The organism is Nocardia sp. GP40 (genome assembly GCF_050434125.1).
Classification (GTDB): domain Bacteria; phylum Actinomycetota; class Actinomycetes; order Mycobacteriales; family Mycobacteriaceae; genus Nocardia; species Nocardia albiluteola.
This window is the reverse complement of sequence record NZ_JBNPVW010000004.1, coordinates 1-112,342: the sequence shown is the minus strand read 5'-3', so window position 1 is coordinate 112,342 and position 112,342 is coordinate 1. Positions and strand designations below refer to the sequence as shown.

At 67.8% G+C, this 112,342-nt stretch carries 116 protein-coding genes, 1 tRNA gene and 1 pseudogene (1 of these 118 cut by a window edge); 57 read left to right on the top strand and 61 right to left on the bottom strand.

Annotation, left to right across the window (positions count from 1 at the left end; all coding sequences use genetic code 11):
• The 14 genes from ABH933_RS13705 to ABH933_RS13640 all read right to left on the bottom strand — a co-directional run.
• Positions 1–322 carry the 5' end (the start) of an alpha/beta hydrolase gene (locus ABH933_RS13705; protein WP_429422976.1) on the bottom strand. 434 nt of this gene lie to the left of the window's left edge, so 322 of the gene's 756 nt are visible here — the first part of the coding sequence; it begins with the start codon at positions 320–322; the stop codon falls past the left edge of the window.
• 263 nt (positions 323–585) lie between these two features.
• The gene (locus ABH933_RS13700; RefSeq protein ID WP_429422978.1) at positions 586–1,674 is read right to left on the bottom strand and encodes a zinc-dependent alcohol dehydrogenase; all 1,089 of its coding nucleotides are present in this window, start codon (positions 1,672–1,674) and stop codon (positions 586–588) included.
• Entirely contained in the window at positions 1,665–2,699 is a 1,035-nt protein-coding gene (locus ABH933_RS13695; protein WP_429422980.1) for an ABC transporter substrate-binding protein, read from the bottom strand. The genes ABH933_RS13700 and ABH933_RS13695 overlap by 10 nt, the downstream gene beginning before the upstream one ends.
• Positions 2,700–2,704: 5 nt before the next feature.
• The gene (locus ABH933_RS13690; protein ID WP_429422982.1) at positions 2,705–3,538 is read right to left on the bottom strand and encodes an ABC transporter permease; all 834 of its coding nucleotides are present in this window, start codon (positions 3,536–3,538) and stop codon (positions 2,705–2,707) included.
• Positions 3,522–4,274 carry an ABC transporter ATP-binding protein gene (locus tag ABH933_RS13685; protein WP_429422984.1) on the bottom strand — a complete coding sequence of 251 codons (753 nt, stop codon included), beginning with the start codon at positions 4,272–4,274 and terminating at the stop codon, positions 3,522–3,524. The genes ABH933_RS13690 and ABH933_RS13685 overlap by 17 nt, the downstream gene beginning before the upstream one ends.
• Before the next feature lie 106 nt (positions 4,275–4,380).
• Entirely contained in the window at positions 4,381–4,518 is a 138-nt protein-coding gene (locus ABH933_RS13680; RefSeq protein ID WP_429422986.1) for a hypothetical protein, read from the bottom strand.
• 77 nt (positions 4,519–4,595) lie between these two features.
• A complete protein-coding gene (locus ABH933_RS13675) occupies positions 4,596–5,222 on the bottom strand; it encodes a TetR/AcrR family transcriptional regulator (protein ID WP_429422988.1) in 627 nt (208 codons plus the stop codon).
• Between the two features lie 6 nt (positions 5,223–5,228).
• Positions 5,229–6,059 (bottom strand): class I SAM-dependent methyltransferase, encoded by an 831-nt coding sequence (locus tag ABH933_RS13670; RefSeq protein ID WP_429422990.1) that lies wholly within the window; start codon positions 6,057–6,059, stop codon positions 5,229–5,231.
• Between the two features lie 128 nt (positions 6,060–6,187).
• Positions 6,188–7,465: an RNA polymerase sigma factor gene (locus ABH933_RS13665; protein WP_429422992.1), complete on the bottom strand. Its 1,278-nt coding sequence runs from the start codon at positions 7,463–7,465 to the stop codon at positions 6,188–6,190.
• 13 nt (positions 7,466–7,478) lie between these two features.
• Positions 7,479–7,898 carry a YciI family protein gene (locus tag ABH933_RS13660; protein ID WP_429422994.1) on the bottom strand — a complete coding sequence of 140 codons (420 nt, stop codon included), beginning with the start codon at positions 7,896–7,898 and terminating at the stop codon, positions 7,479–7,481.
• A 108-nt stretch (positions 7,899–8,006) separates the two neighbouring features.
• On the bottom strand, positions 8,007–8,930 hold the full coding sequence (locus ABH933_RS13655) for an alpha/beta fold hydrolase (protein ID WP_429422996.1): 924 nt from the start codon (positions 8,928–8,930) through the stop codon (positions 8,007–8,009).
• Between the two features lie 268 nt (positions 8,931–9,198).
• Entirely contained in the window at positions 9,199–10,410 is a 1,212-nt protein-coding gene (locus tag ABH933_RS13650) for an FAD-dependent monooxygenase (RefSeq protein WP_429422998.1), read from the bottom strand.
• 773 nt (positions 10,411–11,183) lie between these two features.
• Positions 11,184–11,558 carry a cupin domain-containing protein gene (locus ABH933_RS13645; protein ID WP_429423000.1) on the bottom strand — a complete coding sequence of 125 codons (375 nt, stop codon included), beginning with the start codon at positions 11,556–11,558 and terminating at the stop codon, positions 11,184–11,186.
• A gap of 84 nt (positions 11,559–11,642) precedes the next feature.
• Complete coding sequence (locus ABH933_RS13640; RefSeq protein ID WP_429423002.1) at positions 11,643–12,809, bottom strand: epoxide hydrolase family protein; 1,167 nt, start codon at positions 12,807–12,809, stop codon at positions 11,643–11,645.
• Positions 12,810–13,473: 664 nt separating this feature from the next.
• Here ABH933_RS13640 and ABH933_RS13635 point away from each other — a divergent pair.
• Positions 13,474–14,361, top strand: a complete 888-nt coding sequence (locus ABH933_RS13635; RefSeq protein WP_429423007.1) for a MerR family transcriptional regulator — start codon at positions 13,474–13,476, stop codon at positions 14,359–14,361.
• A 132-nt stretch (positions 14,362–14,493) separates the two neighbouring features.
• Positions 14,494–15,342 carry an LLM class F420-dependent oxidoreductase gene (locus ABH933_RS13630; RefSeq protein ID WP_429423009.1) on the top strand — a complete coding sequence of 283 codons (849 nt, stop codon included), beginning with the start codon at positions 14,494–14,496 and terminating at the stop codon, positions 15,340–15,342.
• 95 nt (positions 15,343–15,437) lie between these two features.
• On the opposite strand, the gene ABH933_RS13625 is transcribed toward ABH933_RS13630, so the two are convergent.
• The 5 genes and pseudogenes from ABH933_RS13625 to ABH933_RS13605 all read right to left on the bottom strand — a co-directional run bounded on the left by ABH933_RS13625 (position 15,438) and on the right by ABH933_RS13605 (position 23,156).
• The gene (locus ABH933_RS13625; RefSeq protein WP_429423011.1) at positions 15,438–18,701 is read right to left on the bottom strand and encodes a protein kinase domain-containing protein; all 3,264 of its coding nucleotides are present in this window, start codon (positions 18,699–18,701) and stop codon (positions 15,438–15,440) included.
• A 1,214-nt stretch (positions 18,702–19,915) separates the two neighbouring features.
• A complete protein-coding gene (locus ABH933_RS13620; protein WP_429423013.1) occupies positions 19,916–20,428 on the bottom strand; it encodes a DUF1214 domain-containing protein in 513 nt (170 codons plus the stop codon).
• A 43-nt stretch (positions 20,429–20,471) separates the two neighbouring features.
• Positions 20,472–20,669 (bottom strand): annotated as a pseudogene (locus ABH933_RS13615) (DUF1254 domain-containing protein); the annotation flags it as partial.
• A gap of 398 nt (positions 20,670–21,067) precedes the next feature.
• Positions 21,068–21,895 carry an SDR family NAD(P)-dependent oxidoreductase gene (locus tag ABH933_RS13610; protein WP_429423015.1) on the bottom strand — a complete coding sequence of 276 codons (828 nt, stop codon included), beginning with the start codon at positions 21,893–21,895 and terminating at the stop codon, positions 21,068–21,070.
• A 646-nt stretch (positions 21,896–22,541) separates the two neighbouring features.
• Positions 22,542–23,156 (bottom strand): PadR family transcriptional regulator, encoded by a 615-nt coding sequence (locus tag ABH933_RS13605; RefSeq protein ID WP_429423017.1) that lies wholly within the window; start codon positions 23,154–23,156, stop codon positions 22,542–22,544.
• A 142-nt stretch (positions 23,157–23,298) separates the two neighbouring features.
• Between ABH933_RS13605 and ABH933_RS13600 the strand changes: the two genes are divergently transcribed.
• The 4 genes from ABH933_RS13600 to ABH933_RS13585 all read left to right on the top strand — a co-directional run bounded on the left by ABH933_RS13600 (position 23,299) and on the right by ABH933_RS13585 (position 27,231).
• Entirely contained in the window at positions 23,299–24,501 is a 1,203-nt protein-coding gene (locus ABH933_RS13600; RefSeq protein ID WP_429423019.1) for an FAD-dependent monooxygenase, read from the top strand.
• 71 nt (positions 24,502–24,572) lie between these two features.
• Complete coding sequence (locus tag ABH933_RS13595) at positions 24,573–25,241, top strand: DUF998 domain-containing protein (RefSeq protein ID WP_429423021.1); 669 nt, start codon at positions 24,573–24,575, stop codon at positions 25,239–25,241.
• A gap of 214 nt (positions 25,242–25,455) precedes the next feature.
• Positions 25,456–25,842, top strand: a complete 387-nt coding sequence (locus ABH933_RS13590) for an amidase family protein (protein ID WP_429423023.1) — start codon at positions 25,456–25,458, stop codon at positions 25,840–25,842.
• 504 nt (positions 25,843–26,346) lie between these two features.
• Positions 26,347–27,231, top strand: coding sequence for a hypothetical protein (locus tag ABH933_RS13585; protein ID WP_429423025.1), 885 nt, complete (start codon positions 26,347–26,349; stop codon positions 27,229–27,231).
• Positions 27,232–27,388: 157 nt separating this feature from the next.
• Here the strand turns inward: ABH933_RS13585 and ychF are convergent, their stop codons facing one another.
• Entirely contained in the window at positions 27,389–28,468 is a 1,080-nt protein-coding gene (gene ychF, locus ABH933_RS13580) for a redox-regulated ATPase YchF (protein WP_429423027.1), read from the bottom strand.
• Positions 28,469–28,657: 189 nt separating this feature from the next.
• On the opposite strand from ychF, the gene ABH933_RS13575 reads away from it, so the two are divergent.
• Together ABH933_RS13575 and ABH933_RS13570 are read left to right on the top strand one after the other, a co-directional pair.
• Positions 28,658–29,308, top strand: a complete 651-nt coding sequence (locus ABH933_RS13575; protein WP_429423030.1) for an HAD family hydrolase — start codon at positions 28,658–28,660, stop codon at positions 29,306–29,308.
• A gap of 90 nt (positions 29,309–29,398) precedes the next feature.
• Positions 29,399–31,147 (top strand): tetratricopeptide repeat protein, encoded by a 1,749-nt coding sequence (locus ABH933_RS13570; protein ID WP_429423032.1) that lies wholly within the window; start codon positions 29,399–29,401, stop codon positions 31,145–31,147.
• Between the two features lie 77 nt (positions 31,148–31,224).
• Here the strand turns inward: ABH933_RS13570 and ABH933_RS13565 are convergent, their stop codons facing one another.
• Positions 31,225–32,181 carry an oxygenase MpaB family protein gene (locus tag ABH933_RS13565; protein ID WP_429423034.1) on the bottom strand — a complete coding sequence of 319 codons (957 nt, stop codon included), beginning with the start codon at positions 32,179–32,181 and terminating at the stop codon, positions 31,225–31,227.
• Positions 32,182–32,284: 103 nt separating this feature from the next.
• On the opposite strand from ABH933_RS13565, the gene ABH933_RS13560 reads away from it, so the two are divergent.
• Complete coding sequence (locus ABH933_RS13560) at positions 32,285–32,926, top strand: TetR/AcrR family transcriptional regulator (protein WP_429423212.1); 642 nt, start codon at positions 32,285–32,287, stop codon at positions 32,924–32,926.
• On the opposite strand, the gene ABH933_RS13555 is transcribed toward ABH933_RS13560, so the two are convergent.
• Positions 32,848–33,495 (bottom strand): respiratory nitrate reductase subunit gamma, encoded by a 648-nt coding sequence (locus ABH933_RS13555; RefSeq protein ID WP_429423036.1) that lies wholly within the window; start codon positions 33,493–33,495, stop codon positions 32,848–32,850. The genes ABH933_RS13560 and ABH933_RS13555 overlap by 79 nt on opposite strands.
• 228 nt (positions 33,496–33,723) lie before the next feature.
• On the opposite strand from ABH933_RS13555, the gene ABH933_RS13550 reads away from it, so the two are divergent.
• The 3 genes from ABH933_RS13550 to ABH933_RS13540 all read left to right on the top strand — a co-directional run bounded on the left by ABH933_RS13550 (position 33,724) and on the right by ABH933_RS13540 (position 36,819).
• Entirely contained in the window at positions 33,724–35,265 is a 1,542-nt protein-coding gene (locus ABH933_RS13550) for an AlkA N-terminal domain-containing protein (RefSeq protein ID WP_429423038.1), read from the top strand.
• Positions 35,266–35,308: 43 nt separating this feature from the next.
• Positions 35,309–35,806 carry a methylated-DNA--[protein]-cysteine S-methyltransferase gene (locus ABH933_RS13545; protein ID WP_429423040.1) on the top strand — a complete coding sequence of 166 codons (498 nt, stop codon included), beginning with the start codon at positions 35,309–35,311 and terminating at the stop codon, positions 35,804–35,806.
• A gap of 149 nt (positions 35,807–35,955) precedes the next feature.
• A complete protein-coding gene (locus tag ABH933_RS13540; RefSeq protein WP_429423042.1) occupies positions 35,956–36,819 on the top strand; it encodes a hypothetical protein in 864 nt (287 codons plus the stop codon).
• Between the two features lie 78 nt (positions 36,820–36,897).
• Here ABH933_RS13540 and ABH933_RS13535 read toward each other — a convergent pair whose 3' ends face one another.
• A complete protein-coding gene (locus tag ABH933_RS13535) occupies positions 36,898–40,794 on the bottom strand; it encodes an AAA family ATPase (protein WP_429423043.1) in 3,897 nt (1,298 codons plus the stop codon).
• Between the two features lie 184 nt (positions 40,795–40,978).
• Positions 40,979–42,160, bottom strand: a complete 1,182-nt coding sequence (locus ABH933_RS13530) for an exonuclease SbcCD subunit D (RefSeq protein ID WP_429423045.1) — start codon at positions 42,158–42,160, stop codon at positions 40,979–40,981.
• 209 nt (positions 42,161–42,369) lie between these two features.
• On the opposite strand from ABH933_RS13530, the gene ABH933_RS13525 reads away from it, so the two are divergent.
• Both ABH933_RS13525 and ABH933_RS13520 read left to right on the top strand, forming a co-directional pair.
• Entirely contained in the window at positions 42,370–43,506 is a 1,137-nt protein-coding gene (locus tag ABH933_RS13525) for a DNA recombination protein RmuC (RefSeq protein ID WP_429423047.1), read from the top strand.
• 58 nt (positions 43,507–43,564) lie between these two features.
• Complete coding sequence (locus ABH933_RS13520; RefSeq protein ID WP_429423049.1) at positions 43,565–44,782, top strand: DUF6542 domain-containing protein; 1,218 nt, start codon at positions 43,565–43,567, stop codon at positions 44,780–44,782.
• Positions 44,783–44,992: 210 nt separating this feature from the next.
• Here ABH933_RS13520 and ABH933_RS13515 read toward each other — a convergent pair whose 3' ends face one another.
• Together ABH933_RS13515 and ABH933_RS13510 are read right to left on the bottom strand one after the other, a co-directional pair.
• Positions 44,993–45,997: a 4-hydroxy-3-methylbut-2-enyl diphosphate reductase gene (locus ABH933_RS13515; RefSeq protein ID WP_429423051.1), complete on the bottom strand. Its 1,005-nt coding sequence runs from the start codon at positions 45,995–45,997 to the stop codon at positions 44,993–44,995.
• Positions 45,998–46,159: 162 nt separating this feature from the next.
• On the bottom strand, positions 46,160–46,294 hold the full coding sequence (locus ABH933_RS13510) for a hypothetical protein (protein WP_429423053.1): 135 nt from the start codon (positions 46,292–46,294) through the stop codon (positions 46,160–46,162).
• Between the two features lie 37 nt (positions 46,295–46,331).
• Here ABH933_RS13510 and ABH933_RS13505 point away from each other — a divergent pair, with 37 nt between their 5' ends.
• The 3 genes from ABH933_RS13505 to ABH933_RS13495 are packed head-to-tail and all read left to right on the top strand — an operon-like array spanning position 46,332 to position 48,581.
• Positions 46,332–47,006 carry a lipid droplet-associated protein gene (locus tag ABH933_RS13505; RefSeq protein ID WP_429423055.1) on the top strand — a complete coding sequence of 225 codons (675 nt, stop codon included), beginning with the start codon at positions 46,332–46,334 and terminating at the stop codon, positions 47,004–47,006.
• The gene (gene xseA, locus ABH933_RS13500) at positions 47,003–48,364 is read left to right on the top strand and encodes an exodeoxyribonuclease VII large subunit (protein ID WP_429423057.1); all 1,362 of its coding nucleotides are present in this window, start codon (positions 47,003–47,005) and stop codon (positions 48,362–48,364) included. Before ABH933_RS13505 ends, xseA begins: the two co-directional genes overlap by 4 nt.
• A complete protein-coding gene (locus ABH933_RS13495) occupies positions 48,351–48,581 on the top strand; it encodes an exodeoxyribonuclease VII small subunit (protein WP_429423059.1) in 231 nt (76 codons plus the stop codon). Before xseA ends, ABH933_RS13495 begins: the two co-directional genes overlap by 14 nt.
• Before the next feature lie 171 nt (positions 48,582–48,752).
• Here ABH933_RS13495 and ABH933_RS13490 read toward each other — a convergent pair whose 3' ends face one another.
• On the bottom strand, positions 48,753–49,490 hold the full coding sequence (locus tag ABH933_RS13490; protein ID WP_429423061.1) for a TetR/AcrR family transcriptional regulator: 738 nt from the start codon (positions 49,488–49,490) through the stop codon (positions 48,753–48,755).
• A 119-nt stretch (positions 49,491–49,609) separates the two neighbouring features.
• Between ABH933_RS13490 and ABH933_RS13485 the strand changes: the two genes are divergently transcribed.
• From ABH933_RS13485 to ABH933_RS13475, 3 genes are read left to right on the top strand one after another with little or no spacing between them, the layout of a single operon-like run.
• Positions 49,610–50,704, top strand: coding sequence for an NADH:flavin oxidoreductase (locus ABH933_RS13485; protein ID WP_429423063.1), 1,095 nt, complete (start codon positions 49,610–49,612; stop codon positions 50,702–50,704).
• Between the two features lie 21 nt (positions 50,705–50,725).
• On the top strand, positions 50,726–51,226 hold the full coding sequence (locus ABH933_RS13480) for a DUF4440 domain-containing protein (protein WP_429423065.1): 501 nt from the start codon (positions 50,726–50,728) through the stop codon (positions 51,224–51,226).
• Positions 51,223–52,569, top strand: coding sequence for a hypothetical protein (locus ABH933_RS13475; RefSeq protein ID WP_429423067.1), 1,347 nt, complete (start codon positions 51,223–51,225; stop codon positions 52,567–52,569). The genes ABH933_RS13480 and ABH933_RS13475 overlap by 4 nt, the downstream gene beginning before the upstream one ends.
• A 46-nt stretch (positions 52,570–52,615) precedes the next feature.
• Here the strand turns inward: ABH933_RS13475 and ABH933_RS13470 are convergent, their stop codons facing one another.
• Positions 52,616–53,488 (bottom strand): phosphotransferase, encoded by an 873-nt coding sequence (locus tag ABH933_RS13470; RefSeq protein WP_429423069.1) that lies wholly within the window; start codon positions 53,486–53,488, stop codon positions 52,616–52,618.
• 96 nt (positions 53,489–53,584) lie between these two features.
• Entirely contained in the window at positions 53,585–54,151 is a 567-nt protein-coding gene (locus ABH933_RS13465; protein ID WP_429423070.1) for a DUF4245 domain-containing protein, read from the bottom strand.
• A gap of 184 nt (positions 54,152–54,335) precedes the next feature.
• On the opposite strand from ABH933_RS13465, the gene glpX reads away from it, so the two are divergent.
• The 5 genes from glpX (at position 54,336) to ABH933_RS13440 (ending at position 58,436) form a co-directional block, all read left to right on the top strand.
• Positions 54,336–55,379 (top strand): class II fructose-bisphosphatase, encoded by a 1,044-nt coding sequence (glpX, locus tag ABH933_RS13460; protein ID WP_429423072.1) that lies wholly within the window; start codon positions 54,336–54,338, stop codon positions 55,377–55,379.
• A gap of 300 nt (positions 55,380–55,679) precedes the next feature.
• Positions 55,680–56,516 carry a hypothetical protein gene (locus ABH933_RS13455; RefSeq protein ID WP_429423074.1) on the top strand — a complete coding sequence of 279 codons (837 nt, stop codon included), beginning with the start codon at positions 55,680–55,682 and terminating at the stop codon, positions 56,514–56,516.
• The gene (locus ABH933_RS13450) at positions 56,513–57,121 is read left to right on the top strand and encodes a class F sortase (RefSeq protein WP_429423076.1); all 609 of its coding nucleotides are present in this window, start codon (positions 56,513–56,515) and stop codon (positions 57,119–57,121) included. The genes ABH933_RS13455 and ABH933_RS13450 overlap by 4 nt, the downstream gene beginning before the upstream one ends.
• A gap of 281 nt (positions 57,122–57,402) precedes the next feature.
• Positions 57,403–58,095, top strand: a complete 693-nt coding sequence (locus ABH933_RS13445) for a response regulator transcription factor (protein WP_429423079.1) — start codon at positions 57,403–57,405, stop codon at positions 58,093–58,095.
• A 41-nt stretch (positions 58,096–58,136) separates the two neighbouring features.
• Positions 58,137–58,436, top strand: a complete 300-nt coding sequence (locus tag ABH933_RS13440; protein ID WP_429423081.1) for a hypothetical protein — start codon at positions 58,137–58,139, stop codon at positions 58,434–58,436.
• A gap of 63 nt (positions 58,437–58,499) precedes the next feature.
• On the opposite strand, the gene ABH933_RS13435 is transcribed toward ABH933_RS13440, so the two are convergent.
• Positions 58,500–59,258, bottom strand: coding sequence for a class I SAM-dependent methyltransferase (locus ABH933_RS13435; protein ID WP_429423083.1), 759 nt, complete (start codon positions 59,256–59,258; stop codon positions 58,500–58,502).
• Between the two features lie 112 nt (positions 59,259–59,370).
• On the opposite strand from ABH933_RS13435, the gene ABH933_RS13430 reads away from it, so the two are divergent.
• Positions 59,371–59,823, top strand: a complete 453-nt coding sequence (locus tag ABH933_RS13430; RefSeq protein ID WP_429423085.1) for a nitroreductase family deazaflavin-dependent oxidoreductase — start codon at positions 59,371–59,373, stop codon at positions 59,821–59,823.
• Here the strand turns inward: ABH933_RS13430 and ABH933_RS13425 are convergent.
• On the bottom strand, positions 59,792–60,568 hold the full coding sequence (locus ABH933_RS13425; RefSeq protein WP_429423087.1) for an SDR family NAD(P)-dependent oxidoreductase: 777 nt from the start codon (positions 60,566–60,568) through the stop codon (positions 59,792–59,794). The two genes, ABH933_RS13430 and ABH933_RS13425, sit on opposite strands and share 32 nt — an antisense overlap.
• A gap of 170 nt (positions 60,569–60,738) precedes the next feature.
• Here ABH933_RS13425 and ABH933_RS13420 point away from each other — a divergent pair, with 170 nt between their 5' ends.
• Positions 60,739–61,059 carry a YciI family protein gene (locus ABH933_RS13420; RefSeq protein ID WP_429423089.1) on the top strand — a complete coding sequence of 107 codons (321 nt, stop codon included), beginning with the start codon at positions 60,739–60,741 and terminating at the stop codon, positions 61,057–61,059.
• A gap of 2 nt (positions 61,060–61,061) precedes the next feature.
• Here ABH933_RS13420 and ABH933_RS13415 read toward each other — a convergent pair whose 3' ends face one another.
• On the bottom strand, positions 61,062–61,352 hold the full coding sequence (locus ABH933_RS13415; RefSeq protein ID WP_429455044.1) for a WXG100 family type VII secretion target: 291 nt from the start codon (positions 61,350–61,352) through the stop codon (positions 61,062–61,064).
• 36 nt (positions 61,353–61,388) lie between these two features.
• A complete protein-coding gene (locus ABH933_RS13410; protein ID WP_429423093.1) occupies positions 61,389–61,781 on the bottom strand; it encodes a WXG100 family type VII secretion target in 393 nt (130 codons plus the stop codon).
• Between the two features lie 297 nt (positions 61,782–62,078).
• On the opposite strand from ABH933_RS13410, the gene ABH933_RS13405 reads away from it, so the two are divergent.
• On the top strand, positions 62,079–63,482 hold the full coding sequence (locus ABH933_RS13405; protein WP_429423095.1) for a class II fumarate hydratase: 1,404 nt from the start codon (positions 62,079–62,081) through the stop codon (positions 63,480–63,482).
• A gap of 19 nt (positions 63,483–63,501) precedes the next feature.
• Here ABH933_RS13405 and ABH933_RS13400 read toward each other — a convergent pair whose 3' ends face one another.
• Complete coding sequence (locus tag ABH933_RS13400; protein ID WP_429423097.1) at positions 63,502–64,692, bottom strand: FAD-dependent monooxygenase; 1,191 nt, start codon at positions 64,690–64,692, stop codon at positions 63,502–63,504.
• Between the two features lie 96 nt (positions 64,693–64,788).
• Between ABH933_RS13400 and ABH933_RS13395 the strand changes: the two genes are divergently transcribed.
• Both ABH933_RS13395 and ABH933_RS13390 read left to right on the top strand, forming a co-directional pair.
• Positions 64,789–65,613 carry a TetR/AcrR family transcriptional regulator gene (locus ABH933_RS13395; RefSeq protein WP_429423099.1) on the top strand — a complete coding sequence of 275 codons (825 nt, stop codon included), beginning with the start codon at positions 64,789–64,791 and terminating at the stop codon, positions 65,611–65,613.
• 18 nt (positions 65,614–65,631) lie between these two features.
• Positions 65,632–66,075, top strand: coding sequence for a limonene-1,2-epoxide hydrolase family protein (locus tag ABH933_RS13390; protein WP_429423101.1), 444 nt, complete (start codon positions 65,632–65,634; stop codon positions 66,073–66,075).
• A 109-nt stretch (positions 66,076–66,184) separates the two neighbouring features.
• Here ABH933_RS13390 and ABH933_RS13385 read toward each other — a convergent pair whose 3' ends face one another.
• The 4 genes from ABH933_RS13385 to ABH933_RS13370 all read right to left on the bottom strand — a co-directional run bounded on the left by ABH933_RS13385 (position 66,185) and on the right by ABH933_RS13370 (position 70,440).
• Positions 66,185–67,042, bottom strand: a complete 858-nt coding sequence (locus ABH933_RS13385) for an acyl-ACP desaturase (RefSeq protein ID WP_429423103.1) — start codon at positions 67,040–67,042, stop codon at positions 66,185–66,187.
• A gap of 94 nt (positions 67,043–67,136) precedes the next feature.
• Positions 67,137–67,667 (bottom strand): LGFP repeat-containing protein, encoded by a 531-nt coding sequence (locus ABH933_RS13380; protein WP_429423105.1) that lies wholly within the window; start codon positions 67,665–67,667, stop codon positions 67,137–67,139.
• A gap of 261 nt (positions 67,668–67,928) precedes the next feature.
• Positions 67,929–69,221 carry a PhoH family protein gene (locus ABH933_RS13375; RefSeq protein ID WP_429423214.1) on the bottom strand — a complete coding sequence of 431 codons (1,293 nt, stop codon included), beginning with the start codon at positions 69,219–69,221 and terminating at the stop codon, positions 67,929–67,931.
• 847 nt (positions 69,222–70,068) lie between these two features.
• A complete protein-coding gene (locus tag ABH933_RS13370) occupies positions 70,069–70,440 on the bottom strand; it encodes a DUF488 domain-containing protein (RefSeq protein ID WP_429423107.1) in 372 nt (123 codons plus the stop codon).
• A gap of 68 nt (positions 70,441–70,508) precedes the next feature.
• Between ABH933_RS13370 and ABH933_RS13365 the strand changes: the two genes are divergently transcribed.
• Positions 70,509–70,781, top strand: a complete 273-nt coding sequence (locus tag ABH933_RS13365; RefSeq protein ID WP_215918009.1) for a hypothetical protein — start codon at positions 70,509–70,511, stop codon at positions 70,779–70,781.
• A 109-nt stretch (positions 70,782–70,890) separates the two neighbouring features.
• Here the strand turns inward: ABH933_RS13365 and ABH933_RS13360 are convergent, their stop codons facing one another.
• A complete protein-coding gene (locus ABH933_RS13360) occupies positions 70,891–71,073 on the bottom strand; it encodes a hypothetical protein (RefSeq protein ID WP_429423109.1) in 183 nt (60 codons plus the stop codon).
• Positions 71,074–71,227: 154 nt separating this feature from the next.
• On the opposite strand from ABH933_RS13360, the gene ABH933_RS13355 reads away from it, so the two are divergent.
• Positions 71,228–71,491 carry a DUF4276 family protein gene (locus ABH933_RS13355; RefSeq protein WP_429455031.1) on the top strand — a complete coding sequence of 88 codons (264 nt, stop codon included), beginning with the start codon at positions 71,228–71,230 and terminating at the stop codon, positions 71,489–71,491.
• A 138-nt stretch (positions 71,492–71,629) separates the two neighbouring features.
• Positions 71,630–72,616 carry an LLM class F420-dependent oxidoreductase gene (locus ABH933_RS13350; protein ID WP_429423113.1) on the top strand — a complete coding sequence of 329 codons (987 nt, stop codon included), beginning with the start codon at positions 71,630–71,632 and terminating at the stop codon, positions 72,614–72,616.
• 244 nt (positions 72,617–72,860) lie between these two features.
• On the opposite strand, the gene ABH933_RS13345 is transcribed toward ABH933_RS13350, so the two are convergent.
• The 6 genes from ABH933_RS13345 to ABH933_RS13320 form a co-directional block, all read right to left on the bottom strand.
• Positions 72,861–73,640 carry a helix-turn-helix domain-containing protein gene (locus ABH933_RS13345; RefSeq protein ID WP_429423115.1) on the bottom strand — a complete coding sequence of 260 codons (780 nt, stop codon included), beginning with the start codon at positions 73,638–73,640 and terminating at the stop codon, positions 72,861–72,863.
• A 34-nt stretch (positions 73,641–73,674) separates the two neighbouring features.
• Positions 73,675–74,034 (bottom strand): nuclear transport factor 2 family protein, encoded by a 360-nt coding sequence (locus ABH933_RS13340; protein WP_308166640.1) that lies wholly within the window; start codon positions 74,032–74,034, stop codon positions 73,675–73,677.
• Positions 74,035–74,275: 241 nt separating this feature from the next.
• Entirely contained in the window at positions 74,276–74,578 is a 303-nt protein-coding gene (locus tag ABH933_RS13335) for a fatty acid desaturase (protein WP_429423117.1), read from the bottom strand.
• Positions 74,511–75,101 (bottom strand): fatty acid desaturase, encoded by a 591-nt coding sequence (locus ABH933_RS13330; RefSeq protein ID WP_429423120.1) that lies wholly within the window; start codon positions 75,099–75,101, stop codon positions 74,511–74,513. The genes ABH933_RS13335 and ABH933_RS13330 overlap by 68 nt, the downstream gene beginning before the upstream one ends.
• A 214-nt stretch (positions 75,102–75,315) precedes the next feature.
• Entirely contained in the window at positions 75,316–75,513 is a 198-nt protein-coding gene (locus ABH933_RS13325; protein WP_215918004.1) for a ferredoxin, read from the bottom strand.
• A 14-nt stretch (positions 75,514–75,527) separates the two neighbouring features.
• Complete coding sequence (locus ABH933_RS13320; RefSeq protein WP_429423123.1) at positions 75,528–76,715, bottom strand: cytochrome P450; 1,188 nt, start codon at positions 76,713–76,715, stop codon at positions 75,528–75,530.
• 224 nt (positions 76,716–76,939) lie between these two features.
• Here ABH933_RS13320 and ABH933_RS13315 point away from each other — a divergent pair, with 224 nt between their 5' ends.
• The 3 genes from ABH933_RS13315 to ABH933_RS13305 all read left to right on the top strand — a co-directional run bounded on the left by ABH933_RS13315 (position 76,940) and on the right by ABH933_RS13305 (position 78,305).
• A complete protein-coding gene (locus ABH933_RS13315) occupies positions 76,940–77,656 on the top strand; it encodes a helix-turn-helix domain-containing protein (RefSeq protein WP_429423124.1) in 717 nt (238 codons plus the stop codon).
• Positions 77,657–77,726: 70 nt separating this feature from the next.
• Positions 77,727–77,915, top strand: coding sequence for a YciI family protein (locus tag ABH933_RS13310; RefSeq protein WP_429423126.1), 189 nt, complete (start codon positions 77,727–77,729; stop codon positions 77,913–77,915).
• Between the two features lie 81 nt (positions 77,916–77,996).
• Positions 77,997–78,305 carry a glutaredoxin family protein gene (locus ABH933_RS13305; protein WP_429423128.1) on the top strand — a complete coding sequence of 103 codons (309 nt, stop codon included), beginning with the start codon at positions 77,997–77,999 and terminating at the stop codon, positions 78,303–78,305.
• Between the two features lie 4 nt (positions 78,306–78,309).
• On the opposite strand, the gene glyA is transcribed toward ABH933_RS13305, so the two are convergent.
• A complete protein-coding gene (gene glyA / locus ABH933_RS13300) occupies positions 78,310–79,605 on the bottom strand; it encodes a serine hydroxymethyltransferase (RefSeq protein WP_215917999.1) in 1,296 nt (431 codons plus the stop codon).
• 327 nt (positions 79,606–79,932) lie between these two features.
• Positions 79,933–81,129, bottom strand: coding sequence for a DUF885 domain-containing protein (locus ABH933_RS13295; protein WP_429423130.1), 1,197 nt, complete (start codon positions 81,127–81,129; stop codon positions 79,933–79,935).
• A 220-nt stretch (positions 81,130–81,349) separates the two neighbouring features.
• Between ABH933_RS13295 and coaA the strand changes: the two genes are divergently transcribed.
• Positions 81,350–82,282 (top strand): type I pantothenate kinase, encoded by a 933-nt coding sequence (gene coaA, locus ABH933_RS13290; protein ID WP_215917997.1) that lies wholly within the window; start codon positions 81,350–81,352, stop codon positions 82,280–82,282.
• Here coaA and ABH933_RS13285 read toward each other — a convergent pair whose 3' ends face one another.
• On the bottom strand, positions 82,283–82,837 hold the full coding sequence (locus ABH933_RS13285; RefSeq protein WP_215918412.1) for a hypothetical protein: 555 nt from the start codon (positions 82,835–82,837) through the stop codon (positions 82,283–82,285).
• 249 nt (positions 82,838–83,086) lie between these two features.
• Between ABH933_RS13285 and ABH933_RS13280 the strand changes: the two genes are divergently transcribed.
• The 9 genes from ABH933_RS13280 (at position 83,087) to ABH933_RS13240 (ending at position 92,591) form a co-directional block, all read left to right on the top strand.
• A complete protein-coding gene (locus ABH933_RS13280; protein ID WP_429423132.1) occupies positions 83,087–83,725 on the top strand; it encodes a helix-turn-helix domain-containing protein in 639 nt (212 codons plus the stop codon).
• Between the two features lie 115 nt (positions 83,726–83,840).
• Entirely contained in the window at positions 83,841–85,130 is a 1,290-nt protein-coding gene (locus ABH933_RS13275; RefSeq protein WP_429423134.1) for an MFS transporter, read from the top strand.
• Between the two features lie 7 nt (positions 85,131–85,137).
• Positions 85,138–86,517, top strand: coding sequence for an FAD-dependent oxidoreductase (locus ABH933_RS13270; protein WP_429423136.1), 1,380 nt, complete (start codon positions 85,138–85,140; stop codon positions 86,515–86,517).
• Positions 86,514–87,713 (top strand): CaiB/BaiF CoA transferase family protein, encoded by a 1,200-nt coding sequence (locus ABH933_RS13265; protein WP_429423138.1) that lies wholly within the window; start codon positions 86,514–86,516, stop codon positions 87,711–87,713. The genes ABH933_RS13270 and ABH933_RS13265 overlap by 4 nt, the downstream gene beginning before the upstream one ends.
• Positions 87,710–88,507, top strand: coding sequence for an enoyl-CoA hydratase-related protein (locus ABH933_RS13260; RefSeq protein WP_429423140.1), 798 nt, complete (start codon positions 87,710–87,712; stop codon positions 88,505–88,507). The genes ABH933_RS13265 and ABH933_RS13260 overlap by 4 nt, the downstream gene beginning before the upstream one ends.
• Positions 88,504–89,394, top strand: coding sequence for a dihydrodipicolinate synthase family protein (locus ABH933_RS13255; protein WP_429423142.1), 891 nt, complete (start codon positions 88,504–88,506; stop codon positions 89,392–89,394). The genes ABH933_RS13260 and ABH933_RS13255 overlap by 4 nt, the downstream gene beginning before the upstream one ends.
• 1 nt (position 89,395) lies before the next feature.
• On the top strand, positions 89,396–90,169 hold the full coding sequence (locus ABH933_RS13250; protein WP_429423144.1) for an SDR family oxidoreductase: 774 nt from the start codon (positions 89,396–89,398) through the stop codon (positions 90,167–90,169).
• Positions 90,170–90,198: 29 nt separating this feature from the next.
• Positions 90,199–91,623: an aldehyde dehydrogenase family protein gene (locus ABH933_RS13245; protein ID WP_429423146.1), complete on the top strand. Its 1,425-nt coding sequence runs from the start codon at positions 90,199–90,201 to the stop codon at positions 91,621–91,623.
• Entirely contained in the window at positions 91,623–92,591 is a 969-nt protein-coding gene (locus tag ABH933_RS13240) for an adenosine deaminase family protein (RefSeq protein WP_429423148.1), read from the top strand. Before ABH933_RS13245 ends, ABH933_RS13240 begins: the two co-directional genes overlap by 1 nt.
• Here ABH933_RS13240 and ABH933_RS13235 read toward each other — a convergent pair.
• Positions 92,579–93,367, bottom strand: coding sequence for an isoprenyl transferase (locus ABH933_RS13235; RefSeq protein ID WP_245401042.1), 789 nt, complete (start codon positions 93,365–93,367; stop codon positions 92,579–92,581). The two genes, ABH933_RS13240 and ABH933_RS13235, sit on opposite strands and share 13 nt — an antisense overlap.
• A gap of 124 nt (positions 93,368–93,491) precedes the next feature.
• On the opposite strand from ABH933_RS13235, the gene trhA reads away from it, so the two are divergent.
• Together trhA and ABH933_RS13225 are read left to right on the top strand one after the other, a co-directional pair.
• A complete protein-coding gene (trhA, locus tag ABH933_RS13230) occupies positions 93,492–94,193 on the top strand; it encodes a PAQR family membrane homeostasis protein TrhA (protein WP_429423150.1) in 702 nt (233 codons plus the stop codon).
• 121 nt (positions 94,194–94,314) lie between these two features.
• Entirely contained in the window at positions 94,315–95,847 is a 1,533-nt protein-coding gene (locus ABH933_RS13225; protein WP_429423152.1) for an adenylate/guanylate cyclase domain-containing protein, read from the top strand.
• Positions 95,848–96,049: 202 nt separating this feature from the next.
• Here the strand turns inward: ABH933_RS13225 and ABH933_RS13220 are convergent, their stop codons facing one another.
• Both ABH933_RS13220 and ABH933_RS13215 read right to left on the bottom strand, forming a co-directional pair.
• A complete protein-coding gene (locus ABH933_RS13220; protein WP_429423154.1) occupies positions 96,050–96,655 on the bottom strand; it encodes an LGFP repeat-containing protein in 606 nt (201 codons plus the stop codon).
• 872 nt (positions 96,656–97,527) lie between these two features.
• The gene (locus tag ABH933_RS13215) at positions 97,528–99,597 is read right to left on the bottom strand and encodes a thioredoxin domain-containing protein (RefSeq protein ID WP_429423156.1); all 2,070 of its coding nucleotides are present in this window, start codon (positions 99,595–99,597) and stop codon (positions 97,528–97,530) included.
• Positions 99,598–100,026: 429 nt separating this feature from the next.
• Between ABH933_RS13215 and ABH933_RS13210 the strand changes: the two genes are divergently transcribed.
• Both ABH933_RS13210 and ABH933_RS13205 read left to right on the top strand, forming a co-directional pair.
• The gene (locus ABH933_RS13210) at positions 100,027–101,295 is read left to right on the top strand and encodes a helix-turn-helix domain-containing protein (protein WP_429423158.1); all 1,269 of its coding nucleotides are present in this window, start codon (positions 100,027–100,029) and stop codon (positions 101,293–101,295) included.
• Positions 101,250–101,651, top strand: a complete 402-nt coding sequence (locus tag ABH933_RS13205) for an NAD-dependent epimerase/dehydratase family protein (RefSeq protein ID WP_429455030.1) — start codon at positions 101,250–101,252, stop codon at positions 101,649–101,651. The genes ABH933_RS13210 and ABH933_RS13205 overlap by 46 nt, the downstream gene beginning before the upstream one ends.
• A gap of 161 nt (positions 101,652–101,812) precedes the next feature.
• Here ABH933_RS13205 and ABH933_RS13200 read toward each other — a convergent pair whose 3' ends face one another.
• Positions 101,813–102,265, bottom strand: coding sequence for a MarR family winged helix-turn-helix transcriptional regulator (locus ABH933_RS13200; protein ID WP_215917972.1), 453 nt, complete (start codon positions 102,263–102,265; stop codon positions 101,813–101,815).
• 61 nt (positions 102,266–102,326) lie between these two features.
• Here ABH933_RS13200 and ABH933_RS13195 point away from each other — a divergent pair, with 61 nt between their 5' ends.
• Complete coding sequence (locus tag ABH933_RS13195) at positions 102,327–102,683, top strand: hypothetical protein (RefSeq protein ID WP_429423160.1); 357 nt, start codon at positions 102,327–102,329, stop codon at positions 102,681–102,683.
• A 33-nt stretch (positions 102,684–102,716) separates the two neighbouring features.
• Positions 102,717–103,349 (top strand): hypothetical protein, encoded by a 633-nt coding sequence (locus ABH933_RS13190; RefSeq protein WP_429423162.1) that lies wholly within the window; start codon positions 102,717–102,719, stop codon positions 103,347–103,349.
• A 24-nt stretch (positions 103,350–103,373) separates the two neighbouring features.
• On the opposite strand, the gene ABH933_RS13185 is transcribed toward ABH933_RS13190, so the two are convergent.
• Together ABH933_RS13185 and ABH933_RS13180 are read right to left on the bottom strand one after the other, a co-directional pair.
• Positions 103,374–104,351 carry a GlxA family transcriptional regulator gene (locus tag ABH933_RS13185; RefSeq protein ID WP_429423164.1) on the bottom strand — a complete coding sequence of 326 codons (978 nt, stop codon included), beginning with the start codon at positions 104,349–104,351 and terminating at the stop codon, positions 103,374–103,376.
• 124 nt (positions 104,352–104,475) lie between these two features.
• Complete coding sequence (locus tag ABH933_RS13180; RefSeq protein WP_429423166.1) at positions 104,476–105,333, bottom strand: alpha/beta fold hydrolase; 858 nt, start codon at positions 105,331–105,333, stop codon at positions 104,476–104,478.
• Positions 105,334–105,640: 307 nt separating this feature from the next.
• Here ABH933_RS13180 and ABH933_RS13175 point away from each other — a divergent pair, with 307 nt between their 5' ends.
• Positions 105,641–106,666 (top strand): NADP-dependent oxidoreductase, encoded by a 1,026-nt coding sequence (locus ABH933_RS13175; RefSeq protein WP_429455029.1) that lies wholly within the window; start codon positions 105,641–105,643, stop codon positions 106,664–106,666.
• 263 nt (positions 106,667–106,929) lie between these two features.
• On the opposite strand, the gene ABH933_RS13170 is transcribed toward ABH933_RS13175, so the two are convergent.
• Positions 106,930–107,493: a TetR family transcriptional regulator gene (locus tag ABH933_RS13170; RefSeq protein WP_429423170.1), complete on the bottom strand. Its 564-nt coding sequence runs from the start codon at positions 107,491–107,493 to the stop codon at positions 106,930–106,932.
• Between ABH933_RS13170 and ABH933_RS13165 the strand changes: the two genes are divergently transcribed.
• A complete protein-coding gene (locus ABH933_RS13165; protein WP_429455043.1) occupies positions 107,439–108,209 on the top strand; it encodes an SDR family NAD(P)-dependent oxidoreductase in 771 nt (256 codons plus the stop codon). The genes ABH933_RS13170 and ABH933_RS13165 overlap by 55 nt on opposite strands.
• A gap of 67 nt (positions 108,210–108,276) precedes the next feature.
• Here the strand turns inward: ABH933_RS13165 and ABH933_RS13160 are convergent, their stop codons facing one another.
• Positions 108,277–108,417, bottom strand: a complete 141-nt coding sequence (locus ABH933_RS13160) for a hypothetical protein (protein ID WP_429423172.1) — start codon at positions 108,415–108,417, stop codon at positions 108,277–108,279.
• A 101-nt stretch (positions 108,418–108,518) separates the two neighbouring features.
• Between ABH933_RS13160 and ABH933_RS13155 the strand changes: the two genes are divergently transcribed.
• On the top strand, positions 108,519–108,710 hold the full coding sequence (locus ABH933_RS13155; RefSeq protein ID WP_429423173.1) for an SDR family oxidoreductase: 192 nt from the start codon (positions 108,519–108,521) through the stop codon (positions 108,708–108,710).
• Positions 108,711–108,725: 15 nt separating this feature from the next.
• On the opposite strand, the gene ABH933_RS13150 is transcribed toward ABH933_RS13155, so the two are convergent.
• Entirely contained in the window at positions 108,726–108,935 is a 210-nt protein-coding gene (locus ABH933_RS13150) for a hypothetical protein (RefSeq protein ID WP_429423175.1), read from the bottom strand.
• A 45-nt stretch (positions 108,936–108,980) separates the two neighbouring features.
• Here ABH933_RS13150 and ABH933_RS13145 point away from each other — a divergent pair, with 45 nt between their 5' ends.
• Complete coding sequence (locus ABH933_RS13145; protein ID WP_429423177.1) at positions 108,981–109,496, top strand: DUF2306 domain-containing protein; 516 nt, start codon at positions 108,981–108,983, stop codon at positions 109,494–109,496.
• 59 nt (positions 109,497–109,555) lie between these two features.
• Here the strand turns inward: ABH933_RS13145 and ABH933_RS13140 are convergent, their stop codons facing one another.
• Positions 109,556–110,221 (bottom strand): TetR/AcrR family transcriptional regulator, encoded by a 666-nt coding sequence (locus ABH933_RS13140; protein WP_429423180.1) that lies wholly within the window; start codon positions 110,219–110,221, stop codon positions 109,556–109,558.
• A 103-nt stretch (positions 110,222–110,324) separates the two neighbouring features.
• Here ABH933_RS13140 and ABH933_RS13135 point away from each other — a divergent pair, with 103 nt between their 5' ends.
• Positions 110,325–111,227 carry an SDR family NAD(P)-dependent oxidoreductase gene (locus ABH933_RS13135; protein WP_429423182.1) on the top strand — a complete coding sequence of 301 codons (903 nt, stop codon included), beginning with the start codon at positions 110,325–110,327 and terminating at the stop codon, positions 111,225–111,227.
• A gap of 30 nt (positions 111,228–111,257) precedes the next feature.
• Here the strand turns inward: ABH933_RS13135 and ABH933_RS13130 are convergent.
• The 3 genes from ABH933_RS13130 to ABH933_RS13120 form a co-directional block, all read right to left on the bottom strand.
• A tRNA-Gly gene (locus tag ABH933_RS13130) sits at positions 111,258–111,328 on the bottom strand.
• Positions 111,329–111,430: 102 nt separating this feature from the next.
• On the bottom strand, positions 111,431–112,009 hold the full coding sequence (locus tag ABH933_RS13125) for a hypothetical protein (RefSeq protein WP_429423184.1): 579 nt from the start codon (positions 112,007–112,009) through the stop codon (positions 111,431–111,433).
• 86 nt (positions 112,010–112,095) lie between these two features.
• Positions 112,096–112,342: hypothetical protein (locus ABH933_RS13120; protein WP_429423186.1), on the bottom strand; the 247-nt coding region annotated here is incomplete at its 5' end.

Genomic DNA, 112,342 nt, shown 5'->3' with positions numbered 1-112,342 from the left:
CGAGGATCGGGCCGAGCGGCCGGCCCGCCGCCCGTGCCTCCAGCATGTCGGCAACCCAGTGCTGGTCCTGCGCGTTACGGGGCCGATCACCATGTCCGGGCGCGTCGATGGAGGCGACGGTGTAGCCGTCGACGGTCACCGCGCGATGGGCACGAGCCACCAGTCCCCGCGCCTTCTTGTGCAGGCCGCCGGGGTGGCCCATCAGGACCAGGGGCGCGCCGTGCGGCCCGGATTCCGGCGACCAGAGCACACCGGTCACGTCGTCGATGGCGAAGGTACGTTCGATGACACCGTCGGACGATGTCTCAGAAATAAGATGCATGATGATGCCTTTCGGATTGCCTTGCTACTCAGGCACTCCCGGCGACATCTATATCAACCGACAACCGCGAACACGTCACGGAGCACCCACGGGGTTACAGCGTTCATGGGTCTCACCTCCTACTGTGATTTCACGGCGCGAAGGAATCTAGCAGCTCGCACGTACGCCTGTCCACACCCACTTTCGGCGCAGACCACGCAGTGCGAGGATGTGGATCTCGGTGTGCGCCAGGAAGATCTGGTCCGCCGCGGAGAGCGACAGAGCTACGATGCGATGCCCAGCACCACCTTGACCGCGTCGTCGCGTCGCTGCTCGACGGCGTCGAACGCCTCGGCAATGTCGTCGAGTGGGAAGCGGTGCGTGATCAGCGGAGCGGTCCGCAGCAGTCCGCGCTCGGCCATCGTCACCGCGCGGCCCACCGCGCGGTTGCCCTCGCCGCGAATGGTGAACAGGGTCAGCCCCGTCTTCACCGCACGGTTCAGATCGGCCGTCACCGGGCCGTGGAAGTAGCCCACGAGCACGATGCGCCCGGCCGGTTTGCACATCCGGATCGCCTGGTCCACAGTCTCGTTCGCACCCGAGCACTCGAGCACCGCGTCGACGCCGAGCCCGCCGGTCGCCTCCAGCACCGCGGCGACCGGGTCGGTCTCGCGCGCGTCCACGACGACGTCCGCCCCCAGCTCGCCACCGAGTCGCAGCCGCGAGGCGCGCGTGCCGGTGAGGATCACCCGCGCCGCCCCCATCGCCTTCAGCAGCTGCACCGCGGTCAGCCCGACCGGTCCGGGGCCGATCACCGCAACGGTGTCCCCGGCCACCAGCCCACCCATGGTGTCGATGGCGTACATGGAGGTGCCCGCGGTGGTGATCATCACCGCCTCCTCGAAGCTCACCGCGTCCGGCAGCCGATAGAGCGTGGACACGTGGTTGACCACGTATTCGGCGAACCCGCCGTCGACCGACATCCCCATCGCGCGGTGCCCCAGATCGGCGCGGCCGTAGTTGAGACAGGATGTGTACCGCCCGCGCACGCAGTTCTCGCAGCGCATGCAGCCGCGATGCGCCTCGACGACCACCCGGTCCCCGGGAACGAACTCCGCGACCGTCGGCCCCACCGCGACGACCGTGCCCGCGTACTCATGCCCCGGGGTGAACGTCCCGGGCTCGGGCTGGGCCGGAAAGAACGACCCCGCACGGATTTTCAGGTCCGTGCCGCACAGCGATGCGGCCTCGACGCGCAGCAGCACCTCTCCCGGGCCCGGCTCCGGCACCGGCTTCTCGATCACGCGCAGCTCGCTCGGGCCGAAGATGACCGCCGAGCGCATGGTGCGAGGAACGGTGTGCGTCAATGCCATCGCGAATCTCCCGTCAGCGGGCCACCGAGGTGCGTGACGACCGTGTCCATCAGACTTCTGTCGATCACCCTGTCCAGGTCCGGCGGGCCGTTGGGCAACAGCCCGCCGATCTGCCGCATGCATGCGAGGGTGAAGGTGAACCGCTCGGGATCCAGGCCCTGGTTGACGGGGAACACGCCGTTCTGCTCGACGAGCCGGGTGTATGCCTTGTCGATCTCGGCGGCGGGATAGCCTGTCGCGGTGGCGATCTGCGGCACGACGGTGGCGCGGTGGCCGTAGATGAACCGGTGTGCCTGCGTGATCGCGGTCAGGAACCGGATGGCGACGTCGTGATGCGAGGCGAGCCAGCTCGACTTCACGAAATAGGTTCCGTAGATGTAGTCCGGCCACAGCTGGTAGAGGTCGGTGAGCGCGTGCAATCCCGGGTCCCGCGCCTCGGCGTCGATCGACTGTTCCTGTTGCAGGACAGCGGAATCGATCTTGTGGGTGAGCAGGTAGCCCACGTATCCGGTATCGGCCACGCTCACGTAGTGCACATCGCCCGGCGTCAGATGCCCCGACTGATACACCGCGCGGGTCATGATCTCCCGGAACGCGCCGACCGACTGGATGCCGAGGTTCTTGCCCTTCAGATCGCCCGGATCAGCTATGGCGGACGGGGTTTCGAGCACGACCGGCAACCGATCGGCATACGAACCGATGACCACCAGCCCGGCGGCGGCAGCCGTGCCCAGCACCGGCTCCACGCTCGACCCGCCGATATCCGAATCCCCCGCGATGACGGACTGCAGCGTCGCGGTGCCCGCGGACAGGCCCTGCACCTGAACGGTCAACTGCTGCTGGGCGAAGAAGCCGTTCGCCTGGGCGACCGCGATGTCGGACTGCGCGAAGGCGGGCTTCAGCCCGGGCAGGGAGATCTTGATGGTTGTCGGGCCCTGCGGTGCATTCGCCGGCCGCGGAGTGCTCGCGCAACCGGCCAGCAGCACACCGACCACCGCGACCACCGAAAGGACATGTCGTTTCATGTATTTCAGCCCTCCGATTCCGATCTCCACGGCGCCAGCCACGCCTCGAGCAGTCGCAGCACCCAGGTGAACGTGACGCCGAGCAGCATCAGGATCACCACCGGGACGAAGACCTGCGCGATCTGGAAAGTGTTGGCGTAGCTCATAATCACGAAGCCGAGACCCGATATCGCGGAATAGAATTCGGCGATCACGACGCCGACCAGCGCCCGGCCCACCGCCAACCGGATGCCGGTGATCACGTAGGGCAGCGCCGCGGGCAGCAGCACGTCCCGCCACAGCCCCGGCTCGGTGGCCAGGTACGAGCGCGCCACCTCGAGCAGTTGCGGATCGACCTCGCGCACGCCGCGGGCGGTGTTCAGGACTATCGCGAACACCGAGAACAGGAAGACGACAACGATTTTGGCGGTGGTACCGAACCCGACCCAGAGCACGATCACCGGAACCAGCGCGACCGTCGGGGTCGCGTAGAGCGCGTCCATCGGCAGCTCCAGCAGCGCCTCGACCACCCGGCTGCGTCCCATCGCCAGGCCGAGGACCACACCCGCCACGATGGCCAGGCCCAGGCCCCACGCGAAGACGTTCAGGCTCTGCCCCAGGGCGCCCCACAGGTTCGGCTTGCCGAGCTGCGCCGGGCCGAACGCCATCGCCCAGCCGGCCCGCACGATCGCGGTGGGGTACGTGAAGAGAATCGGATTGGTATGGCGCCCATACCATTCCCACACGCCGAGCACGACGAGCAGGGAAAGGCCGCGCAGCAGAGCGCGCCGCACTGGCCACGGCAGCCGGGGCAGCCGACCGGTCGTGGCGGCAAGCGGGGAGCTATCCAGCCTGTCCAAACCGCAACGCTCCCCTTATTTTGTGTTGGAGCTCAGCATAATCCGGATACGCTCGCACGTCCTGCGCTCTGCGCGGGCGCGGGATCGGTACATCGATGATCTGCGCGGCGCCGCCCGCCGCGAGCACCAGTATCCGATCCCCGAGCAGGATGGCCTCGTCGACATCGTGTGTGATGAACACCCCGGTGAGATCGGCGTCGCGCTCCCAGATCGCCAGCAGCTCGTCCTGCAGCTGCTCCCGGGTTATCGCGTCGAGCGCCCCGAACGGCTCGTCCATCAGCAACACCTCCGGCTGCACCGCCAGCGCCCGCGCCAACCCGACCCGCTGCTGCATGCCACCCGAAAGCTGGTGCGGGTAGCGGCCTTCCGCACCTTGCAACCCGATCGTCTCGATCAGCCGATCTACCCGCGCCCGATCGCGTACGCCCCGATTCCGCAGCCCGTACTCGATATTCGCACGCACGGACCGCCAGGGCAGCAGCCCGAAGTGCTGAAAGACCATCGCGATCTTCGCCGACGGCGCGGTGACGGGCTCCCCGTCGATCAGCACCACCCCTGCATCCGCACGCAGCAGTCCCGCGATGATCCGCAGCAGCGTCGTCTTCCCGCACCCCGATTGCCCCACAACACACAGCAACTCGTGCCGCCGAACCTCGAACGCGATCCCATCCAGCACCCGCTGCCCGCCGAACCGGCGAACAACGCGGTCAACGACGATCCGCTCCTGCACACCCATGTCCCCGCACTCCACTCTCCGCCCGTCGGCCGAAAAGTAACACGTTCCACACGCTGCGTGCAGGGGGTACATCGACCGAGGATCGCCCGACCGGGGACTCTCGAATTCACGGCATGCAGGGCCGGAAGCCCTGTGCCAGGTAGGCGGTCAGGTTCGTCGCCACCGAGGCGGTGCCCGGGGAGGGCAGCGGCTCGAGCTCGCGGTGCACGGTGTCGACCCGGTCGCGCAGCGCCGCGGCATACACGTGCGGCCGCGGTACGAAAGGTACTGGCGGTCGCCACATCAGCCGATGCCGAGCACCGCGCGATCGCCGCATCGCCCTTACGCCGACGACGCGGCGTCCGTACCGATACCTGTCAGCAGGGTCGTGATCACCGACTCCGTCGCCGGAGAGATCGCCTGGCCGGTGCGGGGCAGCAGCGCCGACAGCGCGGCGTCGTGGCAGATTCCGACCAGGATCGCGACGGCGGCGTCGAGATCGGCGGCGGAGGCGAGGCGTCCGAGGTCACGTTCGGCGTGCAGGTAGTCCGCGAGCCGGTCCCGCCAGTCGCGTTCACCGCCCGGCTGCGCGGCGAACTTGGCCAGCACCTCCGGCTGGGCGAGCAGGCTCGCGAAGATCGGAAGGATGGCCCGGTGCATCGACAATCCCTGTGCCAGGTAGGCGGTCAGGTTTGCCGCCACCGACGCGGTACCGGGACCGGGCAGCGGTTCGAGCTCGCGGTGCACGGCATCGACGTGGGCGCGCAACGCCGCGGCCAGCAGCTCTTCCTTGTCGGCGAAATGGTTGTAGAGCACGCCGTCGGCGACGCCCGCCGCCCGCGCGATCGCCCGCACCGTCAGACCCGCGCCGCCCTGCTCGGCGAGCAGCTGCGCGGCCGTCGCGATCAGGTGCTGGCGCAGGTCGCGGTCGTCGCGATCGCGCAGTGCGGCTGCCTTTCTGGGGGACATGCGGTCCTACGGTAGCGGCTTCGTCGCGGTGACCAGCCAGGCGCCCGAGCTCAGATGCACCCCGTCCGGCCGGGCGAACGGCACCAGCACGCCCGCGATCGCGGCGCGGACCTGCTCGTCGGCGGCGAAGTCGTGCAGGCTCCGGTGGTAGCGAATCGGCCCCCAGTCCATGATGAATCCGGTGGCGTCGGCGATATCGCTGCCCCAGATGCTGTCGGCATCGATGCGACGCACCTCGACACCGGTGAATCCGGCGCTGGTGAGCAGCCCCCGCATGGTGCCGGGATCCGCGAAGTCGTTGAGGCTGGGCCCGATCTCGAAGCCTGGCAGGTGCGCCGCGGCCGCCGAGAACGCGAGGCCGACGTCAGAATCGCTCAGCGCGGGCATGGACACGAACGCCAGGCGCCCGCCCGGCCGCAGCGCCCGGGCGATATTGCCGAAGGCCACCACCGGATCAGCGAAGAACAGGACGCCGAACCGGCTGATCGCGACGTCGAACGCGGCGTCCGGGAAGGGATGCACCTGTACGTCGCCCCGAGTGAACGACACATTGTCCACCGCTTCGTCCCGCGCCTGCCGCTCGGCGCGGGACAGCATCGGACCGGACAGATCCACGCCGGTCGCGGCGGCCGCACGCCGCGCCGCCAGCCGAGTCAATTGTCCATTGCCGCAACCGATATCGAGGACACGGTCACCTCCGCCCACCCGGGCAGCCTCCAGCAGCGGTTCGTTGAAGCCGCTGTTGACCGCGTCGTACCGGTCATGGTTCGCGGCCCAGTGCTCGCCCTCGTAGCCGTTCCAAGCCTCGGACTGGGCGTTATTGACGATCTCGGTCATGGCGCCTAACTCCTTTATGAACAGACATTCATGAACTGTTGTTCATAATGCGCCCACGAGCGCGCCCCGTCAATGACGACCTTCATGGGTTCGCTCGGTTCATCGCGCTCTTCAGGCACTGGCGATGGTCAGCGCGAAAGTTCCGCGAGTTTTCCTGTCAGCAGGGCTCGTTCGGGTTCGCTGCCGCAGCGCGCGAGGGCGAGTTCGAGTTGAGCGCGCGCTTCGTCGATACGACCCAGGCGCGTGAGCAGCTCGCCGCGAACGCTGGGCAGCAGATGCGAATTCGCCAGGGCCGGTGCGGTTTCGATCTCGTCGACGACGCGGAGCGCCGCAGCGGGGCCCTCGGCGAAGGCCACCGCGACCGCTCGGTTGAGATCGACCACGGGCGAGGGGGCCAGGCGGCCCAGGGCTTCGTAGAGGAGCACGATGCGGTCCCAGTCCGTGGTGTCGACGGACGTTGCGACGGAATGGCATTCGGCGATCGCGGCCTGCAATCCGTAGGCGCCCAGACCGCGGCCGACCTTCGCGGCCCGATCCAGGGCCGCGCGTCCGCGACGGATCGCCGCGCGGTCCCAGCGGGAACGATCCTGGTGTTCCAGCAGAATCGGCCGGCCCGCGCAGTCGGTACGGGCCGGGAAGCGTGCCGCGGTCAGTTCGAGCAGCGCCAGCAGCCCGTGCACCTCGGGTTCGGCGGGCATCAGCCGGGCCAGCACCCGCGCCAGCCGGACCGCCTCGCCGGCCAGGTCGAATCGAATCAGGTTCCGCCCCGAGGTCGCCGACGATCCTTCCGTGAAGATCACGTAGATCACGCTCAGCACCGAGCCGAGGCGCTCCCCGCGTTCCTGCGCGGACGGTACCGAGAACGGAATGCGTGCCGCGCCAAGGGTTTTCTTCGCTCGCGTGATCCGGGCCTGCACGGTGGCCGTGGGTGTGAGGAATGCCTTGGCGATCTCGTCGCTGGTCAGGCCACCGACCACCCGCAGCGTCAGCGCGATCCGGCTCTCGGGCGGCAGCAACGGGTGACAGGCGATGAACAGCAACGCGAGCACATCGTCGTCGATCTGATCGGGATCCCATGGCGCATCAGGGGATTCCGCGGGCGGGCCACCGGCGGCGACCCCGCCCTCGCCCAGTTCGCGGGCGAGGGCGGAGTAGCGGTCGTCCAGCGCGGCGCGGCGACGGAACCCGTCGATGGCCCGCCGCCGCCCGACGGTGAGCAGCCACCCGGCCGGATTGCGCGGCACCCCGTCGCGCGGCCAGTCCACCAGCGCCTCGGCGAATGCCTCCTGAGCCAGGTCCTCGGCCAATGCGAAATCGCCGGTGTAGCGGACGAGCGCGCCGACGATCCGCGCGGACTCGATCCGCCACACCGCGGCGACGTCCTCCCGGCGGGTGGAATCGGTCATCGCGCCGGGCGACTCACAGTTGCCCGGTCGCTTCGCGCCACGCCCGCTCCTTGCGAATCCACTCGTTGTCCTGCGGGAATTCGTCGATCGAGGTGACCCGCCGAATTTCGGTCTTGAAGCCCGGCCCGAAAGACGGTGCGCGCCTGGCCCATTCGATCGCCTCCTCCTTGGAGGCGACATTCAGGATGTAGAAACCACCGAAGAGCTCCTTGGTCTCCCCGTACGGCCCATCGGTGACGACCGGCGGCTCCGACGAATAGTCCACCACCACGCCCTCGTCGGGCCCGGCCAGCCCCTCCGCCGCGACCAGCACCCCGGCCCGGATCAGCTCGTCGTTGTACCGCCCGACGGTCTCCAGCACCTTGTCGAAGTCCGCCCCGGCCATCGCCGCGTTGCCCTCGTCGGTAGCCCGCCAGATCAGCATGTACTTCACGATGTGTCCTCTTCTGTTCCGGGTCGCCATCCGACCCTCTCACCAACAAGGTCGAATGGCGAACACGGTGGATCGACACCGTCGGCGAAAATTCTTTCCGGGACCGTATCAGTGGTGCTCGACGAAGTCGTGGATGAGGACGCCGGTCGGGCCCGGATCCTCGATCATCGGGGTGTGCCCGCAGTCCAGGGACACGATCCGAACCCCCGGGACCCGGCTGTAATCCCGGTAGGACGCCGGCAGGAAGCGCTTGTCCTCGGAGCCGTAGATCACCATGGTCGGCAGGTGCAGGGCCACTAGGCGATCCGGTTCGGTCTCGGCCCGCAGATACGCATCCGACGCGTTCGACGTGGCGGTGAGGCCGCGGTACGTCATTCCCCGGACGTCGGCGACGAGCTGTCCGGGAATCGGCACATTGCGGGTGAAGGCACTGCTCAACAGGTACCGAATGGCGGCGTCCGGCAGCAGCGGCCACAGCGGCTGCCCGATCGCCGGGTTGAAGAACAGCCCGCTGACCGGGCTGCTGTCGGTGTACGCGTCCAGCCGCGCGCCGGTATCGATGAGCTCGAGCGCCGATACCAGATCGCGGCGCTGTTCGGCCAGCGAGGTCGCCACATAGCCGCCGGTCGAATGCCCGACGACGACGGCGTGCCGCACGCCGAGCCGGTCGAGCACTTCGCCGACCCGCCTGGCCTGCTCCTCCATGCTGTAACCGCTGTCCGGCTTGGCCGATTCACCGTGCCCGAGCAGGTCTATCCGCACCACGTACCGATCCTGCAGGGCGGGCATCACCTGGTCCCACCATGCGGTCGATCCAGCCAGTCCGTGCAACAGCACGACCGCATCCGCGCTGGGAGCCCCGCTGGCGACGACGTGGATGTCGCCGCCGGGAAGATGCACCATCTGCCCCTGGTCCTGCGGAGCGGCGGCGGCGCCCGGGGTCGTCGTCGCGAACAGCGCGGCCGACATCGCGGCGATCATCAGCCCGATGCGTCGTCGCCGACCCGGCGCTACGGCGGTGGTGTTGTTCATGGGTCCTCCTTCTGTCCATCCGTGACACCACCACCTTCGCGGGCGAGGACCGCTCGGGTCTTGAATAAATGTCCGGTGTGCTTCCGGGGTGACGCTGCAGTCGCCCGCGCCCAGCGCCGACTCGTCGCACGCCGAATAACCCTCCCCGCCTCGATGATTCATAACGAGCGGAATTCTCTTGCACCGCCAGGAATTTGCGGGCGGCAATCAGTCGGCATCGGCCACGCCAGCTCGACGGTGATGGCGGCGGCAGGTATCCAGCCGAACCCTAACGTCCCGGCGCGATCGGATAGTCCTCGACGGTCATCGAGTTGTAGACGCGTGCGCTTTTGGTGGCGAGCCGGAGGAAGGCGCGGCTCGGGCCCGGGGGTAGTACGGAGAGCAGCCGAGTGCCCAGGACCAGCCCCCGCACACCGAGCCGGGACGTCGGGATCAGGGTTTTCGCCGCGCTCATCGCCACCGCACGCCCGTCCCGCACATACCCTGCCATCGCGCGCTCGTAGGCGGGAAAGGCGATGCCGGGGTCACCGCCCGCCCGCGCGAGCTCGCCCGCCAGGACATACGCGCCGACAACAGCCAAACTGGTGCTGCCGCCAACGGCCGGACCGGGACAGTAGCCCGCGTCACCGACGAGCGTCACCCTCCCCCGCGACCAGGTATCCATGCGCACCTGGGTGATCGAGTCGAAATAGAAGGCCGGAGCGTCGTCGACCGCGGCTAGCCACCGCCCCACCTCCGGATCGAAACCCCTGAAGGCGGCCCGCAGCAGCTCCTTCTGCCGAGCTACATCGCGGTAGTGGTAATCGAGTTCGCCCGGACTGCGAAACAGGAACAACGCCCGGCTCTCGCCAAGGTGCCGCGCACTGTACATCCCCGCGGTACGACCGACACCGACGTGAATGCGGAGTTCCCCATCGGCGCCATGGGTTTCGGGCAGCGAGAGCACCGCGAGATAAGCCCCGGTGGAGGCGCTGAATCGCGACTCGTCACCGAAGACGAGCCGACGCACAGTGGAGTGCAACCCATCCGCACCGACGATCAGATCGAAGCGCCGCGGCGCGCCCGTCTCGAACTCCACCTCGCCGTCCGGCGAGATCGCGGTGATCGAGTCACCGAACAGGTACTCGACGTCCTCGCACCCGGCCTCGTAATAGATCTCACTCAGCTCGTCCCGCATGATCTCCGCATGCCGATCGGAGGCTGCACCGAACACCTTGGCCAGATCCACCCGGGTCGCCCGTTGTTCCCCCTCCGGCACCAGCGCCATCCGGGTCGTCCCGGTAACTCTCGCCTCGATGAGCGAAAGCACACCCATTTTCTCCGAGATGTCCATCGCCGGCCGGAACAGATCCACCGCATGCCCCCCGGTCTTGCGCGCCCCCGGAGCCCGCTCGACAACCGTCACCGAAAAGCCATGCCTGGTAAGCCAATACGCCAGCACCGGCCCCGCAATACTGGCGCCGGAAATAAGAACCCGCATAGATGTGCCTCACGTCTCGTCTGTTGTCAGGACCCCATCCTGCCGACAGACAACGGCACATGTCTTGTAAGAATGTCAGCGACGAACCCGCGGCACAGAACGCTGCGGGCCGAACGCCGGGCGGTCACCGCCTACACGTCGAATCTGAACTCGACCCCATCGACATCCAATATCTGCACGTCAAACGCCCTGTTCAGAGCTCAACTCACGTTCCGAAGCCGAATAACCTCTGTACGCGACTCGCCGATCCAACGGCCGCCGACACTGCCTCGAGACCGCCCCTCCGGCCACAGGGTCTATCTCGCTAACGGTGTTTCCGGCGTTGTCCCTCAGTAGGTTTGGGCGTTGGGCCAGCGGTCGGCGAAGGTGATCGCGAAAGCGTTGAACCCGGGCTTCCAGCGCACCATCCATCGTGTCCGACCCTGGCCGGCGAGCACCAATGCGATGAGTCGGCGGCAGAACGATGTGGAGTGGTGTCTGGATCACGGCCGCGATCGAGGCTCTTCCAAAACGGTTGCGCTCGTTGTCATTCCACATTGTTCGACTTCGGTGGCAAGGGATGATGCTGGTCAGTGGATCGGAACCTTGGTTATCGGTACCTCGATCAGCGTGGGATTGCTGTGGTCGGCGATGGCCTTGCCGACCAGGTCGCCGGCAGCGGTCAGGTGTGACTTCGGGCCGCTGGTACGGCATCGAAGACCCGGTATGCCGCGCCGTGGGAACGACAGCTTGACCAGAATGACCTCGGCGTTGGTCGGGCGTCGTCCGGTCGCTCATCGTGCCTCGACCGGACCGTGCCAAGTCGTCGTACCGCGGTCCACCGCGAGGGTTGAGAACGGCGCGTTCGGGCCGGCGCCGTGCCAATGGACCTCGCCGGGCCCTGTGACGATGACGTCGCCGGGGGCGACTTGGATCGGGTCCTCGCCGCGCTTCGCGACAACGCCCGTCCCGGCGGTGACCACAAGCACCTGGCCCCCCTCGTGGGCGTGCCAGTGGGTGTGCGCGTCCGCGTCAAGCGTCAACATGATCACGCTGTCGGCGCTCGCGACGTCGAGCGTCCCCATCAGTTCGAGCTTGCCGCTGCCGGTGAAGTACTCCGGCATCGCGACGGCGGGTACCTCCGCGGCCCCGGAGTGGTATATCTCCATGGTCATGTCCTTCTTGTCGGATATCGGTCCGCCCGACGTCAGTTGGCGAGAGGGCAATGCCCGCCGACTGACCGACGGGAAACGTCACACACGAATCGCCCCTGACACGAGAGCGGCCAGCCCCGCGCGCACCTCGGCGACGAACTCGGCAGGAGCCTCGTAGGCAGCGAAATGGCCACCCCGCACCGGCGTGCCGTAGTAGCGCAGATTGGTATAGCGGGTCCGTGCCCAGCGCTCGGACAGCGCGACGTTGTCTGCGGGAAAGAGAGAGTACGCGGACGGCGCGGGCACCTCGTCGAAGCTCCCCAAACTCGACGCGAGCGAATCCCAATACAGGCGCGCCGATGAGGCCGCCGCAGCACACGTCCAGTAGATCATCACGTTGTCCAGCAACTCGTCCTTCGTAAAAGAATTCTCTATGTCATCGCCGCAGTCCGACCACGTTTTGAATTTCTCGACGATCCAGGCGAGCTGGCCGACCGGCGAATCGGTCAGGCCGTATCCGAGCGTCTGCGGCTTGGTCCCCTGCTCGATCGCGTATCCGACCTCGGCCTTGCTCGAATTCTCGATGCGCGCGAGGTAGCGCTGCTCCTCTTCGGTCGGCCCGCCGAGCTCGGTGAGCTTCGCCGGATCGGCGAGCGCCCAGTTGACGTGGATGCCGATCAGCTTCGCGGGACCGGCCAGCCGCCCGATCGCCGAACTGACCTGCGCTCCCCAGTCGCCGCCCTGAGCTATCCAGCGCTCATAGCCAAGCCGGTCCATCAGCTCGATCCACGCCTGCGCGATCTTCTCGACGTTCCAGCCGGTCACCGTCGGCTTGCCGCTCCACCCGTAGCCCGGGAGCGACGGAATCACCAGATCAAGCGCGTCGGACGCCTTCCCGCCGTGACTGACCGGATCCACGAGCGGATCGATCACCTTGACGAATTCCATCACCGACCCCGGCCAGCCATGCGTCATGATGCACGGCGTCGCCCCGTCAACAGGCGAGCGGACGTGCAGGAAGTGGATGTCGACTCCGTCGATAGTCGTCGTGAACTGTTCGTAGCGGTTCAGCTGATCGGCGACACGTCGCATCTCGTAGGACTCCGACCAGTACCCCGCGAGGTCCTGCACGTAGGCTTGTGGAATTCCCATCGACCAGTCGTCGACGGGCTCCCTTTCTGGCCAGCGCGTCCGCGCCAGCCGCTCGCGGAGGTCATTGATCACCGCGTCGCTGATCTCGACGCGGAATGGACGGATCTCGGTCATGTCGCTCCCTCCTATTGGTTGTTGTGTGCGTGGGACTTGAATCGCATCGACTTCTATCGTTTGTTCGCGAATGTGCGTTGTATATGAGAATTCTTCGACACTCAGGTCCGCGGCTGTTTGGCAATACGCGTCCACCCTCGAGTGGGTAGGGCAATCGCCGTCGTACTTCGCCCGGACGATGATGTCGCCGTAGTGGTCGATTACCTCTCGGACCTCCATGGTGACGTGGTCGCCGACGAACTCCTTGGCCAGGAACTTGCGGATGGCCTCGACGCCCCAGATCTCACGGCTGTTGTCGTTCACGTAGGCGTCCGGGGTGAAGGTGGCGACGATTCGCTCAGTGTCGAAGGCGTTGACCGCCGCGATGTGCTCGGCGACGACCTCGGGCAGTGTGGTGATCACGTGACTGCTCATTGGTAGCAAACTCCTTTGTTCTCGGGTTGGCCGTTCGGCCGAGCGACGGCGTTTGCCGCTCGGTCCACCGGGTCAGCCCAGCGACATGGTCGACGTCATCCTCGTCGCGCAGGATACGAATGTCCTGTTCGCGGCGTCCGTTACGTGGACTGCGGGGCGTGAGTACCACGCTCGACCATCCGGTCACCGGAGTGTCAACTCCCGGCGGTGCACTGGACCCTCCCGTAACGGGAGAGTTGATACTGGAACCATGCGCGAGGGCCTGACGATCGGCGAGTTCTCGCGGGTGACCCACCTCAGCGTCAAGACGCTGCGCCACTACCATGACGTGGGGTTGCTCGCGCCGATGCACATCGGCCACGACACCGGGTACCGCTACTACTCGCTCGACCAGGTCCCGACCGCACAGGTGATCGTCCGACTGCGCAATCTCGACATGCCGGTACCCGACGTGAAAGCCGTCTTGGCCGCCCAGGATGCTGCCGCGCGCAACCAGCTGATCACCGCGCACCTCGCCCGGCTGGAGCACCAGCTGTCCCATACGCGGAGTGCGGTCGAAGCACTGCGCGACCTGTTGAACCGGCCGGCGAGCGGGTCGGACATCGAGCACCGTACCGTCGCTGCCCATCCCGCGATCGGCATTCGCGAGATCGTCGACCGCGAGGACGTCCTGAGCTGGTGGCGCGGTGCGCTGGGCGAGCTCTACGGCTTTGCCGCGGCCCAGGACCTGCGCCCTAGTGGACCGAGCGGAGGCGTGTTCACCAGCGAGTTGTACCTGCACGAGCACGGCGAAGCAACGCTGTTCGTTCCGGTTGACGAGGTCGCACGTCCGGTCGGCCGGGTCGAGCCGCTCGTCGTGCCCGGCGCCGAACTCGTGATCGCCACGCACCACGGCCCGCTGGACACCATCGACCTGACCTACGGCGATCTCGGCACCTACGCAGCACGGCACGAGATCGGCATCGAAGGGGCACTGCGCGAGTACTACCTGCGCAACCCGCTCGAAGTGTCCCGGGAAGAAGACCTCGTCATCGAAGTCGGCTGGCCGATCTTCAGGTCCGACGGTCAGAACGGCAACGAGGGGACCCTCCCGGAACGGTCGGCTCGACCCTCCCCTGACGGGAGACCTCCAACCTGAATGCTGAACACCAGTGCACCGCCTCGACGGTGACTTCCCCGATAGCGTCACCGATCTGCAATTCCGATTCACGTTGCGGGGCCGGCGCATTGGCGAACCCGGTCATCGAGCACTGAGAGAGGAGACAGCACAATGATCACACTCGGTAGGTATGGAGCCTGGCTCCACCCCATGTACGACGATCCCAGCCGCATCGGCTACGCGGTCGAGGCCGAGGCGCTGGGTTACGGCGCCGTGTGGCTCGGCCTGGGGCAGCGTGACGAGAGCGAGCTCCGGTTGGTCGAACAGGTCCTGGACGCGACCAGACACGTCGTCGTGGCGACCGCGATCGTCAACATGTGGACCAACGACCCGACCGCGCTGGCCAAGTCCTGTGACCGCCTGGAGACTCGCCATCCTGGTCGTTTCCTGCTGGGCATCGGAATCGGCCACCCGGAATCGGTGACCGGCTATCGTTCCCCGTACCAGCGCATGGAATCGTTCCTCGACGCGCTGGACGCCGAAGGACATCCCCGGGACCGTCGCGTCCTCGCCGCGCTCGGACCGCGAACGCTGCGCCTGGCCGCCGACCGCGCCGCCGGAACCCACCCATATCTGACGGTGCCCGGCCACACCCAGCAAGCCCGCCGCCTCCTCGGCCCGGGCCCGCTGCTCGCCCCCGAGCACACGGTGGTCGTCGACACGGACCCCGCGGAGGCTCGCCGGCGTGGCCGCGCCTTCGTCAGCAATCCCTACCTGCGACTCTCCAACTACGTCAACAACCTCCTGCGGCAGGGCTACGACGAGACCGACGTCGCAGGCGACGGCAGCGATCGGCTGATCGACGACCTGGTCCTGCACGGGACGCCCGAAACGATCGCCGCCGGATTGGCCGGCCACTTCGCTGCCGGCGCGGACCATGTCGCCATCCAGGTCCTGCCCGGAGAAGGCGAAGGGCCCATGCCGGGACTACGAACCCTCGCTGGTCAACTGATCAGCTGAAGGTAGCCCGGCGCGAAGGCCACAGGACCAGTTCGGTTGGGGTGCAGCAACCGGGTCAGCTCTGAACCCAGCACTCCTCAGCAGCGGGCACGCGATCAGCTCTCGCGTCCGGCCGCGTCCCCGATCCAGGCCGCAATCTGGGCGCGAGAGGTTAACTCGAGCTTGGCCAGGATGTGCGCGACGTGGGCATCTGCGGTGCGCTGGGAGATCACCAGCCGGGATGCAATCTGCTTGTTGGTGAGCCCTTCGGCGACCAGGTCCGCCACCTGGCGTTCACGTTTGGTCAATGTCGGCCGGCTGACGGGTGGCGTGCCGGCCGGTTGCTCTTCGTTCAGCGCGTAGGCGACCGCGGCGTTGATTCTCATTGCCCGGCCGCGTCGCCACGCCGCATCGAAGCGCGCTTCACCGAGTGCGCGACGCACGACACGCTCGCAGTCGAGGTGGGCCTCGACCATCTGCGGGAAGTAGATCGCCGCGCCGGGGGCGGTCCGCATCATATTCGCCGCAGCGCCCATCAGCACGGCGGCTCGCTGGTCGTCGGTGCCGGCCGCGATCCACGCCAGCACTTCGAGATCGAGCGCCGCGACGAGAAGGCTGCGCACGCGCTGGTTGAGCCGCAGCGATTCCCGCAGCAAATCCTGTGCGCGGGAGTTCTCACCCTGCTGCCACGCCGCGATTCCGGTCATCCCGAGAGCGGTCGACCGGAACAACAACTCGCCGGCCGCCTCTGTGATGGACAGGATCTGCTGATAGCACTCGACTGCCCGTCCGGTGTCGCCCTGCTGCGCGTGCGCCACACCGAGCAACAGCAACGCAGCAACGTGCAGACCCCCTCGCGGGTCGGAGCTCAGCACCTCGATGGCCCCATTGATGCACGACACCGCGCGCGCGGGCTCATCGAGATAGAGAGCTAGATCGCCCTCCGCATAGGCGATCAGCGCCTGATTCATGGGCGTGGGATCGCGCTCGGCGAGCACACGAACCTGCGCGAGCAGGGTGGCTGCCGTCTCGAGGTCCCATTGCCGCGTGGCCATGAAGACGCTGGCGTGCAGCGCCCGGACCTGGTCGGCTGTCGAACGAGCGCAGGGATGGGCCTGGGCGCGGTCGAGCCAGCGGCGGCCTTCACCGAACAAGCCGCGGAAACTCCAGAACACAAAGGAGGCGGCGGTGATGCGCAGCCCCGCTTCGGCTGACTGCTCGGTCGGGTCGGACATGCAGAATTCGAGCACCGCACGGATGTTCCCCTGCTCGCGATCGAGCCGGGACATCCAGTCGAGTTGCCGGTCGCTGATCCAGTCGGCCTCGGCATCGAGCACCAGCAGTTGGTACCAGTCCCGGTGCCGACGCTGCAGATCCTCCTCCGCACCGGCCTCCCGCAGCTTGTCCTGCCCGTAGTCCCGTACGGTGTCGAGCATCCGGAAGCGGACCACACCCTGGGGTTCTTCCCTGATCACAACCGATTTGTCCACCAGCCAGGACAGCACATCGAGCAGCTCCGCCGCCTCGGTATCGGCACCGCACACCGCCTCGACGGCGTCGAGTTCGAAACCACCGGCGAACACCGACAACCGGGCCCACAGCCGCTGCTCGGCCGGGGTGCACAGCTGATAGCTCCAGTCGATGCACCATCGCAGGGTCTGCTGCCGTGTCGGCGCGGTGCGGTGGCCCCGGGTGAGCAGCGCAAACCGGTCGGTGAGCCGCTGCAGAATCTGGTCCGGCGACATGGTGCGCATCCGAGCCGCCGCGAGTTCGATCGCCAGTGGCAACCCGTCCAGCCGGGAACAGATCCCGCCCACCGCGGCCTTGTTCTCCTCGGTCAGCGCGAAGCCGGGCACGACTGCCGCAGCGCGATCAGCGAACAGCGTCACCGCATCGTATTTGCGCAGCTCTCGCAGCGTCGGCTTGCGGTCGGCGGCAGGAACGCTCAGCGGCGGCAGTCGCCGCACCGCTTCTCCACCGATATCCAGCGGCTCGCGGCTGGTGACCAGGATCCGCAATCCTGGACACTCCGACAACAATGTCTCGGCCAGGCTTGCCATCGACTCGGCAACCTGCTCGCAATTGTCTACGACGAGCAGGGTTTCACGGGATCGCAGTAACTCGACCAGCGTGTCGTGGACCGGCCGGGCCGAATCGACCCGCACGCCCAGCACGGCGGCGACGATGGGAGCAACCAGCGACGGATCACGCACGTCGGCCAGATCGATCGCCCACACCCCATCGGCGAAATCGCGTCGAGCAGCCGAGGCCGCCCGCAGCGCCAGTCGGGTCTTGCCCACGCCGCCCATCCCGGCCAGCGTCACCAGCCTCGACACCGTCAGGAGGCGCTTGAGCTCGTTCAGCTCAGCGTGTCTGTTGACGAAGCTGGTCAACTCGGGCAGCGCGTTGCCGGTGCGTCCTATGGTTCGCGACGAGGTCGGCTGACGGTGCTGCGGCTCGTCGTCGCGAGCGTCGGCGGGACCGCTGCGCAGGGCCATCCCGCCTGCCGGGTAGCCGCAGCGTTGCTGCACCTGCCGGATGGCCTCGCCGAGCTCCGCTGCGGAGGGCCGCTGCTCAGGATCGCGGTGCATCGACGATTCCACGACGGCGCACACCTCGGCGGGGAAGCCGCTATCGCGCAGGTCCGCCACCGGCCCCTGACCGATCCGCACGAACTGGGCCACCAGTTGCTCGCCGCTGCGCCGCTCATAGGCAGCATGCCCGGTCAGCGCACAGAACAAGGTGGCACCGAGCCCGTAGACATCGGTGGCGGGAGTCGGAGTGCGGCCCTCGAGCACCTCCGGCGCGGTGAACGCCGGCGATGCCGACACAATGTCGGCAGCCGTTTCGAACCCGCCGGGGATGCGCGCGATTCCGAAGTCGGCCAGGGCGGGTTCACCGTAATCGGTGAACAGAATATTGCCCGGCTTCACATCGCGATGCACGATGCCCAGCCGATGCGCGCCCTCGAGCGCCCCGGCGATCCCGGCTCCGATCCGCAGCACGTCCTCCACCGGAAGCGGACCGCCCCGCCGGATCAGCGCATCCAGCGAGTCCAAGGGGTAATACGGCATGACCAGATAGGGCCGCCCGGCGCTGGTGACACCGACCTCCAGCACGGTGGCGATATTGGGATGCCCGGTCAGCACGCCCATCGCCCGCTGCTCCCGCACGAACCGCGCCTGGTTCTCCTCATCCAATTCCCCGGTCAGGACCTTCACCGCAACCGTGCGATTCAACCCCACCTGCCGACAGCGATAAACTGCGCCGAAACCGCCGCGACCGATCTCTTCGGCATCCTCGAAGCCGACCGCATGCAACTCCTCCGCTACCGTCATGCTCACGTGACGGCGGGTTCGGTTCGCGGCATCGTCGATCATCGGCCGCGCGCAATCCTCTCGGTATGGCTGTGAGCACCGGACATGATCGACTCACCTTTCGACTGTGCCCAGCCTATCGCCCATGACGAGCGGACATCCAGCTATTCAACGGATGCGGCACGGCATGTAGCGCTTTGCACTTGTCCAGGTCACCGCCGTTCCTTGTCGCCATCGCCCGACCAGGCCATGGCATCGATCTCCACCCGAAACGCCGGAGAAGCCAAGCCGCTCACGTACATCAGCGTCATACACGGAGAATGCGAACCGAAGAACTGGGCAAAAGCCGCGCTGCTCGACCGCCGAGTCCGGCACCGAGCCGTCGACGCGCATACCGATCTGCCCGGACAACACCAGCCACCGCCCGCCTGGCCCGAACTCGATCTGGTGCGTATACGCCGCCACCGGCGCATGAACTTCCCGCGGATTACGTTCGATCTTCGCAAGACTCGACCGTAAAGCTCCGCGGCCAGGATCGCACCATGGTCGACACCACCACCCCGACTCGCACTCGAGGACCAAGCCCCAGTCGACCGTGTCAGTTGGCGATCGTGCCGGTCTTGCGAACGCACGACATTGCGGCGACCCGTGCGTTGTCTCGCTTTTGGCCTGCTCGACGCCATGGCCGAATCACGCATCGAAAGGTGCTGGCAGCTGCTGAGCCTACTAGCGGCTACATCACTGAAACCCGGTGTGCCCGCCTTCAGATGGTTCACCGAAGCCCTCAGCGTGCACCGATAGTCGCGCACTTCGTCTGTTGTCAGGACCCCATCCTGCCGACAGACAACGGCACATGTCTTGTAAGAATGTCAGAGACGAACCCGCGGCACAGAACGCTGCGGGCCGAACGCCAGGCCGGATGCGTTGAAGTTGCTCGGTGACGAGGCGCTGGCCTACGACCCCAACCGCGCCACCCTATCGCCGCAGCCACATCTTCCGCGGGCCCCTACACCTGATGATCGACATCGACCGCATCACCACCCGCGGGGTCCGGTGACGTCCGTGTCGGCTGGGTCGCGCTGACCCAAACGGCCCACACCGCCGCCGACCACCAAAAAGACCGAGCCCCACCCGGATTCCGGATGGGGCTCAGCCGAGGAGCCCGATTCCGGGCGGGTGCCGAGTTTCCACCCTCAACCGGCTACGGACACCACGCGATCGGACGCCCCGTCTCGGCGGTTGCGAAATTCCGCAGCGAAAGCGATTGACGCGAACGCTCACTCGACCTTCGTGACCGGCGGCGGAGTCCAGTCGCCCGACAGTACTTGGGGCTTGGGCCAGTACATGCGCAGGTTCATCGAGAAGGGACCGGTCGCCGGTGCGGGCAGCCAGTTCGATTCCTTGTCCACGCCCGGCGAGTCGCGCTGGATGTAGAGGTCGAGCGAGCCGTCAGGGTTGAAGTGGAGTTTGTCGCGGTCGCCGATGGCGTACCGGTTGATCGGGTTGGCGGCGAAGAACTGATCCTCGTTGTACATCGTCAGCGACCAGAACCCGCGAACCGGAGGAATCTGGTCAGCGGCGAAGTGCATCATGTACCGGCCGGCACTGGTGAACGGCTTCCCGTCCCTGTCGGTGAACGCGACCGGATAGATCGCGTCCTCGATCGTGTTGGCGCCCAAGCCCGCAAACGCAATGCGTGCCCGTGCCCGGTAGTCGGTTCCGTAGGTGCCGATGCCGGTCATCCAGGTGCGCCACCCGTTCTGTGTAACACCGCTTTTGGGGGAGCTCACCATTCCATCCCTTCGCGGCAAGTACGATCGTCTGCTCCTGATTGCCGGTGGTGCGGCTGCCCGGTGAAGCGAAGACGTCGGTCCACATGTCCAGCATCTCGAGCAGGTGATAGCGCTCACCCGACGAGGGAACACGAATTGCGAGCGGTTCTTTCGATACGTCGAACCAGAGGCTCGAGTACAGGGTGTCGGCGTTGGGCCGGACGACCCTGGTGAAATTCGCGTCGGGGAAGGCCCGCATATTCTCGAACTGATTCATCGACGCCTTCTGCATGGATGCGCGACGCGTGAGCTCGGTGAGAACAAGCGGATAGGCGTAGGTGTAAGCATCGGCCGCGATTTCCCGGGCATCGTCTGCGGAGACCGGCGCCGGTGCCGCAGCGGCGGCGCCCGAACCGGAGTTCGTCGTATTCGCGGGTGACGACGTGCACGCTACCGCGCAGACCAGCAGGGCAATCGCGCAGACTCCTGCGATGCTGCTCCGGTAGCGCCTGCCGCCGATGGACGCGGTGGTGCTTGTCCGCTTCGAATGAGACACCGGATCTTCCCGGTGCCCGTCCGCACGGATCGGTGAGGAATCGGTCTTCGTGCGGCACTGGCGATGCTGGCGACGGTGGGCGGGCAGACACCCGCGCTGACTCACACCGCGACCTTCGCCATCTGCCGGGACAGCCACCGCGCCAGCGGCGGGATTGCCCGCGACAGGCCGTACATCAGGTGCGCCTCGGGGGCGATCGGAGCGACCGCCTTGTTCCCATCCACCGCGCGCAGAATGTTCAACGCGACCCGATCGGGCGTATAACCGCGTCTTGCGTACAGGGCGGCCATCTTCTCCTGGCGTGCCTCGGCATTGCCGCCACGGATCGGACTGCTGCTGGTGATCGCGGTGTTGATCACGCCGGGGCACACGGCAGTCACACCGATACCATGCTCCTGGAGTTCCATCCGCAGCGCCTCGGAAAGTCCGAAGACCGCGAATTTGGTTGCGCTGTAAGCGCTCAACACCGGACTGGCCAGAATGCCGGCCGCGGAGGAGACGTTGACGACATGCCCGCGGCCGCGCTCGATCATCGCGGGCAGAAATGCGGTATTGCCGTGGACCACACCCATCACATTGATTCCGATCAGCCGATCCCAGTCCGTCGGCGTCGTCTCCAGAAGCCCGGCGACCACACCGATGCCGGCGTTGTTGACCAGCAGGTCCACTCCGCCGAACCGCTCCAGCACCCCCTCGGCGAAGCTGGTCATCCGGTCCGCCTCAGTGACGTCGACGGTCTGGGTGTAGACCTCCACGCCGTTGGCGCGGGCGCTGATCGCGGTCTGATCCAGGCCGACGGTGTTCACGTCGCACAACGCCAGGCGGGCGCCGCGGCGGGCGCATGCCAACGCCAGCCCTCGGCCGATCCCGCTGCCCGCGCCGGTGATGACGACGACGCGGCCGGTGAGGTCCTTGGTGGACAGGGACATGTCGAGCTCCTTGATTTCACCGAGCAGGTGCGGGCGCGGACGGCGAAGCGATAGTCGTCCCTGCCACGGTGGTCTCCTCGGGTCGTGAGGCAGTGCCGACCAAATTAGGCAGAAATGCAACCCGGCTCTCGATCCACGGCAATAACGTTCGACCGGGGGCTTGTGCCGCCGCGACAGCCACCTCGCGCAGTTGTACCGCGATGACAGCTGCGTGCACTCACGTTGGCGTCCGGCGCGCGCCGTCCGAACCTGACCATGGCGCGGCACCGCCGACACGACAGACCCCTCACCCGGACACCGGATAGAGGCGCCAGCAGCGTGTCCACCAGCAGCAATACGCGCGCCGCCCTACTTTTTCGCAGGGCCACACGTTGAAGCGGAACTCGCCCCTCTTGACGTCCAATATCTGCACGGCAAACGCCCTGCTCGCACCTCGACTCACGTTCCGAAGCCGAATGACCTCTGCGCCTCACACCCCAATCCAACCGGTGCCGGCACCTCGTGAGGTCCGACCCTCCGGCCGCACCGCCAGGCTGGCTCTGGTGAACAAGATAACGGACATGTTCTGCGGGCCGTCGGGTTTGCCTGGATGGGGTTGTCGCCCAAGTGACCCAGTCTCTTTGACCCATTGGCCCAGTGATACCGGTCAGTCGAGTCCGGACTGTGTGGCGGACTCGGCGCGCGTCTGTTGCCACAGAGTCTGGTACGCGGGGTCGGACAGGGACTCGATCAGTCTGCTGACGAAGGTGTGCTCGGTCTCGAGCTGGGCCACCTGGTAGTCGTCCTCGACGAGGAATATCCAGGACAGGCCGCCCGCGCGAGCGGCGTCGCCCTCGGCGCGCAGTTCCGCGAGGGTCGCGGCCAGGGCGTCGCGCCGGGTGGCGAGCAGTTCGGCCGCTTCGGCGGGCGGCAGGCCTGCCAGCAGTGACAGCGCGACGCCGAAGCGGGGGTATTCGTTCTCCGGGTGCGCGAGCAGCGTCCGCATCCAGGCCACGTACTCGGCGCGGCCCGCGTCGGTGAGGGCGTAGACGGTCCGCTCGGGCCACCGGCTGTCGCGTACGGTGCCCTGCTCGGCGATGAATCCGGCGCGGGTCAGCTGCCCGATGACCATGTAGAGCGAGCCGCGGGTGTATTTGACGTGTCGGTCCGCCCTGGTCTCCTCCAGTCGCCGGGACAGCTCGTACGGATGTGCGGGGCCGGTCAGCAACCAGGCCATCACCACCAGCGCCAATGGGTTGGTCACCGTTCGCCGCTGCGCCATATGTCCGTGTCCTTCCGCCTCGATGCGTCCGTCCTGTCGACAACACTCTAGTTGACATCGACTAGTCATCCTCGTCTATCATTGGTTCATCTCAACTAGTTGATCTCAACTAGTCACTATCGGCTATTGGGAGGTGGATGTGATGGGAGCGGTACGGACGGCCATCGTGGCCGGCGGCGGCATCGCGGGCATGGCGGCGGCGATCGCACTGCGGAAGGCGGGCATCGAGGCGACGGTCTACGAGGCGCACCGCGGCAGTGCCGAGGGGGTCGGGGTGTTCCTGACGCTGGGCAGCAACGGCATCGACGCTTTGCGGACCCTCGGCGCGGAGCACGTCGCCATGGATATCGGCTTCCCGACGCCGGGCATCGCCCTGCGCAACAGCGCCGGGGACCTGCTCGGTTACAGCAGCACCGGGCTCGCGCTGGCCGACGGCACGGTCTCGCGGACCATGCGCCGGTCCGACCTGTACGCGGGGCTGTCGCAGGAGGCCGCGGCACGTGGCATCCGGATCGAATACGGCAACCGCGTCACCCGCGCCGAGCAGCACGGCGGCGGTGTGCGGGTGTGGTGCGCCGACGGCGCCGAGGCGACCGCGGACGTGGTGATCGGCGCGGACGGGGTGCATTCGACGGTGCGCGGGATCATCGACCCCGCCGCGCCGGCCCCGAAGTACTCCGGGCTGCTCACCACCGGCGGGTACGCCCGGCTCACGGAGACCGCCGCAGGCCACGGCGGCTACGAGATGATCTTCGGTCGCCGCGGCTTCGTCGGCTACGCCACCGCTCCGGACGGGGTGACCTGGTGGTTCGCGAATCTGCCGCACCGCGGTGAACCCGCGCGGGGCGCGGCGGCGGACACCGATGTCCAGCTCAGGCAGCGGTTGCGGGAGCTGTTCGCCGACGATCGCGGCCCGGCCCTGGCGCTGATCGAGGCCAGCCCGGAGATCGGCGCGCCGACGGCCGTCCACACCGTGCCCAAGCTGCGACGGTGGCAGCGCGGGCGCATGGTGGTCGTCGGCGACGCCGCCCACGCCCCATCGCCGACCTCGGGGCAGGGCGCGTCGCTGTCGATCGAGGACGCCGTGGTGCTCGCACAATGCCTGCGCGACAACGACGATGTGTCGGCCGCCCTCGCCCGCTTCGAAGCCGACCGCAAACCTCGTGCGCAGCAGATCATCCGGTGGGCCGCGCGCGCCAACAGCAGCAAGGCCGCCGGACCCGTCGCCGCCCGCATCCGCGACGCGATGATGCCGTCGCTGCTGCGGATGACCGTGCGCAGCAAGGCGTTCGGCGACATCTATCACCACCACCTGGACTGGGACACCGCGCGGGTCGCGCGCTGACACCTTCCGCCGCGATCTCGCGCGATCCGGCCCGACCACACGCCCGCACCACAACCCCGAAAGACCGCACCATGTTCGCATCGACCCGGCCACCGGCCGCCATCCCACCGACGCGGCGGCTCCTGCCGTTGACAGTCGCCGCGGGACCGCTCCTGTTCACCCTCGCATGGATCGTCCTGGGCTGTCTCAGCCCCGGATACACCCTCTGGGGCCACACCTTCACCCACTATTCCCCGATCAGCCAGTCCATCAGCGGACTGGGCATCGGCGTCACGGCCCCCTGGATGAACACCGCGTTCATCCTCTCCGGTCTACTGCTGAGCATCGGTGTCGTCGCGGTGTTCGACACCATCCCCGACCACCCGTCTCGCGCCCGGACCCGCCTGATCGTCCTGCTCGCCGCATCGGGCATCGGCGTGGTGATGGACGGCGTCTTCACGCTGCGCCAGATCATGCCCCACACCCTCGGATTCCTCCTCGCCGTCGGGACGCCGATCATCAGCTTCCCCATGACAGGCAGCTACCTGCGCAAACACCCCCGGTGGCGCAGCATCGGGACCCTGCTGCACGTCGCGGGTCCGCTCACCCTGCTGCTCACCATCGCCTATTTCGCCACCTTCACCCCGACCGCGGATGGAGCCGAACACGGCATCGCGGGACTGGTCGAGCGAGTCCTGGCCACCGAAGTCCTGCTCTGCTTCGCCATCCTCGGCATCCACGCAACAACCCGCAAGGCATAGCCGCGCGCCACGTCCCTGTCAGCGCGATCTGCGTGCGAGATTTCGACCGCGCCCTGGCCGCGGCGCGGCGGGCGGACCAGGCGCGCGCGGCCGGTGAAGACGGGGCGTTGCTCGGGATTCCGGTCACGGTCAAGGAGTCCTATAAACGTGGCCGGGCTGCCCACCACGTGGGCCGCAGTACGCGAACTATCTGCCCGTCGAGGACGCGGTGGCGGTGTCACGGTTGATGGCTGCGGGCGCGGTGATTCCCGGGAAGACGAACGTTCCGCTCATGCTGGCGGACTGGCAGAGCTTCAACGAGGTCTACGGCACCACCAACCACCCGTGGGATCACGGTCGCACCGCAGGTGGCTCCTCCGGTGGGTCGGCAGCGGCGCTGGCGTCGGGATTCGGCCCTTTGTCGATCGGCTCGGATCTCGCGGGTTCGCTGCGCAATCCGGCGCATTTCTGCGGTGTCTACGCACACAAGCCGACATTCGGGCTGGTGGCCACCCGCGGGATGGTGCCGCCCCCGCTGCGGCGCTGCCGGTGGAAGGCGACCTCGCCGTGTGTGGTCCGATGGCGCGCACCGCGGGCGACCTCACCTCGCTGCTGGAGGTGATGGCGGGACCGGACCCGCTGACACTCGGCGTCGCCTACGGTCTGGCATTGCCGCCCGCACGGCATCAGAGACTATGCGACTTCCGTGTCCTGGTTCTCGACCGGCATCCGCTTATCGCGACCGGGTCCGCGGTGCGGGCCGGGGTGAACCGAGTCGCCGACGCGCTCACGGCGGGCGGCGCCCGCGTCGAAGGCGACAGCCCGCCCCGATCTGACCGACGCCGCGACGCTGTATGTGCGGTTGCTGTGTGCCAACCTCGGCGCGCGCATCCCCGCCCAGACCTATGAGCAGTTGCGGCAGCGACGGTGAACACGCCCGTTTCAACAAGAGCACGCTAGTGCTTTGCCCCTCCCAAAGCCCGAGGGCCTGGGATGCGCGTGTTGTCGGGCAACCGGGATGAGTCGATGGCACAGCGGCGACGTGGCGAAGCACCCTGCGACTCCAGGTGGCTGGCACCGGGAAGGCCGGCCCTCGCCGATTCCGTCGTGGCTGTGGTCACCAGCTGTGGGCTCGTTGCTGGTGCTACTTCCGCTTGCCTCAGGGTTTGCCTTGTTTCAGGTCGGGCAGGGCGACAACCCGTGGTTAAAGGCTCATTCGGATAACTTCAATGCGTGGAGTGTCTGGGTCGGATGCACCTTTGCGATATGGATCGCCCTCGGCCTGCGGAGCCTCAGCCTGGTCGGGACCCTCCGGGCGCGTTTTCCGACAGCTATTCCCGTTCTCCGCCTGCTCGTCATGTACGTGCTCGCCGTGGTGTACGCCGTGGCGATCGGGGGCGTCTTGGTCATCGCGTGCGGAAAGCTGCCTGACCCGCTCGGGAACTCTGGCCCGCTCGAGCCCCACTTCACCGAGCGCGTCAAGGTGGTCGTCTTTCTCGGAGTCATCGCTACTGTGCCGACCGTGGTCGTTCTATGGCTGATAGCCGAGGCGCTGCAGTGGGCCCAAGACCTGCTCCAGATCAACACCTCCGATTCGGCAGGGCAGCGATTCGACGAGCTGCGCACCCTGTGGGGGTGTTCCATAGCCGCGCTCGGCGCACTGAGCCTCGCACTGTCTGCCGCGGTGGTCGTGGTCGCCGGATTGCAGAAATTCCTGAACTTTCAGGGGCAGGACGTCGTCCTGATTGGCGCGCTCCTCGCTGCCGTCTTCGTTGCGGTGTATATACCCACGTTTCTGGCTTGGCGCAGCCGAGCGCGCCAGCTCATCGACGCGGTATACCCGATGCCGCAAACAGGTAAGCCGGATGCGGGCTGGATCGAGGGGCGAGCACGCATGATGAAGCTCATCGGTCTCGACGTCGGACTCCCAACACGGCTTTCCAACGCCGTGGTGGCCCTCGCTCCGCTCGAAGTCGCTGTCCTCACTTGGTGGCTCGCACACAAACCTTGAACGGTCACCAAACCTCAGGACGTGCCGACACCCGGTGAAGCTGAACAGGCCAGCGGCGCCGGCGAAACGGCTGAGCCCCCACCCGGACACCACGTGAGGGCTCAGCAGAGTCTCCACCAGCAGCGATACGCGCGCTGCCCTACTTTTTCGCAGAGGCCTATACGTTGAAGCGGAATTCGACGACGTCGCCGTCGGCCATGACGTAGTCCTTGCCCTCCATGCGGACCTTGCCCGCGGACTTGGCCGCGGCCATGGAGCCCGCCTCGACCAGGTCGGTGAAGGCGACGATCTCGGCCTTGATGAAGCCGCGTTCGAAGTCGGTGTGGATGACGCCAGCGGCCTTGGGGGCCGTGTCGCCCTGGTGAATTGTCCAGGCGCGGGCCTCTTTCGGGCCCGCGGTCAGGTAGGTCTGCAGGCCCAGGGTGTGGAAGCCGGCACGGGCCAGGGCGTGCAGGCCCGGTTCGGTCTGGCCGATGGATTCCAGCAGTTCCATGGCGGATTCGGTATCGAGCTCGAGCAACTCGGCCTCGACCTTCGCGTCCAGGAACACCGCATCCGCCGGTGCCACAGCGGCTTTCAGCTCGGCGACCTTCGCCTCGTCGGTCAGGACCGACTCGTCGGCGTTGAAGACGTACAGGAACGGCTTGGTGGTGAGCAGCGAAAGCTCTTTCAGCAGTTCGGCATCCACCTTCGAGCCCGCGGCGAACAGGGTGGTGCCGCCGTTCAGGATCTCCTGCGCTGTCTTCGCGGCGTCGGCGACCGGCTTGCGGTCCTTCTTGACCTTGGCCTCCTTCTCCAACCGCACGACCGCCTTCTCGAGGGTCTGCAGGTCGGCCAGGATCAGCTCGGTCTCGATCACCTCGATGTCGGCGGAGGGATCCACCTTGCCGTCGACGTGCACCACATCGTCGTCGGCGAACACCCGCACCACCTGACAGATGGCGTCGGCCTCCCGGATGTTGGCCAGGAACTTGTTGCCGAGCCCGGCGCCCTCGGACGCGCCCTTCACGATGCCCGCGATGTCGACGAACGACACGGTCGCGGGCACGATGCGCTCGGAATGGAAGATCCCGGCGAGCTGGTCGAGCCGGGGGTCGGGCAGCGGGACCACGCCGACGTTGGGCTCGATGGTGGCGAACGGGTAGTTCGCGGCCAGCACGTCGTTCTTGGTCAGCGCGTTGAACAGCGTCGACTTTCCGACGTTGGGCAGGCCGACGATTCCGAGGGTGAGACTCACGAGAAAGAGAGTTTACGCGGCGGGCGAACCGCCTGTTCGCACGCCTTCGGTGAACGCGTGCGCGGCGGCCGGGTCCCCCGCGTCGGGCCGGTCCTCGCGGGCCCGCCGACGAGCTCGAGCGGCAGGATCACCCGGTCGATCCGAGGAAAGTCCCGTGCCCCGGGCCAGGCTGCCCGCTACGGTTGCTCAATGATTTCGGCAGTCGTCTTCGACGTCGGTGAGACCCTGGTCGACGAGACTCGCGGGTTCGAGGCGTGGGCGGATTGGCTCGGGGTTCCCCGGCTGACGTTCGCCACCGTGTTCGGTGCGGCGATCGCCGCCGGTCAGGACTTCCGGGAGGGCTTCAAGGTGTTCCGCCCGGACTTCGATCTGATCCGCGAGCGCCAGGCCCGGGCGGATGCCGGGCAACCGGAGACGTACGGTGAGCAGGACCTGTACCCGGATGCCCGCCCGGCGTTGTCCGCGCTGCGGGAGCTGGGAGTCTGGGTCGGCATCGTCGGCAATCAGACCGTGCGCTCCGGGCACATCCTGCGCGAGATGGACCTCCCGGCGGATTTCATTGCGACGTCCGAGGATTGGGGCGTCACCAAGCCCGCCGCCGAATTCTTCGCCAGGGTCGCCGAGGTGGCGCCGGGCAAGGCCGACGAGATCGTCTACGTCGGCGATCGTCTGGACAACGACATCGCACCGGCCAAGAAGGCCGGCATGCGCACGGTATTCATCCAGCGCGGCCCCTGGGGATGGCTGCACCGCAACGAACCCGAGCTCGCGGACCTGTCCGACTGGCGAATCCACAGCCTCACCGAACTGCCGGACATCGTTGCGACGGAGAATGATTGAGCTCGCACCCGCCGAGCACGCCGACACGATAAGCTCGATGGGAGGCCGCACGTCCGGGCGGTGAGATGATCGCAGCGAGGGGGAAATCCCGTGGCGGAGAATCGGAATCCCACGGACGGGGCGCCCACGCTGGCCGATGTGCTGACCGCGCTCGACGGGCAGCTCGCCACCGCGGCCGAGCGGATTCCGCGAACCGGTTGGTTCGTGCCGAGCACCGCCGAGTTGACGGTGCGGCTCCTGATCGACGCCGAGGACGGCGAGCCGCGGTTCCGCGTGGCCGGGCCGGACGCTGCGCGATCCGGCGAACTCACCACGCACACACTGAAACTCGTGCTGTCATCCGGCGCGGCCGAACCGCAGCCGACCGCACCGCACACGGCGCCGGCAGCACCGCCCGCCGAACGCGAGCCGGTTCCGATCGAAGTTCCGGAGCCGTCGGAGTCACCGGCCGAACCGCAGCAGACCACGGCGCAACCGCCGCAGGCCGAGCATCTCGAACTTCCCTCCGTCGAAGAGCCGGAACCCCTGCCCGCCAACCAATCCGGATCGATACCCGCCGTATCGCAGGACCGGCCGGTAGTTGCCGTCCCCGAGCCACCACAAACCCCTCCCGAACCTGTTTCGACCTCGATTCCGGAACCGGCAACCCCCGCCGAGCCACTCACCCCCGATCAGTACCAGCCCCCGGCACCGCTCCACGCCGACATCTTCGGGCCACCCAATCCGGCCGCCGTTCCTGCTGCGGAACCTCAAATCCCCACCGCCGGTGCACCTTCGGATCGCGGCGACCGCCAGACCGAGATCATCACGATGTACGAGCGCGTCCTGGCCGACCGCGAGCGGGTATTGGGCCCGCTGCATCGCGAAACACTGATCTCCGCGGCCAATCTGGCCCGCGCCTACCGCGAATCCGGCCGCTTCACCGAGGCCGTCGACCTGTACGAACGGGTACTCACCGACAGCGAACACACCTTCGGCCCACAGGATTCCGACACCCTGATCTTCCGCGGCAACCTGGCCCGGAGCCTGCGGGAGGCCGGGCGGATCGATGAGGCGATCGAGGTGTACGAGCGCACCCTCGCCGACTCCGAACAGGGCTACGGCGCCGACCACAAGGACACCCTCACCTCGCGCCACAACCTGGCCCTGGCCTACCGCGAGGGCGGCCGGCTCGACGAAGCCATCGATCTGTACCGGATCACCCTCGCCGCCAGCGAGCGACTGCTCGGGCCCGAGAATCCCAGCACGCTGATCACCTGTGAGTCACTGGCCTCGGCCCTGCGGGAGGCCGGGCGCACCGACGAGGCCACCGGGCTCGACGAGCGCCTGCTGGCCGCGCGCGAACGCATCCTCGGCCCCGAGCACACCGACACTCTCTACTCCATGGTCACCCTGGCCTCCGACCGTGCCGCCGCACGCCGCACGGCCGATGCCATCGCCCTGTTCGAGCGGGTGCTGCACACCGGAGAGCGCACGCTCGGCGCGGAGCATCCCATTACCGAGCGCGCCCGGCTGGGCCTGGCCTTCGCCTATGCGGATTCCGGGCAGGCGGGCCGGGCCGTCGAACTGTTCCAGCACATCCTGACCGCGCGCGAACGCGAGCTCGGCCCGGACCATCCCCACACCCTCGTCGCCCGCAACAACCTTGCCGTCGCCTACCACGAGGCAGGACGCTTCGCCGACGCGATGGAGACCCACGCCCGCACGGTCGAGGACCGCGAACGCATCCTGGGCCCGGATCACCCAGACACCGTCAAATCCCGCGAGCATCTGGCGTACAGCTATGAGGCACAACTGAAATCAGCGTCGGTAGGTCCGCAACCGAGTTCCGGGCAATAGCCCCGGAATCCGGCGTTACCCCGAGGCCGTCGCGCCACTCGTCCGTATCCGAGGGCCGACGGCACGCCGGTCCGGACTCAGGTCGCCGACTGATCCCGCGGCGCAAAGGATTCGAGCAGCAGGCTCTGATAGGAGTCGCGTAGACGCTCGTACTCGTATCGGTTGTAGGCCAGCGGTTCCAGCATGAGACGGCGGGGCAGCCGGCGCCAGGCCGTGCGCAGGGCCGTGCGATAGACGAGGTACTCGGCGCGATGGCGCGGCCCCCAGGGCTGGCCGAGCAGCGCACGCATGCGCGGGTGCGCCGCGGCCGTGGAGCAGATCACGATCGGCCGCGCCGCCAATGCCGCGAGCAGCCGCCACACCGGCTGCAGCGGTGCCGGGAGCGCCACCGGAACCACCAGTGTGGGGAACGGCAATCGCCAGATGGTCCGGCGGGCGTACTGCAGAAATGAGTTGTCCGCCAACTTCGTTGCCGCAACCCGGTCGTACTCGGCGAGCATATCGTCGAGCGTGGCGGGCAGTTTGCCCTGACGGCTGGGCAGTTCCAGAAAGGTCATCTCCGAACGTAATGTCTGATAGACGATTTCGCGATCAGTCGCGTCGAGCGGCCGCCCGCAGACCCGGATGTACGCCTGATACACCGAGTTGATCGTGCTGATGGCGATCCACATCCACAGTTCGGGATCGAAAGCGCTGTAACGGGTATCGGCGAACTCCCCCTTCCCGACGCCGTGCACATCGCGGTGCAGGGTCTTGACCAGCTCCCGGAACCGCTGCGCGTCCTGCGCATCGGTGTGCAGCATCAGCGCCCCGAAGGCGAAGCTGCGCACGCCGCGATCGGTGAAGTTCTCGGCGAATCGGCCGGTGCGGTCGACCGATGCCGCGATCTCGCGGTAGGCCACCTGATCGAACAGCAGCTGCCCGAAGAACGCCAGGGGTAGCGAGGCGCCGAACCAGTGGACGTCCGCGGCGAGCGCCTCGTGCCGGGATCGAGATCGGGCTGGACGGTTGTCGATGCGCATCGTCGCGGTCATCTCGACTCCTGTTCGCGGGCCATATACCGAGAATATTAAGCAAGTCGACCGACTTGAACAAGTCTTACGACTTGAGGCTGGCTCGACTACGCTGGCCGATGTGATGCAGCCGACCCGCGCGCGACCCAGCCGCGAGCAACGCCGCGAGGAGGTGCGGGCGGCGCTGCTGGATGCCACGATCCAGAGCCTGGTCGTCAACGGTTACGCGGCCACGACGACCCGCGGCGTCGCCGAACTCGCGGGCCTGAGCCAGGGCGCGCAGCAGCACCACTTCCGGTCCAAGGCCGACCTGGTCAAGGCCGCGACGATCCGCCTGGCCGACCTGTTCGCCGAGACCTTCCGCTCGGATCTGCCCACCGACGGTGCCGAGCACGACCGGGTGATGCGCCTGGTCGACCTGATGTGGACGGGCGTCAACCTACCGACCAACTGGGCGATGCTCGAATTCATCGGCGCCGCGCGCACCGATCCCGAAATCGCCGAAGCGGTAGCCGATCTCGCCCGGCATCTGGACACGGTCCTGTACGGCATGGTCGCCGAGATCGCGCCGGCCGTCGCCACGGCGCCCGCTGTGCGCGACTGGCTGCGCATCAGCCTGGCCTCGATGTGCTCGGTCGTGGCGCTCGGTGCCGTGCCAGGATGCGAATCCCTCACGCCCAGCTGGGATTACCTGCGCACCAGCATCCTGTCCGAATTGGACCGCCTGACGAGCGGCCCGGCGAACAGGCCCCCGAGCCGGCTGTAGGGCCAGATCGCGATGAGCAGCAGAATCATCAGGCCGCGAAGCTGATAGAGGCCGGGCGCATGCGCCATGACGGCCGCGTTCGGATGCGCGGTGAACAGCGACCGGAACCAGATGAACAGCGTATCGGCGGTGCGGGATGGGCCGACGACGGAGTCGGGGGCGAATTCGACTGCCGCCCAGGACAACAGCATGCCCGCCAGCACCGGCAACGTGAGGCGATCGAGCGGCGAGACCGACCCATGATCCGGATCGGCGATCATCGCCGGGACGAGGTACAGGACCGCCCCGGCCACGGCCACCGGTAGGGCCACGATCTCCACGGTATCGATGGCCAGGCGCAACGCACCGGACGGGTGCATGTGCGGTCCCGAACCGAGCACGTCCAGCATGCGGGCCGCGATCAGCGCGCCGATCCCGTAACGACATGCCGCGGTGCCGATTCCGTGCAGCCGGCCGTCACCGGTCGAGACAGCGATCGCCGCGAACCGGTCGTACCGGAAACGCCACACCTGCCCCAGCGCGAAACAGAGAAAGGCACTGTACGGCAGGATGATCCACGACTCGGACATCGCACTGCACCGCTTCCGATTTCTTCCATTGGGAAGTCCACACTGGCAGAGCCGACCTCGGCGAGCAAGGGACCAAAGACCCACGCGTGCAGTTGCAGATGCACGGTGCATCGATCAGCACCGGGGGCCACCATCCACCGCATTCCCCAACACCGAAAATCGGACATCCGCACACAGTGGGGATAGATGTCTTTTTTCCGCTAGCACCGACGGCCTCGGCCTGCAATTGTGGACTGCGTGAGTGCTAACGGTCTGGAGTTCGAGCGCTGCTACCGAGCGGTGGCGACCCGCGACGCCCGCTTCGACGGGCAGTTCGTCACCGCGGTGCGCACGACCGGAATCTACTGCCGCCCATCGTGTCCAGCCATCACACCCAAGCGGACGAACGTGACCTTCCTGCCCACGGCCGCGGCCGCCCAGCAGAGCGGGTTCCGGGCCTGCCGCCGCTGCCTGCCCGACGCCGCGCCCGGGTCACCGCTCTGGAACACCCGCGCCGACCTGGCATCGCGCGCCATGCGGCTGATCGCCGACGGGGTCATCGAACGCGGCGGCGTGCCCGCGCTGGCGGGGTCGCTGGGCTACTCGCAGCGGCAGCTGACCAGGGTGCTGTCCGCCGAACTCGGCGCCGGGCCGCTGGCCCTGGCGCGCGCCCACCGCGCCCACACCGCCCGGCTGCTGATCCAGACCACGCGCATGCCGATGTCCGATATCGCCTTCGCCGCCGGATTCGCCAGCATCCGCCAGTTCAATGACACCGTGCGCGAGGTATTCGCGGTGAGCCCGACGACGTTGCGCGAGGAGTCGCGGCGGCTGCGCGGCGACACGCTGCCCGGCCCCGCCGTGCGCAACCACGCGGGCCCCTCGGACGTGCCGACGTGGGAGCCGCACGGGATGCTCACGCTGCGGCTGCCGTACCGGGAACCGCTCGATGCGGCCTGGCTGGAATGGTTCCTGTCCTCCCATGCCGCGCCCGGCTTGGAACTGTGGGACGACGGTGTCTACACCCGCAGCCTGCGGACTCCGCACGGACATGCCACCGTGCGGCTGAGCGTGCAGCCCGGGCACGTGCGGGCGGGACTGTCGCTGCACGACATGCGCGACCTGGCACCGACCGTCGCGCGGGTGCGGCATCTGCTGGACCTGGATGCCGATCCGGTCGGCATCGACGAGGCGCTCGACGCCGGCTTCGGCGTCCGCGGCGCCGGGCTGAGCCGCGGCATCCGGGTCCCTGGCTGCACCGACGCGTCGGAACTGTTGCTGCGCACCATGATCGGGCAGCAGATCTCGGTCTCGGCGGCCACCACGCATACCGCGCGGCTGGTCGAGGCGCTGGGCGACACCATCGGCGGGCCGGTGCCGCGCCTGTTCCCGACCGCGGAGGCGATCGCCGAGCACGGCGCCGAGGTGCTGACGGGACCGGCACGCCGCACCGCGTCCATCGTGTCCGTCGCCCGGGCCCTGGCCTCCGGCGATCTGGAGTTGCACCCCGGGCGCACCGCCGCCGACGTGCGCCGGGACCTGCTGGCCCTGGACGGGGTCGGCCCCTGGACCGCCGACTATGTCACCATGCGGCTGCTGGCCGACCCGGACATTCTCATGCATACCGATCTGATCGTGCGCCGGGGTGCGGCGCTGCTGGGTATCGAGCTCACCGATACCGGGCGCTGGGCGCCGTGGCGCTCGTATCTGTCCATGCACCTGTGGAAGCGGGCGCTGGGCGAGCGGACCGCGCCCGCCGCCGCGAACGGGCGCGTCCCGGCGGAGCGGTGACGCTCGCCGAGCAGCAGACACCGACACCGAAGGAGGGAGAGCGATGACTATTGCCGATTTCGCCACGGTCCCAACACCGATCGGGCCGTTCACCGTGCTCGTCGATGCGGACGGGGCGGTGCTCGCATCCGGCTGGACCGGCGATGCGGAGGGGCTCTCGCGCCTGCCACATCCGAGCCTGCGCCCCGAGGCTGTCCGGGCACGCAATTCGCTCGGCGAGATCACCGAAGCGGTCGAAAAGTACCATGCCGGTGATGTTTTCGCGATCGACGGCATCGCCGTCCGGCAGCAGTCCGGGCCCTTCCTGGTGCACGCCTGGGAGGTGCTGCGCAAGATTCCCGCCGGAAATCCGGTCACCTACACCGCATTCGCCGACCTGTCCGGGCGGCCGGAGGCGGTTCGCGCGGCCGCCAACGCCTGCGCCCGCAATGCCGCCGCGTTGTTCGTCCCGTGCCACCGGGTGCTGCGCACCGACGGCTCGCTCGGCGGATTCCGGTGGGGCCTGGAGGTCAAGGACTGGTTGCTGCGGCACGAATCGTGAGTTCTCGAGCCGGTCCGGGCGTCCGCGCCGGGACCGGCTCCGGCCGCGCGGCGGCCGTGGTAACGAGATTCGCCGTCTGGGGTACGAGACTGAACCCATCGGGCCCACGGATCGTAGGAATCGGTACCATCGCCGATACGGGGGACACCATGCAGCTTCCGACCTGCCTGAGCGCCGGCATCACGGCCGCTGGGATCGCCGCTGCGGGCATCACGGCCACGGGCGCCGCATCCGCAGCACCGCCGGCTCGGTCGCAGCCGCCGACGAGCGTGGCACAGGACGCCGCGCCGGTTCCGCCAGGCGCTCTCATCACCAGCTTCCTGCACAATCAGGTCGTCTACTGTTCGATCATCTGCCCGCTCCTGATTCAGACCGGCGTCACGGCCTCCGACACAGCACTTCGGGCGCCGGGCACGTTCCGGACCGCATTGCAGTCGAACGACACGGCGCACGCGATCGGCGTCACGGCCGCATCGATTACCGGGCCCACGAACGCCGCGGCGGAGAAATCCATCCTCGCCGACGGCACCGAGGTGGCACCGCGGGCGTTGAACGCATTCGAGGTCGGTGTTGTCGGCCTGCTCAACGTCGCCCCCGCTGCCCAGGGCGCGTCCCCCGCACTCGCCGTGGCCGCCGAAACCGCCCGTCGAGACACCTACACGGCCCTCAACCGACCCATTGTGCCCAATCCCGTGCCAACCGTCAGGCCGCACGGTGTCGGGCAGGTCGCGGTGGTTGGCGCGATCAATGTGGGTGCGGCGATCGCCTTCCCGGCCTTCAACGACATTCTTTCCAGTGGGTTCCAAGCCCCTGATGCCGCGGCACGGACACTGGCCGCGACCGGCGACCCCGCGCGAGCGGTCGCCGCGGGCGTCACCACGGAATTCGCAGCCCAGACAGCGGCCCGCACCGTCATCGCGGACACGATTGCCAGGGAGGGCGACAAGATCCGCGCGGCTGCCGCACAGTCCCCGCCTACCGGCCCGATATGGGGCATCGTTCCGTCGCGATGACAACTCCGGTCGAGGTGGCGCGGCGCCGCCGCCGAACCAGGCGCCGTCCGGGCGCCGCCGGGGTCCACCGCCCGGAAACTACGCGACCGTGGCCTGCAGATGGGAGCCGGTGGGCTGGCGGATGACGTGCAGGCGGCTCGGAATGCGCTGGCGCATCTCGTCGACGTGGCTGACGATGCCGACGACGCGGCCCCCGGAGCGCAGTTCGTCCAGGACACCCATGACCGCGTCGAGGGTTTCGGCGTCGAGGCTGCCGAAGCCCTCGTCGATGAACAGCGTGTCCAGCACCAGGCCACCCGACTCGGCGGCGACCACGTCGGCCAGCCCCAGCGCCAAAGCCAGTGAGGCCATGAAGGTTTCGCCGCCGGACAGGGTCTTGGCCGGACGCACGGCGCCGGTATAGTCGTCGCGGATGTCCAGGCCCAGACCGCCGCGGCGACCGTGCGATCCGGCCGCGTCGGAGTGCACGAATTCGTAACGGCCACTGGACATCCGGCGCAGTCGCACCGATCCGGCCAGCGCCACCTCCTCGAGGCGCGCGGCCAGCACATAGGAGCGCAGCGACATGCGGCGACTGTTCTCACCGCGTCCGGCCACCACCTCCGCAAGCCCGGCCAGCTCGTCGTGCGCGGTCTGCAACGGGGCGATGCGATCCACCGCGGCCCACAGCTGTCCGCTCAACTCCTCCAGTTGGGTGACTCGCCGCGTCGCCTCGGCGTGCGCCGCGACCGCGGCATCGAGGCCGGTACGCGATTGCACGACAAGGACTTCCAGTTCGTTCAGATCGCCGGGCACCGCATCCGCGGCCGACTTGATATCCGGCTCGGCGAGCACCGCCTCGGCGTGCGCGCGCCCACGATCGGCGCTCACCAGTTCGGCGTCGATCTCCGCCTGCTGCTGCGACGTGCGGGTGGCGGCGTCGACAACCTTGGCGAATGCCGCCAGGACCGCATAGTCGGGCTCCGAACCCTCTTCGGGCACAACGACATCCGTCAGCGTGACGAGTTCGGCGGCGCGGGCCAGCCGCTCGACCCGCCGGGCCAGAGCGGTGACCTGCTCACGTGCCGCAACCGCTCCAGCGCGGGCCGTGCGCAGGTCCGAGGCATCGCCCACCAGCGCATCCAGCCGGGCCCGGCGGCGATCGACGGTACCGTCCGCACCGGCGGCGGCCCGCAGGCGCTCGGTGAGCTCGGCCAGCCGCCGGTCGGTGGCAACGACCCGTTCGAGCACCGCACTGCCGCGCCCCTCGAGCTCGCGCAGTTCGTCCTGCAACCGCGTCTCGTCTGCGCGCAGGCGGGCAAGCTCCGCGGTGAGCTCGTCGACGCGAGCGCCCGCGCGGCGCGCGGACTTGTACCGCTCGGTGGCCACATTGAGCGCGCCGAACAGTTCGACCCGATCGCCCTCGCCACCGCGCTCGACGAGAACCGCTATCAGGCCCTGCAATTCGGTCACGCGGGCCTGTGCGCGCTCGCGGTCGGATTCGGCGGACCGTTCGGCGGCCACCGCGCGCTCCTCGTCCTGTTTGGACGTGGCCGCGGCGGCCGGGCGGGCCGGGGCGGGGTGAGCGGTGGAGCCGCAGACCCCGCACGGCTGCCCCTCGGACAACGCACCGGCCAGCTCGGCGGCCATGCCGGCCAGACGGCGCTCCCGGACCGCGAGAGTGCGTTCGCGGGCATCGATGTGTGCCACCCGCGCGGCCTCGAATGCCGTGGCGGCGGTGACAGATTCGGCACGCCGCGTCTCGAGCTCTGCCGCGGCGGTCGCGGCGGTGCGCAAGCGCTCGCATTCGGCTTCCAGACCGCTCAGCCCCGCCGCGGCCTGCTCTGCCTCGCGTACCCGGACATCCAGCGCGGCAATCGATTCCGGTAACGCGTTACGCTCACCGGACACCTTTTCGATACTCGCCCGCAACGCCGCCCGCTCCCGGCGCAACCCAGCCAGTTCCACGCCCAGCCGCTGCGCCGTCTCCGCATCGGCCCGCACCTCGTCCAGCGCCCCGATCTGCGCGGTCCAGCGCCGAATCGCCCCCTCGATACCCCCGGGCTCCTCGTCCTGGACTGCGACCCGAGCATCGGACGAACCCTCGGAATCGTCAGCCGGGGCGCGATCACCGGGGGGCTCTTTCGTCCCCCCAACGTCGAGGTGCCCATCGGCGACCGACGCGTCACCCTGGACGACGATCCCGGCTTCGGAATCATCGGACGGATCCGCGACCTCCACACGATCCGGGTGATCGGGGGCTTCGACCGCGAACAGCCCCGGCTCGTCGTCGCTCACCGCCGCAAAGACAACGGATTCCACAACGCGCGCTGGACGATTCCGCGCGGCGCTGCGCGAACCCTTGCCTCGCTTGCCGACCACACCGGCATCGGCGTCCTCGGATGCCGGTGCCCGAATGGCTTGCGGCGCTTCGTGACCTGCAGAACCCGCCCCTGAGGACGGCTCGATGCCAGCCATCGACTCGATCGAAAAGAGCTCGAGTTCAACGTATCGAGAGGTTCCAGCAGCCATCGCACCCGAGTTCCCACCCGGTTCCGGATCGACTGCCTCGAGCCGATCGTCGGCCACCTCGGTGGGCTCGTCGGCAGGCAGTCCTGCCCCGCCTTCGGAGACGGTCGCGCCCGATGCCACCGCTGACGCTGAATCGCTTTCGTCCAGGCCGACGCCACCTGTTCGGCTGCTCGTCGAGTCCGAATCCCCCTCGCGGACATCTGCAACCGGTCCGCAAGCGCCGAGAGCGGCCTCGTCAACGGGGCCACCAACCACCGTGCCAACGTCCGAGAGGTCGTCGAATCCGGCTCGCGCGCCCCGTATTTCCTCTGCGAGCGGCGGTATGGCCCCGAGGTCCGCGGCCAGGGCGGTGCCCGCGAGCTCCGACTCGGCTAGATCCGTTGCGGCCCATGCTGTTCCGGGTAATTCCGCACTCGCCGGTTCGAGCAGGCGCTGGGCGAAGCGCTCGGCGAGGTCGCGGGATTTGCCGGTGCGGCGGCGCAGGGTGACCGCGGCGGCGCGGGCCTCCTCCAGGGCGGTGGCGACCGGCTCGGCGCGCCGGGACTGGTCGAGCTCTATGCGGCGGCGCTCACGGAGCTCCGCGGTGGCGGCGTACGCGTCGAGCTGATCGCGGGCCGCGGTTATGCGGCGGCGCAGCTCGTGCAGGCGGCGCTGCTGCTCGGCGGCGGCCTGCGCACGAGCGGAATCCTCTTGGCGCCGTGCGAGTTCCGCGGCGGTGGTCGTCGCGTCCGTGCGCGCTCGGGTGAGCAGGCCCTGCGACCATTCGACCGCCTCCAGCGGTCCGACGGTCTCGGTGGCGCCGACGCCCGCGGCGACTCCGACCTGGGCGGTCAGCCGATCGATACTCTGGCGCTGGGTCTCGAGTTCGGCCGCGCTGTCCCGGCGCCGCTGAGCGAGCCACTGCTCGGCGGTACCGAATCGCTCGGTGTCGAAAAGTTTCTCGAGCAGTTTCTCGCGATCCTCGTTATCCGAACGCAGGAATCGCGCGAAATCCCCCTGCGGCAGCAGCACCACCTGAAAAAATTGCTCGGCGCTCATGCCGAGCAGCCGGATCACCTCGTCGCCGATATCGGGAATTCGGGACAAATGCTGCCCGCGGCCGTCCAGCCATTCGAGTGTGGCCTTCGGCTGTTCGATTCTCCAGCCCTCGCCGCGTTTCTTGGGTCGCTGGAATTCCGGCGAGCGGGTCAGCCGCAACCGCCGTCCACCCAATGTCGCCTCGAGCGCCACGCGCGGCGGGGTCTGCGGATCCGCGTGATCCGAATGCAACCGCTTACTCTCCCCGCGCGCGCCCGGGACCCGCCCGTACAGCGCGAAGGCGATCGCGTCGAGCACGGTCGTCTTCCCCGCCCCGGTCTGCCCGTGTAGCAGGAACAGCCCGTCGCCGCCGAGCTCGTCGAAGTCGACCGAGGTCGTGCCCGCGAACGGACCGAATGCTGTCAGCTCCAGCCGGTGCAGCCTCATGCGGTCGCACCTCGCCGATGCGCGGCTGTTCCGCACGCAACGCGCTCCGCACCCACGACTCGCTGCCCTCCGCTCCCGACTGCACCTCGCGGGCGCTCGGCGCCCTCTCGGGCGAGGCGCGCCGCACCCATCCTTCGCTCCGCTGAACTGCGCACGGGACGCCGCCGCATCGCAGGCGCTCCGCTCACGCGCTGAGCCCCTCGGCGGCCGTCGCGATATCGGGCGACAACGTCTCCCGCTCGGAGGTCGCCACCGCCAATGCGCGCTCGACCCACGCCATTTCGCCGTCGGTGGGTTCGCCGCGCACGTCGCTGAGGAAACTGTGCGCTACCTCGATGTCGCGGCGCCCCTGCACCCGCTCACGATAGCGCAGCTCCGGATTGCCCTCGGGACGAATCCATTCCACGTGCACCGCATGCGGGAAACGCTGGCGCAGGCGGCGCAGGGCGTCGATCGGGCGGGTGTGGTCGATGAGCGTCGCGGAGACGTAGTCCTCCCGCACCGCGGCATGCGCCTCGTTCGTGAGCAACTCCTCCAGGGTGCCGGTGAGCTGCGAGAGCCCGCGCACCTGGGGCAGGTCGTGCCGGCGCACCTCACCCAGCCCGTCGGGCCCCAGCTCGGCGATCCAGACCGCCTTGCGGTGTGAACGTTCGGCGAACGAATACGGCAGGGGCGAACCGGAATAGCGCACCGATTCCGACAGCGTCTGGGGTGAGTGCAGATGCCCGAGCGCGACGTAGTCGATGCCGTCGAAGGCGCTCATCGGCACCGTCTCCACCCCGCCGACCGAGATCGAGCGTTCCGAGCCGGTCGCCTCCCCGCCGACCACGAAGGCATGTGCCAGCACGACCGATCGCGGCGCGCCCCGCCCGTCGAGGTCGGCGCGCACACGGTCCATGGCCGCCGCCAGGATCTCCGCGTGCGAACGGGCCTGCGGTACACCCAGTTCCACGCGCGTGATCTCCGGCTCCAGGTAGGGGATGCCGTAACAGGCGATCTCCCCGTGCTCGTCGGTGAGCACGACAGGTCGCTGCAGGTCCGCCACGGAGGTGCGCAGATGCAGGCCGCCGGCGGCGGCGAAACTCCCGAGCGCGCCGAGCCGGGCCGGCGAGTCGTGATTACCGGACGTGGCCACGATGGCCGCGCCCGCGGCCCGGATCGCCTCGAATCCGCGATTGCACACCGCGATCGCATCGGCGCTGGGTATCGACCGGTCGTACACATCACCGGGCAGCAGCACCACCTCGACCCCGTGCTGCGCGACGAGTTCCGCGATCGATTCGAGCGAACGCGCTTGGTCGGCTAGCAGATCGACGCCGTGGAAGGTGCGCCCGATATGCCAGTCAGACGTATGCAGCATCCGCATGCCGCGAAACCGTAGGCGATGCCACCGACAGATTCGCAGCCGCCACCCCGAATGGGTCCCAATTGGGCCGCCCGCACCGGCGGCCACACATCCGCGCACGGCGAGCCCGGCCGCGGCATGCCTGGCCGGAGGTGGTTCGCATATCTCTCTGCTGCTGCGGAATTGCCCGAGACGCGTACTTGTCGGTGGCGTAGGGCACTATCTGCGGCATGACCGCACCGATGCTGTTTGCGCTGCTGTTGGTGTTTGCCGCCGGGACGGGCCTGGGGTGGCTCGGGCATGTCGCCCGGGCCGGGCAGCGAGCGACCGCGGCCGAGGCCCGCTTGGTGGCCCTGCGCGACAACGAGCGCCTGCTGCGCCAGTCGCTCGGCGCGGTGAGCGAGGATGCCGCGCGGCGCAATTCGCATGCGATCGGTTCGCTGGTGGAGCCGCTGCGCGAGGCGGTCGGCGCGCTGAATCAGCACATCGCCCAGGTCGAGCACAACCGCATCAACGCCTATTCGGGCCTGCGCGAGCAGGTGGCCGGCATGCAGCGGGTGTCGCACCAGCTCTCCGCGCAGACCGGGCAGCTGGTCTCGGCGCTGCGGGCGCCGCAGGTCCGCGGGCGGTGGGGCGAGATCCAGCTGGAGCGCGTGGTGGAGCTGGCCGGCATGTCACGGCACTGCGATTTCGACACCCAGGTCAGCCGCACCGGCAGCGACGGCGGGGTGCGACCGGATCTGGTGGTGCGCCTGGCGGGCGGGCGGCACATCGTCGTGGATGCCAAGGTGCCGCTGGCGGCCTATCTGGACGCGACCGGCCAGGACGATCCCCGGCTGCGGACCGAGCACCTGACCCGTCATGCCAAGCACCTCCGAGCGCACATCGATCAGCTGGCCGACAAGGCGTACTGGGCCGCCTTCGATCCATCCCCGGAGTTCGTTGTCCTGTTCGTCCCGGGAGACCCGTTCCTGGACGCCGCGCTGACGGGCGACTCGGGACTGCTGGAATACGCGTTCGGCCGGAACGTGATCCTCGCAACACCCACCACGCTGATAGCACTGCTCCGAACGGTCGCATACGGTTGGCGGCAGGAGGCGCTCTCCCACGACACGGCAATCATTCAGCAACTTGGTCGCGAGCTGTATACCCGGCTGAGCACCACCGGCGCCCACCTGGATCGGCTCGGTGCTCAACTCGGTAAGGCCGTAGACGCTTTCAACCAGGCAGTGGCGTCGGTCGAGTCGCGGGTGATGGTGACGGCCCGGCGGCTGCACGAGCTGGAAATCGGGGATCGGGAGGTGTCAGCAATCCGGCGCGTGGAGCAACGACCGCGCGCGGCATGGTTCACAGACACCGACGAGTAACCGGTTCATCCGCCCAGCCTCGACACACGTTCCCGTTGTGGCAGATAGTGTGCTTAACGTGGCAGCTACCCAACGCGAGCGATCAGAGGTGCCGGCACCGCACCGCTCGATCATCCCGACCGTGCCCGGCGTCCCCGCCGGCGCGGCGGTGTTGATCGCGGTCGTGTGCACCTCGATCGGATTCTTCATCGACGCCAGCGGTGGTGGCAAGGACCTGACCAACGTTTTTGCTGCCTTCTACATCATCGGCTGCGCGCTCGCGGCGCTCGTGGTGCGATACCGCGGCCTGTTCACCACGATGGTGACCCCGCCCCTGCTGCTGTTCCTCGCGGTGCCCGTCGCCTACCAGCAGCTGCTGGGCCACTCCTCGACGTCGCTGAAGGACATCCTGCTCAATCTGGCCCTGCCGCTGATGAACCGCTTCCCGACGATGGCCATTGCCACCGTCCTGGCGCTGGCGATCGGACTGGGCCGACTGGTGCTGCATCGCAACATGGCCGATGCGGCCGCCGCCACCCGGGCGCGCGGCCGCCGCGCCGGCAAGGGCAGCCCCGTCGGCGAGCGCGCCCGCAAGGCCCCTGGATCGAGCGCCTCCGATGCGCTGCGCCGCCGAGCTCGCTCGCAATCCCCGGCCGCCGACGAGGAGGCCGCTACGCCGACCCGCGCGGGCCGAAAGGGCGCCGGGCGGGTCGCCGACCGCCCGCCGCGCGTATCCGCAGCGGCCTCGCGGACCAGCGAGCGTGCAGCCGCACCCGCCGCGTCGTCCCACAGCGGCTCCGAGGCCGACGAGACGCCCGCCCAGCGCCGCGACAGCGACGCACCCCGCCGCCGCCGCGACCCCGACGCGCCCCGCACCCGCCGCGAGGCCGATCCCGCCCGCCAGCGCCGCAACGCGGACGCGCCGTCCCGCCACCGCGACAGCGCAGAGGCACCGTCCCGTCACCGCGACACCGCGGACGCACCCTCACGCCGCCCCGACAACGATCCGGCCCCGCGCCGCCGCGACTCCGAGGCGACCCCCCGACGCCGTGACCCGGACGCACTGCCCCGCCAGCGCGGCGCGGATCAACAGTCGCGTCAGCGCTCCGCCGACCCGCGCCAGCGTGGCGCGGGCGCCGGCCAGCCCCAACGCTCCGCGGAGCCCCGCAAGCGCCCCGCCGCCGCCGCGCCGGCCGAGCAGCCCCGCCGTCCACGCCCCGAATACGGCGACGTCCCCCCGCACCCCCGCCCGAACGTGCGCTATCGCGAGCGCGACGCCGGTCGCATAGAACACTGAGCGGAAGCGGTCCCGCACGGATCGTCACTGCCGAGCAAAAAGCGAGATCCCCGGTCCGGAATTCTGGACCGGGGATCTGCGCGTATCAGCGCCGGCTACTCAGCTCCTCGCGGGCGTGCTCGTGCAGCACAGGCCACCGGCAGCCCGAGCGACTGCCGGTTCCCGCGCAGGTCGCAGCGCCCCCGGATCGGGTGCGGGCCGGGAGGCCTCCTACTGCCGGGCGGCACGCAGTTCGCGGGGCAGGGAGAAGACCAGGGTCTCGTTGGCGGTGGTAACGGGCTGGACGTCGGCGTACCCGTGTTCGGCCAGCAGATCCAGCAGGCCGCGGACGAGGATCTCCGGGACCGAGGCGCCGGAGGTGACGCCGATCGTGCGTACGCCCTCGAACCAAGCCGGATTCACCTCCTGGGCGAAGTCGACCAGATACGAGGCCCCGGCGCCGGCGCCGAGCGCGACCTCGACCAGGCGCTTGGAGTTGGAGGAGTTGCGCGAGCCGACCACGATCACCAGATCGCACTCGGGAGCCATCGCCTTCACCGCGGTCTGGCGGTTCGAGGTGGCGTAGCAGATGTCGTCGCTCGGCGGATCCTGCAGCTTCGGGAACTTCTCCCGTAGCCGGGCCACCGTCTCCATGGTCTCGTCGACCGACAGGGTGGTCTGGGACAACCAGATGACCTTGTTCTCGTCGCGGACGGTGACGCCCTCGACCGAATCCGGGCCGTCGACCAGCTGCACGTGGTCGGGGGCCTCACCGGCGGTGCCCTCGACCTCCTCGTGACCCTCGTGGCCGATGAGCAGGATGTCGAAATCGTCCCGGGCGAAGCGCTTGGCCTCCTGGTGCACCTTGGTGACCAGTGGGCAGGTGGCGTCGATGGTGTGCAGGTGACGGGCGGCGGCGGCCTCGTGCACCATCGGCGAGACGCCGTGGGCGGAGAACACCACGACCGCGCCCTCGGGCACCTCGTCGGTATCGTCGACGAAGACGACGCCGCGCTCGCGCAGCGTCTCCACGACGTGCCGGTTGTGCACGATTTCCTTGCGCACATAGATCGGTGCGCCGTGCTTGTCCAGCGTGCGCTCCACGGTCTCCACCGCGCGGTCCACACCGGCGCAGTAGCCACGTGGCTCGGCGAGCAGCACGCGCTTGGCCGAACCGGCCGCGCTAGCACCCGCCGACCGGGCGATTCCGACGTTCAAGGGGATTGCCGAGGACATGCCCCACAGCTTACGTGCGGGACTCGTCCGACACGCGGGCGGTCACGGCCGGTCTCGCGTCGCGAGGCAGCGCCGCGCTGTGAGTCCGCTCACGATTCACAGTATCGGCCCGCGACGGCGAATCCGCCCGCATCGGCGGCCGTTCCTGCGGGCCGCGCACTACTACACCGGCTCGAGCTCGGCTCCGCCGTCGAAGCTGCGGGCGGTGCCGGCGGTGTGCTCGCGCATTCGCATATCACGCGGGCCGGTGTATTCCACCGGAAGGGCTGCGGCAAGAATGGCGCACGTGGATTCCATCCTTTGCTTCACCCCGCGAATCGGGCAGGCTAGGGCTATGTTTCGACCGCCGTTCATCGCCCGGGTCGCCGCCGGGGCTGCCGTGTTCGCCCTCGAGGAAGCTCGCCGGCTGCCCGCGACGGCAATGCATTTGCCGATCACCGCGATCAGCCAGCTGCTGCAGACCACCATGCACGCACAACAGTTCGTGACCAGTCTCGCCCTCAAGGGCGACGAGGTTTTCGATCAGCTGGTCAACCGCGCGGAGGAGCAGCCCGAATGGGCCACCTTCGACGAGGACGAGGATGTCGAGCCGCGATTCGAGGGTGGGCACGAATCGGCCACGCTGAGCCGCTTCGACCTCTACACCGCGCCCGAGCCGGAGCCCGCCGAATGGGAGCCCGCGCCCGCCGCGGCGGCGACCGAATTCGAGGTCACCACGGCCGGGTCGGACCAATCCGCCACCGCGGCAACCGAATCCCCCGCACCCGAATCCACCACCGCGGCAAAGGCTTCCACCAACGGTCACACCCCGCCCGGCACGGTCACCGAGCCGGAGGTCGCCGCCCGCTACGACTATCTGAACATGACGCTGGCCCAGCTGCGCGCCCGCCTGCGCATGCTCAGCGTCACCGACCTCAACGCGCTGCTGGACTACGAGCGCCGGACCCGCGACCGCGCGGCATTCGTGACGATGCTGACGAACCGGATCGCCACCGTGCAGGCCAAGTGACGGACCCCACGACACCGGAGCCGACGGCACGGCCCGCCGCCGGCGAATCGGCGAATTCCGGCTCGGCCCGCCCGTCGAATTCGGCCGAGAATCCCTGGCCCGTGCGCAGTATCGCGCTGAAGGTATCGCAGTGGATCGACCGGCTCGGCAGCGTCTGGGTGGAGGGTCAGATCACACAGATGAATGTCCGCCCGGGCTCGCGTACCGCGTTTCTGGTGCTGCGCGATCCGGCCGCGGACATGTCACTCTCGGTGACCTGCGACCCCGCGCTGCTGCGCAGTTCGGCGGTGCCGCTGCAGGAGGGCAGCCGGGTCGTCGTCTACGGCAAGCTGACGTATTTCACCGGGCGCGGCACATTGTCGTTGCGGGTTACCGAGATTCGGCCAGTCGGCATCGGCGAACTGCTGGCCCGCATCGAACGGCTCAAGGCCCTGCTGGCCGCGGAGGGACTGTTCGATCCGCGCCTCAAGCGCCCGATTCCCTTCCTGCCCGGGACGATCGGGCTGATCACCGGCCGCGCCAGCGCCGCCGAGCGCGATGTGCTCAGCGTGGCCCAACAGCGCTGGCCCGCAGTACGTTTCGAGGTCCGCAATACCGCGGTGCAGGGACCGACGGCGGTGCCGCAGATCCTCGAGGCCCTCGCCGAGCTCGACCGGCATCCGGACGTGGCCGTGATCGTGCTGGCCCGCGGCGGCGGCAGCGTCGAGGATCTGCTGCCGTTTTCCGACGAAACCCTGTGCCGCGCAATCGTTTCCGCGACGACGCCCATAGTCAGTGCGATCGGGCACGAGCCGGACAATCCGCTCTCGGACTATGTCGCCGATCTGCGCGCGGCCACGCCCACCGATGCCGCCAAGCGGATCGTGCCCGATGTGGCCGCGGAGCGCGCGCGGGTGCACGAGCTGCGCGAGCGGTCCGCCGCGGCGCTGCGCGGCTGGGTGCAGCGCGAATTGCGGGCGCTGGATCAGCTGCGCTCGCGGCCGGTGCTATCCGACCCGCTGCGCCTGCTCGACCAGCGCCACGAGGAGACCGAGCGGCTGCGCACCGCTGCCCGGCGCGCGGTCGAGCACTCCCTCACCGCCGAGTCCACCGCCACCCGACACCTGCGCGAGAAGCTCACCGCGGTCGGCCCGGCCGCCACCCTGGCCCGCGGATACGCTGTGGTACAACGTATTTCGGGCGCCGAACGCCACGTCATCCGCTCGGTCGCAGATTCCCCGCCAGGCACCCAGCTGCGCGTCCGCGTCGCCGACGGCGCGATCAGCGCGGCCGCTCTGGGCGCCCAGACCATCACGAAGGACGCGGCCGCGCTGGGCGCCGAGACCATCACAAAGGAGTCGCGTAGTGAACGACAGTGATCTCGCCGAAATCGCGACGTTCGGTTACGAGCGCGCCCGCGACGAGCTGGTCAACGTCGTGAAGATGCTGGAGCAGGGCGGCATGGACCTGGACGACTCGCTGACGCTCTGGGAGCGCGGCGAGGCCCTGGCCGCCCGATGCGAGGAGCATCTGGCGGGCGCCCGCAGACGCGTCGAGGATGCGCTGTCCCACCGCGAAACAGCCGACGAGCAGTAAAAGCTTCCGGTGAGTGCAGAATCGCACTCTCCGATTTTGGCTGCGAGACTTGTGAACTCGTGATCTCCGAGGTTGTCCGGGAGGGAACCGTCGCTTCGGCGGCGCAGCAAGGAGGTCCCGTGGTCAACGTCGAGCGCGGTGTGGACAGGCGGCGGCAACGGTGTCCACGCTTCAGATCCCGAGGCGCACCGAGATGCCATCGAGGACGGAGTCGAGCCCGATCTCGAACTGCCACCGCACATCGTCCTTGCGGACGGCGTCGTGGATATAGCGCGCGTACATCGGGTAGCGGCCCGTGTTCATGAGCCAGGCCATCTGCGTGGCCAGTCCCGCGCGGGCCTCCTCGCGGGTGGTCCAGCCGTGCGCGTGCAGCATCCGGCTCAGCCTGACCTCCGAGTCGACCGCGCCGTGCACATAGGCGGTGACGGTGCTGAAGACCGCCATGGCGGTGTCCACGTCGAGCCCGAGGTCGTCGAGTGCGGCGAGGGCCGCCTCCGGCACGGCCAACTGATTCGGGGTCGGCCCGTTGAACACCGCCCGCGACGCCCAGGAGTGCCGCAACAGGACCTCCCTGGTGCGCAGGGCGACGGACCGCATGGTCGCCCGCCAGCCGTCGGTGCCGTCGGGCAGATCCAGCTCCGCGTAGATGAAGTCGACCATCAGCTCGAGGAGCTCGTCCTTGCCGGTGACGTAGCGGTACGCGGCCATGGGGGCGACGCCGAGTTCGGTGGCCAGGCGGCGCATAGTCACCGCGTCGAGCCCTTCGGCATCGGCGACGGCGACGGCGACCTCGGCGATCCGCCGGGGAGTGAGGGTGGCGCGGGGCGCCGGCGCCGGCCGTTCGAGGCGTTCCCACAGCGAGACGGGGTCCCTGTCCTCGTTCGCCGACTGTTTCCCCTGGGGGGCCATCGCTTGGGGTTCCTTCCGCCGGATGATGTCGTGTACAGCGTACCGGCAGTGGACTTAGTACACTTTCATGTGTACGTTGTACGCTATGAATACAGCGTACACATTGATGGGGGGCCGTCGTGGCTGATTCGACCGGCATCCTCGCCCGCCCCTTCTCCCTGGGAAGCCTCACGCTGCCCAACCGTGTCGTGATGGCGCCGATGACGCGCGAGTTCTCCCCCGGCGGCGTGCCTGGCGACGATGTGGCGCAGTACTACGCCCGACGGGCGGCCGCCGGCGTTGGTCTGATCATCACCGAGGGCACCTATGTCGGCCACGACTCGGCGGGCAGTAGCGCCCGGGTCCCCCACTTCCACGGCGACGAGGCGCTGGCGGGCTGGTCGGCCGTGGCCGAGGCGGTCCATCAAGCGGGCGGCCGGATCATGCCGCAGTTGTGGCACGTCGGCATGGATCGCACCGTCGGCAATCCGCCGGTCCCCGACGCCCCGCGGATCGGCCCCTCCGGCATCGCCCTGGACGGCGCCGACTCGGGCCGGGAGATGACCCGGACCGATATCGACGCTGTGGTCGCCGCGTACGCCACCGCCGCGGCGACCGCGCAGGCACTGGGCTTCGACGGCATCGAGATCCACGGCGCCCATGGCTATCTGATCGACCAGTTCCTGTGGGCCCACACCAACCGGCGCACCGACGCCTACGGCGGCGATGTCGCCGGCCGTACCCGTTTCGCCGCCGAGATCGTGGCCGCGTGCCGGGACCGCGTCGCCGGCGACTTCCCGATCTCCTTCCGTTTGTCCCAGTGGAAGATGAACCACTACCAGGCGCGGATCGCCGAGAAACCACAGGAATTCGAGACCATGCTCGGCCTGCTGACCGATGCGGGCGTAGACGTCTTCCACTGCTCCACCCGGCGGTTGCAACTCCCCGAGTTCGAGGGATCCGGCCTGAACCTCGCGGGCTGGGCCAAGAAGCTCACCGGAAAACCCACCATCAGTGTGGGCTCGGTGGGCCTCGGCAACGAGTTTCCTCATATGTCACCCGGCGCAGCCGCGGATCTCGACGAGCTGGTCGACCGCATGGAGCGCGACGAATTCGACCTCGTGGCCGTCGGCAGGGCCCTGCTGGGAGATCCCGAGTGGCTGACGAAGATCCTCGCCGGCCGCACCGACGAAATCATCCCCTTCCATGGCGGCCTCCTCGGCAGCCTCCGCTGAAAATGATTGGAGCACAGCAGAATGCACACCCGACCTACGCTCGGTGATCCAGCACGGGCCACCACCGCCCACGAGGTGGCCACACGGTTCGCCGAAGGGCTGCAACAGTCCGGCGCGGCAGGCGACGCGGACGGCTACGATGCCACTTTCGCGGCAGACGTGGTGTGGGGCAGTCCATATGGTGCGTCGGTAGCCGGCTACACCGAATTGAACGCCATTCACCGCCGCTTGATGAATGCACAGGTCGCGCCGCCGTCGCACTTCGAAGTCGTCGGCGCGACGTCGCCCGCGCCGGGAGTCGTACTGACCCAGATCTCCAGGCTCGCCACCGAACCGGGCGGATTCTCCGAGATCGCCCTGTACGTACTGGTTGAGCGGGACGGCCGATGGTGGCTCGCGGGAGCCCAGAACACGCCGATCACGCAGCCACCCCAGCGAACCGGATCCGGTTCGGCTGCTCCCGGCGCGCATGCGGCGCGCAAGAGTGGTGCCAGCGCGGCCGTTCAGGATCGGTTGTCATGACAGAGAATTCAGATATCCGGTTGGGCGTGGTCCGGGGCATCCAGTACGGCCTGGTCGAGGAGACCGACAACTTCACGCCGCTGGTACGCAAGCTAGGGGCCGGTGGGGTTCGGGTGTTCTTCTACTGGTCGCAGCTCGAACCCGAACCGGGACGATACGACTGGTCGGCCGTGGACGCGGTGCTCGCGCAGAGCGACGAGGACACCGAACTGTGGTTCACGATCACCGCGTCCTCGCTGTGGGGATCGACCCGTGCCACCGATTTCCTGCCCGCCTCGACGCCACACGACCCCGACGGCTACGACGCCATGGTGCGCGCGCTGGTTGAGCACTGCGGCGGCCGAGTCCGGTACTGGCAGTGCGAGAACGAACCGTCGAACGGATTGTTCTGGGCGGACTCGGCCGACGACTACGTCCGGCACCTCGCCCGCTTCCAGGCGGCCGTCAAAGCCGGCGATCCGGCGAGCCAGGTCGTCCTCGGTGGCTGTGTACCAGGAATTTTCGCGAACATGGACGAGCCGGATTCCGAGCGTGAGTTCTTCCTGCATGTGATCGGCGCCTGCCACGACTACTACGACGTATTCGATCTCCACCCGTACGGCGACCCGTACCGGACACCGGTCATGGTCGAGAACGCCCGGGCCGCACTGCGCGCCGCAGGCGGCGAGAAGCCGGTCGTGATCGGCGAATACAACGGTCCGCTGCTCTTCGAGTTTCCTGAGGTGTACGGCGAACTGACCGACGTGCTCGCCACCGAGCCCATGCGGCCCTGGCACGCTCTGACCATCGCGGACTTCCGTTCGGGACAGACCATCATGCAGGAGACTCGCGCCGCGATGGAACGCCTGTACGAGCGCATGCCCGAATTACCCTCCGCCCTGCAGATGTTCATGCTCGACTGCCCGCCCGAGGCGGAGGCCGAATGGCACCGGCGCAACGCCGATGACATCGTGATCCGCAATATTCTCGCGCTGTCGTGCGGCATCGATCGCACCTTCTGCTGGCAGCTCGGACCCGACACCCCCGAACCCGCGGAACGCTATTCGTTCCTGGGCCTGCTGTTCCTGAAGTTCGCGCTCTACGGCCACGACGAGCACCGGCGCCCGGTCCGCTACTCGAGCGCGAACGCCCTTACCGAGCTGACCTTCCGCCTCGACGGCGCCAAGGCCGTCGAGCGGATCACCGTGCAAGACCGGCCCGATGCCTACATTTACGATCTCGTCGGCACGGAATGGCAGGTCGGCTGGTTGCGCCGAGAGGACCCAACGGCCGAACCGGAACCACTGGTGTGGAACGGAACCGCACTGAGTCCTCGGCCGATCTACGTGCGCGGCGGCCACTGAACAGCTCATTCGCCGCGCCCGTGCATCGTGAAGGCGTTCGGCTCGGCTATGTCTCCCCCAGCAGGCTCACCAGCCGCTCGTGCACGACCCGCCAATTGCCCGGCGCCAGATCGTCATCGGCAAGCATTTCCAGCGTCCGAACCACCTGCAACAGCCGAATACGTTGCGCGAGAAGTGGTTCAGCCGGATCGATGCCCATTCCCGCCAGGAACGAGGGCCAGGCCGCGGCCAGCACCTCGCTACCGGCGAGGCCGACCGACCAGGCCCACCGGGCCGCGTCGTACAGCGGGTCGGCGACGCGGACGGAGTCGAAATCCAGCAGGCCCGCGGCGACGTCGCCGCGCGCGAGAATGTTGTTCGGAACGTAATCGCCGTGGGCCAGCACCGCCGGGCGGCCGTCGAACAGGGCGGGCAGATCGGCCAGCGCCCGCTCCAGATCGGCGGATTGCTCGGCGGACAGGGCCGGGGCCAGGCATTCGGCCCATGCGTCCGCTCGTGCGCCGAGATACCGCGGGCGGGCCCACATGTCGTCGAGTTCCACATCGGCGCACGGTAATTCGGAGAAGGTCGCGAGCATCTCGCCCATCGACCGCGCCAGGACCGGGATGCGCGCGCGGCTGGCGACGGGTTCGCCCGGCGGCATCTCGAACACGATCCACGGCGGATCCTCCTCGACCTCGAACCGGCGGATGCGGGGTATCGCAATCCCCTTGTCCGCGGCCGGATCTCGCAGCGCGTCCATGATGCGCATCCGGCGTTCCGCGTCGGCGCCGCGGCGGTACAGCTGCGACACCACACGGGAGCCGTCGGCCAGGGTCACCACGGCGGTGTCGTGCTGCGTTCCCCACGTCGCGGGCGCAGCGTCGATAATCGGCTGATCCAATACCTGTTCGAGCCAACCGAAGTCCGCACGATCCACCCGGCCAACGTTAACCGAAATGGGCCCACGTCAACTGCGGGTTGCGCTGATCGAATCGCACGGCCGCGCCCCGACGGAGCGAAACCGCAGGCCGGATCAGGGCCGCAACGGCTGGGACGCATCGACCGCGCCGGCGAGGGTCGTATATGCCGCCTGGTTGCCGGCGCCCTTGATCAGCACCCGGACCGTCCCGAAGTCGGTGATCCATGCGGGCTCGGAGCCCTGCACGTGGTAGACGGTCCACTTCTGGTCGCCGACCTGCTGTGTGCCCGAGGGGCTGCGAGTCTGCAGGATGTGATCGGCCAGGGCCGATGCCGACGCATCGGACTGGGTCAGCTGCATGTACGTGCCCTGCGGTGTGATGAATCCGACCGTGCTCACCGGCCCCCCGGCCGCACCGGTGATCGTGTCGTGACTGCCGGAATTGGGGTGCCAGTCGCCCGGCAGGGCGGGCTCGCGGATCGGGAACGGCATCGTGTGCGCGTCGTCCTGCAGCGCCGCCTTCGCATCGAAGTGCGGAATGTTGCCCGGTGTCGGACCGCCCGCCGAGACGCTGCACTGCCCGGCCAGGGCGGCGAATCCCACACAGATCAGCAGCAGCGGAATCAACGACCAGAGCAGGTCACGGTAGTCGTTGAGGATGCGGGGTTTGGGATTCGCCACACGGCCAGTATCCACCTCCGGCCGATTCCCCTGTCATGCCCCCGAACGCCGGGAGGCACACGTCACAGCCCGCCGACCAGCGCGGGTTCGTTCATTACGGAGGTGGAACGGCAGTACCCGACGGTCCCGTCCAACCGTTCTGCGACAATTTACGCAGCAGTAGACAACGAGGAGGGCACCGCAGATGACGGCACCTACACCCGGAACCAGCCGCCGTGAGGCCCCGGACCGCAACCTGGCCATGGAATTGGTCCGGGTGACCGAGGCGGGCGCGCTGGCCGCGGGCCGCTGGGTCGGCCGCGGCGACAAGGAGGGCGGCGACGGCGCGGCCGTGGATGCGATGCGCCAGCTGGTGCACACGGTGTCCATGCGCGGCGTGGTGGTGATCGGCGAGGGCGAGAAGGACGAGGCGCCCATGCTGTACAACGGCGAGGCGGTCGGCGACGGCACCGGCCCCGAGGTCGACTTCGCGGTCGACCCGATCGACGGCACCACGCTGATGTCGAAGGGCTCCCCGGGCGCGATCGCGGTGCTCGCGGTCGCCGAGCGCGGCGCCATGTTCGACCCGTCGGCGGTGTTCTACATGGAGAAGATCGCGGTGGGCCCCGAGGCGGCCGACGTGATCGATCTGGCCGCCCCAATCTCGGAGAACCTGCGCCGGGTGGCCAAGGCCAAGGGCTCGTCGGTGTCCGACCTGACCGTCTGCATCCTGGACCGGCCGCGGCACACGCAGCTGATCAAGGACGTGCGCGAGGGCGGCGCCCGGGTGCGCCTGATCAACGACGGCGACGTGGCCGGCGCGATCGCCTGCGCCCGCCCCGATTCCGGCATCGACATGCTGATCGGCATCGGCGGCACCCCCGAGGGCATCATCGCGGCCGCGGCGATGCGCTGCATGGGCGGCGCGCTGCAGGGCCGCCTGGCCCCCACCGACGACGCGGAGCGCCAGAAGGCGCTGGACGCCGGGCACGACCTGGACCGCATCCTGTCCACCGAGGATCTGGTCGCGGGCGAGAACGTCTTCTTCTGCGCGACCGGCGTCACCGACGGCGACCTGCTGCGCGGCGTTCGCTACTACGGCGGCGGCGCATACACCCAGTCCATCGTGATGCGCTCCAAGTCCGGCACGGTCCGCATGATCGACGCCTACCACCGCCTGACGAAGCTGCGCGAGTACTCCTCGGTCGACTTCATCGGCGACGAACACGCGGTCCCGCCCCTGCCCTGAGGAAGACCCGAATTCGCCTGCCCGCCTTCGGCTTCCGAGGCGGGCAGGTGCGGTTCGATGACTCGGCGATGTGCACAGTGACGCATCGAGCGGCGCAGAAGCCGAGACGAACTGGAGAGCGAGATGTAGGGCGACGCCCTACACACACGGCAAACTCCCCGTAACGGCGTCGACGCCCGATACGACAGCTAAGACAAATCGTGTCGGGAATGTCCTGGAAGCGCAGGGATGATGTCAGCAAGATTCGCACGGGCCGCGGCGGTTGTCGCGGCGGCAATTGCGGTGGGTACGCCTACTGCCATGGCGGCCCCGACCACCACGGCGCCGCCCGTTCCGGGTGTGAACCTGGGCGGTAATCTCGGCGGCGGGCTCACCCTCGGCGGCGGCGTGGGGGCCGGTACGACCGGTGCGGTGACGCCGAGTGGCATTCCAGGGGCAAACCCCGGTGCCGGGATAGGTCTGAACGGCAATACCGGGGCGGGCATCAATACCAGCACCGGCGCGGGCATCAACGTCGACGGCGGCACCGGCGCGGGGATCAACACCGGCACAGGTGTGGGGGTCAATGGCAACGGCAATACCGGCATCGGCATCACTCCGAGTGCGGGCGCGGGCATCCTCGGCAATGGCCAGACGGGTATCGGCCTCAACGGCGGCACGGGCGCGGGCATCAACGGCAACGGGCAAACCGGCATCGGACTCAACGGCGGCACCGGCGCCGGTATCAACGGCAACGGCCAGACCGGCATCGGACTCAACGGCGGCACCGGCGCCGGTATCAACGGCAACGGCCAGACCGGCATCGGACTCAACGGCGGCGTCGGCGCGGGCGTGAATGGCAACGGCCAGACCGGGATCGGCCTCAACGGCGGTATCGGCGCGGGCGTCAACGGAAACGGCCAGACGGGTGTCGGTCTGACCGGCGCGGCGTTGGGCGGCGTCGACTTGGCCGGCGCCGGTGCGGCCGCGGCGGGACCGGACATCGCGTACGGCATGAGCATCCCGGCCGACGCGACCGTCGGTATCCCCGGCGGTGTGGCGGTCACCGACCAGGTCCCGCCCGGCGGATACGTGATTCCCAAGGGCGCACCGGACACCGGCGCCGGCGGCATGGCGCAGCAGGTGAGCGGGCAGTGAGCAGAATCAATTCCGGCGCAAGGCGTTTCGGCGCCGCCGGAGCGGCCGTGGCGATCGTCGCCGTGCTGGTCACCGGCTGCGGCTCGTCGAGCAGCACGCCGAGCGGCCACGCCGCGGCGACATCCACCGGCGTACAGACCGCACCGCCGATCAGCCGATCGACCCCGGTCTCGTTCAAGATCGCCTCGATCAATGCCTCGGGATCGCTGATCTCGGTTGGGCTCAACACCGATGGCTCGGTTCAGGTGCCCGCCAACTATCAGCAGGCCGGGTGGTACCAGAAGGGACCGGCCCCCGGCGAACAGGGATCGGCGGTGATTCTCGGTCACGTCGACTCGTACAAGGGCATCGGCGTGTTCTTCTCCCTGAAGCACGTCAAGTCCGGCGACACGATCGATGTGACCCGCGCCGACGGTAAGACCGCCCACTTCAAGGTCACCGATGTGCGGATGTACCTCAAGACGCAGTTCCCCGACCAGCTCGTGTTCGGCCCGCGCGGCGGGGCGACCCTGCAGGTGGTCACCTGCGGCGGCCAGTTCGATCAGGCGACGAAGAGCTACGAGTCCAACGTCGTGGTCTACTCGTCCCTCCAGTCGGTGACCTGACCCCTGTTCCCACTTCCGGCGCCGACCGGCTATTTCGTTCAAGAGTGGTTGGGGGAGAGGAAATTTGAGGCTCCCCCACCTCCTCGGGTAATCCTGGGCGTGCCCCGTAGTTCCGAACCGAGTTCTCTAATGATTCCCTAACGAATGCTCAACGAACACTGAAGATCCGCTTCCTACAGTCGTTTTCACCGATCAACTCCGATCGGCGCCCTCGGCGCGAAAGCGAGAAGACAATGACGGCACGCCTCGGACTCGGCAGGGTCCGTCACTAGTGTGGCCACATGACCGGAGAGCGGATCTTGATCGTGGACGACGAGGCTCGAGTGCTCGTGTCCCTGCGACGCGGGCTCGAACTCTCGGACTTCGACGTGATTACCGCGGGTAGCGGCGCGGAGGCCCTGAGCCTGGTCCGCACGGCGACACCCGACGCCATGGTGCTGGACGTGAACATGCCGGACCTGGACGGAGCGGGGGTCGTCACGGCGCTGCGGGCGATGGCCATCGACATTCCGATCTGCGTGCTCAGCGCCCGTACCGCGGTGACCGACCGCATCGCCTGCCTAGAGCGCGGTGCCGACGACTACCTCACCAAGCCCTTCGATCTCGGCGAACTCGTCGCCCGGCTGCGCGCCCTCCTGCGCCGCCGTCCGCTGATAGGGCAGCCGGTCGATTTGTGCCGGCTCGGGGAGGTGCGGATCGACCGCGCCGGACATCGGGTGCACGCGAGCGGAATTCCGGTCGAACTTACCAAGCGCGAATTCGAGGTGCTGGCCCTGCTGGCCGATCACGTCGGCATCGTGCTCAGCCGAGAGCAGATCCTGTCCGCGGTCTGGGGTTACGACTTCGCCACCGACACCAACGTGGTCGATGTGTTCGTCTCCTATCTGCGACGCAAGCTGGAGGCACACGGCGCGCCGCGAGTGATCCACACGGTGCGGGGCGTCGCAACACGCTGGCCATGCATGCCGGTTTGACGCGAGCGCTGGTCGCCGAATCAACCTTGCAGGGAGCGGGTGTGCCCGAGTTCGAACCACGGCTTCGCCTGATCATCAAAACGTATCTGGTGCATGCGCTGGGACAACTGTCCGAACAGGAACTGGAGACCAGGGCCTTCGTGATATCCAACGCCGGCCTCGCAATCTGCTACCGGCTCACCGCCGGCGACGCGATCGATACGGACTATGAGAATGTCATCACCGAAACCGCCGCAATGATCGGTGCCTGGCTCGTCCAGACGGCACGATCCTCCTCGCATCGCCACAGCCGAGTCGATGCGGGCGGGGCGGCGCTGCCACCGCCACCGCCGGCAACCTGATGCGCTTCCCTCACATTCGGCAGCAGGGTCTATAGGGGCCGTATGGCCCGGATGCCGAACTAGTTAGTCGAGGCGGGTGGCGGCCACGGCCCACACCGGTAGGTGCACCCGGTTGTTTTTCAGCAACGGCGCAATGACCTGGAGTTGTTCTTGCATCGGCTTCATCCGCTCAGCCCATCCCGAGTTGCCGCTCATCTCCTTGGTAAGCAGGGTGAATGTCTCCGGGCTGAAGGTGCCCTGGTAAGTGGTGGTTCCCAGGTAGTCGATGCGCCACCCGGCCGCGGGAAGCACCCGGCCGAAATTCTCCGCTGGCAAACCTTCGGGCGCAAGGCCGTTGACGTTGTGGCGCCCGATTTCGAACATAAACAGTCGCGCCCCCGGTTTAGTGGCCCGATGCAGGGCCTGCACGTACTGGGTCTGTGTTTGTTCGTCGTCGAGAAACACATGGTAGAACGCGCTGTCGACGACGGTGTCGAACCGATTCTCCAGGCCGTCGAGTCTGGTGGCATCGGCCACTTCGAAGTTCACCCTCACCCCGGCGCGCTCCGCGTTGCGCTTGGCCCGCTCGATCGCCGTCGGCGACGCGTCGATCCCGGTGGCCGAATAGCCCTTGGACGCGTAATGGATCGCGTGATGTCCCGGGCCGGTTCCGGGGTCCAGCACCTCACCCCGCACAGCGCCGTAGGCCACCAACTGCTGCACCACCGGCTGTGGGCCACCGATGTCCCAGGGGATCGATGCAGGAGAATCCTGCTCCGACGCCGCGTCACGGTACAGCGCTTCGAAGTCTGGCTGACCATCGTGGTTCGGTTCCGTGCTCATCACTCCTCCTTTGATTGCGGACGGGCCACACCTGAAGGGTCGTGCAAGAGATGAGACCAATGGTTCCGTAATTCGGTGGCAGACGCCACCAGACAGGCGGACACTCGAATTCATGGCCAAGCCGTATCGAGCATGGTGGGGCGTAAGGGCGTCCAACGCGTGGATGCGGATCGTGATACGCGCTGGATTGCCGATGTGGACTTTCCGTGTCCTCACGGTGCCCGGGCGTCGCACCGGCCGCGCGATCGAAACTCCGCTGGCGGTGTTCGAACAAGACGACCGGCGGTATCTGGTGGCGGCCTACGGAACGGTCAACTGGGTGCGCAACCTGCGTGCGGCACAAGGGAAGGCGGCGCTGCGCCACGGCAAACACGTCGAGACCGTAACGGCCGTGGAATTGCCCGCCGATCATGCGGCCAGAGTGTTGCGCGCGTCGCTGGTATCGGGACCGCCACGCGTTCCGAAACCCATTGTGGCGCTGTATCGACGGTTTTTCGTGCTGCCCTATCGTGTCGGCCTGACCGCCTTGGCCACTACATCCACCCCCCGGACGCGTCGACGGTAGCTCCGGTGATGTAGGACGCGTCCGGGGACAGTAGGAACGCGGCGACTGCGGCTATTTCGTCGGGTTCAGCCAGCCTGCCGACGGCGTTCATCGATCTGATGACTGCATCGGCGGCGACGTCGCGCAATGCGGGCGGGGTGTAGCGCGCGCCGGCTTCGGCGGCCATGTCGGTGGCGGTGCCCCCGGGTGCGATCGCATTGATTGCGATGCCGCGTTCGGCCAGCTCGGGCGCCAGGTTGAGCACCATCGCCGAGACAGCGGCCTTGCTTGCCGCATACAGGGTGTGCTGGTAGACGCCGATGCGGGCGCTGATCGAGGAGGTCAGCAGGATCCGCCCGCCGCCGGTCATCGCCTCCGCGGCAGCCTGGGTGGCGAACAGCTGCCCGGCGACATTGATGTGAAAGATTCGGTCGAAGTCGGACAGCGTGATGGATTGCAGTGCGCCGAAGTGCTCGACACCGGCGTTGCTGGCCAGGATGTCCAGGCCGCCGAACGCCCCCACCGCTCGCCCCACCAGGTCGTGAGTTTGGGCGGGATCGCTGATGTCGGCGCGAAATGCCGCGACCTGGTGACCTTTGCCGGTCAGCTCGGTGACAAGTTTATCGGCCGAGGACGCGTCGGCGACGTAGTTGACCGCGACCGCCGCGCCGTCGGCCGCCAGCCGCCGCGCGATCGCCGCACCGATACCCCTGCTGCCACCGGTGACCAGTGCCCGTTTGCCCACCAGCCGTGGTTGTTCAGTCATGACGCCCTCATTCACTATCGGACGAATTATTCCGCTCAACTTCGCTAAATCGGGCTGACAGGCTCTACGGTAACAGCAGACAGAATAATTCTTCGGGAGCTATAGCGGTCGCGTCGACACCTGCGGCATCGGCACCAACCTCGTGCTAAATCATTCGATGAGGAGAATCGGTGAACTGGTATTTGGTGCTTCGCCACGACCCGCACCCGATCGATGCCGACGACCCACTGCTCGAGCAGCACTTGAGCTGGATGCGCTCGCAGCACGATCACGGCACGGTCGTCATGTCCGGACCGGCGCGAGATCGCAGCACCGGCCTGTACGTGATGCGGGCGCACTCGCGAGACGACGCGGCCCGCGTCGCCGCCGAAGACCCCTTGGCGGCGCACCGGCAGGCCCGCATCGAGATCATCGAGTGGGAGGTGCACCAGATCCTGGGCACCGGTCCCTTCGACGTGGAGTCCCTGCGCGCCATGAGGCCTCGCGGCTAGTACTAGGCACCGATCGCCCTGAACCTCGCCCCATTTTCGTTATCCACTTGCCGAAACTGGACTACCGCGTCGTTAAGCGCGCTGGTGTGGCCGTTGAGATTCTCGACAAGCTGTGTCGAGTTCGCGTGAAAACCGGCATGAGCGTCCTTGAAATCATTCGATGCATTGCTTTGATATATGTCACTTATATCGTTTACGTGCCGCGAGAGCTGCCCCAGCGCTTCGTGCGTGCGACCGGTAGCATCGCGGGTCGCAGCGATATGCTGGTCGACCCCCTGGAAATTTACCCTCATAACCATGATGATTGCCTCCTTCTTCGTTATCTACAGTTAGATACCCGACAAATTGATACGTCCGCCGCCCGGCCCATCGATCGGGCCGCCGACCGGACCACCGCCCGGCCCGCCGACCAGGCCACCGCCCGGCTGGTTGACAATCATGGCCGCACCGCTCTGATCGACCTCAGCCATATTGACGCCGCTGCTCTGCAGCGTCTCGTAGATTTGCTGCAACGAGCCGTGCAACTGGTTCCACTGTCCTAGCACATTGTCGCCGTATTGTTGTCGGACTGCGCCCACATGCGGGGTCTGGATGTCCTCGGTCAACCTATTGTGTGCGTTCTGGAATTGCGACCTGAGTCCAACCAACTGATCGTGCAGCCCCCGAATTTTCACGGCGCCGTCCATCAGCTGCTGCGGATCACCTTGGTAGTATTCACTCATCTTCTTTTCCCTGAAGGCTGGTTCGTACAAGATATATGGTCGATGCTAGTAGTATCGAGGGCTCATCTTCTACTCGCTTTACCGGAGAGCCGCAATGTTCTGCGGTGCCTGCGACAATTGGAATCACGGCAGAACAAGGTGGGTTGAGCCTCGGACCACACGGGAACAATTGCTCACTTTTTCACCGAGCACCCGGCCGGCCGAGCACTACGGAGCTCGTTATTCCACCTCGGCCTGTGCGAAAGTCCTCACGCGCGGCGGACCCACACAGGTTCCGGCGGGCCTAGGCTCGGAACCATGAGCGACGACACGCAGTTCCGGATCGAACACGACACCATGGGCGAGGTCAAGGTTCCGGTGGACGCGCTGTGGCGGGCACAGACGCAGCGGGCGGTGGAAAACTTCCCGATCAGCGGGCGCGGGCTCGAGCGGGCGCAGATCCGGGCGCTGGGCCTGCTGAAGGCGGCCTGCGCGGCGGTGAACCGGGAGCTGGGGCTGCTCGATTCTGCCAAGGCCGAGGTGATCATCGCCGCCGCCGGGGAGATCGCGGACGGCAGGCACGACGAGCAGTTCCCGATCGACGTATTCCAGACCGGTTCGGGCACCAGCTCGAACATGAATGCCAACGAGGTGATCGCGAGCCTGGCCGCGGCCCGTGGGGTCACCGTGCACCCCAACGACGACGTCAATATGTCGCAGTCCTCGAACGATACCTTCCCCACCGCAACGCATCTGGCCGCCACCGAGGCCGTGGTGAAGGATCTGATTCCGGCCTTGGACCATCTGCGGCTCCGCCTGCTGGACAAGGCAACCGAGTGGCGCACGGTCGTGAAGTCCGGGCGCACCCACCTGATGGACGCGGTCCCGGTGACCCTCGGCCAGGAGTTCAGTGGTTACACCCGGCAGGTTGAGGCCGGAATCGACCGGCTCACAGCGACTTTGGTGCGCCTGGGCGAGCTGCCCATCGGTGGCACCGCGGTCGGCACCGGACTCAATGCTCCGGCCGGTTTCGGCACGAAGGTCGTTGCGGAACTGCAGCATTCGACCGGACTGGACGAATTGTCCGAGGCACGTAATCATTTCGAGGCGCAGGCCGCGCGCGACGGCCTGGTGGAGCTGTCGGGCGCGCTGCGCACGGTCGCGATCTCACTGACGAAGATCGCCAACGATATTCGCTGGATGGGCTCGGGCCCGCTGACGGGCCTGGCGGAGATCCAGCTGCCCGATCTGCAGCCGGGCTCGTCGATCATGCCCGGCAAGGTGAATCCCGTTCTGCCCGAAGCAGTTACGCAGGTCGCCGCGCAGGTCATCGGTAACGACGCCGCGGTCGCCTGGGGCGGCGGCAACGGCGCGTTCGAGCTGAACGTCTACATCCCGATGATGGCGCGCAACGTCCTGGAGTCGATTCGCCTGCTGGCCAATGTATCCCGGCTGTTCGCGGACAAGTGCATCAGCGGGCTGACCGCCGATACCGAGCGCCTGCGCCACCTGGCCGAATCCTCCCCGTCGATCGTCACGCCGTTGAACTCGGCGATCGGTTACGAGGAGGCGGCCGCGGTGGCGAAGCAGGCATTGAAGGAACACAAAACCATCCGCCAGACGGTCATCGACCGCGGATTGATCGGCGACGAACTCTCCCTCGCAGAGCTCGATCGCCGCCTGGACGTGCTGTCCATGGCGAAGGTGGAGGATTCCGAATAAAAATCTGATTTCCTGCCGCTTACACGGCGGCGGCCGCCAGCGCCGGGTAGTCCTTCAGGCCGGCATCCTTGGCCGCGTTGTCCGCGTACTTCGTCATCAGCGCGAAGGTTCGCGACTCCAGGAACCAGTTACGCATCGCGATGCCACGCGCGGTTCGTGGCGCCAGGAACCGCCCGGCATTGGAGTTCCCGGCGATCTTGGCGTTACGGCGCATGATCTCGTCGTAGCGAGTGAAGGCCCCGGCATGCTCGCCCCCGGCCGCCGCGAGCTCACCGGCCAGCACATAGGCGCCGACGACGGCCAGACCGGTTCCGAAGCCGCCCAGCGTATTTCCGTACGCGGAATCACCGATCAGCGCGATCCGGCCCTTCGTGTACCGACCCTTCATCCGGACCTGGCTGATCGAATCGAGGTAGAAGTCGTCCAGCCCGGGCAGTTCGGCGAGCATTGCCGGCACGGGACCGCCGACCTCGGAATAGGCGTCAGCGAGGATGCGCTGTTGCGCGGCAACGTCATCGCGGGGAATGTCGATTTCCGGGGAGGCGAAGATATAGTGCTGCGCAGCCTTGAAACCGCCACGCACCGCCAGCCGCCCCGGTTCGTTGTAGCCCTGCCCCCGCCTGCGCACGCGCGGCTCCTCGGGGTCGTATCCCCGTCCGGCGTCCCCGGCGATGACGTAGTAGTAGCCCAGGTGGTGGACGTAGTCCCGCTCGGGCCCGAATGCCAGGCGCCGCACCCGCGAGTGGATCCCGTCGGCGCCGAACACCAGATCGAAGGTGCGCGCCGGAGCGTGCTCGAACTCGACGTGCACGCCGTCGGCGGTCTCGGTGAGCGCGGCGACCGAATCGCCGAACAGGTAGGTGCAGGTCCCGGCGGTCTGCTCGTACAGGATCCGGGCCAGGTCGCCCCGCAGGATCTCGACATCACCGCCGAGGAAATCGCCTGACATCACGGCCAATTCGCGCCCCGCGTCGTCGGCGAACACCAGATCGGTCTTGCCGGTCTGCTGCCGCACGATCTCATCCCACACTCCCATCCGCTCGAGCACGGCGCGGTGCGTGGGCCCCTTGAAGTCGATGGCCTGGCCGCCGGGACGCAGCCGCGGCGCCCGCTCAACCACGGTGACATCGAAGCCGTAGCGGTGCAGCCAGTAGGCCAGGGCGGGGCCGGCGATGCTGGCGCCGGAGATGAGAACGGTCTTGTTACGCATGGTGAGCTCCGGTTTCTTAACTGTGTCTGTCGGACGCAATTTAGCGTACGATGGACACAGTTTGGCGTCAAGCCCGAATTCGGGAAGGATGGAGACATGACCGGACCGACCGCCCTCGAACTGCTCTGGGGCGCGCAGCGGCGGCCCAGGCGCGGGCCGAAGCCCTCGCTGTCGCTGGAGCGCATCGTCGCCGAGGCCATCGCGCTCGCGGATTCCGAAGGGCTGGACAGTCTTTCGATGCAGCGGCTGGCCGAACGGCTGGGCTGCACGAAGATGGCGCTGTATCGCTATGTGCCGGGCAAGGCCGAGCTGATCGCCCTGATGCTGGACGAAGCGATGGGCAATGCCCCGGATCTTGTTGCGACGGCGAAGAATTCGACCGAAGAACCGTGGCGGGCCCAGATGCGCGCCTGGACGGTGACCACCTTCGAATGGCAGCGCGCGCACCCGTGGACGCTCGAGGTCATCCTGCGCTCACGGCTGTTCGGCCCCAACGAGATCGGTTGGATGGAGGCGGCGCTGGCCGCCCTGGCACCGCTGGCCGAACGCGGCCTCACCGGCCCCGAGCGCCTCGACGCGCTGGTCCTGTTCGCCGGCCACGCCCGCTCCCTGGCCCAGGCGGCCATCGGCGGCAACACCGGCGACCTGGAGACCGAGATGGCCCGCCAGCTCACCGAGACCCTGGCGAGCCGGGCCGCAGACTTCCCGCACACCCTCGCCGCGTTCACCGAACCGGGCCCGCCCGAGACCCGCGACAACGCCCTGCACTTCGGCATCGACCGCATTCTCGACGGCCTGGCCGCCTTGATTGCACCGCAACCAGGCCATCATCCGCCGGCCCGACGAGCAACGCCAGTGGCAAGCAACGACACGCTGAAGGCGCGGGGAGGCGGGACCGTTTCCACCGTTTCGGACGCGTAGGCGGCTTAGAGTCGGAGCATGTCCGAGAAACCCGAGCTACGGCAAGATGCGATCACCACGGTGCGCGAGTTCTTCGCGGCGTTGGAGATGGGCGCGGTGGACGAGGCGCTCGATCTGCTCGACCCCGATATCGTCTGGAAAAACACCTCACTGCCCGATGTCCGCGGCCTGGGCCGCGTCGGCGGGCTGCTGCGCGGACTCAACCGGGATTCCTTCGGTTTCCGCGCCGACATCCATCACATCGCCATGGAATCGGACGGCCGCCCCGTCTCCGAGGGCGACACCGTCCTGACCGAGCGCACCGATTATCTGCGCGCCGGGCCCGTCGAGATCGCGTTCTGGGTGTGCGGAACATTCGAACTCGTCGACGGCCGCATCACCCTCTGGCACGACCATTTCAGCTGGGAGAATTTCGTGCGCGGCACCGCGGCAGGGCTCTGGAACGCTTTGCGCCGCCGCTGAGCCGGTATCGCCACACGCGACGTCGTCATCCACACACCTGCCCGAGGCCGGGTGTGCATTCCCGGCTGGGCCGGGATGCGGAGACAGGCACCCGCACCCCAGCAACCGTCTACCGGCGCAGGTGGGACAGCTCGGTGCGAGCCTTCTCCCCCTCCTCGCCGAAATCGGTGCGAGTGAAGACGTTCCAGCGGGCCAGGAGCGGCGCGAAGACCAGCTCGGGCTCGCGCGCGGGATCGTAGATGCCCCCCTCCGCCAGGACCGCCGTGCTGCTGCGGCCGTCGGCGAGGGTGAGCTCGGGCACCGCGAAGGCGGCCACCTGATCCGCGATCGCGCGCACGGCCTGATCCGGCGCCAGATCCAGGGCGGCGGACACCAGGTTGGCGAAGAACTCCGACTGCAGCTCGTCGTCGGCGGCGATGCGGTCGGCGATCGCGGTGACGATCAGGTTCTCCCCCAGCTCGGCGGTATTGCGGTGCCGCACCGCCGCGGCGCGCTCCTCGAAGGCGCAGGCGGCCAGCACATCCACCAGATGCAGCGCGGGGCGGCGGAATCCGGTGGTCATGTGCGCCATCCGCATCCGCTCGAGCTCCACCGGGTCCACCGCGCGGGTGACCATCAGGTAGTTGCGGATAATGATCTCGTGCCGGTTCTCCTCGGCCGTCCACCGGCCGATCCACCGCCACCAGGGACCGGTGCGCAGATACTTGGCGACCTCGCGGTGATACGAGGGCAGGTTGTCGGCGATCAGGACGCTGACGGTCAGCGCCACCTTCGCGACCTCACCGAGCTCGGATTGTTCCGGCTCCCAGTCGGTTCCGCCGAGGAACCCGAAGTTGCGGCCGTCGTCCCAGGGCACGTAGTCGTGCGGCTGCCAGCCGTCGGCGGCGTCGATGTGACGCCGAAGATTGTCCTCCACCGTCGGCGCAAGCGATTCCAGCAGCTCACGGTCGGTTAAAAGTGTTTGCACGCCGCTAACCTACAGATTGTTCTCAGAAAACGGGAGCGTACCCGATAACGGCCCGGGAACAGTGCGTTCCCGGGCCGCCTCGACGAGCTTTCGGTCACTTCGGGGTGACCGTGGTCTTCTCGTTCACCCAGCTGATGGTGCCGCCGCTGAAGTCGCTCACCTTGCCGCCGACGACGTCCTTCTCGTCGGTGGTCGGATAGCCGAGCTTGCCGTTGACGCCACCGTCGTTGTCCCACGCCTTGCGGATCTCGCCCCAGACCACGTGCGGCCCGGTCGGCTCGCTCCAGCAGATGGCGCCGCCGGTGAATTCCTGGCAGGAACCGCCGTTCGGGCCGCTGACCGAGTTGCCGGTCGGCGGGCCGAGCGGGCTGGACGCCCCGCCCGTCTCGTTGTACTTGGCCATCAGATGTCCGGTGATGGTGAACTCGCCGGTCGGCGTCTGAATCTTGGTCTCGGTCGGACCGGCGGCCGCGCCGCTCTGTGCGGCAGCGGCCGCAACGGTGGTCATGCTGGACGATGAGCTGGACGAGGAACCGTCGTTGTTGCTGCTGCAGGCGGTGAAGAAGAGGGTCGTCGCGGCGAGGGTCATGGTGGTCGCGGCCGTGCGTCGAGCGAGGTGGTGCATGTCCATCCTCTCGAGAGAGGCTGCCGGCGACGCCGTGTCGCCGACAACCCGAAGCCGGTGTTCGGCTAAATTTCGGCGAACCACTGAGGGCTCAGAGAAACCGTGCCGAACAGGTATCCCGGCGAAATATACTCGCCGCCTCCCGAGAATTACGAATGCTGCAGAGTTGCCATGTCCGGTGAACTCCCTCGCTCCCGATCGAGCCGATCAGGAGCGAGGGTGCGCCACTTTCCGGCTCCAAGTAGGTAGCCGGGCAACGGATCAGGCGTGCGGGCCGTACTCCTCCAGCATCTCCGTCACCAGTGCGGCGATCGGCGATCGCTCACTCCGGGTGAGTGTGACGTGCGCAAAGAGCGGATGCCCCTTGAGCTTTTCGATCACCGCCGCGACCCCGTCGTGCCGTCCGACACGCAGGTTGTCGCGCTGTGCGACGTCGTGAGTGAGCACGACCCGCGACCCACTGCCCAGCCGGCTCAGCACCGTGAGCAGGACATTGCGCTCGAGCGACTGCGCCTCGTCGACGATCACGAATGAATCGTGCAGCGATCGGCCGCGAATGTAGGTCAGCGGCAAGACTTCCAGCATCCCGCGGCTGAGCACCTCCTCCAACACCTCCGGACTGGCCAGCCCGTCGAGGGTGTCGAAGACCGCCTGGGCCCACGGCCCCATCTTCTCGCTCTCGGAGCCGGGCAGATAGCCGAGCTCCTGGCCGCCGACCGCGTACAGCGGGCGGAACACCACCACCTTGCGCTGAGATCGCCGCTCCAGCACCGCCTCCAGGCCGGCGGTCAGCGCCAGCGCGGACTTTCCGGTTCCGGCCTTGCCGCCGAGGGAGATGATGCCGACGCTCTCGTCCAGGAGCAGATCCAGCGCGATGCGCTGCTCGGCCGAGCGCCCGTGCAGCCCGAACGCCTCCCGATCGCCGCGCACCAGTTGGACCCGTTTGTCCGGCGTGACCCGTGCCAGTGCACTGCCATTCGCGCCCAGCAGCCGAATTCCGGTGTGGCAGGGAATGTCCCGGGCCTCGTCGAGGTCGATCACCGAGTCGGAGTACAGCCGGTCGACGGTCTCGGCGCTGACGTCCAACTCGGTCATGCCGGTCCATCCCGAGGTGATCACGTCCTGCGCGTGATACTCCTCGGCGTGCAGACCGACCGCACCGGCCTTGACCCGCAACGGAATATCCTTCGACACCAGCACCACCGTCTGGCCCTCGGCGGCGAGATTGAGCGCGCAGGCCAGGATGCGGGAATCGTTCGTGTCGGTACGGAATCCGACCGGCAGCACCTCCGGATCGGTGTGGTTGAGCTCGACGTGCAGGGTGCCGCCGACAGTCCCGATCGGGATCGGCTCGTCGAGGCGTCCGTGCTCGATGCGCAAATCGTCCAGCAGGCGCAGCGCCTCGCGGGCGAACCAGCCGAGCTCGTGATGATGCCGTTTGGCTTCCAGTTCGCTGATCACCACCAGCGGCAGCACCACCCGGTGCTCGCCGAAACGCGTGACGGCCCAGGGGTCCGACAGCAAAACGGAGGTGTCGATCACAAAGGTTTTCAATCCGGTGGCGCCGGATCCAGAGGTGTGGGCTCCCTTTCCGGAGCCGCCGCTCGTGGTGGAGCGGGCATTCGAGGGAGCGATGACGGAGCGTGCATCAGTCACGGTGGGCTCCTTTGTTGTCCGTACTACACCCGTACAGACCTATCTCGCTGGGCCGGTCCGCCCCGGGGTCATATGACCCGGAGGCCGGGTGCCGGCCCCCTCGCACTGAAGTTCTCAGTCACGATCAGGACCTCCCGTACGAGCCACACCTTCGCAGCCCGCACATCCGACGTTACTGCGGTTTCCCGATTGAGGCTCGCCGGTTTGTTCGCATGTTGGTGAAGATCCCGTTAACGCCTCGGGCTGGTCTACGGGCGGAGTGAGGTTTCGGCGGCGGAGATTTCGCAGGTCAGGCGGGTCCTCGAAGGGGACATCGAGGGTCTGTGATTTACGCGACACGCCGAGAATTAGCGGTGACTCGCCGCGCCGATGAGGAGTGCGTGCCGGACAGACCGGCTGGTCGGGAAGAACTGGGGCGGGGTGGATCTCGTGCAGGGCACGTCGGCGGGAGACAGCGCGGTCCAGCGCAGACGATCCATGCCTAGCCCGCCCCGTCACCGGGCAGCTGCGGCGGCGAGCGACCCTGCCGGATTGTGCTGGCGCCCTGCCGGTCTCGGCGGCCGATGGTTCGACTCGGCGGTAACCGCCACCGGCACCCTCGGATCCCTCACCGAGACATCCGATGTCATGAGAGCCGGCGCCGGTCGGATCGTTGCCGAGGCGCGCGCTGGAACGGCGCTACCGGCGGCCGCGCTGCCGGCGGCCGCGCTGTCCGCGACGCCAGCGATGTCTCCGGCCGCGATCCTCAGGCGCGAAGTTGCTCGAGTAGAACCGTCACATGGCTGTGGATCGGGTCTCGCACCGCGGTCACCAGCGTCACCGGCCCCGCCTCGCCCAGTTCCCGCAGGCGCGCCAGCGCCTCCTGGTGCTCATCGTCGGCAAGCTCGGCGCCGTACTTGCGCGCGAACTCGGCCGCCCGATGATCCGGATCCGCGTGGAACCACCGCCGCAGATCCTCCGAGGGCGTCACCGCCTTCATCCACTCATCGATCCGCGCCCGCTGTTTGCTGACCCCGCGCGGCCAGAGCCGGTCGACAAGCACCCGATACCCATCCTCCGGATCAGGCTCGTCATACACCCGCTTCACCCGAAAGCCCACCGCCGGTTGCTGCGCCATACCTCCATGGCAGCACGACTTCCCCCACAGCACGAGGACCCCGCGCCCGAAACCGATAGAGTCGTCTCATGCCCGAAGCTGCCGACCTGGAAAAGCTCTCCTCCAAAGACCTCCACGACCGCGCCGTCAAACACGCCGTCCGCCACGGCGACGTCCGCTTCCTCTGGAAGCTCCTGGAACAGATCCCCGCCGCCGAGGCAGCCATCGGCAACCTGAACGAAAGCGCAGCAGACATCAAATACGTCCTGCCCATGCTGGACGACTACCTGCACGCCGGAGACGGGGACATCGCCGAGGTCCTGCGACCGTTGTACGTGGAGTACCTCACCAAGCACGCTTGAGGTTCGCGCCGGCGTGAACTCATCTTCGGCCATCCGTAGAGGCGCTTGGGTGTGCGACGACCTCATTTCAACCCGATCCGAACAACAACACATGAGCTCGCCGCGTCGGTCAGATCGTCCTCTGCGATCGCCAAGCCTCGGACGAGATACTGTTACTTACCGAGACGGTGCCGGTGTGATATTCGGCGACCGGGTCGGCCATGTTCTGCGCAGCACTGACCACATTATCCGCGCCGGTGCGCAAGGTGCCGAAGTGATCCTGGATCAGTTGTAGATTGGTTTTGTCGTCCATTCCGTCGAATAGCTCTGAAATGGCCGATAGTCCTGCAGCCATACCTGAGTGCACAGGGCTGGTATGTCGGGTGGTTCATCGTCAAGACCAAGCGTCCGGCTGTAGGGAGTGCGCATCGCGGCGGGCTGAGCACATGGCCCCGACTGGAGATGGAGTGTTCGCCGCCCACGCCGAACTCGGAGAGCTGTATGGCGACAGGACTCTGTCGGACCGGCTACACCATGACATCGCTCGTGCGGGCGGACCCGAGCTGATCAACAATGATCCAGCCACCGCACCCTCCAAGCGGCTGCTGCGGTATCAGCCGGGGTACGTGAAGGTTACCGAGGGGCCGCTGGCGGTCGCCGAGCTGGGCATTGATGCGATTCGAGCCCAGTGCCCACATACGGATGCATGGCTGGCGAAACTGGTGGAGTGAGTCGGTCAGCCCAGGTCAGCAGTACCTTATGCACGTTCTGGGCGCGCACCCACCGCGCATGAAGCGGTGATTCGCTCACAGCGAACTTGGTTCGGTGGCGTTGACTTGGAGTGCACTCCAGGTCATAGCGTTGTCCGCATGACGAACGCACAGGGTTCCGGGACGGGTAAGCGGCGGATTCGGTTGGGGTATCAGATGCCGCATTTCAGTCATCCGGCGTCGGCTCGGGAGTTGTTCCCGTCGGTGATCGAGCAGGCTCGGGCAGCGGAGGTGGCGGGGTTCGATGCCGCGTTCGTGATGGATCACTTCTATCAGTTGCCGAATCTGGGGGCGCCTGATGAGCCGATGTTGGAGGCTTACACCGCGCTGGGGGCGTTGGCCACGGCGACCGAGCGGATTCAGTTGTCCACCTTGGTGACCGGTAATACCTATCGGAATCCGGCAATGCTGGCCAAGACCGTTACCACGCTGGATGTGGTGAGTGGTGGGCGTGCGGTGCTGGGGATCGGGGCGGGGTGGTTCGAGCTCGAGCACAACTCCTTCGGGTACGAGTTCGGTACCTTCACCGAGCGGTTCGAGCGGTTGGAGGAGGCGCTGCAGATCATTGCGCCGATGCTGCACGGTGAGCGGCCCACCTTCGACGGCAAGTGGTACCACACCCGCGAGGCGATCAACGAGCCGCGGATTCGCGACGATCTGCCGATCATGCTCGGTGGCGGCGGGGAGAAGAAGACCTTCTCCATGGCCGCTCGGTACGCGGATCATCTCAACATCATCTGCAACGCAAGCGAATTGCCGCGCAAGGTCGAGGCGCTGCACGCTCGCTGCGAGGAGAACGGGCGCGATCCCAAGACGCTGGAGACCAGCTTCCTGGCCTTCGCGATCATCGACGAGGACGGCGACCGCGCTCGCAAATTCCAGGCCGACCACCAGGCGAAGGCCTCGATGGACCTGTCCGACCGCCAGTTCGTCGGCACCCCGGACGATGTCGCCGAGCAGATTCAGCGCCGCGTCCTGGATCACGGCATCGACGGGGTCATCGTCAACATGATCGCCAACGGCCACGAGCCGGGCGTGCTGGAACTCGCCGGTAAGGCGCTGAGCCCGCTGGTGCACAAGGACTGAGGCCCGCCCCCGCCGCCCTGAGAGTAAGGGCGGCGGGGAACCCCGGTGAACCCCTGAGCAGACCTATCGAGTTCGGGTCTCCAGCTCGCCACATATGCGCTGAACGCGCAGGCCACAGTGGTTGCCCGAGCGGCCGTCCGAGCGCCGCCCCGGCTCGCCGACCATCGCCGCAGCCCGAAGCCCCCCTCCGCTGACAGCCTCGGGCCCCGGCGTGTAAAGACCGGGATTACGTTGCCCGCGAGCGCTATTCGGCGAGGTATGCGGCGGTCTCGCTGTCGGCGGGCAGGAACGTCTCCAGTGCGAGCTCGGAGACGGTGATGTCCATCGGTGTATTGAAAGTCGCGATCACCGAGATGAATGCCAGTACGCGCCCGTCGGATTCGAACAGCAGCGGCAGGGCGGGTGCGGCGGTGACAGGCGCCAGTTCCTCGCCGCAGTTGTGCGGTGGCGGGTAGCTCTCGACCTCCTCGTAGAGGTCGCGCAGGCGGTCCGAGCGGGTCAGGGCCAGCTGGCGGCGCATCTGGTGCAGGAGGTGGCCGCGCCATTGGGCGTAGTTGCGGATGCGGGGCGCCATGCCGCGCGGGTGCAGTGTCAGGCGCATGGCATTGGGGCGGTTCAGTAGCTCCGGTGCGACATCCGAAAGCATCAGCCCCACACTGCGATTGGCCGCGACGACGTCGTATGCGCCGTCCAGAATCAGGGCCGGGAACGGTTCGTGGGCCCTGGCCAGTTGCTCCAGGTTGGCGCGGACCTCGCGCATGTGCGGGTCGTCCAGGGAGTGCTCGGGGAAATGTGGGGCGTAGCCGGCGGCGACCAGCAGCGTATTGCGCTCGCGCACAGGCACATCCAGGTGGTCGGCCAGGCGCAGCACCATCTCGACGCTCGGCCGCGAGCGGCCGGTCTCGATGAAGCTGATGTGCCTGGCCGAGGAGTCGGCCGCGAGCGCGAGATCGAGCTGGCTCAACCGTCTGCGGTTGCGCCACTCGCGCAGTAGCGGGCCGACTCCCGGCGGGGCGGTGGTCATGAAATGACCGTACCGCGCGGCGAGGGTCATTCGATCACGCTGGGACGCGATCGAGGAAGCCGAGCACGGCGCGGATGCGGCCGTCCTCGTCCAGCTCGATAACGTCCGACCCAGCAACCGGCGCGGTGCCGTCGGGGGCGACCAGCTCCCAGCTGAAGCGCGCGGTGTCGTGGTGACCGTCCACCGCGCCGAGCGGTCGGAACACGAAGCCCGGGAACTGCTCGTGCACGCCGGCGATGGCCGCGGTCAGCTGCTCGTGGCCGCGCACGTCGGTCAGCGGGTCGACGTAGCTGCCCTCCTCGGTCCACGCCTTGGCGACCGCGTCGGCCAGCTCGGCGCCGGTCGCGTTCCACGCGGTGAAGTAGCGTTGGGCCGCGTCGTCGTACATGCTCATATCGGGTTCTCCCTCTTCGGATCTGTTGTGATCGGAACGTCACCAACAGTGCCCGGAAGAACGACGCCGCGCGATTACCCCGGAAGTAATGCAGCAGGCGCGCGCCCAACCCGGCGGCACCTCGGCGATCAGCATGTGCCCCGGCTCATCCGACTGCGTTCGACCGAACATGCTCCGGCGGCAGACCGACTCGAGGCTCACGGCGCCGTCGAGTCCGCGAGCCCTGGGGGAACGCAGATCCCTACGTGAGTTCGATCGGCCCTTGGAACTGACGTGCGGCGGCGGTGGCCCAGCCGAGGTCGTACTTCCCGCCCTCGCCCAGGAACTCTTCGCGCAGCTCGTACCAGCGCAGTCCCGGATGACGGTGGTGCACCCCGTGCAGGTTGAAACTCAGGGCGGCCTGCTCCAGCGCGCGGGGCAGGCGCAGGTTCAGCGCCTCCAGCGGCGCGTCCAGGTCGGTGCCGTAGTGGTAGGCGTTATCCGAGAGGGAGACGATGAACGAGCACCCGAGCCTGCACGATACGTTCGAAAAGAAGTCCCGCAACGGAATTCGGCTCGTCCACCCGTCGGCCCAGTGCACGCACCACCGGAACCGGCAGTAGGGCCAGCAGCAGTGCCGTGACCTCGAGCAGGTACAGACCACCGCACAGTCGCAGGTAATACCCCGGCGCCGTTCTCGCCCAGCTGGACGTCGCGGGGTCGTAGATCTCGGTGCGTTCCCGCGTCCGGCTGTATCGATGATGCAGCAGATGACCGATCTCGAGCATCGCGAACGGCGAGCCGTACAGCACCGCGAGCACCCGCCCGCAGGCGTCATTGACTGCCCGCCTGCGGATCAGGGTGCCGTGGATGGCCTCGTGGATGAGCGACCAGAACGGCGTGGTCAGCAGCACCGGAGCCACCAGCGCCCGCCCCCACGCCGCATCGCGTGGCAGCAGGATCAATGGCAGCACGAACAGCTGAAACGCCCCGAGCGCGACCGCCGACCCGATCAACCACGTATTGACCGCCCGCACCGGCCGCTCGCCGGACCTGTGCTTCGTGCGGCGAATCCCCACCTCGGTCATCGCTGTTGTCCCCATCCCCGGTCGAGCCTGCCATTCCGAGCTCATCGTGCCACTGCCCGGAGACATCGGCCCAGATCGAATGCGGTGCCTACCAAGAACTCCCGATATCGTCATCCATAGGTCGGGCGCGATTCACCTGCGAGGATCGTTCGATACCGATACGTAAGGTAGTCGGTGGGCGGGGCGCCTCGGCCGTCCTCGCGACTGAGCGGGATCAGTCATCCGCCAGGCGTATCGCCCCCGACGGGCACACGGCGACCGCCTCACGCAGCGCCGCCTGCTGTTCGGGAGACTCGGCCGTAGCCAATGGCCGCACCCTCCCGTCCTCCTCGTCCTGATCGAACAGCGCCGGGGCGGTCAGCACGCACATCCCGGCGCCGATGCAGATGTCGCGATTCACTATGAGCTTCATCGGATTTACTCCTTCTACCAGGTGACAGGCAGGCAGTGCACGCCATAGACGTCCCCATCCTCGCGCATGGGGACCTCGTCCGCGGCGACTGCGAGCCGCAGCGACGGGAAGCGAGCGAACAGGGCGGGGAGGGCGGCTCGCATCTCGACGCGGGCGAGCTGCTGGCCGAGGCATTGGTGGGCGCCGTGCCCGAAGCCCACGTGCCCGACGGCGTTGCGCAGGACGTCGAAGGTGTCCGGGTCGTCGAACTTCTCCGGATCGCGGTTCGCCGCCTGCAGCGAGATCGCCACCGTCTCACCGACTTTCACCGACCGCCCCGCCACCTCGACGTCCTCCAGCGCCGCCCGGGACGTGGTGTGAGCAATGGTCAGATAGCGCATCAGCTCCTCGATCACCCGGTCGGCGAGATCCGGATCCGCACGCAGCGCCGCGAGCTGGTCCGGATGCCGCAGCAGTGCAAATGTGCCGAGGGACAGCATGTTCGCCGTGGTGTCCAAGCCCGCGCCCAGCAGGAAGGTCCCGACTCCAGCCAGTTCCTCCTCGGTCAGATCGGACGCGGTCAGATCGCCGAGCAGATCGTCGGTGGGCTCGGCGCGTTTGGCCGCAACGAGTTCCGTCATGTAGTCCAGAATTCGCTGAAATGCCTCGTACCGCTCCTCAACGGTGCGGGCATTGTCGCTCACCGCCTCCGCATCGTCCTGGAACCGTCCGCGGTCGGCGTAGGGCACTCCGAGCAGTTCGCAGATGATCATGGCCGGAATCGGGCGTGCGAAGTGTTCGACGAGATCGACTGGGCCGCCGTGCTTTTCCATCGCATCGAGTCGTTCGGTGGTGAACTCCTCGACCCTCTCACCGAGCAGCCGCATCCGCCGGACGGTGAACTTGCCCGTCAGCAGCTCGCGAAAGCGGGCATGGTCGGCGCCGTCGAGGCCGAGGAAGTCGCCCGGCGGCGTCGGCGGCAGCTCGCCGAGATCCGCGAGCGGGTAGTGCATGAGCTCGTGCCGGGAGCTGAATCGCGGATCGGCCAGAACGGCGCGCGCGGCGGCATGGCCGGTCGCCAGCCAGCCCAGGTGCCCGTCCGGGAACCGCATGCGGATCAGCGGTCCCCGCTCGCGCAGCCGGGCGAAGCCGGCGGGCGGATCGAAGGGGCGGCCGACGGGGCGGGCGGTGGGCATGGCCACCGGATCGGACGACGAGGTCATGACGGTTACTCCTCACTGGAAACTTTCACTATGTGCCGAAAGCTATGGTTCACTCGCCGGAGTGCTCAATACCAAATCTGGATTCTGACCATCAAGTACCAGGTAGACGCCGAATCATCAGAGCAATGAACCTGCGGCAAAACGCAACGATTTTCCCGGTCGGTTGCAATGACCTGACGATGAACGCATACTTGTACGTATACGACTACGTAGGGAGTGCTCCGATGCCCGGAGGCAGGATGACCCTGACCGAACGCGAATGCATCGCGACCGGCCTGGCCGAGGGCATCGGCTATGCCGAGATCGCCCGGCAACTGGACCGGCCTACCTCGACCGTCAGCCGCGAGGTCGCCCGCAATGGCGGCCCGGGCCGCTACCGGGCCGAACGTGCCCACCGCGCAACACAATTACGCTCTCAACGCCGGAACAGATCGCAAATATCTTCCACCGCACCAGAATTCGGCGACAACTCAGGGCCGGTCGCGGACTTCACCGACGAACTGGCTGAGGTATTCATGCAGACCGGCATGCCCCGCATGACATCCCGGATCATGGCCTGCCTGTACGCCCGGGATTCCGGCAGCTGCACGGCCGCCGAACTCGTCCGGCGCCTACGAGTCAGCCCGGCCACGATATCGACCGCTGTGCGTTCGCTCGAGGAACAGGATCTCATTCGCCGCGAACGCGATACGGGCCGCCGCGACCGCTACGTCGTCGACGACCACGTCTGGCTCCGGGCGACGATCGCCAGCATCCGGGCCAACGACAGCCTGGTCGCGGCCGGTCGGCACGGCGCGGAAGTCCTCGGCGCACACACCCCGGCAGGCGCCCGCCTGGACGAGATGGCCCGCTTCCTCGACTACGTCAGCCGCGAACTGGCCGATGCCGTCGAACGCTGGCAGGAATTCTCGCGACAGGTGGACGTCGGATCGCCGCTGTGAGCGCAGCCGCCGGTCACGACCTTGTGCGATACTGCGGGTCTTCGGAGCCCACACCAATGGAGGGTCGGAAGTGGTCGACAGATTCATCGCTCGCGGCGTCGTCCTGGGCATCGGCCCCTTCACCGACCGGGGAAACATGGCGATCTTCACCACGCGCGCGGCGGCGGAGGAGTTCGCGCGGGAGGATCCCTTCATCCTCGAGGGCCTGGTGAAGTCCTTCCGGATTCGGGAATGGGACGACTCGCTGCTCCCCGGTTAGCGGCCGAGCTCGGCAGCCCGTAGCTCTCGGGACGGCTGGCCGGCATCCGCGCGGCCCCGTCGGCGAATACACTCCCGGTGTATGGCCGATAACCCCACCCCGGAGCTGGTTGTCTACCGCCGGCCGGGCTGCCCCTATTGCGCCCGGCTGCGGCGGGTCTTGAACCGGCACGGGATCGTTCACCGCGAGGTCGATATCTGGGGCGATCCCGAGGCCGCGGCCTTCGTGCGCTCGGTCGCCGACGGGAACGAGACGGTACCGACCGTGGTTCTGAAAACCACTGGATCCCAACGACATTGGGTGAATCCGGCACCGCGCAAGCTGATCGCGACGATCACCGCCGATGCGCCGGAACTCACCGGCGGCGCGCGTCGTTTGGTGCTCTGGTAGAGCTTCAGCCCAGCAGGCGCCAGTCCTCGAGGCCCTCGTACAGCGGGCGATCGGCGGCCAGCTTGCTCACCCGGGCGCGCAGTGCGTCCAGGTCCGTACCACCCGCGAGCGCGGTGGCGATGATGTCGGAGACCTCTGCGAACTCCGCGTCGCCGAAGCCACGGGTGGCCAGCGCGGCGGTGCCGATGCGCAGGCCGGAGGTGACCATCGGGGGACGCGGGTCGAACGGAACGGCGTTGCGGTTCACCGTGATTCCGATCTCGTGCAGCAGATCCTCGCCCTGCTGGCCGTCCAGCACCGAGTTGCGCAGGTCTACCAGGACCAAGTGCACGTCGGTACCGCCGGTGAGCACCGTGATGCCCTTGTCCTTGACGTCGGCGGCGGTCAGGCGCTCGGCGAGGATCTTCGCCCCGGCCAAGGTGCGCTCCTGACGCTGCTTGAACTCCTCGGTGCCCGCGATCTTGAACGCCACGGCCTTGCCGGCGATCGCGTGCATCAGCGGACCGCCCTGCTGGCCCGGGAACACCGCGCTGTTGAGCTTCTTCGCGAAGTCCTGCTTGGCCAGGATCAGGCCCGAGCGGGGACCGCCGAGGGTCTTGTGCACGGTGGAGGACACGACGTGGGCGTGCGGCACCGGCGAGGGGTGCAGCCCGGCGGCGACCAGCCCGGCGAAGTGCGCCATGTCGACCCACAGGTAGGCGCCGACCTCGTCGGCGATCTCGCGGAACGCGGCGAAATCCAGGTGCCGCGGGTAGGCCGACCAGCCGGCCACGATCACCTTCGGCCGCACCGCCAGCGCCTGCTTGCGCAGCTCGTCCATGTCGACCCGGTGATCCTCCTTGCTCACCTGGTAGGCATGCACCTCGTACAGCTTGCCCGAGAAGTTCAGCCGCATGCCGTGGGTGAGGTGACCGCCGTGCGCCAGGTCCATGCCGAGCAGCTTCTCGCCCGGGTTCATCAGCGACATCAGCACCGCGGCGTTGGCCTGCGCGCCCGAATGCGGCTGGACGTTGGCGAATTCGGCGCCGAACAGCGCCTTGACCCGCTCACGGGCCAGATTCTCCACGACGTCGACGTGCTCACAGCCGCCGTAGTAGCGGCGGCCGGGGTAGCCCTCGGCGTACTTGTTGGTCAGGACGCTGCCCTGGGCCTGCAGCACCGCCCGCGGCACGAAGTTCTCCGAGGCGATCATTTCGAGGGTGTCGCGCTCCCGGGCGAGCTCACCCGCCATCGCGGTAGCGAGCTCCGGATCGAGTTCGGCGAGTGATTGCGAGTTGACAGAGGCGGTCGTCTGGGTCACGACCACAGTGTATGTGGCGCCAATATCACGATCGAACGGGCTCCGGGCAAGTTTCGCCGCGGCACCGAACTCCGAGTCGGGATTTACCCCCACCCCTGCGTGCCCCATGAACTCAGGGGTACCGGACGGTCGTCTGTGCTCGGAGACTGAAACGCGGAACATCTCCAACGATCAAAGGAACCGTTTTGCAACCGATCTACATACCTTCGGACCCGTTTCAGGCCCTGCTGCTCGAGCTCTCACGCCTGTTCTGCTCGATTTCCTCGGGCGGACACTGCATCTCGCCGATGTGATCAGTGATGTCGCCTGCCGAACTGATTCGGTAGGTCACATTCGGCGGACCGCCCCGGGGGTCAGCGGTTCGTCGAGCAGGCGGCGGAAACGATCGGCGCGATCGTCCTCATCGACGGCACGATCCAGCCAGCCGCCGAGCAGCCGGTAACCCTCCACGTAGGTACTGATGTACGCCCGCCACAGCGGCGAGGACAGGAATCGCAGCGACTGCCGGGCCCGTTCCGGCGAGGCCAGGCTCCAGCGCTGCAGGAACTCGGCCACCTCGTCCGCATCGCGGCCGCGATCGTGCAGCAGCAGCGCCGCATCCTGGCGCACACCCAGCAGTTTCGCCGAGGCGGTCGAAAGCCGTTCCGCCCGTTCACCATCGAAGCGCAGCCCGAGATCGGCGTAGATCTCCTGGGCCCACCGCCCCCAGCCCGGGCCGACGATCGAGCGCAGCGCCAGATCCGCGAGCCCCTCCGCCATCAGGCACTGCGGGGTGTTGACCACGAACAACGTCTGCTCGTCCTGCCCGGCCCCGACGAGCCCGGCCTCCTTGCGGCAGTGCTCGGTGTGGTGCCCCGGATATGCCTCGTGCGCGATCAGCGCGGGCAGGTGCGCCATGTGCTGCTTCAGGTCGGAGTTGATCGCCACCCGCGAGCGGTAATTGCCCAGGTAGTAGTTGAATCCCGACCACGGCTTGTCCCCCACGACCTCGTATTCCACCCGCTCGTGATCGGGCAGCGGATAGCGCGCCCGCACCAGTTCGCGCAGCGCGCCGGAGAAGGCGTCCACGCATTCGCGCAGCCGCTCCGGGGGAATCTCGTCGGCCTTGCGGTGGGCGGTCACGCGGTCGTAGAGCGAACCTTGGCCCGCCAGCACCTCGTCCATCTGCCGGTGCGCGTCGCGGTAATCCTCGACCTCGCCCGGCGCGATATCCACATCGAAATACGCGCGCACCTCGTCGATGAACGAGATCTGCTCGCCGGCGAACTTGCGGCCCGAGCATTCCAGGGCGCGCAGGTGCACATCGAGGAATTCGATGCGCTCGTCCGGCAGATCGGACTCGGGCAACTCCTTGCGCAATGCCGCCGCGCGCGTTGCCAACTCGTGCGGCGCCGGGGCGGGCCCCTCCTGTAGCTCGCGGCGCAGCGCCGGATCGCCGGTGTAGGCGTCGACGAACCCGTCCTCGAGGCGATCGAAGGCCAGACCCAGCCGCAGATAGTCCGTCACGAGCGGGTGCGCATCCATGAGAGCCGACGATACCGCGACGGGGCAAGAGAGAAATGTCACTCCTAGTTACTGGCCAGTAGCTTACCCCCGCGTTCGAGGTGGCCCTGCCCTCGAGGACAATTCGGCTATGCGAGGACTGGCCACCGGACCTCACCGTGCCACCGAGGGCAATGGTGAGACTTCTTTCGCCACGCCGCGTGCACCTGCACCATCGTGTATGCCGAATCGAGAGTGTTAGATGGCACGGATGAGTGAGCCGAGTCCCTATGTGGAATTCGACCGCAAACAATGGCGCACCCTGCGAAAGTCGACGCCCCTGGTGCTGACCGAGGAAGAACTGATCGGGCTGCGCGGTCTGGGCGAGCAGATCGATCTCGAGGAGGTCGCGGAGGTTTATCTGCCGCTGGCCCGATTGATCCACCTGCAGGTCGCCGCGCGGCAGCGATTGTTCGCCGCCACCGCAACCTTTCTCGGTGAAACCCATCCCGATCATCAGGTGCCGTTCGTCATCGGCATCGCAGGCAGCGTCGCAGTCGGCAAATCGACGACCGCGCGCGTGCTGCAGGCACTGCTGGCCCGCTGGGACCATCACCCCCGGGTGGACCTGGTCACCACCGACGGATTCCTGTACCCGACCGCGGAGCTCACCCGCCGGGGCATCATGCACCGCAAGGGATTCCCGGAGAGCTACGACCGCCGCAAGCTGCTGCGCTTCGTCACCGAGGTGAAATCGGGGGCGGCGGAAGTCTGCGCGCCGATCTATTCGCACCTGGCCTACGACATCCTGCCGGATCAGTTCCACTGCGTGCGCCAGCCCGACATCCTGATCATGGAGGGCCTGAACGTACTGCAGACCGGGCCGCGGCTGATGGTCTCGGATCTGTTCGATTTCTCCGTGTACGTCGACGCGCGGATCGAGGATATCGAGAAGTGGTATGTGGATCGCTTTCTCTCCCTGCGCAAGACGGCGTTCGCCAATCCGAATTCACACTTCCACCACTACGCCGATTTCAACGACCAGGACGCCACGAGCGCGGCACAGGAAATCTGGTACGCCACCAACCGGCCGAATCTGGTGGAGAACATTCTGCCCACCCGCCCCCGCGCAACCCTGGTGCTGCGCAAGGATTCCGATCACAGCATCAATCGAATTCGCTTGCGCAAGCTGTAATTACTGGATCTTCCAGGCCGCATCCAGTCGAGTGGCGACATCGATCTCGCGGACCGCGGCGATGTGCGGTTTGCGGATCTCGCGGGCCACATAGCGGGCCACGAACCGGCGGATCTCGTGGTCGACGCTGGCCAGAATGCGCAGCAGCTGGCCGCGCCGAGTGGCGGTGGCGACGTTGATGCGCACATCGCTGGGCCGGGGCTCGGCGATGTCGATGATCACGCGCAGCGGCTCGGCGGTGCGGACCGTCAGGTGCACGTGTACCGCGCCGTCGACCCGGAAGCGATGCCGGTCGACGGCCAGATCCAGCAGCAGGTCCACGTTCAGCGGGATGGCGAGCTCGAAAGTGATGTGCCCGTCGGTGTTCCGCTGCAGCGTCGGCTCACCGAGCTGAACCTGCGCGCTCACCTTGGCAATTCGACCAGGCCCCACCCCGATCGGGCCGAAATCGAATGCAGCCCCCGTCAATTGGGCGAATGCGGCGGCGATCCGCTGCTCGGAGGCGGCGTATTCGAGAAAGCGCCGCCCGAATTCCTCATAGCTGATGTACGGCATGGCGGCGGCTACCTCGGCCGTACCGCGCCGCCCATCGGGGGCACCACGCGACTCCGCGGCGCTACCACGCTGCTGTTCTGCGATACCGCGCTGTCCATATTCCGCGCCACGCTGCCCGGACTCACTCATGTACTGGACGGTACGCGAGCCGGCCCTCGCACGCCCGCACTGCACGTCAGGAGCCCTGCCGAGGGGATCTTCATCATAATGAAGAATCTGTTGACATAGTGAAGCAGCTCACTTAGATTCATGACCACCTCGAAGCCCACCATGGAGGTTCCATTGGGTCAGAACAAGCCGGATCGCGGCGACAATACCGATCCCGCCTCGATGCTGAGCGACGTCGGCGCCCGCATCCGCACCCTCCGCAAGGAACGTGAACTGACCACCGAGCGGCTCGCGGAGATCGCCGGTGTCAGCGCCGGAGTGATCAGCCAGATCGAACGCGGGATGGGCAATCCATCCTTCACCACCCTCGTGCAGATCGCGCACGGCCTGCAACTTCCGGTGGGCCAACTCCTGACTCCGCTCGAATCCAAGGACGTCGTCGTCCGCAAGCACGAACGACGCCGTCTCGACGGACACGGCACGAGCAACGACGGAGGCCGCTATGAACTACTGACCCCGGATCTGAACGGTGCCCTCGAGGCCAATTGGGTTGTGACCCAACCCGGCCACGACACCAGCGACCACCCTTACCAGCATTCCGGAGAGGAATTCGGCATCGTCCTGTCGGGTACCAAGGACGTTTATCTCGACGGCGTGCGCCATCGACTCGAAGCGGGCGACTCGATCCGCTACCCCTCCACCATCCCGCACTGGTATGCCAATCCGTCCGCGGACGAGGAATGCGTCGCGATCTGGGTGAGCACGCCGCCCACCTGGTAGCGAAAAGCCAAGCCCCGCTTCATAACCGAAAACCAGCCCCCATCGAATTCAATCGAAAAAAAGGGGGCCGGCCGAGTGCGTCCTCGACCGGCCACCGTGCTCCGAGAGTTACCTGATGACCGATACACGAGATCCCGTCCCGATTGTCACAACCACCACTACTCCACCCCGTAAGGCCATGGCCGGCCTGGGGCTCGGAAACACCCTCGAATGGTACGACTGGCAGATCTTCGGTCTGCTGGCGGCCTATATCGGACCGTCGTTCTTCGCCGCCAAGGATCCGGTCTCCGCAGCTCTGGATGCGCTTGCGGTCTTCGCGGTCGGCTTCGTGGCCCGCCCGCTGGGCGGTGTGCTGCTGGGCACCGTCGCCGATCGGCTCGGCCGCCGCCGGGTCATGCTGTGGTCCGTCGGCACCATGGCCGTCACCATCGCCGTGATCGGGCTGTTGCCCACGCACGAATACCTCGGCGCCTGGGCCGGTGTCGCGCTGCTGATCTGCCGGATCCTGCAGGGCTTGTCCACCGGGGTCGAGGCGCCACTCTCGACGGCCTACGCCGTGGAGCTGATGCCGTCCGGGCAAGAGGGACGCGCGGCCGGTTACATCAGCTTCTTCGTCAACTTCGGCATCCTGATGGCCTCGCTCGTCAGCTTCCTCACCAGTTACACGATCGGCGGTCACGCGATGTCCACCTGGGGCTGGCGCATTCCGGTGCTGTTCGGGGCGGTGATGGGTTTCGTCGTGCTGTATCTGCGCCGGTCCCTGCCCGAATCGCTCGGCCCGCAGGAGGCCGAAGACAGTACCGGCGCGGTATGGGGCGGCGTGCGCAAACATTGGATCGGCGTGCTGGCGATCATCGTCGTGGTCGGAGCTGTCCAGGCCTACAGCTACGCATGGAATGTCGGCCTGCCCACCCTCGCCCGCGGCGCCTACGGCGCGAATCCCACCGAGATCTTCGCGGTGACAACGGTCCTGGGGCTGATCCTGCTCCTCGGATCGATCCTGACCGGGTGGTGGGCGGATCGGATCAGGCTGTCCCGCGCCTACCTCATCACCCGGATCATCGCGATCCCCACCGTATTTCTGAGCCTGCTGTACGTGGGGCACGGTCTGGGGATGTTCACCTTCGTCGTACTCGCCGGCGGCGTGGTGCTCGCTACCAATATGACCCTCTACAACGTCATTTCGTCGTCGTTGATGCCGAAGTACTGCCGCGCCACCGGCACCGGGATCGGTTATGGCCTCGGGGTTGCCGGATTCGGTGGTACTGCGTCCTATCTCGTGGTCTGGCTCAACCAGCATCACGCCGGGTGGTTGTTCCCACCCTACATCGCGGCACTGTCGGTGATCAGCGTTGTCGCTTACCTCATTGCTCGCAAGCGCAGCGGAATCTTCCTGGGGGAGTAAGGAAATCATGAAAAATCTAGCTGTAACCACCGATGATCTCGACGTTCCCATCGTGCGGAGATCCGACGTCATCGTCGTCGGCGGCGGCCCCGCCGGGGTCAGTGCGGCCGTCGCGGCCGCACGCGGCGGTGTCGATGTCACACTCGTGGAACGGTATTCCGCGCTGGGCGGACTCGCCTCCGGCGGCATGGTCCTTGTCCTGGATGACATGATCAACGGCGACGAGATCTCCGTTCAGGGCATCGTGAACGAATACGTCGAGCGCATGGCCAAGCAGGGGCTCGCGGTGTATCCACCTGTCGAGGAACGCGTTTCGTCGCGCGAGATGTGGAACAAGTGGGGGCGCTGGGGCACCTTCGACTTCCACAGCCACACCGACCCGAAGCCGATCTGCTACGCGGTCGCCTTCGATCCGGACGGATGGAAGACGACGTCGAACGCTCTGGTCCGCGAGTCCGGCGTCCACCTGCGCCTGCACAGCTGGTTCTCGCGGCCGATCGTGGACGATGGGGTCGTCAAGGGCGTTGTCGTGGAGACCAAGCAGGGGCCCCAGGCGATCCTCGGCAACGTCGTCATCGACACCACCGGCGATATCGACGTCGCCTCGCGAGCGGGGGCTCCGTATACCGCCGACAAGTATCTCGTCACGCTCGTATTCCGGCTCGGCGGGGTGGACACCGCCGCCGCCGAACGGTTCGAACAGGAGAATCCGCGCGAGGCGCGGGCCATCAACCGGAAGATCAAGCGCTCGCTCGGCGGCGCCTGGGATCTGTGGTGGCTCAAGACTCCGCTGCCGGGCGTTGTCTGGTGCAACACACCGCATCTGACGGGATTCGACGGCGCCGACCCGGAATCGCTGACGAACGCGGAGTTCGAGGCGCGCGATCGAATCGAGAGCTCGCTCGGCGAGATCCGTTCGAACCTGGCGGGTTTCGAGAACGCGTACATCGTCGACGTGGCCCAGCAGATCGGCGTGCGACAGACCCGCCTGCTGCAGGGCGAGTACGTGGTCACCAAGGACGATGTCGTGAACCGGCGGCACTTCGCCGACAGTGTGTCCCGCGGGCGTGACTACTACACGCCCTATCGCGCACTGCTCCCGCGCAACGTCGACCAGCTGCTGGTGGCCGGACGGCACTATTCGGCCACGCCCGACGCGCAGCGGATGTCTCGCGAGATCCCGCCGTGCATGGCGCAGGGGCAGGCCGCGGGTATCGCGGCCGCGCTGGCGATCACGGATTCGGTGACCGTGCGCGAGGTGCCCGCCGCCGCGATCCAACGCGGCATGCGCGCGCAGGGCGCCGACCCGGGAGACCGCCCGGCGCCGAACGCGACGATCGATCCCCCGGCCACCGACCGAACAGATATCGAGGAGAAATCACAGTGACCAGTACCGAGCAGAGCCTGGGAGCCTTGGACGGCATCGTCGTTCTCGATTTCACCCAGGTATATATGGGCCCCAGCGCAACTCAGATGCTCGCCGACTACGGCGCCGAGGTGATCAAGATCGAGCGGCCCGGGGCGGGTGACCTGAGCCGCAACTCGATCCCCGACGAGGACGGCCGCGAGAATCCCATCTTCATCTCGATCAACCGCAACAAGCGAAGCGTCACCGTCGACACCCGATCCGATCACGGGCGGCAGGTCGTGTTCGATCTGGTGCGCCGCGCCGACGTGGTCGTCAGCAATTTCCGCGCCGGCGTCATGGAGCGGCTGGGCTTCGGATACGACGACCTCACCGCGCTCAAGCCCGACCTGATCTGGGCATCCGGCACCGGATTCGGTGAACAGGGCCCCTACGCCCACAAGGGCGGGCAGGATGTCGTCGCCCAGGCATATACCGGTGTGATGTGGCGGCGAGCCGACGAATCGGTCCCCCTGTCCGTGTACCCGACGACGCTGTGCGACTACACCACCGGAATGCATCTGTGTCAGGGAATTCTGCTGGCGCTGCTGGCCAGGGCCCGCACGGGCCAGGGGCAGCAGGTCCGAGTCAACATGTACGACTCGATGCTGCACATGCAGATGCAGGAGGCGGCCATGCAACTCAACCGCGGAAACGAGGTGAACTGGGCGGCCATGCCGCTCTCGGGTGTCTTCCCGACCCAGGACGGCGCCGTGTGCATGGTCGGCGCGTTCAAGGAGAACCCGCTGGCCGACATCAGCGTGGCACTGGAGTTCGGTGAGGACCTCTCGCAGCGCCCGGGCCTGGGCACCCAGGAGGGCCAGGCCGAAAACCGGTCGCTGCTGCAGGCGCTGTTTCGTGACCGATTCGCCTCGAGCACAACCGAATACTGGCTGCAGCGCTTGGAGAAGCAGGATCTGCTGTGTGCCCCGGTGCGGTCGCTCGAGCAGGCGCTCGCCGATCCACAGACCGAGGTGAATCGGATGGTCATGGAGATGCCCGGTCCCCGCGGCTCCACAGTCCGGGTCCTGAACAGCCCGATCCGCATGTCCGGAACGCCCAACACCACCCGGCGTTCGGCGCCCCGCCTGGGTGAGCACAACGCCGAGGTGCTGCGCGAGCTCGGTTATTCCGAGGAGCGCATCGCGGAACTGCTGCAGGAAGGCGCGATTCGATGACCGACATCACCAGCGACGAGATCCGCTACGAGCTGGACGGCCACGTCGCCCGGATCACGATCGACCGGCCGCACGTGCTCAACGCGATCGACGAGAAATCTCACCGGCGGTGCAACGAGATCTGGACCGAGATCGAGAACGATGCCCGCGTGCGGGCGGTGGTGATCACCGGATCCGGGGAGCGCGCATTCTGCGTCGGCGCCGATATGTCGACATCCGGAGTGGGCAAGACCGGCGTAGCGTATTGGGCCGACCTGGACCCGAACGGCTTCGCGGGGCTGAGCCTGCGCCGCTCACTGGATGTGCCGGTGATCGCCCGGGTCAACGGATTCGCCCTGGGCGGTGGAATGGAGATCGTCCTGGGCGCCGATATCGTCGTCGCCGCCGACACCGCCCAGTTCGGGCTGACCGAACCCCGGGTCGGGCGGCTCCCCTTGGACGGCGGCATCGTCAACCTCGTCCGGCGCATCCCACACACGCAGGCGATGGCGATGTTGCTGACCGGGCGACGGACGACCGCGGCGGCGCTGCGCGACGCCGGGCTGGTCAACGAGGTCGTCCCGGCGGCGGAACTCGATGCGGCGGTGGACCGCTGGCTCGAGGACATCCTGGCCTGCGCACCGACCTCGCTGCGCGCGATCAAGCAGATCGTCAACCGCACCGAACACATGACCGCGGCCGATGCCCGCGCGACCCGGCTGCCCGCCCTGATCGAGGCGCTGGAGAGCCCGAACGCCACCGAGGGCGTGGCAGCCTTCCAGCAGAAGCGGCAGCCGGTCTGGAGCGATCGATGACCACGACCGTCCGGCCCGGTGTCTGGGGCGTCCTGGCGACGCCGTTCACGGGGTCGGCGCTCGATGTCGACAACACCGGCGTCGCCCGTCTGGCCGAGCATGCGCAGGCCGCGGGTGTCACGGGTCTGACCGTCCTGGGTGTCTTCGGCGAGGCGGCGCGACTGTCCTGGGCCGAACGCCGGATCGTCCTGGAGACAGTGCTCGACAGCACCGATCTTCCCCTGGTCGTCGGTTGTACGGCGCTGGCGACCGCGCCGGTCGTCGACGAGGCCCGGATGGCCGTCGAGGTGGCGGGCGATCGACTCGCCGGTGTCATGGTGCACGCGAACAGCGGTGATCGCGCCACCCTGGACGCTCATCTGAGCGCGGTTCACCGGGCCTCGGGTGCGCCCGTTGTCATTCAGGACTACCCGGCCGTGAGCGGCGTAGCCGTCTCTCCGTCGATGCTCGGCGATCTGGTCGCCGCCTGCGACTTCGTCGCGGCGGTCAAGGCCGAGTCGCCGCCGACACCGGTGGCCGTGGCCGAGGTGACCGCGCGGTGCGACGTTCCGGTGTTCGGCGGCCTCGGCGGCATCAATCTGCTCGACGAACTGGCCGCGGGCGCCGCCGGTGCGATGACCGGATTCTCATACCCCGAGGCCCTGATCGCATGCGTCCGTGCGTGGTCCGCGCAGGACCCGGCCAAGAGCCGCGCCGAACTGCTCGACTACCTGCCGCTGATCACCTTCGAGCAGCAAGCGGGGATCGCACTCGCGATCCGCAAGGAATGCCTGCGCCGGCGCGGCCTGATCGCCGAGTCCGCGGTCCGACCGCCGGCGCGTGCCCTGCCCGACGCGCTGCGCGGGATGCTGGCCGAACATCTCGCAATCATCGAGCGGGGGCGGTGACATGGACCTCGGGATCGACGGCCGCACCGCAATCGTGCTGGCCTCCACCGCGGGGCTCGGTGCCGCAACCGCCGCCGCCCTCGCGGCCGAGGGCGCGAATGTTGTTGTCACCGGACGAGATCCGTCCAGCACCCGACAGGTCGCGCAGGCACTGAAAGCGGCGATCGGCGTCGACTGCGACCTGACCGAGCCGGGAACTGCCGAGCGCATCCTCGATGCCACCCGCGAAACCTACGGGGAGCCGGACATTCTCGTCCTGAACGGCCCCGGCCCGTCCCCGGGCACGGCGGCGGCCCTCGATGCGGCCGGGGCGCGCACCGCGGTCGATGCGCTGCTGGCAACCCACATCGAGCTGGTGAACCTGGTCCTTCCGGGCATGCGTGCCCGCCGGTGGGGGCGGATCGTCGCGATCGGTTCGAGCGGCGTCGAGGCGCCGCTGCCGATGCTGGCGGCATCCAACCTCGGGCGTGCCGCGCTGGCCGCCTATCTCAAGACGCTCGCCGCGGAGGTCGCCGCCGACGGTGTCACGGTCAACATGGTGCTGCCCGGTCGCATCGGCACCGATCGCGTCGCATCGCTGGACGCGGCAGCGGCCCGGCGGATCGGGACATCCGTGGATGCCGTACGCACCGCCTCGCAGGCCAAGATCCCGATCGGCCGATACGGCGAACCACACGAATTCGGGGCGGTCGCCGCATTCCTCTGCGGGGCACTGGCGTCGTACGTGACCGGCAGCATGATCCGTTGCGACGGTGGCCTTCTCGCCAACCTCTGAGTCCAGAACGTATCCCAGGGAGAATCACCATGACCACGATCCAGAACCTCATCGGCGGTGAGCGGGTCGGCGACCCCGACATCGAGCGGCGCAACCCCGCCGATCCCTCCGACGTCGTCGCCCGCACCCCGGCATCGTCCGTCACTGATGTCACGGCCGCCGTCGAATCCGCGGCCCGCGCGCAAATGCGCTGGGCTGCAATGACTCCGGTCGCCCGCGGCGCGGTGCTGCTCGATGCCGCGGATCTGCTGCGGCAGCGGCACGAGGCCGTCGCGACCGACCTGACCCGGGAGGAGGGCAAGACGCTGGCCGAGGCGCGCGGAGAGGTCCGCCGCGCCATCGATGTGCTCCGTTTCTTCGGCGCCGGCGGCTGGCGCGCGACCGGCGAGGTCCTGCCCAGCGCCTTCCCCAGCACGACGGTGTATACCCGGGCCGAACCGCTGGGCGTCGTCGGGTTGATCACCCCGTGGAATTTTCCGATCGCCATCCCCGCCTGGAAGATGGCGCCCGCACTCATCTCCGGCAATGCCGTGGTGCTCAAGCCCGCGGAACTGACTCCGGTGTCGGTGTACCACCTGACCCAGGCCCTGCTGGATGCGGGCCTGCCGCCGGGTGTGCTGAATGTCGTGCACGGATCCGGCCGGATCGTCGGCGACGCGCTGGTCCGGCACCCGGACGTCGCGGCCGTCTCGTTCACCGGGTCGACCGCCGTCGGCAATCGCATCCGCGCCGCCGTGAACGACCGACACGCGCGGGTCCAGCTCGAAATGGGCGGGAAGAACGCCTACCTCATTCTGGACGACGCCGATCCCGAGCGGGCCGCGGCGATCGTGGCGGCGGGCGGATTCGGCCTGACCGGCCAGGCGTGCACCGCGACCTCGCGGGTGTATGTGACGCCCGGCGTGCGGGATGCCTTCGTCAAGGCTCTGCGCGAGCAGGCGGGCGCGCAGCGGGTCGGCAACGGGCTCGACCCGGATACGACGATCGGGGCGGTGGTTTCGGCAGAACAGCTCGAACAGGATAGGGCCGCGGTCGCCGAGGCCGATGCGGCGGGCTTCGACATCGGGTCCGGCAGTGCATCGATGGGCCAGTTCTTCGCGCCCGTGGTGGTGTCGAATGCCCCGCACGACAGCAGGATTGCGCGCGAGGAGATCTTCGGTCCGATTGTCGCGGTCGTCGACGTCGACGATTACGAGGACGGCCTGGCGAAGGTCAACGATTCGCCGTACGGGCTCACCGCGGGTATCTGCACCGAAAACCTGGGCGCGGCTCACGATTTCGCCGCCCGCGCCCGGGCCGGTGTGGTGAAGGTCAACAGGCCGACCACGGGCCTGGACCTGAACGTGCCGTTCGGCGGTGTCGGGGAATCCTCGACGAACACCTACCGCGAACAGGGTGCTCGCGCAGTCGATTTCTATACCTGGCCCAAGAGCGTGTACATGGGGCATGCGTAATGGCGCTCGACCTTGTCGCACTCCCCAAGGCCGAGTTGCACATTCACCTCGAGAGCGCCATATCACGCGACCTCGCAACCGATTTCGCCGACAGATACCAGCTTCCGACGCCTCCGCGGGGACCGTTCCCCAACCAGGCCGCCTTCGTGCGCGACTACGAGCGGGTGCGCGATCTGATCGGCAGCCTCGCGGATCTGCATACGGTGGCGAAGGACCTCGCCGAACGACAGCGCGCGATCGGGGTGCGGTGGACGGAGGTGCACTTCATTCCGGCAACCTACGGCGGCCGGTTGGGCAGTGCGGACGCGCTGGTGGATACCGTGGTCGACGGGCTGCGCAGCGGCGGCGGCCCGGACGCCGCCGGGATCGTGCTGGGGATCAATCGGGGGCTGTCCAGGACAGCGGCATGGCAGTCCCTGGAGTTCGCGAAGCGCTGGCACGGGCGCGGCGTGGTCGCGCTCGGGCTCGCCGGCGACGAGGCGGGACATCCCGCCGCAGGCTTCGAGGATCTCTTCGCCGCGGCCGCCGAGGCCGGGATCCCCGCGGTCCCGCATGCGGGCGAGGGCCGGGAACCATCCTGGGTCGCTGAGGGGATCGACCACCTCTGCCCCACACGCATCAGCCATGGACTCGCGGCAGCCGACGATGCCCTCACCCTCGCCCGGATCAAGGCGATGGGTATCTGCCTGGATCTGGCGCCGAGTTCGAACGTGCTGCTCGGACTGGCCCCGTCCTTACCGGAACACCCTCTGCCACAACTGTTTCGAGCCGGAATACCGGTCTCGCTCAGCACCGATATTCCGTACTTCCTGGGGTACGACCTCGTCGAGGAGTTGCGGCGATGCGCCCTGGCATGGGACCTGTCCGACGATGAAATCGTGCGTCTGAGCGCCGCGGCATGGGACTACGCGCTGTGCCCGGCCCAGGTGCGCTCGGCCGCTCTCGCAGATATGCCTCAGGCCCCGTAACGCCGATGCCGGGCGGCGTAGTCGCGCAGCGCACGCAGGAAATCGACCCGGCGGAATTCGGGCCAGTACGCCTCGGTGAACCAGATCTCCGAATACGCGCTCTGCCAGAGCAGAAATCCGGACAACCGCTGCTCACCGGACGTGCGAATGACCAGATCCGGATCCGGCTGTCCCGAGGTGTAGAGATGCTGGCCGATGGCATTGACGGTGATCGACTGGACCAGATCCTCGCCCGTCTCCCCCGCCACGATCTCCTGCCGGACCAGCGAGCGCACCGCGTCGGCGATCTCCTGACGACCGCCGTAGCCGATGGCGACGTTCACGTGCACGCCCCCGCGGCCGTGGCTCTCGTCGGCGGCCTTGCGCAGGCGGCGCGCGACGTCCTCGGGCAGGCCATCGAGGGAGCCGACAATTCGCACGCCCCAGTTCTTGTCGGGCGCCGAGAGCTCCTCCACGACGTCCGTGATCACCTCGAACAGCGTCTCGAGCTCCTCGGGATCGCGGTTGAGGTTCTCCGTGGACAGCAGGTAGACCGTCACCATCTCGATGTCCACGGCCTCGCACCAGCCGACCAGCTCGGCGATCTTCAGCGCGCCGACCCGGTGCCCATGGCTGACATCGGTGAAGCCGTTCTCCCGGGCCCATCGGCGGTTGCCGTCGCAGACGACCGCGACGTGGCGCGGATGCTGCCTGCCCGCGAGTTGTCTGGACAGCCGCGCCTCGTAGATGCGGTACGGCAGCTCACGCACCTGACTTGCAAGCCTCACGGCTGCCAACCCTACGCCCCGGGCGGTGCGGGGTGGGTATTCGCTCTGTGGCCACCCGGCGCGGAGGTGTCGGCACCGGTACAGTGACCACAGCCCTAACCTACGGAACCGTAGGTTACTCAGGAGGTAACTTATGTCCGACTCGGTCATGCCCGCCGACGCCGCACCGGCGGCTCTGGACCAGGCGGCGAGCGTCCCGCTCAAGCCCCGGATGCGCGGCTGGATACACACCTGGGCCGTCGGCGTCTCCGCGATCGCGGTCGTCGTGCTGGTCGCGGTCGCCGCCCGGGTGTCCGCGACCGCGGGCTGGTCGACGCTCGTCTACGGCCTGACCGTCTGCGGCGTCTTCGGCGTCAGCGCCACCTATCACCGGGTGACGTGGCCGAGCGTGCGGGCCCGCACCCATATGAAGCGGGCGGATCACTCGATGATCTTCCTGTTCATCGCCGGCACCTACACGCCGTTCGCGCTGCTGGGGCTGCCGCGCCACACCGGGACGACGCTGCTGATCGTGGTGTGGGCCGGGGCGCTGGCCGGGGTCGCGCTGAAGCTGCTGTGGCCGCGCGCCCCGCGCTGGGTTGGCGTCCCGCTCTATCTGGTGCTGGGCTGGGCGATCGTGCCGGTCGCGGCAGCGATGACGCACAACGTCGGCGTGGCCCCGATGGTGCTGCTGCTCATCGGCGGGCTGGCCTACAGCGGCGGCGCGATCCTCTACGCCACCAAATGGCCCAATCCCTGGCCCGCGGTCTTCGGACATCACGAATTCTTCCACGCCGCAACGGTTCTCGCGGCGCTGTGCCACTACATCGCGGTGTGGCTGGTGGTTGTGCGGTAATCCTGGCGGAAACGATCACCGCGAAACGGCAGGGGCCCGCGGCCCACGTTCTATGCTGCTCGTTCGTGCTCTTCGAACCGATCCGCCCCGGCATGCGCGGCCCCCGCCTGCCGACGCCGCGATGAACCGGCTGATCCTGTGGGCGCTTCGGGTCCGGTGGGGACTGTCGCTCATCGTGATGGTCTCCAACCTCGGCGGGCTCGCGGTCATCGTCACCGAGCTGTGGCTCAGCGGCTTTCTGGGCCGGCTCGGACCGGAGTGGATCACCGCGATGGGACGCACCGCGATCTATCCGACGATCGGGGCGGTGGCCGGCATCTGGCTGGCCGTGCGCGACCGGTCGCACTACTTCGGCTGGCTCGATGCCGGACGCAAACCCACCGAGGCGGAGGCGCGGCGGCTGCTGAACCTGCCGTTGGCGATCACGCTGCGAGCGCTGGCCATCTGGCTGCCCGGCGTCGTCATCGCCACGGTGATCTTCGCGAACGTCGTGCCGTCGCGGGCGATCGCGGTGGTCGCGGCGATGTTCGCGCTGGGCGCCTTCGAATCGGCCGGATTCACCCTGCTCATCGTGGATCGGCTGGTGCGCCCGGCGATACCGACCGTCGCCTCGGTGCTCGGCGGCACCATGCACTGGAGTTCCACGGTGCTCAACCGGGTCGTGGTGTCGTGGATCGTGTCCGGGGCGATGCCGCTGTTGATGCTGATCACGGTGCTCGCCGATCCGGTCGCCCACGCCGACGACCGGATCCGGACCGCGGTGTACATGTCGCTGGTGGGCCTGGGCGTCGGCGCCATCGCCACCGCCGCGCTGGCCCGCGCGGTCGCCGCGCCGCTGCTGGTGCTGCGCCGCGCCCTGGACCGCATCGCGCATGGCGACCTCGCGGTGCGGGTGCCGGTCGGCAGCGCGAGTGAGATCGGGCGGCTCGAGCATTCGGTGAACGAGCTGGCGGAGAACCTGTCCGAGCGCGAGCGGATGCGCGAGGTGTTCGGCCGCCACGTCGGTGCCGAGGTGGCCGAACGGGCGCTGGCGGGTGGGGTGGATCTGACCGGCGATGTGCGGGTGGTGACGGCGCTGTTCGTCGACGTCATCGGGTCGGTGGGAATGTCCATGGGCCTGGCGCCGCGCGAGTTCGTGGCCAAGCTGAACCGGCTGCTGTCGATCGTGGTGTCGGCGACGGAGGACAACGGCGGGCTGGTGAACAAGTTCGAGGGCGATGCCGCGCTGTGCATCTTCGGTGCGCCGATCGCCCTGCGCGACAACGCGACTCCCGCCCTGCGCGCGGCCCGCCGCATCCGCGACGAGGTGGCCGCGGGCGGTGAACTCGATATCGGCATCGGGGTCGCGCGGGGCTCGGTCTTCGCCGGGGACGTCGGCACCGACACCCGGCTGGAGTTCACCGTGATCGGCGACGCGGTCAACGAGGCGTCCCGGCTGACCACCGAGGCCAAGCACGTGCCGCGGCGAATCCTGGTGAGCCAGGCGGTGATCGAGGCGGCCTCGGGCAACGAGAGCACCGGCTGGGAGCACTACGAGACGATCGCGCTGCGCGGGCGCACGGATCCTACGGACTGCTGGACCGATATCGCGCCGGTCTCGGAAGTCCCTGCCGGGCAGCCCGATTCGGCCTCCGAGGTCACCTCACGGACCTGATGCGCGAGTCGGCGCCGGGCTGTCGTTCCGGCACAATGGCCGGATGCACTGACGCACATGCCGATCCGGCGCCCGGTCAGCCCGTCCTGCGCCTCTCAGGACTGGACCAGATCGCCGTCGCTCCAGCGTGCTGCCGCCCGGAATCCACTGACGCGCAGACGGATCAAGGTCTGCTCCGGCCAGCGCACACCGGGTCGACGAATCACGGATGCCAGGTGATGGTACCGCCCTGGAAGTCCTGGGCCTTGCCGTTCTCATCGTCGTATTCGTCGCTGGTCGGGTAGCCGTAGTGGCCCTTCTCCGCGCCGTTGCCCTGCCAGACGCCCGCGATGTTGCCCCACACCGCGTGCGCGCCGGTCTCCTGGGACCAGTAGATGACCCCGCCCGGGAACAGGTTGTAGCGGCCCTGGCCGTCGGTACCGGCCGGGGATTCGTCCGACACCGGGAAGCCCAGCGGGCTCTTCTCCCAGCCCAGCGATGCGTACTTGTCGCGAATCAGGCCGCAGACGTCGTGCGCGTCGGTGCCGACGGACCAGTAGATCGAGCAGCCGCGCTCGAACACCTGGAACTTGCCGCCCTGCGCCGCCGACTCGGGGGTGGTCGGGTTGCCGAAGAAGGCCTGGCCGCCGCCGCGGACGTAGGCCTTGTCGATCGCGCCGCCGACGTCGAAGGCGCCGATGTGCTCGGCCGCGGCCGGTCCCGCGCCGCTCACGGTGGTCAACGCCACCACGGCGACACCGGCGGCGAGCGCCAGTGCGCCACGCCCGGACCGGGCGGAAACACGGTTCCAACGACTTGGCAACCTCACGTGAACTCCCTGGATAAGCGGCTGATCGAAGGCCTGGCGGACACCGCCGCCCAGGCCATAGTCCCGGGAGCCGTCGCGGTAAGCAAGCCCGCCGGCCTAGCGGGGCCGCGGCCATACGGTTTCGCTATTAACGGCCGCTGCCAGGGAGTTCTCGAGAACCGTGGGTGAGCGGGCAATATTTCGGCGATGCGGGCGGGCGTTCGCCGGTCGACCGTCGTTCGTTACCGCTCTCTTTGTCTCATGGACGCCAGCCGGAACTGCCCGGTACTTCGGATCCCACCGCTGCTCACCACCGGCAGGACACGCCTGCCCGCACGGCCACGGGTCCCGGTCGTTCCTCCTCGGCCCGAGGATGACATCCGACGCCGCGGTCAGTAATGCGACGCGCGGCTGTACGGCGACTCCTCGGCGCCGTCCGGTCCCTTCGACCGCGCCAGTGGAATCGGGCTGCGAGACTCCCAACCAGCGGGACCCAGTGCGGAGGGCCGGCGGTTGCGCCTCACCCACCTTCTCGAGCGGCCGGAACTTCCCGTGCTCGGCGGACGGACCCGCCGTTGCGGTCTCGCGGCTGCAGCCCTGCCGGTACCGGCCGACGCGGGCTTGGCTGCGCGCTACCAATTACACAGGCGCGTCGAACGTGGTGCGGGTCGAGCATTTCCGCAAGCGCGTCACCCGCTACGGGTGGTGCTGCTTCCAGCGAGCCACCAGCCGCGGGCGGCGCTACCTCCAGCAACTCACCAGCCGCCGGGCGGCGCTGCCTGCCGCGAGTCACCAACCGCGGGGCGGCGCTACCTCCAGCAAGTCACCAACCGCGGGGCGGCGCTACCTCCAGCAAGTCACCAACCGCGGGCGGCGCTACTTCCAGCGGGTCACTAGTCGCGGGTGGCGCTGATTCCGAGGGCGGCGTGCAGATCGGTTGCGTGGGTGACCGGAAGGTCGCATACCGAGCCGCGGCAGACGTAGGCCGCCGCGACACCGCGCACCGGCGGATGATCGGCGAGCAGCGGCGCCGAATTCGGCGGGCCCGCAACGACTACCGCGCCGCCGGGGGCGTATCTGCGTGCGGCGGTGACCAATTCGTCTGTCACGGAATCCTCGGGCAGGGAGACCGCGATCTGCAACGGTCCCGCCGCGGCCGCTTCGGCGACGGTGAGCCAGTGACCGCCCGAGCGGGGTGCGCGGGCCAGCACGACCGCGCTGCGGGACAGGGTGGCGTCGGCCAGTTCGCGGTAGCGGATCGCGGGGTCCGGGCGGCTCAGCGCGGAGGCCGTCAGCAGGGCCTCGGCGAAGGCGGACGCGCCGGACGGGGTGGCGCCATCGAGCGGGTCGCGCGGTCGCGAGATCAGCGATTCGGCATCGGCGGCGGTGTCGAACCAGCTGCCCGGCGCAGCCGGGTCGTCGAAATGGGTGATCGCGATGTCGAGTAAGCGCTGGGCGTTTTCGAGCCAGTCCAGGTCGCCGGTCGCCTGATGCAGGGCCAGCAGGCCGGTGCTCAGCCAGGCGTAATCCTCGAGCACGCCGGGGGCCGCGCCGGCGACACCGCCGAGTGAGGCGCGACTCAGGCGACCGTCGATTACATGCTGCGACAACAGCATTCGGGCGCACCGAGCCGCCGCGGCGACCCACTCGGCGCGGCCGTGTGCGGCACCGGCCTCGGCCAGGGCTGTAATCGCCATGCCGTTCCAGGCGGTGACCACCTTGTCGTCGCGCGCGGGCTGCGGGCGCTCGACCCTGGCCTGCCGCAACAAATTCCGCACCCGCTCGAAGCGTTCGGGTTCGGGCGGACCGGACAGGCCGGCGCCCGGCAGCGTGAGCACCGAGGCGCCGTGTTCGAAGTTGCCCTCGGCCGTCACCCCGAAAACCGTTGCCGCCCAGGTGCCGTCGTCCGGACCGAGGACCTCGGTGAACTGCTCCGGCGTCCAGACGTAGGTCGCGCCCTCGACGCCGGGGCCGTCCGGATCGATGTGCGTGTCCGCGTCCAGCGCCGAGGCGAAGCCGCCCTCTGCGGTACCCAGGTCGTCGATGATGAACTGGGCGGTCTCCGCCGTTACGCGCAGCGGAAGAGGTTCGGCGGTGGCGTCATCGGATCCGGTACGCGCCAGATGCGCATAGACGCGCAGCAATTGGGCGTTGTCGTACAGCATCTTCTCGAAATGCGGTACCACCCAACCCGCATCGACCGAATAGCGGGCGAATCCGCCCCGCAGCTGGTCGTAGATGCCCCCGCGGGCCATCGCGACCGCCGTGTCCACGACCGCAGGCCGCGCGGCGTCGTCCCCCGTGCGCTCGACGTGCCGCAGCAGCCCCTCCAACAGCGCCGACGGCGGAAACTTCGGCGCCCCACCGAATCCCGCATGCCGGGGATCCACATCGCGCAGCACCACGGCGACCGCGTGGTCGAGCAGATCCGGCCCCACCGCCTGCCCGCTGTCCGGCAGACCGGCGTACTGCTCCCGCAGCGCCGCGGCCACCTGCTCCGCCGCCTGATCCACATCGGCGCGACGCGTGCGCCAGGTATCGGCCACCGCGGCAAGCAGCTGCGTGAACGAGGGCATCCCACCTCGCGGCGTCCGCGGATAATAGGTACCGCAGTAGAACGGCTCGCCCGCGGGAGTCAGGAAACAGGTCATCGGCCACCCGCCCTGCCCCGTCATCGCGACCGTCGCCGACATATAGATCGCGTCGATATCGGGCCGCTCCTCCCGATCCACCTTCACGCACACGAAATCGGCGTTCATCACCGCCGCGACCGCCTCGTCCTCGAAGGACTCGTGTGCCATCACGTGACACCAGTGGCAACTCGCATATCCCACCGACAGCAGGATCGGCACGTCCCGCGCCGCCGCCTCCGCCAAAGCCTCGGCGTCCCACTCGCGCCAATCCACCGGGTTGTCGGCATGCTGGCGCAGATAAGGCGATGTCGCGCTGCTGAGGCGGTTCATGTCCCCAGCCTCCCACACCCGGTCGGCACGGTGCGCCCATAGCACTGCAGCGCAGGCAGCCGCTCAGATCGTCGAAGGGATGGATGCCGATGCGATGCTCGAGGAACCGCCAGTGCCCGCCGAAGCGAGCGTTACCAGCCGACAGCAACGGTGTGCAGGTACTGGTCAGGCGGTGCAGCCCATGCGGCCCTGGATCGGCGCGCCCGTCACGACACCATGACGAGCGTAGGGTCGAGCCGTGAAACGTACCCACCGCGCCCGACATCAACGAGGCGGAGGAAATTCGCTGGGTATCGCTCGAGGACGCAGCGACAATGATCGATCGGGGCGAAATCGTCGGCGCGGCTACCGTCGTCGCGATCTATCGCGGTCTCAGTCTCGAGGTGTAGTCAGCTCGCGTACACCCACGGCGTGCGTACTCACGCAGAGATGGGAGCAATTCTGGGCGTGGATCGAACGTTGATCTCGAAGTATCTCAGTGGGGCACGGCAATGTTCCGATATTTCGCAGTTGCGCCGGTTTGCCGACCTATTGGGAGTTCCGTACGAGACCTTCGGTCTTTCCGCGGTCGCCGCGACCGATGCATCGGTCGATATCACGCAATGGCGCCTCGCGCGGCGGGCGCTCAACCAGAATCGCCACGCTCTCACCGCGCTGGCTGCCGACCTGTATTGGGAACCGCAGCGGGTCGAGGCCACACAGTGCCTGACGATTCCCGGCTGGCTGCCGTCGATGCCTGTCGAACTCGGCGAGGTCGAACTCGGGTGGCGGGATGCGGCTCGTCCACCGGTTATCGGCACCGAAAGCTGTGCCGCACAGTTCATCCCGGAGCTCAGTGCCACGACACCGGGTCCGCGTTACAGCCAGGCAATCAAGGCGTACGCGCGACCGGCTCTATTCGAGAACAGAATCTCGTATCGGCTACTGGATTTAGGGTGGGCCGAAGGATCGGGCCGGATGTGGTTCGGGATGACCACATACTTCGACATGATCGATGTCTGCGAGCTGCTGGCTCATGAGATCGCCGCCGCCTGGCTCGTCGATCGGCGTGTAGCGATGCGCGAGTTGCCCTTTCGCACGCATGTCGGTAATTTGTTCGACCTCCAGCGGCGAGTAGTGCTGCCCAGCGTAAACACCCTGACGATCCGGCGAAGTCCCGGGGGTGACCGGTTCTTCCTTCATCGCCGCGCCGCCGCCAGTGTGACCACCGCAGCCGGGCTGTCGCATGTCATCCCCGCGGGTGTTTTCCAGCCCTCGGGGATCGGACCGGAGAATGTGTCGCAGGACTTCGACCTGTGGCGAAGCATACTGCGCGAATACTCCGAGGAGATGCTCGGCAATATCGAACATGACGGCAGCACAAGCGATCCCGTTGACTACAACACCGAGCCCTTCCGAACTCTCAACGAGGCCCGGTCCGATGGCCGCGTCCGAGCCTGGTGCCTGGGAGTCGGGATCGACCCACTGACACCAGCGGGCGAGATCCTCACCGTCGTCACCATCGACGCAGACGTCTTCGACGCGGCGTTCGCGAAGTTGGTGCAACACAACGCAGAAGGCGACCTGTATCCCTCTGCCCTCGGCTTGCCCTGGGACCCCGCCACCGTTCGACGAGTCATGACACAGGAACCGCTGGCCTGCGCCGCCGCAGCATGCATCGCACTGACGTGGAAGCACCGAAAGCAGCTGCTGCCGTGAGCGGGCGGACCCGAGTGATCGTCACGGGAGCAAACGGCTATGTGGGTGCCGAAGTGGCAGCAGCGATGCACGCCAACGGATTCGAGGTCATAGCGCTAGCCCATCACGATAAATCCCGCATCCCGCGATCGATACCGATCCGTTTCGGTGACCTGCACGATGTCGACTCGCTCCGTGATGCAGTCGAAGGCATCGATGTCGTCTGCCATTTGGCCGGACTGACGCGGGCGCGTGAATCAGTTGCCCTGCCGCTGAATCGACCGGATTGTCAGCGTGCTGACGCAGGTAAGGCGATGTCGCACTGGTCAATTGGTTCACGGTTCCGACCTCCTACGCCTGGCGAGCACACAGTGTGACCGACGCATGAGGGGTAACACCGCTTCACCTGAATCTGGTGATTGCCCCTTGCCCAACCAGAAAGTGCCCATCCGATCGCCTACTGCCTCGCGGTCGGTGGTATGGCGAATACCGGCAGCGCTCAACGGCTGTTGCGCAAGCGAAAGCCGGTGCCAGTCGGCTAGCTTCCCGGTAGTCCGGCGTCGGCGGCGAGGACCGTGAGCGCTTCCTGCAAGGCGCTGAGCTGGGCCTCGGTGAGGCGTGCAGTGAGGGCGCGGTCGACCTGCTCGGCGGCGGCGGTGGCCTGCGCGAGGAGATCCCGGCCCTCGTCGGTTAGGGTCAGGATCTGGCGGCGGCGGTCGGCGGGGTCACGGTCACGGCGAAGGGCCCCGCGCAGTTCCAGTTGATCGGCGAGTGCGACGACGAGGCTGGGGACCACGCCGAGACGGGCCGCGAGTTCCTGCTGGGAGGCAGCGACTCCGTAATCGAGGGCGGCAAGTAGGCCCACCTGCTTGGGCTTGAGGTTCAGCGATTCGATCTCCGCCGAGAAGCGGTCCGCCGCAATGGTTCCCAGGATGCCGAGCCGGTAGGCCACGGTGCTCGGGATCGCCGTCTTCTTGTTGACTCTGGACACGGTACCGAGTATATATCTACTCGAATGATTCATTGTACGAACGATTCGAGATGAGAAGTAAATGCCGACTGCGATCGCCACCCTGAACGCGCTGGTAGCCGTGGTGTCGGGGGTGTCCTGCCTGGTAGGTCTGCTGCGTCCACGCTTGGCGCTGCCCGCGGGCGAGTCCGTCACGCCGGGCATCACGTTTCTCCTCGGCGCCTATGCCGCCCGTGCCCTGCCGCTGTGCGGCGTGACCCTCGCCGTGCTGGCGACCGGGAACCGGACCGCGGTGGCCCCGGTCCTGATCGTGGCCGGCCTGGCCCAGATCGGTGATGCCGTGCTGGGTCTGCGGCTGCGCAACTACCCGATGGCCGCCACGTGCGTCGGGCTCGCCGCCGTACATCTGGGCACCGCCGCCTGGCTCGCCCTGTCCTGATCAATCGAAAACAGCTGTCGCAGAGGAACTGTCATGACATTCACCCGCCGCATCGTTGCCGTCGCCGGACTCGTCTACCTGCTCGCCTGGATCATCGGGCTGTCCGTCTGGCCCACGAATCCTTCCGTGCGAGCGACCGGCCCGCAGATCCTCGCCGCCCTGCACGGACACGTTCCGGTCGCGATCGCCCAGTACGTCTGCACCCAAGGAATCGCGGGAGTCGCACTCGCCGTGGTCGTTTCGACGTTCACCGGCTGGTCGCGCATCACCGGCCTACTGGCCGCCGCGGTCTCGCTGACCCAGTGCGCGCTGGGCGTGCACCTGTCGGGATGGTTGTCCACGGGTCCCGCCGACTCCTCGCACACCTTCTTCGCCCTGGTGAATCGACTGGACGGCATGAAGATGCTGCTACTCGCCGCCACCGCCCTGCTCGTGTCGGTTCCCGCCCTGCGCGACCACATCGGCCGTGCCTGGGTACACCGGACGGGTATCGCTCTGGCCGTGACCATTTCGGTCTCCGGCATCGGATACCTGCTGCTCAGTACCACTCTCGCACCGGCCGCCTACATCTCCGGGATCGTCCTGCTGAACTGGGTTCCAGCTATTGCGTGGACGAGCCGGGACATCACCGAGTCCGCAGTGGAAACACAGCTCGGTAGTCCTTGATCCACACCTCGGTCGAGGACGCGATCAATGCGCGGTGACGGCAAAGCGCTGCCGGTATCGATCGGGGGTGGTGGACAGCCGCCGCGCGATAACCCGGTGCAGTGTCTTGCCGTGCTTGTAGCCGACCGTGCGAGCGATCGCGTCGACGGTGAGGTCGGTGCTTTCCAGCAATCTACGAGCCGCCTCGAGCCGCAGTGTCTCGATGAATTGCGCAGGGGTGGTACCGGTCTCGGCGCGGAACGTCCGCGCGAAGGTGCGTTCGCTCATCCCCGCTCGAGCGGCCAGCGCCGCGATTCGCAGATCCCCGTTCAGATGCTCGGGCAGCCAGTGCTGCACAGCGCGGATCGACGGCGTCCGGGCGGGCTGGCTTCGCAGCGCCGCACTGTACTGCTCCTGTCCCCCCGCCCGCCGGACGAATATGACCAGTTGCCGGGCGATGAGCTGGGCGACCTCGGTGCCCAGGTCGGCGTCCACCAGGGCCAGTGCCATATCGATGCCGGCGGTGACCCCAGCCGATGTCCACCGATTGCGATCGTGCACGAAAATCCGGTCCGTCTCCACCTCCACCAGCGGAAATGCCTGGGCCATATGATCGCAGGCACCCCAGTGTGTGGTGGCTCGGTACCCGTCCAGCAGCCCCGCGGCGGCCAGCACCAACGCACCCGCGCACACCGAGGTGATCCGCTGGGATCTGCGCGCGAGTGCGGGCAACTGCTGCGCCACCTCGGACGACGTCTTCGGCACGAAGGCCCCCGCACCCCCGACCACCAGCAGAGTGTCGATCATCTCGGTGCCGGCTGCCACTTCCTCCAGCGATCGGTCAACAGCGAAACGCGCCCCGCCCGCGAGTTCGATTGTCCGGCCGCCCGGCGACACCGTGATCAGCCGATAGGCCGGAGCACCGACTGCGTGATTGGCCGCGGCCAGCACGTCTTGCGGACCTGCCAGGTCGAGCAGCTGGAAACCGTCGTAGACAACGAGCACGACCGTACGAGTTAACACGCCGACATTATTGTCACGATCATTGTCACCGTCCGACACGTGCTGATACCACGGCGAATGGCGGGCACCCCCCTGACCGGCGGCACGCCTGCGCATGAGCAGCAAAAACGACGTGGTCATCCGGTCAACCGATCCGATGTTCGGATGCCAGAGTTGTGAGGAACCGGACAATGAGATCCGCTGTGGCATCGGGCTTTTCCGCATGCAGGTAATGGCCGCCCGTGAGGGTCGCGAGCTGTCCGATACCCGGCGGCATCGCGGAGACGACCGCCTCGCCCTCAGCAACCGGATCGACGAAATCCGGATCCAATGTGCCCATCAGCACCAGGGCCGGGCAGGCGACATTGGGCAATTGCGCCTGCGCGTCGGCCGGCGTGGACTTACCGGTCTTCATGAATTCCGCCATCCGCCCCGGCTCCCGCAAGGTGGCCGCTAACGCCGCCATGTACGCGATGTAGTCGGCCGGCTTGCTCGGGTAGGCGAGGTCGAGGTAGCGAAGCCACCACCGCAGGCTTCCCGTTGTGGTCATGCCGAGCCGCAGCATCCCCTGCCGATACCGGCGCACCCGGCAGAATCCCGCCACATCGAACTTCTGGACCAGTGTGAACGGGTTGATCTCCACCACGCCCGCGACCAACTCCGGTGCGATGGCAGCGGCAATCGTCGCCGCGCCCCCGGAGATCGAGTGTCCGACGAGCACGGCCGGACCGCCGAAGTGCCGGATCACCCCGACCATGTCCCCCGCCACATCAGTCCGGCTGATGGCCGCCCGCCCGGTCTCCGACGCCCAGTCCATGGACGACTCGCCGTGGCCTCGGATGTCCATATTGACGACCCGATAGCCCGCCGCCGCCAGCCGCGGCGCGACAGCCCGGTATGCCTGGCGGTGGTCGCCGATACCGTGCGCCAGCAGCACCAGTGGGCCCTCGCCGAGCACGTCGTACGCGATCCGGCCACCGGTCAATTCCACAAAGTCGGTCACTTCGCTGCCTTTCCTCGAATCCCCGCGGATCAGGGACTCACTGCGACCGAATTGAACGGGAGCACGGGGCCGGGGGCGAGGACGGCGGCAGACCCGGTCACCGAAGCGGCAGAGATCGTCACCCGCCGCGGCTCGAGGCTCTCGCAACGCCGCCGATAACGTGAAATCGCGACAAATCAGTCGCGACAACACGTGTCGAAAGCGAGCAATACATGGATGCGCAGGCCCTGGACGAGGTGCTCGAGGCACCTTCGGCCGATCCCCACGACATGCCCCCGCGCGGCACTACCGCCCTGGTTCGCAAGTCATGATCGTCGGAGCTCGCCAGCCGAGTACTACGACCATGCGTGCGGCGCTACACGAGCACTGGGGATCGCCACTGGAGATCGCCGACGTCGCGCGGCCGGAGCCCGCCGCCGGGGAAGTGCGCATCGCGGTGCAGGCGACCAGCGTGAACCCGATCGACATGCACACCGGCCGGAATTCCGGCTATGAGCCGTCCATGCGGCTGCCCTGCATCCCCGGCTGGGACGTCGCGGGTGTGGTCGATGCGGTCGGCTACGGAGTGACTCGCCATGCCGTGGGCGACCGCGTCTACGGTCTGGCCTGGTTTCCCTACCCTGCGGGCACGTACGCCGAATACTCGACCGTTCCCGCATATCACTTGGTGCCCATGCCGAAATCGGCGTCCTTCACGGAGGCGGCCTGCTTGCCGATGGCCGCGCTGACGGCGTGGCAGATGCTCGACGCCGTCAGGGCACGGACCGGTCAGCACGTGCTGATCAGTGGGGCCTCCGGCGGCGTGGGTCACGTCGCGGTGCAACTGGCGGCCGCACGCGGCGCCACGGTCACGGCGTTGTCGCGGCCCGATCACCATGCCACACTGCGCGAATTGGGCGCGCACACCTGCGTGGACTACACCGATCCGGATGCGGTCACGGCGATCGGGAAGGTCGACGCGGCGCTGGATCTGGTGGGGTTCGACTTCGGCGCCGCCCTGTTCGACCGCGTGATGCCCGGCGGGGCGATCGCCTTGTCGACCGCCTGGTCGATCAACGGATACCGAGACGTTGCGGCGGAGCGGGGTATCCGCGTGGCCTCATGCTTGGTCGAACCCGATCCGGTGGCACTCGCGGCGGTCGCGGAGCTGGTTGATGCAGGCGCGGTCCGGGCCGTTGTGGGTGCCGAGTTCGAGCTTTCTGACGCCGCCGAGGCCCAGCGCTGGGTCGAGAATCGGCGCGGCTTCGGCAAGGCCGCGATCATCGTGAACGCGCCCGAGACCCATCGGCATGCGAGTGCGTCACATGCACCCGGCGTTGAAGACCGGTCATAAGCCGAACCCGAGGCAGTGAATGCGGTCCGGTCCGGCTACACCGCCGCGACCTGCCGCAGAACCCATCGACCCGGGAGGGCTTCACCGCGGTTCCGCACGTGGTGGTCTCCCGCCGCCGGCTGCGCACCCCGGCAGCCGAAACCCTCACCGCCACAGGCACAGAACAGACAGGGACAGGCCGAGGCGGTCGGCGGCGTGGGTGATTCAGAGGGTGGTGATCATGCCGCCGTCGATGATGAAGTCCGGCTCGGACCCGCGCGGCGTCAGGCGCGCACGGCCGTGAGGGCCTCGACGTAGATCTCCTCGAGGGTGCCCTCGCCGTTGCGCTTGGCCCAGATCTCCATGGCGGTGTCCAGGCAGGCGAGGCAGGCACCGACGAGCGCGTGGGCGCGGGGGTCGGGCACGGGCCCGGGTTGTAGGCCCATGCGCCGCTCGATCTCGGGAACGAGCAATTGCTGCCAGCGCAGGTGTTTTTCGAGGTGGCGGGCGCGCAGGCCGGGGTTTGCGGTGGTGAGGAGTGCGATTTCCAGTGCGCGGCGGGGATTTCCGGCGGTTTCGGCCAACGCGGCCAGCGCGGCGCTCAACGCGTCCCACGGGCCTTCCTCGGCCGGCCGGGCCACCAATGCCGCGCGCACCACCTCGCCCAAGGCCATCAGGTCGCCGACCACGATGTCCTCTTTGGTGGCGTAGTAGCGGAAGAAGGTGCGCGTCGAGATGCCGACCGCGGTCGCGATCTGCTCGATGGTGGTCTGCTCGCAACCAGACCACCCTCCTGACCGGCGCGAGCGCGGGAATCGGCGTCGAATTCGCGCATCAGCTCGCCGCACGCGGGTCCAACCTCGTCCTCGTCGCGCGACGCGCGGAACGGCTCGAGAAGCTCGCCGCCGAACTCGAGGCCGCGCACGGCATCCGGGCCGCGGCCTGCCCGGCGGATCTGAGCCTGCCCGGCGCGGGAACCGCTGTGGCCCAACAGGTCCGGAGCCAGGAGTGGCGGCCGACCAGCCTGATCAACTGCGCCGGCTTCGGCACCTTCGGCCCCTTCCACACCGAGGACCCGCAGCGACTGACCGCCGAACTCGGCGTCGATATCGGCGCGGTGGTCGACCTGACCCGCGCCTTCATCGGCGACCTGCGCGCGGCGGGCCGCGGCGTCCTGATCAATGTGGCGAGCATGGCCGCCTACCAGGCGACACCCAATATGGCCGTCTACGGTGCGGCGAAAGCCTTCGTTCTCTCCTTCACCGAAGCCCTCTGGCAGAAGTCGCTCGGCACCGGGCTCCGCGTGCTGGCACTGTCACCCGGCGCGACGGATACCGAATTCTTCGACGTCATCGGCACGGCCGACGCCGCGGGCGGCACCCGGCCGCGATCCCCGCGCGAGGTCGTGGACACCGCCCTGCGGACACTGGACCGGCGCAACCCGCCGCCGAGCATCGCCGTCGGCCGCCTGAACAGGGCGGCGCTGATCGGACAGCGTTTGGTGACCAGGCGCCGAACCATCCTCACCTTGGCGGCCATGACCACATCGGGCGCGACGAATTGAGTGGCGGCCGGGGATACGGCCGGGCTCATCGTGGGCACGGCGTCGCCGAGCGGCGTGACCGCGCTGGTCAGCAGTCGCGGTCGGCGGCGGCGAGGACGCCGGCGATCAGGCCCGGGTAGCGCTGGTCGAGTTCGGTTCGCAGGGAGACGAAACAGCGGGTGCCTTCCGGGCGACTGAACACCACGCCGGCCTCGCGGAGGGTTTTCATGTGATGGCTGAGGGTGGATTGTCCGCAGGGGACGTCGAAGTCGGGGCGCAGGTGTTCGTGGCCGTCGGAGCGTGCGCCTGGACCGGGAGGTGCTGCCGGGCATGATTTCTCGCGACAGCAAAGGCTTGGCCACCGCGCGAAGGGAATTCGCCGAAACCTTCAGGATTCCCGCCGGCCGCCCGGGCGCGGCCGAGGACGTGGCCGAACTCGTCGTCTTCCTCGCCTCCGATCGTGCCCGCTATATCACCGGCACGGTGCAGGTCATCGACGGCGGTGTGCTGCCGACACTGTGAGCGGCGGCCGCGGGCCTAGAGCCCGAGCAGGGTCGTCAGGGTGGTGACCGCCAGCTCCTCCGGCGGCGCGTCCAATCCGAATCGCTTGTTCGGTTGGCGCAGCATGAGTTCGGCGATGCCGTGCAGCGCGGCCCAGATCGATCGGGCCATCAGCTCGGCGGAGGCGTTGGCGGACAGCACCTTCGCGCGCTGAGCAGAGGCGACGGCGGTGACGAGCAGTCCCATGTCGGACTTGCCAAGACCTACGCCGTCCGACCCTGGCCGATCCAGGTGGCGTTCTACTTCCACATCGTCTTCGCCGGTTTGGCACTGGCCCTGGGGCCCTGGCAGTTCGCGCGGCGAATTCGACTGCGGCACATCACCGTTAATCGCACGATCGGCCGCGCCTACCTGCTCTGCGTCCTGCTCGGCGGCATCGCGGCCCTGGTCATGGCACCCTTCAATCCCGTTGGCCTGCTGGACTTCTTCGGATTCGCCATGCTCGCCACGCTCTGGCTCTGGACCGGATGGCGAGCCTACCGCGCCGTCCGCGAGCGCGACATCGCCGCTCATCAGGCGTGGATGATCCGCTGCTTCGCCCTCACCTACGCCGCGGTCACCCTGCGCCTGGAATTCGGCGCGCTCATCCTCGTACAACTGCCGTTCGTTCACGCGGGCACCGGCATGTCGGCGATCACCGCGAATGCCTATGCGCCGCTGCCGTTCCTGTGCCGGCTGCCGAATCTGGCCGTGGCCGAGCTCATGATCCGCCGTCGCGGCCTTCCTGCCGCGTTGCCGAGTAGATGACCAGGGTGTACCAGCTGCGTCATACGCAGGGCCGTTTCCCTCACAGCAAACGGAAAGGTTCAGGCGCGCGGCAGCACGCCCAGGAGCGCCGCGGTGAAGGAGTACCGCAGGGCATCGCGCAGCTCCAGGTGGAACACGCCGAGGGCGGGCTCGTCCGCGTAGGCAGCGAGGAGGCTGGGCGGCGGCGGGACGTACGCCGACAGGGCACCCGCCGAGACCAGGCTCATCAGGCAGAACAGCTGCGCGCCGTCGCCGAGCTCAGGCAGGTGACGGCGCACGAGATCGGCCATGACCGCGAGCCTCGTGAGGGAGGAACGCTTGTGCCGCTTGACCACCTCGACCGAGACGTTGCGCTCGAGGACGCCACCCTGCCCGCCCAAGAGGTCGCAGAGCACCACCCGCTCCGCCAGCGACCGGCTGAGGATCTCGGCCAGCTGACCCGCCCGCACTTCCGGCGCCGCCTGCGCCTCGACGCCCGCGGCCAGCTCGTCCGCCAGATCGGCGAGCCAGCTCCCCAGGAAGACGTCCAGCAGTTCGAGCAGCACCGCCTCGCGCGACTCGAAATACCGCAGGACGTTCGACTTGGCCAGGCCCACCCGCCGGCTGAGATCGTTGAGGCTCACCTCGGCCACGGGCATCTCGTCGAGCATCGCCGCCGCCGTGTCCAGGATCGCCCGGCGGCGGATCTCCCGCTGCTCCTCGCTGCGCGCCCGCTGAAATGTCACGCCCTCACTTTAGCTTAAAGACCACCGGTCCCTTGACAGAAGACCGGCGGTCTTTTATGTTGGTTCTCATAAAAGACCGATGGTTCTTAATGAGGAGTACGTCATGAGCAGCAACTGGACCGAGCAACACATCCCCGACCAGCACGGCCGGGTGGCGATCGTGACCGGCGCCAACACCGGGCTAGGTTTCGAGACCGCCCGGATGCTCGCCGCACGCGGGGCGGCGGTGGTCCTGGCCGTCCGCAACATCGAGAAGGGCAAGCAGGCAGCCGCCCGCATCACCGGCGACGTCACCGTCCAGGCCCTCGACCTGACCTCCCTGGACTCGATCCGGTCCGCGGCGGCCGACCTGCGCGCCGCCCACCCGCGCATCGACCTCCTCATCAACAACGCCGGCGTGATGTACACCCCGAAGCAGACCACGGCCGACGGCTTCGAGCTGCAGTTCGGCACCAACCATCTCGGCCACTTCGCCCTGACCGGCCTGCTGCTGGACCGGCTCCTGCCCGTTCCCGGCTCCCGCGTCGTGACGGTCAGCAGCACCGGCCACCGCATCCGGGCCGCCATCCACTTCGACGACCTGCAGTGGGAGCGCTCGTACGGCCGCGCCGCCGCCTACGGCCAGTCCAAACTCGCCAACCTGATGTTCACCTACGAACTACAGCGCCGGCTCGCCCCGCACAGCACCACGATCGCGGTGGCCGCCCATCCCGGCGTGTCCAACACCGAACTCATCCGCAACACGCCCGCCGCGCTGCGGGTGCCCATTACCTGGCTCGCGCCGCTGCTCACCCAGAAGGCCGAGATGGGAGCCCTGCCCAGCCTGCGCGCCGCCACCGATCCGGCCGTCACCGGCGGCCAGTACTACGGCCCCGGCAACCGCGGCGAGATCCGCGGCTACCCGAAGCTGGTCACCTCCAGCCCCGACTCCCACAACCAGGCCACCCAGCAGCGCCTGTGGGCCATCTCCGAGGAGCTCACCGGGGTAACATTTCCCGTGCGGTAAAGCGGTGACTCCAGCGGCGGGATTTCCCTGAGGCCGCAACAGGATTCGAACCGGTGTACACCACTTGGCAGGCGGTTCCCTCACCACTCGGGCATACGACCAGGCCGTCCGGGACGACGGGCGTAGCTCCGATGCCCGGACCTGCCCGGTCGCTGAACCCATTCTGGCCGTGGCCGAGCTCATGATCCGCCGTCGCGGCCTTCCTACCGCGTTGCCGAGTAGATGACCAGGGTGTGGTCCGGATGTTCGGCGAGGTGGAAGGCCGTGTACGCGTACTCGACCACCTCGCCGCTCCTGCGCCGCAGGCGCTTTCGCCCGCCTTGGCGGGACTGCACGTCGTAGCGGGGCCACCAGGCGCGCATCTCCGGACTGCCAGCGTTCAGGTCGTCGATGAGCCGGTCGAACCGCGGGTCGGAGGCGTGCCGCGCGGCGACGGCACGCAGTCGCGCCAGTAGTCCTCGCGCCTCGGATTCCCAGTCGACGAGTACGCGACGGGCCTCCGGCTCCAGAAAGACCCAGCGCACGAAATTGACCGGATCTTCCTGCCGGGACACGAGATTCGGAAACAGCTCCTCGGCCGCCTCGTTGTGGGCGAGCACCTCGTAGGTGGCGTCGATGATGTAGGCGGGATGCGGCTGCAACAGGCCGGGTACGGCCGCCGCCTCGGCCGGAAGTCGTTCGCCCGCATCGATATCGGCCGCGCCGACCCGGCCCGCGAGACGGAAGAGATGATTCGATTCCTGATCGTTCAAGCGCAGCGCCCCCGCCAGCGCCGTGAGCACCTGATCGGATACCCCAATGTCGCGGCCCTGTTCGAGGTAGGTGTACCAGGTCGCGCTGATGCCGATCGGATACTATTTAGATAATACTAGTTGACCTGCGGGAACGCAGCAACCCATGCTGTACGGGGGTGTTCCCTGATCGGATCGGGGCCAATTCGCCAGCAATCGGCACGTAAGCGATGACGGTCGGCGATCGGGCTGCTGTCCTTCTTCTTCTCGGACAAGGTGATCACCTTGATGGATGATTCCCACGACGAGACTGCTCGGTGATGAGTTCTCGCCCGCTCGCGCACAAGAGACGAAAGTCCCTGACGTACATATGAACTCGGCCCC

What these genes read in the sequence shown, in the direction of transcription:
- ABH933_RS13700 (WP_429422978.1), bottom strand. Translation starts at nt 1,674, where the DNA reads ATGGCATTGACGCACACCGTTCCTCGCACCATGCGCTCGGCGGTCATC.
- ABH933_RS13695 (WP_429422980.1), bottom strand. Translation starts at nt 2,699, where the DNA reads ATGAAACGACATGTCCTTTCGGTGGTCGCGGTGGTCGGTGTGCTGCTG.
- ABH933_RS13685 (WP_429422984.1), bottom strand. Translation starts at nt 4,274, where the DNA reads ATGGGTGTGCAGGAGCGGATCGTCGTTGACCGCGTTGTTCGCCGGTTC.
- ABH933_RS13675 (WP_429422988.1), bottom strand. Translation starts at nt 5,222, where the DNA reads ATGTCCCCCAGAAAGGCAGCCGCACTGCGCGATCGCGACGACCGCGAC.
- ABH933_RS13670 (WP_429422990.1), bottom strand. Translation starts at nt 6,059, where the DNA reads ATGACCGAGATCGTCAATAACGCCCAGTCCGAGGCTTGGAACGGCTAC.
- ABH933_RS13665 (WP_429422992.1), bottom strand. Translation starts at nt 7,465, where the DNA reads ATGACCGATTCCACCCGCCGGGAGGACGTCGCCGCGGTGTGGCGGATC.
- ABH933_RS13655 (WP_429422996.1), bottom strand. Translation starts at nt 8,930, where the DNA reads ATGAACAACACCACCGCCGTAGCGCCGGGTCGGCGACGACGCATCGGG.
- ABH933_RS13650 (WP_429422998.1), bottom strand. Translation starts at nt 10,410, where the DNA reads ATGCGGGTTCTTATTTCCGGCGCCAGTATTGCGGGGCCGGTGCTGGCG.
- ABH933_RS13645 (WP_429423000.1), bottom strand. Translation starts at nt 11,558, where the DNA reads ATGGAGATATACCACTCCGGGGCCGCGGAGGTACCCGCCGTCGCGATG.
- ABH933_RS13640 (WP_429423002.1), bottom strand. Translation starts at nt 12,809, where the DNA reads ATGACCGAGATCCGTCCATTCCGCGTCGAGATCAGCGACGCGGTGATC.
- ABH933_RS13635 (WP_429423007.1), top strand. Translation starts at nt 13,474, where the DNA reads ATGCGCGAGGGCCTGACGATCGGCGAGTTCTCGCGGGTGACCCACCTC.
- ABH933_RS13630 (WP_429423009.1), top strand. Translation starts at nt 14,494, where the DNA reads ATGATCACACTCGGTAGGTATGGAGCCTGGCTCCACCCCATGTACGAC.
- ABH933_RS13625 (WP_429423011.1), bottom strand. Translation starts at nt 18,701, where the DNA reads ATGATCGACGATGCCGCGAACCGAACCCGCCGTCACGTGAGCATGACG.
- ABH933_RS13610 (WP_429423015.1), bottom strand. Translation starts at nt 21,895, where the DNA reads ATGTCCCTGTCCACCAAGGACCTCACCGGCCGCGTCGTCGTCATCACC.
- ABH933_RS13605 (WP_429423017.1), bottom strand. Translation starts at nt 23,156, where the DNA reads ATGGCGCAGCGGCGAACGGTGACCAACCCATTGGCGCTGGTGGTGATG.
- ABH933_RS13600 (WP_429423019.1), top strand. Translation starts at nt 23,299, where the DNA reads ATGGGAGCGGTACGGACGGCCATCGTGGCCGGCGGCGGCATCGCGGGC.
- ABH933_RS13595 (WP_429423021.1), top strand. Translation starts at nt 24,573, where the DNA reads ATGTTCGCATCGACCCGGCCACCGGCCGCCATCCCACCGACGCGGCGG.
- ABH933_RS13575 (WP_429423030.1), top strand. Translation starts at nt 28,658, where the DNA reads ATGATTTCGGCAGTCGTCTTCGACGTCGGTGAGACCCTGGTCGACGAG.
- ABH933_RS13565 (WP_429423034.1), bottom strand. Translation starts at nt 32,181, where the DNA reads ATGACCGCGACGATGCGCATCGACAACCGTCCAGCCCGATCTCGATCC.
- ABH933_RS13560 (WP_429423212.1), top strand. Translation starts at nt 32,285, where the DNA reads ATGCAGCCGACCCGCGCGCGACCCAGCCGCGAGCAACGCCGCGAGGAG.
- ABH933_RS13555 (WP_429423036.1), bottom strand. Translation starts at nt 33,495, where the DNA reads ATGTCCGAGTCGTGGATCATCCTGCCGTACAGTGCCTTTCTCTGTTTC.
- ABH933_RS13545 (WP_429423040.1), top strand. Translation starts at nt 35,309, where the DNA reads ATGACTATTGCCGATTTCGCCACGGTCCCAACACCGATCGGGCCGTTC.
- ABH933_RS13540 (WP_429423042.1), top strand. Translation starts at nt 35,956, where the DNA reads ATGCAGCTTCCGACCTGCCTGAGCGCCGGCATCACGGCCGCTGGGATC.
- ABH933_RS13535 (WP_429423043.1), bottom strand. Translation starts at nt 40,794, where the DNA reads ATGAGGCTGCACCGGCTGGAGCTGACAGCATTCGGTCCGTTCGCGGGC.
- ABH933_RS13530 (WP_429423045.1), bottom strand. Translation starts at nt 42,160, where the DNA reads ATGCGGATGCTGCATACGTCTGACTGGCATATCGGGCGCACCTTCCAC.
- ABH933_RS13525 (WP_429423047.1), top strand. Translation starts at nt 42,370, where the DNA reads ATGACCGCACCGATGCTGTTTGCGCTGCTGTTGGTGTTTGCCGCCGGG.
- ABH933_RS13515 (WP_429423051.1), bottom strand. Translation starts at nt 45,997, where the DNA reads ATGTCCTCGGCAATCCCCTTGAACGTCGGAATCGCCCGGTCGGCGGGT.
- ABH933_RS13510 (WP_429423053.1), bottom strand. Translation starts at nt 46,294, where the DNA reads ATGGAATCCACGTGCGCCATTCTTGCCGCAGCCCTTCCGGTGGAATAC.
- ABH933_RS13505 (WP_429423055.1), top strand. Translation starts at nt 46,332, where the DNA reads ATGTTTCGACCGCCGTTCATCGCCCGGGTCGCCGCCGGGGCTGCCGTG.
- ABH933_RS13490 (WP_429423061.1), bottom strand. Translation starts at nt 49,490, where the DNA reads ATGGCCCCCCAGGGGAAACAGTCGGCGAACGAGGACAGGGACCCCGTC.
- ABH933_RS13480 (WP_429423065.1), top strand. Translation starts at nt 50,726, where the DNA reads ATGCACACCCGACCTACGCTCGGTGATCCAGCACGGGCCACCACCGCC.
- ABH933_RS13475 (WP_429423067.1), top strand. Translation starts at nt 51,223, where the DNA reads ATGACAGAGAATTCAGATATCCGGTTGGGCGTGGTCCGGGGCATCCAG.
- glpX (WP_429423072.1), top strand. Translation starts at nt 54,336, where the DNA reads ATGACGGCACCTACACCCGGAACCAGCCGCCGTGAGGCCCCGGACCGC.
- ABH933_RS13455 (WP_429423074.1), top strand. Translation starts at nt 55,680, where the DNA reads ATGGCGGCCCCGACCACCACGGCGCCGCCCGTTCCGGGTGTGAACCTG.
- ABH933_RS13445 (WP_429423079.1), top strand. Translation starts at nt 57,403, where the DNA reads ATGACCGGAGAGCGGATCTTGATCGTGGACGACGAGGCTCGAGTGCTC.
- ABH933_RS13435 (WP_429423083.1), bottom strand. Translation starts at nt 59,258, where the DNA reads ATGAGCACGGAACCGAACCACGATGGTCAGCCAGACTTCGAAGCGCTG.
- ABH933_RS13430 (WP_429423085.1), top strand. Translation starts at nt 59,371, where the DNA reads ATGGCCAAGCCGTATCGAGCATGGTGGGGCGTAAGGGCGTCCAACGCG.
- ABH933_RS13425 (WP_429423087.1), bottom strand. Translation starts at nt 60,568, where the DNA reads ATGACTGAACAACCACGGCTGGTGGGCAAACGGGCACTGGTCACCGGT.
- ABH933_RS13415 (WP_429455044.1), bottom strand. Translation starts at nt 61,352, where the DNA reads ATGAGGGTAAATTTCCAGGGGGTCGACCAGCATATCGCTGCGACCCGC.
- ABH933_RS13410 (WP_429423093.1), bottom strand. Translation starts at nt 61,781, where the DNA reads ATGAGTGAATACTACCAAGGTGATCCGCAGCAGCTGATGGACGGCGCC.
- ABH933_RS13405 (WP_429423095.1), top strand. Translation starts at nt 62,079, where the DNA reads ATGAGCGACGACACGCAGTTCCGGATCGAACACGACACCATGGGCGAG.
- ABH933_RS13400 (WP_429423097.1), bottom strand. Translation starts at nt 64,692, where the DNA reads ATGCGTAACAAGACCGTTCTCATCTCCGGCGCCAGCATCGCCGGCCCC.
- ABH933_RS13395 (WP_429423099.1), top strand. Translation starts at nt 64,789, where the DNA reads ATGACCGGACCGACCGCCCTCGAACTGCTCTGGGGCGCGCAGCGGCGG.
- ABH933_RS13390 (WP_429423101.1), top strand. Translation starts at nt 65,632, where the DNA reads ATGTCCGAGAAACCCGAGCTACGGCAAGATGCGATCACCACGGTGCGC.
- ABH933_RS13380 (WP_429423105.1), bottom strand. Translation starts at nt 67,667, where the DNA reads ATGCACCACCTCGCTCGACGCACGGCCGCGACCACCATGACCCTCGCC.
- ABH933_RS13370 (WP_429423107.1), bottom strand. Translation starts at nt 70,440, where the DNA reads ATGGCGCAGCAACCGGCGGTGGGCTTTCGGGTGAAGCGGGTGTATGAC.
- ABH933_RS13365 (WP_215918009.1), top strand. Translation starts at nt 70,509, where the DNA reads ATGCCCGAAGCTGCCGACCTGGAAAAGCTCTCCTCCAAAGACCTCCAC.
- ABH933_RS13360 (WP_429423109.1), bottom strand. Translation starts at nt 71,073, where the DNA reads ATGGACGACAAAACCAATCTACAACTGATCCAGGATCACTTCGGCACC.
- ABH933_RS13350 (WP_429423113.1), top strand. Translation starts at nt 71,630, where the DNA reads ATGACGAACGCACAGGGTTCCGGGACGGGTAAGCGGCGGATTCGGTTG.
- ABH933_RS13345 (WP_429423115.1), bottom strand. Translation starts at nt 73,640, where the DNA reads ATGACCACCGCCCCGCCGGGAGTCGGCCCGCTACTGCGCGAGTGGCGC.
- ABH933_RS13340 (WP_308166640.1), bottom strand. Translation starts at nt 74,034, where the DNA reads ATGAGCATGTACGACGACGCGGCCCAACGCTACTTCACCGCGTGGAAC.
- ABH933_RS13330 (WP_429423120.1), bottom strand. Translation starts at nt 75,101, where the DNA reads ATGACCGAGGTGGGGATTCGCCGCACGAAGCACAGGTCCGGCGAGCGG.
- ABH933_RS13325 (WP_215918004.1), bottom strand. Translation starts at nt 75,513, where the DNA reads ATGAAGCTCATAGTGAATCGCGACATCTGCATCGGCGCCGGGATGTGC.
- ABH933_RS13320 (WP_429423123.1), bottom strand. Translation starts at nt 76,715, where the DNA reads ATGACCTCGTCGTCCGATCCGGTGGCCATGCCCACCGCCCGCCCCGTC.
- ABH933_RS13315 (WP_429423124.1), top strand. Translation starts at nt 76,940, where the DNA reads ATGCCCGGAGGCAGGATGACCCTGACCGAACGCGAATGCATCGCGACC.
- ABH933_RS13305 (WP_429423128.1), top strand. Translation starts at nt 77,997, where the DNA reads ATGGCCGATAACCCCACCCCGGAGCTGGTTGTCTACCGCCGGCCGGGC.
- ABH933_RS13295 (WP_429423130.1), bottom strand. Translation starts at nt 81,129, where the DNA reads ATGGATGCGCACCCGCTCGTGACGGACTATCTGCGGCTGGGTCTGGCC.
- coaA (WP_215917997.1), top strand. Translation starts at nt 81,350, where the DNA reads ATGGCACGGATGAGTGAGCCGAGTCCCTATGTGGAATTCGACCGCAAA.
- ABH933_RS13285 (WP_215918412.1), bottom strand. Translation starts at nt 82,837, where the DNA reads ATGCCGTACATCAGCTATGAGGAATTCGGGCGGCGCTTTCTCGAATAC.
- ABH933_RS13280 (WP_429423132.1), top strand. Translation starts at nt 83,087, where the DNA reads ATGACCACCTCGAAGCCCACCATGGAGGTTCCATTGGGTCAGAACAAG.
- ABH933_RS13275 (WP_429423134.1), top strand. Translation starts at nt 83,841, where the DNA reads ATGACCGATACACGAGATCCCGTCCCGATTGTCACAACCACCACTACT.
- ABH933_RS13270 (WP_429423136.1), top strand. Translation starts at nt 85,138, where the DNA reads ATGAAAAATCTAGCTGTAACCACCGATGATCTCGACGTTCCCATCGTG.
- ABH933_RS13260 (WP_429423140.1), top strand. Translation starts at nt 87,710, where the DNA reads ATGACCGACATCACCAGCGACGAGATCCGCTACGAGCTGGACGGCCAC.
- ABH933_RS13255 (WP_429423142.1), top strand. Translation starts at nt 88,504, where the DNA reads ATGACCACGACCGTCCGGCCCGGTGTCTGGGGCGTCCTGGCGACGCCG.
- ABH933_RS13250 (WP_429423144.1), top strand. Translation starts at nt 89,396, where the DNA reads ATGGACCTCGGGATCGACGGCCGCACCGCAATCGTGCTGGCCTCCACC.
- ABH933_RS13245 (WP_429423146.1), top strand. Translation starts at nt 90,199, where the DNA reads ATGACCACGATCCAGAACCTCATCGGCGGTGAGCGGGTCGGCGACCCC.
- ABH933_RS13240 (WP_429423148.1), top strand. Translation starts at nt 91,623, where the DNA reads ATGGCGCTCGACCTTGTCGCACTCCCCAAGGCCGAGTTGCACATTCAC.
- trhA (WP_429423150.1), top strand. Translation starts at nt 93,492, where the DNA reads ATGTCCGACTCGGTCATGCCCGCCGACGCCGCACCGGCGGCTCTGGAC.
- ABH933_RS13225 (WP_429423152.1), top strand. Translation starts at nt 94,315, where the DNA reads ATGAACCGGCTGATCCTGTGGGCGCTTCGGGTCCGGTGGGGACTGTCG.
- ABH933_RS13215 (WP_429423156.1), bottom strand. Translation starts at nt 99,597, where the DNA reads ATGAACCGCCTCAGCAGCGCGACATCGCCTTATCTGCGCCAGCATGCC.
- ABH933_RS13210 (WP_429423158.1), top strand. Translation starts at nt 100,027, where the DNA reads ATGGGAGCAATTCTGGGCGTGGATCGAACGTTGATCTCGAAGTATCTC.
- ABH933_RS13205 (WP_429455030.1), top strand. Translation starts at nt 101,250, where the DNA reads ATGCATCGCACTGACGTGGAAGCACCGAAAGCAGCTGCTGCCGTGAGC.
- ABH933_RS13195 (WP_429423160.1), top strand. Translation starts at nt 102,327, where the DNA reads ATGCCGACTGCGATCGCCACCCTGAACGCGCTGGTAGCCGTGGTGTCG.
- ABH933_RS13190 (WP_429423162.1), top strand. Translation starts at nt 102,717, where the DNA reads ATGACATTCACCCGCCGCATCGTTGCCGTCGCCGGACTCGTCTACCTG.
- ABH933_RS13175 (WP_429455029.1), top strand. Translation starts at nt 105,641, where the DNA reads ATGATCGTCGGAGCTCGCCAGCCGAGTACTACGACCATGCGTGCGGCG.
- ABH933_RS13160 (WP_429423172.1), bottom strand. Translation starts at nt 108,417, where the DNA reads ATGAAAACCCTCCGCGAGGCCGGCGTGGTGTTCAGTCGCCCGGAAGGC.
- ABH933_RS13155 (WP_429423173.1), top strand. Translation starts at nt 108,519, where the DNA reads ATGATTTCTCGCGACAGCAAAGGCTTGGCCACCGCGCGAAGGGAATTC.
- ABH933_RS13150 (WP_429423175.1), bottom strand. Translation starts at nt 108,935, where the DNA reads ATGGGACTGCTCGTCACCGCCGTCGCCTCTGCTCAGCGCGCGAAGGTG.
- ABH933_RS13135 (WP_429423182.1), top strand. Translation starts at nt 110,325, where the DNA reads ATGAGCAGCAACTGGACCGAGCAACACATCCCCGACCAGCACGGCCGG.